The sequence below is a fragment of the Acinetobacter sp. T_3_1 genome (assembly GCF_025377055.1).
Lineage (GTDB): Bacteria > Pseudomonadota > Gammaproteobacteria > Pseudomonadales > Moraxellaceae > Acinetobacter > Acinetobacter kookii.
Genome location: NZ_JACHVD010000003.1, coordinates 57,672 through 173,014, shown reverse-complemented (window position 1 = coordinate 173,014; position 115,343 = coordinate 57,672). Strand labels below are relative to the sequence as shown.

99 protein-coding genes, 6 tRNA genes, 1 other RNA gene and 2 pseudogenes (1 of these 108 only partly in view) are annotated in these 115,343 nt (G+C 43.1%); 48 read left to right on the top strand and 60 right to left on the bottom strand.

The features are described from left to right. From H4I94_RS05695 to lldP, 5 genes are all read right to left on the bottom strand, one after another. On the bottom strand, positions 1 to 975 hold the 5' portion of the coding sequence (locus tag H4I94_RS05695; RefSeq protein WP_261182221.1) for an NADPH-dependent 2,4-dienoyl-CoA reductase. It extends 1,059 nt beyond the left edge of the window; the window shows 975 of its 2,034 coding nt (coding positions 1–975); the start codon lies at positions 973 to 975; its stop codon lies beyond the left edge, outside the window. A 181-nt stretch (positions 976 to 1,156) separates the two neighbouring features. After that, the gene (gene dld / locus H4I94_RS05690; RefSeq protein ID WP_261182217.1) at positions 1,157 to 2,866 is read right to left on the bottom strand and encodes a D-lactate dehydrogenase; all 1,710 of its coding nucleotides are present in this window, start codon (positions 2,864 to 2,866) and stop codon (positions 1,157 to 1,159) included. Between the two features lie 292 nt (positions 2,867 to 3,158). Further along, positions 3,159 to 4,310 carry an FMN-dependent L-lactate dehydrogenase LldD gene (gene lldD / locus H4I94_RS05685; RefSeq protein ID WP_092819909.1) on the bottom strand — a complete coding sequence of 384 codons (1,152 nt, stop codon included), beginning with the start codon at positions 4,308 to 4,310 and terminating at the stop codon, positions 3,159 to 3,161. A 2-nt stretch (positions 4,311 to 4,312) separates the two neighbouring features. Further along, complete coding sequence (gene lldR, locus H4I94_RS05680; RefSeq protein WP_092819994.1) at positions 4,313 to 5,056, bottom strand: transcriptional regulator LldR; 744 nt, start codon at positions 5,054 to 5,056, stop codon at positions 4,313 to 4,315. 32 nt (positions 5,057 to 5,088) lie between these two features. Further along, complete coding sequence (lldP, locus tag H4I94_RS05675; protein WP_092819910.1) at positions 5,089 to 6,765, bottom strand: L-lactate permease; 1,677 nt, start codon at positions 6,763 to 6,765, stop codon at positions 5,089 to 5,091. Positions 6,766 to 7,511: 746 nt separating this feature from the next. Between lldP and argG the strand changes: the two genes are divergently transcribed. Beyond that, positions 7,512 to 8,855: an argininosuccinate synthase gene (gene argG / locus H4I94_RS05670; protein ID WP_180042724.1), complete on the top strand. Its 1,344-nt coding sequence runs from the start codon at positions 7,512 to 7,514 to the stop codon at positions 8,853 to 8,855. A 54-nt stretch (positions 8,856 to 8,909) separates the two neighbouring features. On the opposite strand, the gene H4I94_RS05665 is transcribed toward argG, so the two are convergent. Then, complete coding sequence (locus H4I94_RS05665; RefSeq protein WP_261182210.1) at positions 8,910 to 10,187, bottom strand: GGDEF domain-containing protein; 1,278 nt, start codon at positions 10,185 to 10,187, stop codon at positions 8,910 to 8,912. A 151-nt stretch (positions 10,188 to 10,338) separates the two neighbouring features. On the opposite strand from H4I94_RS05665, the gene pyrC reads away from it, so the two are divergent. The 9 genes from pyrC (at position 10,339) to H4I94_RS05620 (ending at position 15,896) form a co-directional block, all read left to right on the top strand. After that, positions 10,339 to 11,373 (top strand): dihydroorotase, encoded by a 1,035-nt coding sequence (gene pyrC / locus H4I94_RS05660; RefSeq protein ID WP_092819995.1) that lies wholly within the window; start codon positions 10,339 to 10,341, stop codon positions 11,371 to 11,373. Beyond that, on the top strand, positions 11,358 to 12,017 hold the full coding sequence (gene rnt / locus H4I94_RS05655; protein WP_092819913.1) for a ribonuclease T: 660 nt from the start codon (positions 11,358 to 11,360) through the stop codon (positions 12,015 to 12,017). The genes pyrC and rnt overlap by 16 nt, the downstream gene beginning before the upstream one ends. Positions 12,018 to 12,037: 20 nt before the next feature. Further along, positions 12,038 to 12,113, top strand: a tRNA-Glu gene (locus H4I94_RS05650). 336 nt (positions 12,114 to 12,449) lie between these two features. Continuing rightward, entirely contained in the window at positions 12,450 to 12,611 is a 162-nt protein-coding gene (locus tag H4I94_RS05645; RefSeq protein WP_165493274.1) for a hypothetical protein, read from the top strand. A 417-nt stretch (positions 12,612 to 13,028) separates the two neighbouring features. Then, positions 13,029 to 13,104: transfer RNA gene (locus H4I94_RS05640), tRNA-Asp, on the top strand. 110 nt (positions 13,105 to 13,214) lie between these two features. Next, positions 13,215 to 14,633 carry an amino acid permease gene (locus H4I94_RS05635; RefSeq protein ID WP_261182203.1) on the top strand — a complete coding sequence of 473 codons (1,419 nt, stop codon included), beginning with the start codon at positions 13,215 to 13,217 and terminating at the stop codon, positions 14,631 to 14,633. Positions 14,634 to 14,713: 80 nt separating this feature from the next. Further along, positions 14,714 to 15,607, top strand: coding sequence for a lysophospholipase (locus H4I94_RS05630; protein WP_261182200.1), 894 nt, complete (start codon positions 14,714 to 14,716; stop codon positions 15,605 to 15,607). 127 nt (positions 15,608 to 15,734) lie between these two features. Continuing rightward, positions 15,735 to 15,810 (top strand) — tRNA-Glu (locus tag H4I94_RS05625). Positions 15,811 to 15,820: 10 nt separating this feature from the next. Continuing rightward, positions 15,821 to 15,896: transfer RNA gene (locus tag H4I94_RS05620), tRNA-Glu, on the top strand. Between the two features lie 214 nt (positions 15,897 to 16,110). On the opposite strand, the gene H4I94_RS05615 is transcribed toward H4I94_RS05620, so the two are convergent. The 6 genes from H4I94_RS05615 to H4I94_RS05590 form a co-directional block, all read right to left on the bottom strand. After that, on the bottom strand, positions 16,111 to 17,355 hold the full coding sequence (locus tag H4I94_RS05615) for an NADH:flavin oxidoreductase/NADH oxidase family protein (protein ID WP_261182199.1): 1,245 nt from the start codon (positions 17,353 to 17,355) through the stop codon (positions 16,111 to 16,113). Between the two features lie 100 nt (positions 17,356 to 17,455). Continuing rightward, positions 17,456 to 19,045, bottom strand: coding sequence for an ABC transporter ATP-binding protein (locus tag H4I94_RS05610; protein ID WP_261182196.1), 1,590 nt, complete (start codon positions 19,043 to 19,045; stop codon positions 17,456 to 17,458). Continuing rightward, on the bottom strand, positions 19,020 to 20,033 hold the full coding sequence (locus tag H4I94_RS05605; RefSeq protein ID WP_261182194.1) for an ABC transporter permease: 1,014 nt from the start codon (positions 20,031 to 20,033) through the stop codon (positions 19,020 to 19,022). Before H4I94_RS05605 ends, H4I94_RS05610 begins: the two co-directional genes overlap by 26 nt. Beyond that, entirely contained in the window at positions 20,033 to 21,097 is a 1,065-nt protein-coding gene (locus H4I94_RS05600; RefSeq protein ID WP_092819919.1) for a microcin C ABC transporter permease YejB, read from the bottom strand. The genes H4I94_RS05605 and H4I94_RS05600 overlap by 1 nt, the downstream gene beginning before the upstream one ends. Before the next feature lie 39 nt (positions 21,098 to 21,136). Beyond that, positions 21,137 to 22,975: an extracellular solute-binding protein gene (locus tag H4I94_RS05595; RefSeq protein ID WP_261182188.1), complete on the bottom strand. Its 1,839-nt coding sequence runs from the start codon at positions 22,973 to 22,975 to the stop codon at positions 21,137 to 21,139. A gap of 27 nt (positions 22,976 to 23,002) precedes the next feature. Next, complete coding sequence (locus H4I94_RS05590) at positions 23,003 to 26,284, bottom strand: LysM peptidoglycan-binding domain-containing protein (protein ID WP_261182181.1); 3,282 nt, start codon at positions 26,282 to 26,284, stop codon at positions 23,003 to 23,005. Positions 26,285 to 26,507: 223 nt separating this feature from the next. Here H4I94_RS05590 and dnaQ point away from each other — a divergent pair. The 3 genes and pseudogenes from dnaQ (at position 26,508) to nudC (ending at position 30,527) form a co-directional block, all read left to right on the top strand. Then, positions 26,508 to 27,981: pseudogene (gene dnaQ, locus H4I94_RS05585) on the top strand (DNA polymerase III subunit epsilon). 126 nt (positions 27,982 to 28,107) lie between these two features. Further along, positions 28,108 to 29,754: a chemotaxis protein gene (locus tag H4I94_RS05580; RefSeq protein ID WP_261182176.1), complete on the top strand. Its 1,647-nt coding sequence runs from the start codon at positions 28,108 to 28,110 to the stop codon at positions 29,752 to 29,754. Next, positions 29,754 to 30,527 (top strand): NAD(+) diphosphatase, encoded by a 774-nt coding sequence (nudC, locus tag H4I94_RS05575; RefSeq protein WP_261182175.1) that lies wholly within the window; start codon positions 29,754 to 29,756, stop codon positions 30,525 to 30,527. The genes H4I94_RS05580 and nudC overlap by 1 nt, the downstream gene beginning before the upstream one ends. A gap of 1 nt (position 30,528) precedes the next feature. On the opposite strand, the gene H4I94_RS05570 is transcribed toward nudC, so the two are convergent. From H4I94_RS05570 to H4I94_RS05555, 4 genes are read right to left on the bottom strand one after another with little or no spacing between them, the layout of a single operon-like run. Next, positions 30,529 to 31,416: an alpha/beta hydrolase gene (locus H4I94_RS05570; protein WP_261182171.1), complete on the bottom strand. Its 888-nt coding sequence runs from the start codon at positions 31,414 to 31,416 to the stop codon at positions 30,529 to 30,531. Then, positions 31,406 to 32,089, bottom strand: coding sequence for a BON domain-containing protein (locus H4I94_RS05565; RefSeq protein WP_261182167.1), 684 nt, complete (start codon positions 32,087 to 32,089; stop codon positions 31,406 to 31,408). The genes H4I94_RS05570 and H4I94_RS05565 overlap by 11 nt, the downstream gene beginning before the upstream one ends. 60 nt (positions 32,090 to 32,149) lie before the next feature. Continuing rightward, positions 32,150 to 32,578, bottom strand: a complete 429-nt coding sequence (locus H4I94_RS05560; RefSeq protein WP_092819927.1) for a YraN family protein — start codon at positions 32,576 to 32,578, stop codon at positions 32,150 to 32,152. Continuing rightward, entirely contained in the window at positions 32,578 to 33,513 is a 936-nt protein-coding gene (locus H4I94_RS05555) for a penicillin-binding protein activator (protein ID WP_261182165.1), read from the bottom strand. Before H4I94_RS05555 ends, H4I94_RS05560 begins: the two co-directional genes overlap by 1 nt. Before the next feature lie 12 nt (positions 33,514 to 33,525). Between H4I94_RS05555 and rsmI the strand changes: the two genes are divergently transcribed. Then, the gene (rsmI, locus tag H4I94_RS05550) at positions 33,526 to 34,365 is read left to right on the top strand and encodes a 16S rRNA (cytidine(1402)-2'-O)-methyltransferase (protein ID WP_092819929.1); all 840 of its coding nucleotides are present in this window, start codon (positions 33,526 to 33,528) and stop codon (positions 34,363 to 34,365) included. A 92-nt stretch (positions 34,366 to 34,457) separates the two neighbouring features. Here the strand turns inward: rsmI and H4I94_RS05545 are convergent, their stop codons facing one another. The 6 genes from H4I94_RS05545 to H4I94_RS05520 all read right to left on the bottom strand — a co-directional run bounded on the left by H4I94_RS05545 (position 34,458) and on the right by H4I94_RS05520 (position 40,620). Next, positions 34,458 to 34,706 (bottom strand): hypothetical protein, encoded by a 249-nt coding sequence (locus tag H4I94_RS05545; RefSeq protein ID WP_086194938.1) that lies wholly within the window; start codon positions 34,704 to 34,706, stop codon positions 34,458 to 34,460. Between the two features lie 176 nt (positions 34,707 to 34,882). Then, a complete protein-coding gene (locus tag H4I94_RS05540; RefSeq protein WP_261182162.1) occupies positions 34,883 to 36,130 on the bottom strand; it encodes an FAD-dependent monooxygenase in 1,248 nt (415 codons plus the stop codon). After that, entirely contained in the window at positions 36,127 to 37,335 is a 1,209-nt protein-coding gene (gene ubiH, locus H4I94_RS05535) for a 2-octaprenyl-6-methoxyphenyl hydroxylase (RefSeq protein WP_261182160.1), read from the bottom strand. Before ubiH ends, H4I94_RS05540 begins: the two co-directional genes overlap by 4 nt. A gap of 451 nt (positions 37,336 to 37,786) precedes the next feature. Then, positions 37,787 to 38,023: a DUF378 domain-containing protein gene (locus tag H4I94_RS05530; protein WP_261182158.1), complete on the bottom strand. Its 237-nt coding sequence runs from the start codon at positions 38,021 to 38,023 to the stop codon at positions 37,787 to 37,789. Between the two features lie 545 nt (positions 38,024 to 38,568). Then, entirely contained in the window at positions 38,569 to 39,900 is a 1,332-nt protein-coding gene (pepP, locus tag H4I94_RS05525) for a Xaa-Pro aminopeptidase (RefSeq protein ID WP_261182432.1), read from the bottom strand. 87 nt (positions 39,901 to 39,987) lie between these two features. Continuing rightward, positions 39,988 to 40,620, bottom strand: coding sequence for a UPF0149 family protein (locus H4I94_RS05520; RefSeq protein ID WP_092819934.1), 633 nt, complete (start codon positions 40,618 to 40,620; stop codon positions 39,988 to 39,990). Positions 40,621 to 40,684: 64 nt separating this feature from the next. On the opposite strand from H4I94_RS05520, the gene H4I94_RS05515 reads away from it, so the two are divergent. The 3 genes from H4I94_RS05515 (at position 40,685) to ssrS (ending at position 41,807) form a co-directional block, all read left to right on the top strand. Further along, entirely contained in the window at positions 40,685 to 41,236 is a 552-nt protein-coding gene (locus H4I94_RS05515) for a hypothetical protein (RefSeq protein ID WP_261182156.1), read from the top strand. Between the two features lie 2 nt (positions 41,237 to 41,238). Further along, complete coding sequence (locus tag H4I94_RS05510; protein ID WP_092819936.1) at positions 41,239 to 41,523, top strand: cell division protein ZapA; 285 nt, start codon at positions 41,239 to 41,241, stop codon at positions 41,521 to 41,523. A 100-nt stretch (positions 41,524 to 41,623) separates the two neighbouring features. Next, positions 41,624 to 41,807, top strand: a non-coding RNA gene (gene ssrS, locus H4I94_RS05505) — 6S RNA. Between the two features lie 172 nt (positions 41,808 to 41,979). Here the strand turns inward: ssrS and H4I94_RS05500 are convergent. Further along, a complete protein-coding gene (locus H4I94_RS05500; protein WP_261182147.1) occupies positions 41,980 to 45,075 on the bottom strand; it encodes a heavy metal translocating P-type ATPase in 3,096 nt (1,031 codons plus the stop codon). A gap of 82 nt (positions 45,076 to 45,157) precedes the next feature. Here H4I94_RS05500 and H4I94_RS05495 point away from each other — a divergent pair, with 82 nt between their 5' ends. From H4I94_RS05495 to lon, 3 genes are all read left to right on the top strand, one after another. Further along, entirely contained in the window at positions 45,158 to 45,538 is a 381-nt protein-coding gene (locus tag H4I94_RS05495) for a MerR family transcriptional regulator (protein ID WP_261182142.1), read from the top strand. Positions 45,539 to 45,588: 50 nt separating this feature from the next. Then, positions 45,589 to 46,176: a 5-formyltetrahydrofolate cyclo-ligase gene (locus H4I94_RS05490; RefSeq protein ID WP_092819939.1), complete on the top strand. Its 588-nt coding sequence runs from the start codon at positions 45,589 to 45,591 to the stop codon at positions 46,174 to 46,176. Positions 46,177 to 46,322: 146 nt separating this feature from the next. Then, positions 46,323 to 48,749 (top strand): endopeptidase La, encoded by a 2,427-nt coding sequence (lon, locus tag H4I94_RS05485; RefSeq protein ID WP_261182131.1) that lies wholly within the window; start codon positions 46,323 to 46,325, stop codon positions 48,747 to 48,749. Between the two features lie 263 nt (positions 48,750 to 49,012). Here the strand turns inward: lon and H4I94_RS05480 are convergent, their stop codons facing one another. Then, the gene (locus H4I94_RS05480) at positions 49,013 to 49,972 is read right to left on the bottom strand and encodes a M28 family peptidase (protein WP_409976736.1); all 960 of its coding nucleotides are present in this window, start codon (positions 49,970 to 49,972) and stop codon (positions 49,013 to 49,015) included. A gap of 154 nt (positions 49,973 to 50,126) precedes the next feature. Between H4I94_RS05480 and rlmH the strand changes: the two genes are divergently transcribed. The 3 genes from rlmH (at position 50,127) to H4I94_RS05465 (ending at position 52,498) form a co-directional block, all read left to right on the top strand. Next, positions 50,127 to 50,609 carry a 23S rRNA (pseudouridine(1915)-N(3))-methyltransferase RlmH gene (gene rlmH, locus H4I94_RS05475; RefSeq protein ID WP_261182126.1) on the top strand — a complete coding sequence of 161 codons (483 nt, stop codon included), beginning with the start codon at positions 50,127 to 50,129 and terminating at the stop codon, positions 50,607 to 50,609. Positions 50,610 to 50,814: 205 nt separating this feature from the next. Then, the gene (locus H4I94_RS05470; RefSeq protein ID WP_261182124.1) at positions 50,815 to 51,591 is read left to right on the top strand and encodes a dioxygenase; all 777 of its coding nucleotides are present in this window, start codon (positions 50,815 to 50,817) and stop codon (positions 51,589 to 51,591) included. A 139-nt stretch (positions 51,592 to 51,730) separates the two neighbouring features. Further along, positions 51,731 to 52,498 carry an META and DUF4377 domain-containing protein gene (locus H4I94_RS05465; protein WP_261182123.1) on the top strand — a complete coding sequence of 256 codons (768 nt, stop codon included), beginning with the start codon at positions 51,731 to 51,733 and terminating at the stop codon, positions 52,496 to 52,498. Between the two features lie 69 nt (positions 52,499 to 52,567). Here H4I94_RS05465 and gdhA read toward each other — a convergent pair whose 3' ends face one another. Continuing rightward, positions 52,568 to 53,911 carry an NADP-specific glutamate dehydrogenase gene (gene gdhA / locus H4I94_RS05460; protein WP_261182122.1) on the bottom strand — a complete coding sequence of 448 codons (1,344 nt, stop codon included), beginning with the start codon at positions 53,909 to 53,911 and terminating at the stop codon, positions 52,568 to 52,570. A gap of 307 nt (positions 53,912 to 54,218) precedes the next feature. On the opposite strand from gdhA, the gene H4I94_RS05455 reads away from it, so the two are divergent. Together H4I94_RS05455 and nth are read left to right on the top strand one after the other, a co-directional pair. Further along, positions 54,219 to 55,037 (top strand): RnfABCDGE type electron transport complex subunit B, encoded by an 819-nt coding sequence (locus H4I94_RS05455; protein WP_261182429.1) that lies wholly within the window; start codon positions 54,219 to 54,221, stop codon positions 55,035 to 55,037. Positions 55,038 to 55,039: 2 nt separating this feature from the next. Then, on the top strand, positions 55,040 to 55,735 hold the full coding sequence (gene nth, locus H4I94_RS05450) for an endonuclease III (protein ID WP_261182121.1): 696 nt from the start codon (positions 55,040 to 55,042) through the stop codon (positions 55,733 to 55,735). A 28-nt stretch (positions 55,736 to 55,763) separates the two neighbouring features. Here the strand turns inward: nth and H4I94_RS05445 are convergent, their stop codons facing one another. The 4 genes from H4I94_RS05445 to H4I94_RS05430 all read right to left on the bottom strand — a co-directional run bounded on the left by H4I94_RS05445 (position 55,764) and on the right by H4I94_RS05430 (position 58,704). Further along, positions 55,764 to 55,979, bottom strand: a complete 216-nt coding sequence (locus H4I94_RS05445; RefSeq protein WP_261182119.1) for a hypothetical protein — start codon at positions 55,977 to 55,979, stop codon at positions 55,764 to 55,766. Positions 55,980 to 56,062: 83 nt separating this feature from the next. Next, positions 56,063 to 56,722: an adenylate kinase gene (gene adk, locus H4I94_RS05440; protein WP_092819948.1), complete on the bottom strand. Its 660-nt coding sequence runs from the start codon at positions 56,720 to 56,722 to the stop codon at positions 56,063 to 56,065. A gap of 82 nt (positions 56,723 to 56,804) precedes the next feature. Then, a complete protein-coding gene (locus H4I94_RS05435; RefSeq protein ID WP_092819949.1) occupies positions 56,805 to 58,121 on the bottom strand; it encodes a hypothetical protein in 1,317 nt (438 codons plus the stop codon). A 64-nt stretch (positions 58,122 to 58,185) separates the two neighbouring features. Continuing rightward, positions 58,186 to 58,704 carry a hypothetical protein gene (locus H4I94_RS05430; RefSeq protein WP_092819997.1) on the bottom strand — a complete coding sequence of 173 codons (519 nt, stop codon included), beginning with the start codon at positions 58,702 to 58,704 and terminating at the stop codon, positions 58,186 to 58,188. Between the two features lie 237 nt (positions 58,705 to 58,941). Here H4I94_RS05430 and mrdA point away from each other — a divergent pair, with 237 nt between their 5' ends. Both mrdA and rsmD read left to right on the top strand, forming a co-directional pair. After that, on the top strand, positions 58,942 to 60,966 hold the full coding sequence (gene mrdA / locus H4I94_RS05425; protein ID WP_261182116.1) for a penicillin-binding protein 2: 2,025 nt from the start codon (positions 58,942 to 58,944) through the stop codon (positions 60,964 to 60,966). Between the two features lie 3 nt (positions 60,967 to 60,969). After that, positions 60,970 to 61,527 (top strand): 16S rRNA (guanine(966)-N(2))-methyltransferase RsmD, encoded by a 558-nt coding sequence (rsmD, locus tag H4I94_RS05420; protein WP_261182114.1) that lies wholly within the window; start codon positions 60,970 to 60,972, stop codon positions 61,525 to 61,527. A gap of 81 nt (positions 61,528 to 61,608) precedes the next feature. On the opposite strand, the gene H4I94_RS05415 is transcribed toward rsmD, so the two are convergent. After that, positions 61,609 to 61,815, bottom strand: a complete 207-nt coding sequence (locus H4I94_RS05415) for a hypothetical protein (RefSeq protein WP_131273285.1) — start codon at positions 61,813 to 61,815, stop codon at positions 61,609 to 61,611. Between the two features lie 242 nt (positions 61,816 to 62,057). Between H4I94_RS05415 and H4I94_RS05410 the strand changes: the two genes are divergently transcribed. Beyond that, a complete protein-coding gene (locus H4I94_RS05410; RefSeq protein WP_261182112.1) occupies positions 62,058 to 62,792 on the top strand; it encodes a sulfite exporter TauE/SafE family protein in 735 nt (244 codons plus the stop codon). Positions 62,793 to 62,981: 189 nt separating this feature from the next. After that, positions 62,982 to 63,311 (top strand): hypothetical protein, encoded by a 330-nt coding sequence (locus tag H4I94_RS05405; RefSeq protein ID WP_092819953.1) that lies wholly within the window; start codon positions 62,982 to 62,984, stop codon positions 63,309 to 63,311. A 118-nt stretch (positions 63,312 to 63,429) separates the two neighbouring features. On the opposite strand, the gene H4I94_RS05400 is transcribed toward H4I94_RS05405, so the two are convergent. Next, positions 63,430 to 64,017, bottom strand: a complete 588-nt coding sequence (locus tag H4I94_RS05400; RefSeq protein WP_261182109.1) for a 1-acyl-sn-glycerol-3-phosphate acyltransferase — start codon at positions 64,015 to 64,017, stop codon at positions 63,430 to 63,432. Positions 64,018 to 64,315: 298 nt separating this feature from the next. Here H4I94_RS05400 and H4I94_RS05395 point away from each other — a divergent pair, with 298 nt between their 5' ends. Next, a complete protein-coding gene (locus H4I94_RS05395) occupies positions 64,316 to 64,810 on the top strand; it encodes a copper resistance protein NlpE (RefSeq protein ID WP_261182108.1) in 495 nt (164 codons plus the stop codon). A gap of 300 nt (positions 64,811 to 65,110) precedes the next feature. Here H4I94_RS05395 and groL read toward each other — a convergent pair whose 3' ends face one another. From groL to H4I94_RS05375, 4 genes are all read right to left on the bottom strand, one after another. Beyond that, on the bottom strand, positions 65,111 to 66,745 hold the full coding sequence (gene groL / locus H4I94_RS05390) for a chaperonin GroEL (protein ID WP_261182106.1): 1,635 nt from the start codon (positions 66,743 to 66,745) through the stop codon (positions 65,111 to 65,113). 70 nt (positions 66,746 to 66,815) lie between these two features. Further along, the gene (gene groES / locus H4I94_RS05385) at positions 66,816 to 67,106 is read right to left on the bottom strand and encodes a co-chaperone GroES (RefSeq protein ID WP_016167026.1); all 291 of its coding nucleotides are present in this window, start codon (positions 67,104 to 67,106) and stop codon (positions 66,816 to 66,818) included. Between the two features lie 182 nt (positions 67,107 to 67,288). Continuing rightward, positions 67,289 to 68,062, bottom strand: a complete 774-nt coding sequence (locus H4I94_RS05380; protein WP_261182105.1) for a metallophosphoesterase family protein — start codon at positions 68,060 to 68,062, stop codon at positions 67,289 to 67,291. Beyond that, the gene (locus tag H4I94_RS05375; RefSeq protein ID WP_261182104.1) at positions 68,043 to 68,981 is read right to left on the bottom strand and encodes a diacylglycerol/lipid kinase family protein; all 939 of its coding nucleotides are present in this window, start codon (positions 68,979 to 68,981) and stop codon (positions 68,043 to 68,045) included. Before H4I94_RS05375 ends, H4I94_RS05380 begins: the two co-directional genes overlap by 20 nt. A gap of 417 nt (positions 68,982 to 69,398) precedes the next feature. Here H4I94_RS05375 and H4I94_RS05370 point away from each other — a divergent pair, with 417 nt between their 5' ends. Continuing rightward, positions 69,399 to 71,231: a phosphoenolpyruvate carboxykinase (GTP) gene (locus H4I94_RS05370; protein WP_092819959.1), complete on the top strand. Its 1,833-nt coding sequence runs from the start codon at positions 69,399 to 69,401 to the stop codon at positions 71,229 to 71,231. A gap of 103 nt (positions 71,232 to 71,334) precedes the next feature. Then, complete coding sequence (locus tag H4I94_RS05365; RefSeq protein WP_409976737.1) at positions 71,335 to 71,700, top strand: hypothetical protein; 366 nt, start codon at positions 71,335 to 71,337, stop codon at positions 71,698 to 71,700. Positions 71,701 to 71,791: 91 nt separating this feature from the next. On the opposite strand, the gene glpD is transcribed toward H4I94_RS05365, so the two are convergent. Next, positions 71,792 to 73,312 (bottom strand): glycerol-3-phosphate dehydrogenase, encoded by a 1,521-nt coding sequence (gene glpD, locus H4I94_RS05360; RefSeq protein ID WP_261182101.1) that lies wholly within the window; start codon positions 73,310 to 73,312, stop codon positions 71,792 to 71,794. A 304-nt stretch (positions 73,313 to 73,616) separates the two neighbouring features. On the opposite strand from glpD, the gene H4I94_RS05355 reads away from it, so the two are divergent. Next, the gene (locus tag H4I94_RS05355) at positions 73,617 to 74,924 is read left to right on the top strand and encodes an MFS transporter (protein WP_261182095.1); all 1,308 of its coding nucleotides are present in this window, start codon (positions 73,617 to 73,619) and stop codon (positions 74,922 to 74,924) included. A 351-nt stretch (positions 74,925 to 75,275) separates the two neighbouring features. Beyond that, the gene (locus H4I94_RS05350) at positions 75,276 to 75,704 is read left to right on the top strand and encodes a hypothetical protein (protein ID WP_261182094.1); all 429 of its coding nucleotides are present in this window, start codon (positions 75,276 to 75,278) and stop codon (positions 75,702 to 75,704) included. 32 nt (positions 75,705 to 75,736) lie between these two features. Here the strand turns inward: H4I94_RS05350 and H4I94_RS05345 are convergent, their stop codons facing one another. Together H4I94_RS05345 and folD are read right to left on the bottom strand one after the other, a co-directional pair. After that, positions 75,737 to 76,405, bottom strand: a complete 669-nt coding sequence (locus H4I94_RS05345; RefSeq protein ID WP_261182093.1) for a class I SAM-dependent methyltransferase — start codon at positions 76,403 to 76,405, stop codon at positions 75,737 to 75,739. Positions 76,406 to 76,561: 156 nt separating this feature from the next. After that, entirely contained in the window at positions 76,562 to 77,410 is an 849-nt protein-coding gene (folD, locus tag H4I94_RS05340) for a bifunctional methylenetetrahydrofolate dehydrogenase/methenyltetrahydrofolate cyclohydrolase FolD (RefSeq protein WP_261182092.1), read from the bottom strand. A 153-nt stretch (positions 77,411 to 77,563) separates the two neighbouring features. On the opposite strand from folD, the gene H4I94_RS05335 reads away from it, so the two are divergent. Both H4I94_RS05335 and H4I94_RS05330 read left to right on the top strand, forming a co-directional pair. Then, positions 77,564 to 77,637, top strand: a tRNA-Cys gene (locus tag H4I94_RS05335). Positions 77,638 to 77,647: 10 nt separating this feature from the next. Beyond that, a tRNA-Leu gene (locus H4I94_RS05330) sits at positions 77,648 to 77,733 on the top strand. Positions 77,734 to 77,844: 111 nt separating this feature from the next. Here the strand turns inward: H4I94_RS05330 and H4I94_RS05325 are convergent. From H4I94_RS05325 to H4I94_RS05315, 3 genes are all read right to left on the bottom strand, one after another. Further along, positions 77,845 to 78,750 carry a helix-turn-helix transcriptional regulator gene (locus H4I94_RS05325; RefSeq protein WP_131273297.1) on the bottom strand — a complete coding sequence of 302 codons (906 nt, stop codon included), beginning with the start codon at positions 78,748 to 78,750 and terminating at the stop codon, positions 77,845 to 77,847. Between the two features lie 138 nt (positions 78,751 to 78,888). Further along, on the bottom strand, positions 78,889 to 79,086 hold the full coding sequence (locus tag H4I94_RS05320) for a hypothetical protein (protein WP_092819967.1): 198 nt from the start codon (positions 79,084 to 79,086) through the stop codon (positions 78,889 to 78,891). 241 nt (positions 79,087 to 79,327) lie between these two features. Continuing rightward, positions 79,328 to 80,320 carry an NAD(P)H-quinone oxidoreductase gene (locus H4I94_RS05315; protein ID WP_131273299.1) on the bottom strand — a complete coding sequence of 331 codons (993 nt, stop codon included), beginning with the start codon at positions 80,318 to 80,320 and terminating at the stop codon, positions 79,328 to 79,330. A 131-nt stretch (positions 80,321 to 80,451) separates the two neighbouring features. On the opposite strand from H4I94_RS05315, the gene H4I94_RS05310 reads away from it, so the two are divergent. The 3 genes from H4I94_RS05310 (at position 80,452) to H4I94_RS05300 (ending at position 81,661) form a co-directional block, all read left to right on the top strand. Next, positions 80,452 to 80,892 (top strand): N-acetyltransferase, encoded by a 441-nt coding sequence (locus H4I94_RS05310; RefSeq protein ID WP_261182088.1) that lies wholly within the window; start codon positions 80,452 to 80,454, stop codon positions 80,890 to 80,892. Positions 80,893 to 80,916: 24 nt separating this feature from the next. Next, complete coding sequence (locus tag H4I94_RS05305) at positions 80,917 to 81,246, top strand: thioredoxin family protein (RefSeq protein WP_131273301.1); 330 nt, start codon at positions 80,917 to 80,919, stop codon at positions 81,244 to 81,246. A 136-nt stretch (positions 81,247 to 81,382) separates the two neighbouring features. After that, the gene (locus H4I94_RS05300; protein WP_131273302.1) at positions 81,383 to 81,661 is read left to right on the top strand and encodes a hypothetical protein; all 279 of its coding nucleotides are present in this window, start codon (positions 81,383 to 81,385) and stop codon (positions 81,659 to 81,661) included. A 69-nt stretch (positions 81,662 to 81,730) separates the two neighbouring features. On the opposite strand, the gene H4I94_RS05295 is transcribed toward H4I94_RS05300, so the two are convergent. Both H4I94_RS05295 and H4I94_RS05290 read right to left on the bottom strand, forming a co-directional pair. Continuing rightward, positions 81,731 to 81,979, bottom strand: coding sequence for a DUF2798 domain-containing protein (locus tag H4I94_RS05295; protein WP_261182085.1), 249 nt, complete (start codon positions 81,977 to 81,979; stop codon positions 81,731 to 81,733). 33 nt (positions 81,980 to 82,012) lie between these two features. Next, on the bottom strand, positions 82,013 to 82,522 hold the full coding sequence (locus H4I94_RS05290; protein ID WP_261182084.1) for a PadR family transcriptional regulator: 510 nt from the start codon (positions 82,520 to 82,522) through the stop codon (positions 82,013 to 82,015). Positions 82,523 to 82,658: 136 nt separating this feature from the next. Here H4I94_RS05290 and H4I94_RS05285 point away from each other — a divergent pair, with 136 nt between their 5' ends. Together H4I94_RS05285 and H4I94_RS05280 are read left to right on the top strand one after the other, a co-directional pair. Next, the gene (locus H4I94_RS05285) at positions 82,659 to 83,681 is read left to right on the top strand and encodes a hypothetical protein (RefSeq protein ID WP_261182082.1); all 1,023 of its coding nucleotides are present in this window, start codon (positions 82,659 to 82,661) and stop codon (positions 83,679 to 83,681) included. Positions 83,682 to 83,716: 35 nt separating this feature from the next. Then, entirely contained in the window at positions 83,717 to 84,316 is a 600-nt protein-coding gene (locus H4I94_RS05280; RefSeq protein ID WP_261182080.1) for a hypothetical protein, read from the top strand. A gap of 43 nt (positions 84,317 to 84,359) precedes the next feature. Here H4I94_RS05280 and cysN read toward each other — a convergent pair whose 3' ends face one another. Further along, complete coding sequence (cysN, locus tag H4I94_RS05275; protein WP_261182079.1) at positions 84,360 to 85,976, bottom strand: sulfate adenylyltransferase subunit CysN; 1,617 nt, start codon at positions 85,974 to 85,976, stop codon at positions 84,360 to 84,362. A gap of 113 nt (positions 85,977 to 86,089) precedes the next feature. Next, positions 86,090 to 86,998, bottom strand: coding sequence for a sulfate adenylyltransferase subunit CysD (cysD, locus tag H4I94_RS05270; protein ID WP_261182425.1), 909 nt, complete (start codon positions 86,996 to 86,998; stop codon positions 86,090 to 86,092). A gap of 340 nt (positions 86,999 to 87,338) precedes the next feature. On the opposite strand from cysD, the gene H4I94_RS05265 reads away from it, so the two are divergent. The 3 genes from H4I94_RS05265 (at position 87,339) to pgaB (H4I94_RS05255) (ending at position 89,910) form a co-directional block, all read left to right on the top strand. Further along, on the top strand, positions 87,339 to 87,881 hold the full coding sequence (locus tag H4I94_RS05265; protein ID WP_261182075.1) for a hypothetical protein: 543 nt from the start codon (positions 87,339 to 87,341) through the stop codon (positions 87,879 to 87,881). A gap of 261 nt (positions 87,882 to 88,142) precedes the next feature. Further along, on the top strand, positions 88,143 to 88,586 hold the full coding sequence (locus H4I94_RS05260) for a VOC family protein (RefSeq protein ID WP_261182074.1): 444 nt from the start codon (positions 88,143 to 88,145) through the stop codon (positions 88,584 to 88,586). Between the two features lie 94 nt (positions 88,587 to 88,680). Next, complete coding sequence (gene pgaB / locus H4I94_RS05255) at positions 88,681 to 89,910, top strand: poly-beta-1,6-N-acetyl-D-glucosamine N-deacetylase PgaB (protein WP_092819978.1); 1,230 nt, start codon at positions 88,681 to 88,683, stop codon at positions 89,908 to 89,910. Here pgaB (H4I94_RS05255) and pgaD read toward each other — a convergent pair. From pgaD to sdhC, 14 genes and pseudogenes are all read right to left on the bottom strand, one after another. After that, on the bottom strand, positions 89,876 to 90,382 hold the full coding sequence (gene pgaD / locus H4I94_RS05250) for a poly-beta-1,6-N-acetyl-D-glucosamine biosynthesis protein PgaD (protein WP_092819979.1): 507 nt from the start codon (positions 90,380 to 90,382) through the stop codon (positions 89,876 to 89,878). The genes pgaB (H4I94_RS05255) and pgaD overlap by 35 nt on opposite strands. Next, on the bottom strand, positions 90,375 to 91,643 hold the full coding sequence (gene pgaC / locus H4I94_RS05245) for a poly-beta-1,6-N-acetyl-D-glucosamine synthase (protein ID WP_131273309.1): 1,269 nt from the start codon (positions 91,641 to 91,643) through the stop codon (positions 90,375 to 90,377). The genes pgaD and pgaC overlap by 8 nt, the downstream gene beginning before the upstream one ends. Then, positions 91,643 to 93,481 carry a poly-beta-1,6-N-acetyl-D-glucosamine N-deacetylase PgaB gene (gene pgaB, locus H4I94_RS05240; RefSeq protein ID WP_261182070.1) on the bottom strand — a complete coding sequence of 613 codons (1,839 nt, stop codon included), beginning with the start codon at positions 93,479 to 93,481 and terminating at the stop codon, positions 91,643 to 91,645. Before pgaB (H4I94_RS05240) ends, pgaC begins: the two co-directional genes overlap by 1 nt. Further along, positions 93,481 to 95,952: a poly-beta-1,6 N-acetyl-D-glucosamine export porin PgaA gene (pgaA, locus tag H4I94_RS05235; RefSeq protein ID WP_092819982.1), complete on the bottom strand. Its 2,472-nt coding sequence runs from the start codon at positions 95,950 to 95,952 to the stop codon at positions 93,481 to 93,483. Before pgaA ends, pgaB (H4I94_RS05240) begins: the two co-directional genes overlap by 1 nt. 374 nt (positions 95,953 to 96,326) lie before the next feature. Then, positions 96,327 to 97,217: a succinate--CoA ligase subunit alpha gene (gene sucD, locus H4I94_RS05230; RefSeq protein WP_261182069.1), complete on the bottom strand. Its 891-nt coding sequence runs from the start codon at positions 97,215 to 97,217 to the stop codon at positions 96,327 to 96,329. A 12-nt stretch (positions 97,218 to 97,229) separates the two neighbouring features. After that, positions 97,230 to 98,396 carry an ADP-forming succinate--CoA ligase subunit beta gene (gene sucC / locus H4I94_RS05225; RefSeq protein WP_261182068.1) on the bottom strand — a complete coding sequence of 389 codons (1,167 nt, stop codon included), beginning with the start codon at positions 98,394 to 98,396 and terminating at the stop codon, positions 97,230 to 97,232. 169 nt (positions 98,397 to 98,565) lie between these two features. Then, positions 98,566 to 99,999: a dihydrolipoyl dehydrogenase gene (gene lpdA / locus H4I94_RS05220; RefSeq protein ID WP_092819985.1), complete on the bottom strand. Its 1,434-nt coding sequence runs from the start codon at positions 99,997 to 99,999 to the stop codon at positions 98,566 to 98,568. 60 nt (positions 100,000 to 100,059) lie between these two features. After that, positions 100,060 to 101,277 (bottom strand): 2-oxoglutarate dehydrogenase complex dihydrolipoyllysine-residue succinyltransferase, encoded by a 1,218-nt coding sequence (gene odhB / locus H4I94_RS05215; RefSeq protein ID WP_131273315.1) that lies wholly within the window; start codon positions 101,275 to 101,277, stop codon positions 100,060 to 100,062. Next, positions 101,277 to 104,117, bottom strand: a complete 2,841-nt coding sequence (locus H4I94_RS05210; protein ID WP_261182064.1) for a 2-oxoglutarate dehydrogenase E1 component — start codon at positions 104,115 to 104,117, stop codon at positions 101,277 to 101,279. The genes odhB and H4I94_RS05210 overlap by 1 nt, the downstream gene beginning before the upstream one ends. A 153-nt stretch (positions 104,118 to 104,270) precedes the next feature. Next, positions 104,271 to 104,363: pseudogene (locus tag H4I94_RS05205) on the bottom strand (hypothetical protein); the annotation flags it as partial. Between the two features lie 584 nt (positions 104,364 to 104,947). Next, positions 104,948 to 105,658, bottom strand: a complete 711-nt coding sequence (locus tag H4I94_RS05200) for a succinate dehydrogenase iron-sulfur subunit (protein ID WP_092819987.1) — start codon at positions 105,656 to 105,658, stop codon at positions 104,948 to 104,950. A 14-nt stretch (positions 105,659 to 105,672) separates the two neighbouring features. Then, positions 105,673 to 107,571 carry an FAD-binding protein gene (locus tag H4I94_RS05195; protein WP_092819988.1) on the bottom strand — a complete coding sequence of 633 codons (1,899 nt, stop codon included), beginning with the start codon at positions 107,569 to 107,571 and terminating at the stop codon, positions 105,673 to 105,675. A 12-nt stretch (positions 107,572 to 107,583) separates the two neighbouring features. Then, positions 107,584 to 107,949, bottom strand: coding sequence for a succinate dehydrogenase, hydrophobic membrane anchor protein (gene sdhD, locus H4I94_RS05190; RefSeq protein WP_092819989.1), 366 nt, complete (start codon positions 107,947 to 107,949; stop codon positions 107,584 to 107,586). Then, on the bottom strand, positions 107,949 to 108,347 hold the full coding sequence (gene sdhC, locus H4I94_RS05185) for a succinate dehydrogenase, cytochrome b556 subunit (protein WP_131273317.1): 399 nt from the start codon (positions 108,345 to 108,347) through the stop codon (positions 107,949 to 107,951). The genes sdhD and sdhC overlap by 1 nt, the downstream gene beginning before the upstream one ends. Before the next feature lie 1,018 nt (positions 108,348 to 109,365). On the opposite strand from sdhC, the gene gltA reads away from it, so the two are divergent. From gltA to H4I94_RS16300, 3 genes are all read left to right on the top strand, one after another. Continuing rightward, positions 109,366 to 110,643, top strand: a complete 1,278-nt coding sequence (gene gltA, locus H4I94_RS05180; RefSeq protein ID WP_092819990.1) for a citrate synthase — start codon at positions 109,366 to 109,368, stop codon at positions 110,641 to 110,643. A gap of 809 nt (positions 110,644 to 111,452) precedes the next feature. Further along, positions 111,453 to 112,580, top strand: coding sequence for a KGG domain-containing protein (locus H4I94_RS05175; RefSeq protein WP_409976796.1), 1,128 nt, complete (start codon positions 111,453 to 111,455; stop codon positions 112,578 to 112,580). Continuing rightward, positions 112,561 to 112,917, top strand: coding sequence for a hypothetical protein (locus H4I94_RS16300; RefSeq protein WP_409976795.1), 357 nt, complete (start codon positions 112,561 to 112,563; stop codon positions 112,915 to 112,917). Before H4I94_RS05175 ends, H4I94_RS16300 begins: the two co-directional genes overlap by 20 nt. A gap of 132 nt (positions 112,918 to 113,049) precedes the next feature. Here the strand turns inward: H4I94_RS16300 and H4I94_RS05170 are convergent, their stop codons facing one another. Beyond that, positions 113,050 to 113,541 carry a hypothetical protein gene (locus tag H4I94_RS05170; RefSeq protein WP_261182054.1) on the bottom strand — a complete coding sequence of 164 codons (492 nt, stop codon included), beginning with the start codon at positions 113,539 to 113,541 and terminating at the stop codon, positions 113,050 to 113,052. Positions 113,542 to 114,624: 1,083 nt separating this feature from the next. Between H4I94_RS05170 and H4I94_RS05165 the strand changes: the two genes are divergently transcribed. Then, a complete protein-coding gene (locus H4I94_RS05165) occupies positions 114,625 to 115,143 on the top strand; it encodes a hypothetical protein (protein WP_409976738.1) in 519 nt (172 codons plus the stop codon). The last annotated feature ends 200 nt before the right edge of the window (positions 115,144 to 115,343 follow it).

Sequence of the window (115,343 nt, the reverse complement as noted above, 5' to 3'; positions counted from 1 at the left end):
TTTACTGACCCAGAAGGCATCTGCCAACAATGGTCGTGCCATCTGCACCATATCTGCTTTTCCAGCCGCCAAAATTTCTTCGGCCGTTTCAGGCATGTTAATCCGGTTGGAGGCAATCACAGGAATCGCCACATGCTTTTTCACTTCAGCTGTATAATCGGCAAACGCTGCACGTGGCACTGAAGTGACAATGGTCGGAATACGGGCTTCATGCCAGCCAATCCCGGTATTCAGCAAGGTGACTCCGGCTTTTTCCAAAGCCTGTGCCACCGTAATCACTTCCTGCATGGTGTTGCCATCATGTACTAAATCGAGCATGGACAAACGGAAACAGATAATAAATTTTTCACCGACTTTTTCACGAATAGCTTTGACAATCTCTATGGCAAAACGCATGCGGTTTTCAATGTCGCCACCCCAGCGGTCGGTACGCTGATTGACATGACGGCTTAAAAACTGATTCAGCAAATAGCCTTCAGACCCCATAATTTCCACACCATCATAGCCGGCTTTTTTGGCAATGCTGGCCGTGTGTGCATAATCTTCGATGGTCTCTAAAATCTGCTTTTCACTCATTTGACGCGGTTTAAACGGTGAAATTGGAGATTTAATCGGGCTGGCAGAAACCACAAAAGGCTGATAGCCATAACGGCCCGAATGCAAAATCTGCATCAAGATTTTTGCACCATGCTTATGTACGGCATGCGTCACCAAACGATGCGGTGCCACATCTGCCAAATTATTCATGGTACCGCCCGCCGGAAGCAACCAGCCCTGACGGTTCGGTGAAATTCCCCCGGTAATAATCAGCCCTACGCCACCTTTTGCCCGTTCGCCAAAATATGCGGCCAATTTAGGATAATTATAAAAACGGTCTTCCAGACCGGTATGCATGGAACCCATCACGACACGGTTTTTAATGGTCGTAAAGCCCAAATGCAGCGGTTTTAATATATTTGCATAGCGAGTTGTCATGATGGATCCTTTATATATTGGCTTTGCAACTTGTTGCATATTACTTTACCTATTTTTATTCTTTTGTTTATGACTTGTTTTACACATTGTCTGACGAAACAGTCAATTTTTCATAAAAAAAGCGCAGTCTAAGCACTGCGCCTGAGATAGAACCCGTTATTTTTTATTATAATTCAGTTTTTTAATTTGTTTCTTGATTCCAGTATTTCAATTTTGAAGTATGACCAATTCCTACATTAAAGCTATTGGTCGGGTCCAGTTTTTGATAATGCTTTTTGAGCGCAGGCTTGGCCACATATAAATGCCCGACATTATGTTCTGCGGGATATTCAGCCCCACGTGCATCCAGTAAACTCCACATCTGATGTTCTATTGCCAAAGGATCTACGCCTTTTTTCACAATATAGTCCTGATGGAACACATGACATAAAAAATGACCGTAATACAGTTTATGAATAATCAGCTCATCCATTTCTTTCGGCAAAGTTTCTACCCATTCACGGTCATTACGGCGTAAGGCAATGTCCAGCGCAACAATATCTTCCACTTCTGAACGATGGGTGTCGCGATAACGAATGGCAGCTCCGGCTACGGCAAAACGGTGTAGAAAGGCTTTGCGTCCTTCTTCTTCGGTACACAGGAAATAATTTCCAGTGGTGTTAGCTGAAAAATAGTGCTGTAAAAACTGCTGCACCTGTTCTACATCCTGATTTTCGATGCGCAGCACCAGATGATGCTCATACAAATCTCGGAACTCATTCATGCGTTTCGGTAAATGCGACGGTAAAAATTTGCTCAACATTTGCAGGACTTTATCAGACAGCCCTTTCATGCCGATTTTTTCCAGGTAGCCATCGAGCTTATCTTTCATGGCAAAAGCCGCCGGCACTTTGGCGGTCCCGAATTTTTCAATGAACATGAAAGTGTCTTTGCCATATTCCGCGCCAATATCGTAAGCCACCCGGTGAATATATTCGCCTGCAATTGGCAAACGCGGCAAATCGGTAAGTAGAAAACGGCGGATTGCGGTTAAATCTTGCTGGGTATTGGTGCCGACATAAAACACCTGACTGGGAATTTTTTCAAATGTATCCAAACGTACCGCAAACACGCAGACTTTTCCTGCCGAACCGGATGCTTCATACAAGCGCGATGGATCGGCATTAAAACGCGCCGGCGTGTTCTCATCGACCTGAGTCACGTCATGGGCATAGCGATGATCCGAAGCACAGCAGTGCTGATCATTTTCAATATCCGTCAATTGATATTGCTGATTTTCCAGATTAGATAAAATTTCTTCTGGTGTTGAACCGAGCTGGATGCCCAGATGGTTGACCAGTTCCAGTTGCCCCGATTCATTTACTCGGGCATACAGGGCCAGTTCGGTATAGGCAGGTCCACGGCGAACCAGTGCACCACCGGAGTTATTGCAGACTCCACCCAAGACCGATGCACCGATACAGGAGGAACCAATCACGGAATGCGGCTCGCGATTAAACACTGCCAGTTCTTTTTCCAGTTTGTCCAGTGTTGCACCGGGCAAACAAACTACTTGTTTCGCATCATTAATCACTTGAATGCCAACCAAGCGTCGAGTGTTGATCAGAATCACCGGACGGTCATAATCATCGCCAAAAGGGGTTGAACCACCGGTGAGTCCGGTATTGGCAGCCTGCATAATCACAATACAGTCCGCATCCACCGCAGCCTGCAAGACTTGCCACTGTTCCAGCAATGAACCCGGGACAACTACAGCCAGCACTTGACCGGAACCGTAACGACGACCTTGACGGTATAATCGTGTGTCATTGTCATCTGTTAATACATGTTGCTTGCCGACAATGTGGATGAGTTTTTGAATGGTTTGCTGTGCATCTAAATTGGATGGCATTTGTCATATCCTATTGATGAATTGTCGCGCTTAATCAACACGGTATTCATTACTGCGGAGTCTTTCCAATATTATTTATATTCAGGAATTAACCTTCGGTTCGACCTACTTTTCTTTCGGGAAAAGTAGGCAAAACCATTGTCATCCGCAAAACTCGTCATATTCCGTCAAATCTTTATTTTCATCGCAGAAACATGATGTTAAGTATAAAGTCCTGCCTCAAACAGTTGCGGATGACGTTTACGCGTATCAAATTCAAGCTTTGACTAAATTTAATATTCAAAATTATTATTTAAGCCAACTCTTTCTCCAACTTCACCAAACAATCCGAAGTAATATCGGCGATGGTTTTGGCACCGGTCAGCGTCATTGCCACGCGCATTTCCTTATCAATCAATTCGAGCAGATTGGAAACACCCTCACCACCGGCAGCGCCCAGTGCATAGACAAAGGCACGACCCAACATACAGGTATCGGCACCTAAAGCCAGCATACGCACCACATCCAGACCATTACGGATACCAGAATCGGCTAGAATTTTGATGTCGCCTTTAACTGCATCGGCAATCGGTGGAAGCGCACGCGCGGAAGACAAGACTCCATCCAGCTGACGGCCACCGTGATTCGACACCACAATACCATCTGCACCGAAACGTACTGCATCCTTGGCATCTTCAGGATCTAAAATACCCTTGATCACCATTGGACCATCCCAGAACTCACGAATCCACTCCAGATCCTTCCATGAAATAGAGGGATCAAAATTAGAGCCTAACCAGCCAATATAATCCTCAAGACCCGTTGGTTTGCCCAAGTATTTGGAAATATTGCCCAGATCATGCGGACGGCCCATCAAGCCCACATTCCAGGCCCAATGCGGATGGAAACAGGATTGCATATAACGGCGCATTGCCGCATTTGGCCCGCTCATACCCGAGTGGGCATCACGGTAACGCGCGCCCGGCACAGGCATATCTACTGTAAATACCAAGGTAGAACAACCTGCCGCTTTGGCACGTTCCAGGGCATTTTTCATAAAGCCGCGGTCACGCAGTACATACAACTGGAACCACATTGGACGCTGAATTGCTGGCGCCACTTCTTCAATCGGACAGACTGACACGGTCGATAGCGTAAAAGGAATGCCTTTTTTATCTGCCGCCACTGCCGCCTGAACTTCCCCGCGACGTGCATACATACCGGTTAAACCGACTGGCGACAATGCCACCGGCATCGACAAGGTTTCATCAAACAGTTTGGTTTCCAAACTTAACTGCGACATGTCATTCAGTACACGTTGTCTCAACGCAATTTTTGATAAATCTTCCACATTACGCTTTAGTGTATATTCCGCGTATGCGCCACCATCAATATAGTGAAAAAGAAAAGGGGGCAACCGGCGTTTCGCAGCTTCACGATAATCATTCGCAGAAGAAATAATCATGCTTATATCCTGTTTAATCTACTGGCACGCTGGCGACGAGCTTCTTCTTCATCAATCAAGCGTACCTGTTGTACTACAAACTCAATGTGTCCACAGACTGCACTGCGTGCAGCATCAGGATCACGACGTTCAATTGCATCCATCACCTGAAAGTGCTGATCATGCAATTGATCAAAACGGTGCGATTCGCTATAGACTTTGCGTCGGCCCAAAACCACGTTGTATTTCAACAGGTCAAACAGGCTGCGCATCATCTGTATTAACACTAAATTATGTGAGGCTTCGGCAATGGCTAAATGGAACTCGGCATCCGCTTTAGACGCCTGATCATCATCCCCAATAGATTGATAATGGGCAATCCGATCGTAACAGCGGCGAATATTTTCCAGGTCTGCTGCTGTTGCACGCTGAGCGGCATACCAGGCCGTTCCGCCCTCCAAAACGCTACGGGCTTCCTGTACATCAAACCGGTAAGCCGGGTCCTGATCGATCAGATTGCTTAAAGGTTCTACAATTTGATGATTGGTCCATGCACTCGGCAGCAGCTGCAAAAAGGTGCCAGACCCAGCCTTGCTCAGTAACATGCCCGTACTGGCCAGATGCTGAATGGCTTCACGCAGCGATGAACGCGACACCCCGAGCTGTTCACATAATTTACGTTCTGCAGGCAAACGGTCTCCAACCTGCATATTGCTCTGTTCAATCAACATACGGAGCTGCTGTACGGCTTGGTCGGAAACTTTCATCTGCATTTCTCTACTCTTGCATCAATTCCAGTTTATGGAATCATCCATGGGAACACATAGGCTTGTAAAGTAATGATAATACCAATCATCACTGTAAAGGAGATACTGTGTTTCACGGTAAAGCGGAACAAATCAGATTCTTTACCCACCAGACCTACAGCCGCACAGGCAATGGCAATCGATTGAGGTGAAATCATTTTCCCGGTCACCCCGCCACTGGTATTGGCCGCAACCAGCAGTACTTCTGGCACGCCAATCTGTTGTGCCGTGGTCGCCTGAAGTGCCGAGAAAAGCGCATTGGCAGATGTGTCCGAACCGGTCAGGAACACGCCTAACCAACCCAGAAATGGCGAGAAGAAGGTAAATGCCTGACCGGTATGTGCCAACGCCAAAGCCAGGGTAGCCGACATACCTGAATAGTTCGCAATAAAGGCAAAAGCCAGCACCATACCAATGGAATAAATAGGAACTTTCAATTCATTGATGGTTTCGCCAAAAGTGATGACTGCTGCTTTAGGCTTCATTTTCAGGAAAATGATGGTGATGATGGCGGCAATGAAAATGGCTGTGCCTGTAGCAGAAATCCAGTCAAATTTATAAATCGCATCGTAGTCCTTAATTTCAGGGACCACCGGCGGCATCTTCTGGATCAGCTGATGCAAATACGGCACCTTGATCGAAATCACCAGATCATGCAGCGCGCCATCTTTGGCAAATAAATCCTTAAAGGGCTTGATACTCCAGATGGTGACCATTGCGGTTAAAATGGCAAATGGCGACCATGCCTTGGCAATTTGGGCAATGCTATATTTCTGCTGTTTTTGAGCTGCGAGCTGTTGAGCAGCGGATTCATCCACATTTGCGTCCTGGTCTGCAAAACGGAAAATGTGTTTTGGCTGCCAGAATTTAAGCAAAATTGTTAAAGAAACCAGTGAAGCAATTGCAGCGGTAATGTCTGGCAGTTCAGGACCTACAAAGTTAGAGGTGAGATATTGTGCAAGCGCGAACGATCCACCACCCACAATCACCGCTGGCCAGGTTTCTTTCACACCGCGCCAGCCATCCATAATCGCCATAATCCAGAATAGAACAATCGGCACCATAAACGGCAACTGACGTCCTACCATCTGGCTGATTTCCATGGTATCCACCCCGGAAACCTGCCCGGCCACAATAATGGGAATCCCCATTGCGCCGAAGGCAACCGGTGCAGTATTGACAATCAGGCATAAGCCCGCTGCATATAAGGGTTTAAAGCCTAATCCCACCAGCAATGCAGCGGTAATGGCAACCGGAGCACCAAAACCTGCTGCACCTTCAAGGAAAGTACCAAAGGCAAAACCTACAAAGAGCATCTGTAAGCGCTGATCTTCGGTAATCGACAGAATGGAGGAACGAATAATATCGAACTGCCCTGTTTTAACCGAAATTTTATACAGAAATACGGCGCCGATAATGATCCAGGCAATTGGCCACAAACCATAGAAAAAACCGTAAATCATCGATGCAAAAGCCATCACGGCCGGCATCTGATAGGAAAATAAGGAAACCAGCAGCGCAAGGATCACGGTAATTGTTCCCGCTACGCTACCTTTCATGCGGAATACCGCAAGTGCTAAAAAGAAGAAAATGATGGGAATCAGGGCAATCAAACTGGAGAGCCAGATATTGCCCATAGGATCGTAAATCTGTTGCCATTGTTGAAGCATTGTCCTCTCCTTGAAATGCTTTTCCAGAATACAAAATGGTCTGATCAACTACCAATGAATACTTAAATTGGTATGACCAATAACCATTTAATTAAAAAAATATATCTATAAACTTTAAATATGCTACTTTTTAACCAATTAAAGATCAACATCCAATTTATTTATTTAAAATTGGTCATACCAATATAATGTATAAAATATTCAAAATCAGCACAGACCACACTGGTTAAAATTCAATCCGATATTTTTAATTATTTAATTTTTATTATTTTTTTGGAAAATTAAAAAATCCGGGACAACCATCTAATACTTTAGTCGATAATAGGGGGTATTTGAACGATGCTTGCTCAAAGCAAAGCACTATTTACAGCAAGCGTAGATCCTGATCATTAGTCTCCTAGATAATTAGAGACAGATAACAGGTGCGACAGAAAACCATGCTGACAGGAAATAAAATGCGCGGACATGTTGCAGGCGATCAAACTTTGAATGTGCCGCTCAAAATTGTATGGGCCTCGCTTTTAAACCCTGTATAACGCCGGTTTTAAGCCACAGCTCTGCTCTGCTTCACGATTCAATCCAGATCTTTGCTTATAAACATATATTGAATCTATCAGTTTCAAATTTTCAACGAGATTTTCTTTTGTAAAACCATTAGAAATAAAATAGTGCTACAATTAAAGAAATGTGTATTTTCTTGGGCCACCAAATTTCTCGGTGCCTATTTCATATCGTTAGGATTAACAATGTCTGATAATGCAACTATCTTGCAGAATGTCCCAGTAGGCAAAAAAGTTGGTATTGCCTTCTCTGGTGGTCTAGATACTTCAGCTGCTCTATTGTGGATGAAACAAAAAGGCGCAGAACCTTATGCTTATACAGCAAACCTGGGTCAGCCTGATGAAGACGACTATGATGCGATTCCGAAAAAAGCGGAAGCGTATGGCGCAGTAAAAGCTCGCTTAGTTGATTGCCGCTTACAACTTGCATTAGAAGGTATTGCTGCTATTCAATGTGGCGCTTTCCATATCAGCACTGGTGGTGTTCCTTATTTCAATACTACGCCATTGGGTCGCGCAGTAACCGGCACCATGCTTGTTACCGCAATGAAAGAAGATGACGTCAACATCTGGGGTGACGGTTCAACTTATAAAGGTAACGACATTGAACGTTTCTACCGTTATGGCTTGTTGACCAATCCAGCGCTTAAAATTTACAAACCTTGGTTAGACCAGACTTTTATTGATGAGCTTGGTGGTCGTGCGGAAATGTCACAATTCCTGATCGACAACGGCTTTGACTATAAAATGTCAAAAGAAAAAGCCTACTCAACCGACTCAAACATGCTGGGTGCAACGCACGAAGCGAAAGATCTTGAATACCTGAATGCCGGTATTAAAATCGTTGACCCAATCATGGGCGTTGCGTTCTGGAAAGATGACGTTGAAATCAAGCCTGAAGAAGTATCCATTACTTTCGAAGAAGGTTTCCCGGTTGCAATCAACGGTCAACGCATTGAAGATCCGGTTGAGTTCATTCTTGAAGCGAACCGTATCGGTGGTCGTCACGGTCTAGGTATGTCGGATCAGATCGAAAACCGTATCATCGAAGCGAAATCTCGCGGTATTTACGAAGCGCCGGGTATGGCTCTGCTTCATATCGCTTATGAGCGTCTGGTGACGGGTATTCATAACGAAGACACCATTGAACAATACCGCATCAACGGTCTGCGTTTAGGTCGTTTGTTGTACCAAGGCCGCTGGTTCGATTCTCAAGCACTGATGCTGCGTGAAACTGCACAGCGTTGGGTTGCTAAAGCAGTAACGGGTACGGTGACTTTAGAACTGCGTCGCGGTAACGATTACACCATCATGAACACTGAATCTCCTAACCTCACTTATGAAGCTGAGCGTTTAACCATGGAGAAAGGTGATTCTATGTTTAGCCCTGCTGACCGTATTGGTCAATTGACCATGCGTAACCTTGACATCACGGATACGCGTGCAAAACTGGGTATCTATACAGGTGCAGGCTTACTTTCTGTAGGTACTGGTTCAGCTGTTCCTCAATTAAAAGACAAAAACAAATAAGTTTGTTTTAGGTCAAAAAACCGCTCGAAAGAGCGGTTTTTTTATCTGACCCGTTTATGATTTGATTAATTCAGTGTCAGAAATATTGGAGCGAATAGATTGATAATAAATCTGGTTACGGCCTAAATGCTTGGCACGATATAAAGCCTGATCAGCAATTTCCAACAACTCCTCTTTACTTAGCTCGGTCTCGCCATGATAAACAGTAATGCCCAAGCTGATGGTAATAAAATTGGAGATTAAAGATTTTTCGTGTGGAATTTCTAAACGCTCGATGGCCTTAAATATATTTGAGGCTACGGCATAAGCACCATGAGCATCCGTTTCAGGCAACAATACGACAAACTCTTCCCCGCCATAGCGCGCTACGAAATCCATATGCCGAATGGCATTTTTAATTGATTTGGCGATAGAGGAAATCACATCATCGCCTTTTTGGTGCCCATAAAAATCGTTATAGTTTTTAAAAAAATCAATATCAATAAACAGGATCGCCAAATCACTTTGTTCTTGACGGGTCTGCTCGTAAAATACGTCCATCATTTCATCGAAAGTACGACGATTCGAGATTTTGGTCAGGTCATCATGCTGACTTAAATGCAATAATTCTGAATTATGAATCCGATGCATTTTTTCACTAATTCGGGCACGCATAGTAAACAAATAAATCATTCGTTCTCGCGCAAAAATCATATGACTAATCACATAACCAAATACGCAACTGCCAAAAAGAATACGCCCCAACACCACGGCATCAAAATCAACATGAAGTAGAAAGAAAAGAATGACTGTTACTGAGGCTGCTAAAAACCCGGTCATCAGCATCTGAAATGGCTTTACTCCAGTAATAAGGGAACCCATGATATAAATCATGCACAGGATAGCCATACCTTGTTGTCGCAAGGCGACGGTTTCTACGGTCAAGGTTAACCAGGATATGGAGACCATGGCCCAAAACATAAGCACCATGGAAGCCGGAGCAAAATAGGGACGCAGTTTAGGAAAATGCGAAAAAGAAAATAAGACCAGCAAGCATAGAGCACCATTGGCCAAACCTAAGCTACAGTTCAGAAAATCATGCTTGAGATACTGTTTGTCAATTACCCAGTAATCGCTGGGTAAAATCACCAGAATAAAAATAAAATAAGATAAAACGCCACCCCACAGGTATTTTTGTACATGCTTACGGGCACGTTCCAAGTTTTTCGACCAAAATTCCTGTTCCATTTTTTTTGGAAAAACCTGTCCTACGCGTTGACTTTGCCGCGTAATCAGTTCTTCTATCTTTTCTTTATCATATTGTAATTTCGCTAGATTATACTTGGATTCCATTGCCCAGCATTTCTTATTTCTTCTAGTTACTAAAAATAACATATTTTTCTTATTTAGAATTATATATATATAACCATTTGTCTGTAATTCTCGTTACCATTTTCACACTTTATGGATTATCATTTGTTTTATTTCTTCGATTGAAATGGCCTTGAATACAATCACCCTTCTCCAGCCAGACGATTGGCATGCTCACTTACGTGACGGTTTATCTTTAAAACGCACAGTTCCAGATCTTGCCAAGCAGTTTGCTCGTGCCATCTGCATGCCCAATACTGTCCCTCCAATTAAAACAGTTGAGGAGGCACTGGCTTATCGTGAACGCATTATGGCGCATGTCCCTGAAGGTGTCGCTTTTGATCCCCGGATGGTGCTTTATTTTACCGACCAGACCCAACCGAGCGAAGTCAAAAAAATTAAAGAATCCGAGCATGTGAATGCCATCAAGCTGTATCCAGCCGGTGCAACCACAAATTCAGACAATGGCGTCAGTGATATCCGTAAAGTCTATGCGGTGATTGAACAGCTTGAAGAACACCAGGTACCGTTGTTGCTTCATGGTGAAGTCACCCATAACCATGTGGATATTTTTGACCGTGAAAAACGCTTTTTAGATGAAGTGCTTTCACCGCTTCTAAAACAATTCCCTAAACTTAAATTGGTTTTAGAACACATCACCACAAGCGACGCGGCACATTTTGTACTTGAACAAGACCGCAATGTCGCTGCGACCATTACCCCACAGCATTTACTGTTCAACCGTAACGATATGCTGGTGGGTGGTATTAAACCGCATTTCTATTGTTTGCCAATTTTAAAGCGTCAAAGCCATCAGCAAACCCTGCTTGAAGTGGCGACCAGTTCTAATCCCAAGTTTTTCCTGGGAACAGACAGCGCGCCGCATTCAAAAAATGCCAAAGAAAATGCCTGTGGCTGTGCCGGTTGCTACAGTGCACCTACCGCAATTGAATTATATGCTCAGGCTTTTGATCAGGTTGGCCGACTGGACCGCCTGGAAGGTTTTGCCAGCCATTTCGGTGCTGATTTCTATGGCCTACCGCGCAACACCAATACCATTACTTTGGTCAAAGAAGAACAAGTTATTCCGGAAAGTTTAGACTATTTGGATGGCGAACAGATTATCCCATTGTATGCGGGTAAGACCATCCAATGGAGAAAAGTGTGACAGATGAAACCCCACCAGTAATTGGTCAGCGTTTCCGTGGATTTTTACCTGTTGTTGTCGATGTCGAGACAGCAGGTTTTAACTCACAGACCGATGCCTTGCTGGAAATTGCAGCGATCCCCATCATTTATAATGAAGAAGGTCAATTTGTACCTGGTGAAGCGTACCATGCACATATTAATCCTTTTGAAGGGGCGAACTTAGACCGTCGTTCCCTGGAATTTATTGGTATTGATCCATCCAACCCAATGCGTATTGCCATGGCGGAAGATGAAAAAAGTGCATTAAAACGCATTTTCAAGTCGGTCAATGAAGTTCGCCGTCAGCAAAACTGTACCCATGCAGTTTTGGTCGGCCATAACGCACATTTCGATTTGGGCTTTGTACAAGCGGCCATTGCCCGTACGGGGACTAAAAATCAAAATCCTTTTCACAGTTTTTCAGTGTTTGACACCGTGACTTTAAGTGCCGTGATGTTTGGTCAAACCGTACTGGCAAAATCCTGCATTCAGGCGGGAATCGAGTTCGATGGCAAGGAAGCACACTCTGCCTTGTATGACACTCAAAAGACTGCAGAACTGTTTTGCTATATTTTGAACAAACTCGCTCCCCATCTACTTGACACCTTGGTGGCGGATCAATAAGATACCGCCATCTTCTAAACGTCCCTATCGTCTAGAGGCCTAGGACATCGCCCTTTCACGGCGGTAACCGGGGTTCGAATCCCCGTAGGGACGCCATCTATTTTTCTCTTCTTTATTTTTTATACTTTTATATTCTATTTAACCATCTAAACTTTTAGTTTTTAGATTGGTACTAACTTCCCTTTATTTTCACTACCGAAAACATTTTAAAATTAAAACCTTGATTCGTATATTCACATCCATAGCCCCTTAAAAAGCCGTCATAACTTGCGGATAATCACTAAACATGATTTCTAAAATTAATCATCAGCCCATCCTGAATATTCGTTTTCAAGCTTGATTTTTAAAGTTTAGGCTTAAATGCTGTGACACCTTTTTTTATCGCCATTTGCATGCTAAGTTTCCCTCATTGCAATTAATGAACCTGCTCGCATGTTGAAAAAATTTTTCCTTGTTTTAATCATTCTCCTGCCCTCTGCTTTATATTTATATATCGTCAGCAGAGATGAAGCTCCAGCCAAGGATTCATCCATTACACCGGCAGAAGCTCCAGCGCAAGAACAGCCTGAGAAATATCAAACACCCGACCACTAATATGTGGTCTTTTTAATTTAAAACCGCTTCAACCCATTTTCATCATCGAAGAATCTGGTTGCTTTAACATTCACCTAACCCATAATTAAAATAATGCTTTCAGCCTATTTTTTATCTTATCCAATCTTCCCCAACCTTCGCAGTATTCACCTGCCGAGGAGCCTAAGCCGTCGCTAAAAAGAGTAATGGCTGCACTTTATCTCATTAAGCTATCCCTAGAGGGTGGATTGATACAAGTTGTATCGTGCTGAAAATGAATGCGCTTTTAACGCGACAGATCAATTCCCGATTAAAAAACTGCACTTTTTATTTCAGATTTGTCATTTTTTATGCAATTAATTCAATATTTTAAAAATAACACAATTACAGGTTTGACAGCTTTATTAAAAATCCATAATATACGCATCACCTCCTAACGACCCTATCGTCTAGAGGCCTAGGACATCGCCCTGTCACGGCGGTAACCGGGGTTCGAATCCCCGTAGGGTCGCCATATATCGTGCTATACGATCATTCAAGCTTCAACACCTATCATTATTACATTGCAGATTCGTAGTTTTTCACTACAATAGTTCGCTTCATTTTTCTTTTTCTTTTTCTCTTATGCAGTCATCTCATACTCCGAATGATGCTATGCATCAGGGCAATTCTGCGCCTTTAAAACGCGCTATGAGTACTCGACACCTGGTCATGATTTCGCTAGGCGGCGCAATCGGCACGGGGTTATTTTTAGGTTCGGGTGAAGTCATTGCACAAACGGGGCCTGTAGGTGCCATCATCTCCTATGTATTAGGCGGTTTAATCGCTTATGCAGTCATGCTTTGTCTGGGCGAACTTGCGGTGCACATGCCCGAATCAGGTTCTTTTGGTACCTATGCACGCAGATATATTGGTCCTGGTACCGGTTATATGATTACCTGGTTGTACTGGCTGACCTGGACTGCCACCTTGGGAACCGAATTTACCGCCGCAGCCTTGCTGATGCAGGAATGGTTTCCGCAAATTTCAGTCTGGATCTGGACCATCGTTTTTGCAGCCATTGTTTTTGGACTCAATATGAGTTCAACCAAACTGTTTGCCGAATCTGAATTCTGGCTTTCTCTGGTCAAAGTCGTGACCGTGATTAGCTTTATTATTCTCGGCTTGTTGGCAATTTTTGGTGTGCTTTCGTTTCAGGGGAACACTTCTACGCCTTTATTTAGCAACCTTACGGCTCAGGGCTGGTTTCCTCAAGGCTTATTTCCAATTTTCGCCACCATGCTGATTGTCAACTTCGCTTTCTCTGGCACCGAACTGATTGGCGTTGCCGCAGGTGAAACCCAGGACCCGGCTAAGAACGTACCCAAAGCCATCAATGCTGCAATCTGGCGACTGCTGATTTTCTTTGTCGGCACAATTGTGGTGATTAGCGCACTGTTGCCGCATCAGATGGCAGGCTTGGGTGCTGAAGGCGTCAGTAGCAGTCCGTTTGTCACAGTATTTACTTATATCGGTATTCCACACGCGGAAGATATCATCCGCTTTGTGATTATCACCGCGCTGTTATCGGCAGCCAACTCGGGTTTATATGCCGCTTCCCGCATGATGTGGTCTTTATCTGACAAAAAACAGTTACCTGCCGTGTTCTCTAAAGTGAACCACCGTGGCATTCCTTTTGTGGCGATTATTGTCACCATGTTTGGTGCGATTCCGGGATTACTGTCAGAGCAGTTTGCACCGGAAACCATCTTCAAGAACCTGCTGGGTGTGGCTGCATTTACCATGGTGGTGGTCTGGATGAGCATTTGCTTAAGCCAGTTCAATTTCCGTCGCCAGTGGTATAAGGCCGGCCATAGCGTGGAAGAGCTGGGCTTTGCCGCACCGCTGTTCCCAATTGTACCGATTCTAGGTTTTGTGTTCTGTTTTATTACCTGTATCAGTATGGCAGCAGATCCGGAAATGCTGGCCGGCTTTATTGGCTGTCTGCTTTTTATTGCGGGTTGTTATCTCAGTTATTATGTTTTCTATCGAAAGCAAAACTAACACAGAAAAGGAGTGGTCAAGTACCGCTCTTTTTTTTAAGCTTCATAAAGATATCCCCTTCTATAAAGCTCTGACCATGTATGAAAATCATTTTTATTCACGGCATGAATCAACAAAATTATGATCAACCCTCATTAAAACAGCGTTGGCTATCCGCTTTTCAGACCGGTTTGCGTAATTCTCAGCAAAATATCGATCTTAATGCCCTGGAAATACGCTTCCCCTTTTATGGAGATTTGCTCAGTAAACATCATTTATATAACAGCCTCGATCTGGAGACTTTTTTACCCAAGTCTATTCCGCATTTGCATCTTCCCTTTCATTTAAGGCATAACACTACCCTTGTCCCGGAACATCATCCCTGTGCGAGTAGATTACCGAGTGTAAACGCCGAATGTACCAAGTCATTCACTCAGCGATTAGCCCTCATGAGCGCACTCACCAGAGATCATGCCTTTAAGGAACTGGCATTATTCCTGAATCATTATCCCAAGCTGCATGAAACTTTTATCCATAAATTCCTGATTGAAACCTATTTATATTTATCTAACCCGGATTTCATGCATGAAGTCCATCACCGGATCATGTCTTATCTTCATCCCGAGCTAGATCATATTATGGTGGCGCATTCCCTCGGTTCGGTCATTACCTACAACCTGCTGCATCAATATCCGCATTTTAGAATACAGCGCTTTATTACCTTAGGCTCTCCCCTGGCTTTTAGAGTCATTCAGGAAAAACTCGTCACCCCTATTTCCAGACCACCGCAACTGCAGGGCGACTGGTTTAATTTTTATTCACCTGATGATTTTTTGACTGCTTTCCCTTTATCCGAAGCCCCTTTCAATTTTCAGCCACCCATCATTAACCAGGCCATTACCACATCTTTTTATAATCCTCACAGCATTAGCGGTTACTTACAGCATCCAGCGGTGATCAACAGCATCATTGAGGGTTTAACCGCAGAAAAATAGTGCTTTTCAAAACACATTTCACGCATTTGTTTTATTTTTATTCAGTTGAATCCGTTTTTAAAAATTATCCTAGAAAAAGGTTTGACAGGGTGTCCTATCCACCCTATTATACGCCCACCTCTGAAACGTCCCTATCGTCTAGAGGCCTAGGACATCGCCCTTTCACGGCGGTAACCGGGGTTCGAATCCCCGTAGGGACGCCAATTCTTAGATGACCCTATCGTCTAGAGGCCTAGGACATCGCCCTTTCACGGCGGTAACCGGGGTTCGAATCCCCGTAGGGTCGCCATATTCGAGATAGCAATATCTCAGCAAAAAGCCTGATCATGATGAATCAGGCTTTTTTGTTTTTAAACGGATTGAATTCCTGCATCGCCTGATCTTTACTGCACAGCCAAAAAAATCATAAAAATAGAGCAGACCTGCCTTTCAGCATGCACGGAAAAAAGACGATGGTCTGCCGCACAGTTTAAATCTTCCTGGCCTAAGGCAGGCTCATCCCGTTAAGCACTACGGCGCGAATTAATCTGCCCTTTAATGATTGCGGTAATATTGTTTTTGGCATATTTCAAAAATACTTTCAGCGGTGACAGTTTTGGATTCGGACGCTTGCCCCGCGCAATATCTTTAAACTGTGCGGCATACCAGATGATTTCCATAATTGCCATTTTGTCGACCATGGGAACGCCGGTTTTAATTTTATGTACCGCATAACGTACATCCTGCCCCGCAATCAGGCGATCGGTTAAATCCGTTTCTACCGCCAATGGACGGGCAATGCCAATAAAATCGCAGGCACCACTGTCGAGTGCCGCATTCATCCCCTCTACGGTACGGAAGCCACCGGTCACCATTAAATGACACTTCACTTCTTTACGAATTTTCTCGGCAAAATCGAGGAAATAGGCTTCGCGGGCAATGGTACTGGCTTTGCGTTTTTCTGCCTTGGCACCTGCCATGGCCGGAGCTTCATAGGTTCCACCTGAAACTTCAATCAAGTCGATTCCTGCGGCATCTATGGCTTTAAACACCGCAACCACTTCTTCTTCGCTAATGCCGCCACGCTGGAAATCAGCCGAGTTCAGTTTCACCGAAATGATAAATTGATCCGAAGTTGCAGCACGGACAGCCTTATAAATTTCCAGCAGGAAGCGCATCCGGTTTTCAATCGGACCGCCCCATTGGTCCTGACGTTTGTTGGTCAATGGTGATAAGAACTGACTGATCAGATAACCATGCGCACCATGCAGCTGTATGCCTTCAAAGCCGGCTTTTTCGCAGATTTGTGCAGAAGTAGCAAAACGCTGGATAATGTCAAAAATTTCGTCTTCACGTAATTCACGCGGCGTACCAAAGGTGGTTGCCAGCATCGGAGAAAAAGGCACAGCCGAAGGCGCAACAGTTTCCCTGTTTAAACCTTTGGGACACTGACGGCCGGGATGGGACAATTGCACCAGCTGCACCATGCCATATTTCTTGCCGAGCGCTGCCCATTGCTGTAGCTTGGCCAAATCGCGTTCTGACTCAATCACTACCACGCCCGGTTCATTTTTGGCGCGAACATCCACCATGACATTGCCGGTAATCGCACAGCCCAAGCCACCCTTGGCCCAGGCTTCATACAGATTAAAATGCAACTGGCTCGGCTGACCTGCGTCATTTGCCAAGGCTTCACTCATCGCGGCTTTGATAATTCTGTTTTTAAAGGTGGTATGTCGAATACTTGTTGCTTCAGCAAGATGGCTCATCTCTTAATCCCGATGTATTTGTATTTATTTAGCCTTAATACCCTAAACTTATTTCGTTATCCGTCAATGACTCTTCTGACAATATGACTTGTCAGTAATTTTAAACATACTGGCTGGCTTCGATTAATTGACGGGTATATTCCGTTTGCGGATTTAAAAACAGCTGTTCAGTACCTTGAAATTCCATCACCTGTGCACGGCGCAACACCAGCACTTTCTGACACAGGGCTTTGACCACTTGCAGGTCATGGCTGATAAACAGATAGCTGATCTGATGCTCTTGCTGCAAGCGTCTGAGCAATTTCACAATCGCGCGCTGCGTGGTACGGTCCAGCGCCGAAGTCGGCTCATCCAGTATCAGCAGTTTAGGACTCAATACCAAGGCACGTGCCAGGGCGACACGCTGACGTTGCCCACCAGACAGCTCATGCGGATAACGGCTTCGAAACGACACCGGCAATTCGACTTTTTCCAGGGCTTCATCAATCCGCTGCGATATTTCTGTCGCTGAGAATTTTTTTAGGCCCAAACCTTCACCAATAGTCTGTTCCACATTCAGGCGCGGATTCAGGCTGCTAAACGGGTCTTGAAACACGATCTGAAATTCAGCGCGTAAAGGCCGTAACTGCTTTTCATTGCACCGGTTTAAATCGGTGCCCAGCAGCACAATTTCACCGTCACTTTTAATCAAACGGCTAATGGCCAAAGCCAGCGAACTTTTGCCTGAACCGCTTTCGCCGACAATGCCAATCGATTCACCTTGCATTAACTGCAAATCCAAGGGTTCTACCGCGACAAAGTAGTCTTTGACCCGGTTGAGTAATCCCTGCTTGATCGGGAACTTCACCGCAACCTGCTTTAGGGTCAATAAATTTTCAGCTTCTGGAATGTGCAGCGCCTCACCAAAATCATGATTAAGCAAATCACGGGTATAGGCCTGTTTCGGATGTTGAAAGATTTCCGCCACGCTACCCTGTTCTTCCACTACGCCTTTGTTCATCACAATGACCTGATCGGCATAGCGACGCACCAGATTAAGATCATGACTGATCAGGATCATCGCCATCTTGCGGCTTTGCTGCAAGGATTTAAGCAGTTTTAGAATCTGTGCCTGTAAGGTGACATCCAGCGCCGTGGTCGGCTCATCTGCTATCAGAATGTCCGGATCTAAGGCGAGTGCCATGGCGATCATCACGCGCTGCCGCTGCCCGCCGGAAAGCTCATGCGGATAACGGCGCAATTTATCTTCAGGGTCGGTAATACCAACATCTTGCAGCAATTCAATAATGCGTGCCCGGGTCTTCTGTTTGGACCAGCCTTGCAGCAACAAGGTTTCCCCAATTATTTTTTCCACCCTGTGCAAGGGATTTAAAGCCGTCATCGGTTCCTGAAAAATCATGGCTATTTTCTGGCCGCGAATTTGGCGCAGCTGTTCGGTTTTCAGTGCCAGTAGATTTTGCTGTCCCAATATGGCCTGACCTTGAATCTTTAAGGTACTGGGCAACAGCCCCAGCAAGGCCAGACTGCTAATCGACTTGCCCGAACCACTTTCACCGACTAGGGCAACAGTTTCACCGGCATGCAACTGAAAATTCAGGTCAGCTACCAGCACCTGCTCTGCTTGCCGGATATTTAAATGCTGGACAGTTAACAAGGCTTGCGGATTATTGGCGTCTTGGATCGAATGCATCGCGTGTCGCCTCCCCAATATAAATCAGTAAAGATAGGACAATGGCCAGGGTGAAGAAGCCGGACAGTGCCAACCATGGTGAATTCAGGTTGGATTTGCCTTGTAATAACAATTCACCCAAAGATGCCGCATCGGGCGGTAAACCGTAGCCTAAAAAGTCCAAGGCGGTGAGTGCGGTGATGTTGGCGGTCAACATAAAAGGAAGCTGCGACAGGCTGGAACTCATGGCATTCGGCAAGATGTGGCGCAGCATAATGGTCCGGTCTGTAACTCCCAGGCTGCGTGCGGCACGCACATAGTCCAGATTGCGCGCCTTTAAAAATTCGGCACGCACCAGACCGACCAAAGTGGTCCAGCCGAATAACAGCATAATCAGAAACAGCCAATAGACGTTTGGGGTAAACATGCTGACCAGAATCATCACCATGAATAACATCGGCAAACCTCCCCACACTTCCAGAATACGCTGACCCAATAAATCGACCCATCCCCCGTAATAGCCCTGAATCGCGCCAACCGCGATGCCCAGCAACGCTGAAGCAAAGGTTAAGGCAAAGCCAAACAGCAGCGATACACGTAAACCATAGAGAATACGGGCCAATACATCACGCCCTTGATCATCTGTGCCCAACCAGTTTTGTGCAGTCGGTGCAGAAGGTACGGGTACTGCCAGTTCCAGATTAGGCGTCTGGTAGGAATATTGAATCAGCGGCCAGATCGCCCAGCCTTTTTCATCAATCAATTGCTGCACCACCGGATCTTTATAATCGGCTTCGGTTTCAAATACCCCGCCAAAAGTCGTTTCCGGATAAGACTTCAACACCGGCACATAAAGTGAATGATCGTATTTCACTAAAAGGGGTTTATCATTCGCGATCAGTTCAGAAGCCAGCGACAATGCAAAAATAATGGCAAAGATGATGAGACAAGCAAAGCCGAGTTTATTTTCCTGAAATCGTTTCAAGCGCGCCTGCATTAATGGGGACATTATTCAGCACCTCGCGATTCAAAATTAATCCGCGGATCAATCACCTGATACAGCACATCGCTAATCAGTCGCAGCACCAAACCGAGCAAAGTAAACAGGAACAATGTGCCAAAAATCACCGGATAATCGCGCTGTTGAATGGCCTCAAAACCGAGCAGGCCCAAACCGTCCAGATTGAAAATGATTTCAATAAACAGGTTACCAACAAAGAAAATGCCAATCAGCGCTTCCGGTAAACCGGCAATCACGATCAACATCGCATTACGAAACACATGACCATAGAGCACCCGTGACTCGGTGAGGCCTTTGGATCGTGCCGCCAGCACATACTGCTTGTTTAATTCTTCCATAAAGGAATATTTGGTGAGATAGGTCAGCCCGGCAAAACCGCCAATCACCATCGCCAGTAAAGGCAAGGTCATATGCCAGAAATAGTCCTGGATTTTGCCCAGCCAGCTTAGGCTGTGGAAATTTTCCGACACCAGACCTTGCAGCGGGAACCACTGAAAATAGGAACCCCCGGCAAAAAATACAATCAGTAAAACCGCAAATACAAAGGCAGGCACGGCATAACCGATCGCCAGTAACAGCGAGGTGGATTTATCGAATAACATGCCATGCTGGCGGGCTTTTTTAATGCCCAAGGGAATAGACACCAGATAAATCAGCAAAGTGCTCCACAGGCCCAAAGATAAAGACACCGGCATTTTTTCCCACAGCAATTGCGTGACCGGCTTGTCTTTAAAAAAACTGGTACCGAAATCGAAGCTGGCATAACTTTTCAGCATGTTCCAGAAGCGGATGTGTGCAGGCTGATCGAAGCCATATTGAGCTTTAATCTTCTGCACCATTTCATCACTTAAACCTTTCGCACCCTGATAATTGCTTTTGGCACTGGCCGTTTCGCCACCCGTTGCACCTAGCCCCTGAAAAGCTTCTGCCTGTTGAATGGCTTGCTCGACCGGGCCGCCCGGTGCGATCTGGATCACCACAAAGTTAATCAATAAAATGAAAAACAGCGTTGGAATAATCAGCAGCAGTCTTTTTAATATATATATGCCCATCGAAACAGCGTTCCTTGTGCCTGCGTTATGACTTCTTGTTTATTTTTGACGTAAATACTGGGTGACTTTTTGCGCTTGCCCGGCATCACTCCACCAGTAGTCAATGCCCGATGACAGCTTCGGTTTTACTTTCGGTTGATGGTACATGTTCCAGTAGGCGAACCAGTTTTCACCTTTACCATAGGTTGGAATCTGATAATAACCGGCACGCAGCAAACGATCCAGCACCCGGGTTCTGAGTACCAGCTGCTCACGACTCGGTGCATGAATAAGCTGCTGGACCATCGCATCAATCACAGGATTTTTAATGCCGGCATAGTTGTAGTTCCCCGGCTGATCTGCCGATGCACTGCCCCATAACTGTGCCTGCTCATTGCCCGGATTGAGCGACTGCGGCATCACGTTGGTGGTCATGTCAAAATCTTTGGTGCGCATGCGCTCGATATACTGCGGTACATCGACATGACGGATCGCCACTTCGACGCCCAGACGTTTCATGTTACGGATAAACGGCATCAAGGTGCGCTGTAAACCATCCTGATGGATTAAAAATTCGATCCGGATCGACTTGCCTTGGGTATCCAGCAAACGGCCATTTTTAAAGGTATAGCCGGCTTTGATGAGTAGCTGGCGTGCAGTCAGTAGATTATTGCGGTTAAATCCGCTGGCATCAGACACCGGATATTTCCAATCTTTCAAAACACCCTGCCGCTGAATCGGACTCAGTCGGGCTAGATAGGGTTTTAAAATTGCCAGCTCCGCAGGGCTGGGTGTGCCTTTAGCCTCCAGTTCACTGTTGGCAAAATAGCTCTGTAAGCGTCGATACTGTCCGTAAAATAGCGCCTTGTTTTGCCATTCAAAATCATAGGCATAAGTAATGGCTTGGCGAAACTTGATGTCTTGAAAAGGTGTGCGGCGGCTATTAAACACAAAACTTTGTGTCGGAATCGGGTTCTGATGCTTGAATCTATATTTCACTACCATGCCTGCCTGGACGGCGGGAAAACGATATTCCGTGACCCATTTACGCGCGGTAAATTCTTCATGCAGGGTATATTGCCCCGACTTAAAGCCTTCAAAGGCAATGTCCAGATTGCGGTAATAGACATATTTCAGGCGGTCAAAATTATATCGGCCTTTATTGACCGGCAGGTCTTTGCCCCAGTAATTTGGATTGCGTTTATAGCTGATGCTGCGACCGGCATCAATCCGGTCAATCAGATAAGGTCCTGACCCCAAAATCGGCTGCATGGTGACCCGGGTGAAATCCTTCTTTTGCCAGTCTTTTTTGGAATAGATTGGCATCTGCGCCAGAATCAGTGGCATCTCTGCATTATTGGCCGACTTAAAGCTCATCTTGACCGTATATTTGGACAATGCTTCAGTTTTATCCAGATCGGCCAGATACATTTGCAGTCCAGGATTGGCCTTGGTTTGATAAGTATCAAAAGTAAATTTGACGTCTTCGGCAGTCACTGCACTGCCATCGCTAAAACGTGCTTTGGGATTGAGGTGGAAAATGACATATTGGGTCTGCTTGGGATCATAAGTCACTTTCTCGGCCAGCAAGGGATACATCACCCCCGGCTCATCCAGCGAATTCGACATCAGCGAATCAAACAGATACTCCACCCCATCGGTTGAGCTGCCTTTGCCATTCATACTGTTTAAATTGTCAAACGTGCCATTGCTGGCAGTACTTAAATAGCCGCCTTTAGGCGCTTGGGCATTGGCATAGGGCATGACCAACAAGCCAGCATATTTCGGCTGGCTATGTACCGCAATATAGGGCGTGGTCTGCACCGCAGCCCATAGCCCCTGGGTCAAAAGACTGAGCCCCCATGCAAAACCCCAATATTTCGCCCTGGCAAATGACATCTAAATGACTCCCTGTCTTTGCATTTATTATAAGTTTGGAACTTTAATCACATCACCAATTCGCAATTGTTTATTGGGTTGCATCTCATTCATTTCCGCAAGTTTCGAGCTTTCCAGACCATAACGGTTGGCGAGGCCAATCAGGGTATCGCCACGTTTGACTTTATATTCAACCACAGTTTTAGGAATAACAATCTGCTGGCCGACACGTAAACCGGAACGAGGGCTAAGACCATTCATCGCTGCCAATTCAGCAACCGATACCCCTGTCCGACTGGCAATGGCGTTTAAAGACTCACCCGATTTCACGGTATACCCATCGGTGTTGTTAGATGACTTCACTGCTTTTGCAATAGGCTCATCCACTTTAGCGTCCAGCTTTGGTAGATCCCCCTCAATTTTTAAACGCTGTCCAATACGGACCGTTGAATTGCGGGTCAAGCCATTCAATGCTGCCAAATAATCCAGCTGTAAATGATATTTTTTCGCAATATTACTTAAAGTCTCGCCCGGTTTAACCACATGGCTATCACTCTTTTCAAAGCTGACTTTTTCAATTTTTGCTTCAACTTTCGCTTCTACTTTGTTTGATGCTGCGACCGGCTCCTCACCCGTCAGTTTCAAACGCTGACCCACACGTAAGCCAGCATTGCGGTTAATGCCGTTGATATTGGCAATGTAATCCATGCCTAAATTGTATTTGGCAGAAATGGCAGACAGGCTATCCCCGGATTGCACGGTATAACTCTCTGGAACAGTTGAACTTGCAGGAATCTTCAGGGTTTGACCTACCCGAACGCCACTGTTGCTGGATAATTTATTCAGCTGCGCCAGTTCGGTTAAGGAAATTTTCGATTTGCCTGCAATGCTCGACAGGGTATCGCCACGTTGCACCTGATAACTTTCCGTTTTATAGGCTGGCTCAATGTCTACCGGATCTATTTTAACCGGACTCGCTTTTTCTTCTGGCTTGCTGTCTACTTCATGCAGTGGCACATTAATTTTTTGCCCCACCCTTAAACTACTGCCCGCAGTCAGACCGGTGGTTAAATCGGCCAGCTCCTGATTGGACAAGGCATAACGGTCAGCAATCAGTTTAAGATATTCGCCACGTTTCACCACATAAGATTTGGTTTTCACTTTAGCAGCAGATTTTGAATTATTGCTTTTGCTTTCAACAAGATCGGAATTATTTTGTGCCGTGTCTTTTAACGATAATTTTTGCCCCACACGCAAACCGCTGCTGACCGATAAGTTGTTGAAATCTGCCAGCTGTTTCACCGACAAGCCAAACTGGCTGGCCACTCCGGTCAGGCTGTCATTGGCCTGCACTACATAAGTTTCAGGCTGTGCTTTAGACTTGCCCGATGATGTTTCGGTATTTTTCTCGCTTTGTGGTTTGGCATCATATAAATAGATACTGGTTCCCACGTACAGCGGAGAGTTTGGATCTATCTGGTTCCATTTCGCCACATCACGCCAGTTCAGGCCATTTTTCATGGCAATGACGGCTAAAGTATCGCCCTGTTGAACGGTATAGGTACTGCGTTTTCCTTTCGGTGGGATCACCACCACTTCTGAATCGGTCTTGACGTAGTTTTTGCCCTGGTTACGTTTGGCTTCATCTGAATCAGGCTTGGTGCTTTCCGCCACCCCTTTGGGATAAGCAAAACCTTTGGTTAACTCCTTGCCTTGCTGTTCAGCGACCGACAGGCTGGTTTGAATGGCCGTTAACTTGATTTTGCCGTCAAAGGGATCGACAATTTCGGTGCCTTGCGGTGCAATGGCTTTAATTTCTGCAACGACTTTTTCCTGTTCAGCTTTACTGGCTACCGGTTGCAGTACCTGTTCTAGCGTTTTATTTTCACCTTCCGCTTTTACTGCCGCCATAATCTGCTCGCGCTCAGCAGCAGACAATGGAGGCTCTACCGTCACAGGCTTGACATTCGCCACCTGACTCACCGCAACAGGAATACGTGGTGCACTTGGAATATCGCTATTTGCAGCAAAAGATGCCAAGGCATCAGAGCCTTGAGGCGTAGCCACACGTTTGGTACCTGAAGGCTTGGTGACTGTCACAGGATTTGCCGCAGTCACTGGCTGAGAACTTTTAGAAGTACTTGTAGAAGTACTGGCGGTTAATACTGGTGGCGCTGTTTTTGCCGGATTAATCACTTGCGTATTGAGCTCAGGCGGATTGCTTCTTTCCGGAGTAAAAGGTTTTGCCGTACTTGCCCATAACGCCCCAGAACTTGGCGATAACTTTTTAAGCCGGGCATCAATAGCAGGACTTAAATCCGCAGGAATAATGATCTTCATCGGGCTTTGCTCATCAACCCAGTCCCCACGATGCCCTGGATTTAGCTGGTATAGCTCGGCGCGGCTTAAACCGGTAATGGAGGCAACTTCATTTAAGTTTACCGGCCCTACCGGAACTTCTCTAAAGTGTGGTCGGTTGGCAATCGGAGGTAAAGACACCCCATAGGCCCCAGGATTTTTAATGATTTGTGCCACTGCCAGGAAGCGTGGCACATAGTTCATGGTTTCCTGAGGCAGTTTCAGTGACCAGTAATCTGTAGGCAAACCGGCTGCCTTATTGCGGTTAATCGCCTGCTGGATCCGCCCCGGACCCGCATTGTAAGCCGCCAAGGCCAGTTCCCATGAACCAAACTGGTTATATAAGCCCCCCAGGAACTCATAGGCTGCACGGGTCGATTCCACCACATCACGACGACCATCATACAGACTGGTCTGTCTTAAACCATAAATCCGTCCGGTACTTGGAATAAACTGCCACATCCCGGCTGCGGCTGCACTACTGGTCGCAGCAGGGTCATAGGAACTTTCAATAATCGGCAATAGAGCCAGTTCCGTCGGCAAACCGCGGCGTTCCGCCTCTTTCACGGTATGATACAGATAGCGTGAAGCACGGGCACTTAAACGGTCCAGATAAGGCTGTCGGGAAATGAACCAGCCGCGCTGTGCTTCAATACGGGCATCCCAATGGCTATGATCCATCTTGAAACCGACGGTCATACGCTTCCAGACATCACCATGTTTTAAAATCAGCAGGCGATCGCCTTCTACTGCGCTCATGTCTGTAGCAGACAATAAATCTTCCAATGAATCCAAGCTGTCGGCATCCAGATATCCGGATGAACCCACCATTTTCGATTTTGAGCCATGTGTCGCACTCTGGCTTGAAGAACAGCCTGACAGTCCTAATGCAGCTAAAGCTGAACCCAGTACTGTTATTTTTAAAAAATTGGGTAAGGTTGGCTGCCACAAAATCGCGGTTGGTTTATACATAAAAAAATCCAAACAACTCGTATAAAATTTATTTTTTAGATCTGCCATTGTAGTGAAGCATGGGGTAGACACAAGGGATTAATTTAGCGCGATTTCACTATAAATGTTACAAGAATTTAAAAAATAACCGTGTAATACATTTTTAAAGTGAAATTGCGTTATACAATATGCCAGTTACCTGGTTTATTTTGACTCTCTTTTATAGCGTTCGGATTTGGTTTATATGGCTCAAACAATCACTCTTTATGTCGATGGCGCGTGTCGCGGCAATCCTGGTTTAGGCGGTTGGGGTGCATATATCATTACCGAATCGGAAAAGCATAAACTGTGTGGCGGAGAAGCGGAAACCACCAATAACCGCATGGAACTCACCGCGGCAATTGAAGGTATTCAGTTTTGTCCGCGCGATGCCAAACTGATCATCTGGACCGATTCCAAGTATGTCAAGCAAGGCATCACCGAATGGATTCATGGCTGGAAAAAGAAAAACTGGAAAGATGTCAAAAATCCGGACCTGTGGAAATTACTGGATGCGACCTGTCAGGGGCGTGACATTGAATGGAACTGGATTAAGGGCCATGCCGGACATCCAGGCAATGAGATGGCTGATCAACTGGCCAACCAGGGTGCCGATCAAACCTTAACAGCCATGAAAAATCTCTTGTCATCTGCCGAAACTGTTTTAGAACAAGCCGACATGCTGGATAAAAAAAAAAGCTGAGCAGGACTGGCTATTAGATGACCCCTTTGGTTTTGACCTGATGGAAGCCGAGCTGCAAGATGACAGCGAAGTTTTAGACAATGAGTCTTTAGTAAATGAGCCTTCAGAAAGTGAAGTCTTAGAAAGCACATTGTTAGAAAACACAGAACAAGAAACCGATCAGGCAAATAGTATGCAGGAACAAAGTGAAGATCTGGACACGATTGTACCTAACATTACGACTGCTTCGGATAAACCCCTGCACCCGCATATCATGATTACGCCACGAAGCAAAGAAGTTCATGGTCCTCGCCAGCTAATTCTGGATACCGAAACCACCGGTTTCTATTTTCAGGACACGGACCGGATTATTGAGGTGGGCGCGATTGAAATGGTCAACCGCAAACTGACTGGCAGTTCGATTCATATTTATATCAACCCGCAAAAACCGGTGGGTGAATCTGAAAATATTCACGGTATTTCAGATGAGTTTCTGAAAGACAAACCGCTTTATGCAGAAATTGCCGATGTGCTGTTTGACTACCTAAAAGGTGCAGAAATTATTGCGCATAATGCCACCTTCGATATGAACTTCCTCGATATGGAGTTCAAACGTGCAGGCTTTGTGACCTTATCGGAAGTCTGTGAAGTGACCGATACCTTGGCCATGGCCAAGAACAAGCACCCGGGACAAAAGAACTCTCTCGATGCTTTGGTGCGCCGTTATGAAATTCCGCAGCGTGACCGTACTTTCCACGGTGCCTTACTCGATGCCGAAATTCTGGCTGATGTCTACCTAGCCATGACCGGCGGTCAGGTGTCTTTCGATATGGATACCCTGACCGAAGCCGAGCAACAACAGAGTCAAGCAGCCCGCTCCACTGTACAAATAGAGCTGCCTGTGATTTTACCTTCAGCCGAAGAATTAGCAGAACATGAGAATTGGGTCAAACAATTTGAAGAAAAACATGGAACAGCTTGTCTTTTTGCAAAATAAAATCTACATTTCTAGTGGTTTTTTGTATTTAAACGTTTAACAGTTACGTTATAGTTAAACGTAAAGAAGTTTGGCCTTGAACGGGCTACTCATAAACAGATAAAACACTAGGAAAGGTGCAGATCCATGTCTTCTTACCAAACCTCTATTCATTTTGACCCGACTGCATTGCTGATAATAAAAAATGAGGTTGATAACTCCATTAAATTAGTTGAATCAGCGGTGAGTTCTTTGGCAGAAGACCACACTTTACCCTTTGGTATTGACGATGCACTAAATCAGTTTGAACAATGTGCCCAGGTGCTTGCGCTCATTGATATGCAAAGTCTGGCTAAAATTGCCCAGTACTCAGCAGAGTTAATGCGCAAGATTATGCAGAATCCTGCGCAAATTAATACTCAGGAAGTGGTGGCCCTAAGTGAAGGCACCACCATGTTGAAACGTTACATCGAATTTATTTGCTTACGCGAAGTTAAAATTCCACAATTCCTGCTCGAAACCCTGAATCGTCTGGAAATTGTGCTGGGTAAACCGATTAGCCATGAAGGTCAGTATATCGAGCCATTACTGGACTGTATTACTCCTGATTTTAAGCTGCCTCAAGCACCAAGTCTGGAAAAGTCACAATATGTACATCGCCTGTACAAACTGTCTTTAAACAAGCTGCTGAAACAGGAAGAAACTGAATTTGACCTGCAGGCGATCAAACTGGTCGGTGCCTATTTGGCAGGTCTGGCAGAAAATACGCCAAGCAAACAATACTGGAATCTGGTGCATGTGGCATTTAATCAGGTGAACCATTTATTGATCAATGATGCACGTTTACGCACCCTGATCGGTATTGAACGCAATATGGCACAATATTTTAGTGCTCCAGATCGCTTCAAGCCAAGTCTGTCTGATCTAGCCAACATCTTAAGCTTGTGTATTAGTCAGGAAGATGAGACGGCTCAACATATCCGTAGCCAGCTAAACATTGGTGAAGATCATTTGACCGATACCCAATTGCAGGTATTTAGCCGCCATCTCTATGGACCTGATTTTGATACCATGCATACCATTAGTGAACTTGTGACCGCAGAAATGGCACAAATTCGTAATGACATCGAGTTCAACTATCAAAACATGACAGCTGAGAAAACGAAGGAATTACAGGACAAATTAATCAGTCTTGCCAACATTTTCAAAGTATTGAATCTGAGTGAAGCTTTCAACGATTTATCTCGCCAAGCCAACTTGCTGGACAAGGCTGAAGTGCTGAAAGATGAAAATTTTGCTCAGCAATTGATGAGTTGCATTTTATCGGCAATGAATTCGATTGGTGTTCTGGAACGTCATCACACTTCAAGCCGTTTACAGCTTCGTGTCCATAACATGAACATCTCTTTGGACCGTTTAGATGAAGCGCATGAAGCTTTACTCAATGAAACCAAAGCCGTGACTGAGCTTTCCAGCCAAATCCTGATGCAGTACATGCAAGATCAAAATCTGGCTGCGCTTGAGAATATTCCAACCCAATTGCGTGAAATTGGTGGTGCCCTGCTGTTCTTAAATGCCCCATCCGGTCAGACTTCATTGAACACTGCTGCAACGTTTATCCAACAGCAAATTGAAAATTCTGCAACGATCACTGCTGAACAAATCAACCACATCCTCGACACCTTAGCCAGTGCCGACATGCTGATTGACAATTTAAAATCAAAACAGCCTGTCCTGCAGTCGATGTTTGATGTAGCATTGCAAAGTAGCGAAAAACTGAAAACTGTTGCCTAATGTCCGAATTGTCACTTGCCTATATCTTCCATCAGCATCAACTTTTAGTCGATGAAAACTTTCAGCTCCCTCGGGTAGAACGTTTAGCAAGTGACCTTCACTTCAACATGGGCAATCAAGTGATTGCCCGTGACCTTCTCGAAAATGAGCCTATTCCTGTCGGCTTGCAACTGGTGCCCATCCGTCAATTATTAACGCTCTGGGATACCCAACAATTCGAAGCCGCCAGTCGTGCCATCCAGCTGTTAGAATGGCGCCGCAACCACAAGTTCTGTAGTCATTGCGGACATCCAACTGAAGCCCATGCGACTGAATATGCCATGGTTTGTCCAGCATGTGGTTATCATCAGTATCCACGGGTACAGCCCTGTGTCATTACCGTGATTACCCGTGGTCAAGATGAAATTCTGCTGGCTAAAAATGCCAAAAACAAAACGAATATGTACGGTCTGATTGCCGGTTTTGTTGAGGTAGGAGAAACCCTGGAAGAAGCAGTACGCCGTGAAACTTTTGAAGAAGTGGGCTTAAAACTCAAAAATATCCAGTATCTTGCCAGCCAGCCCTGGCCTTTTCCGAGTAACCTGATGCTCGCCTTCCGTGCTGAATATGCTTCTGGCGACATTCAGTTACAAGAAGAAGAGATTAGCGATGCGCGATTCTTTAAATTTGACCAACTGCCTGAAATTCCATTTAAAGGCAGTATTGCCTATGCCATGATTAAACATATTACAGAAGGTCATCCTGTGGCAGATGACACCCATGAATGGCTTTAAATCAAGGTTTTAGTGCTTCATCGAGAACCGCCAAAATCTGTTTCTTGGTCTGGAAATAGCGGCTGAACAAACTGGAAACCGAACCCATAATAGTCACATGTCCAGTACCCGGGATGGTAATCATCTGGCTATGGTTGCCCTTTTCCTGCAGAATCCGATGTAAATCTTCTGAATTATTATGGCCGACCACCTGATCATTGGAGGCTAAAAACAGGTAATGTCGCACCGTATTGGTTTCCACAAAATAATAAGGCATCACCTGCTGATAAGGCACGCTTTGGTCAAAAGCATCTGCACAGATCGGATCATCTTTATAATCAAAATGATAGGGCCCAGACAAACCAATAATGGCACGAATTTGGCTGCGGCATTGCAAAGGATAAGGTGTCGGATGATAAAGTGCCGACATGATATTAAATGCACCGGCAGAATGCCCCATCAGCACTATTTTTTCAGTCTGGATATTGTATCTGGATTGATGCTGGGTCAAATAGTTTAATGCCAAACTCAGGTCATCAATATAACTGGGAAATACATGCTCGGGCGCAAGATGATAATTAATCACCGCAACATCATAGCCTTCTCTGGCAAAGGCTTCACCCACGAAACGGTAATCTTTTTTATCTCCATGCAGCCATGCCCCACCATGCACAAACACGATTAAAGGCCGATGCTCTAGAGGAGATGCAGCAGAGAAAATATCTAAACGCTGACGGGCTTTTAAACCATAGGCAATGTTTTCAGTGACCGTATAGCCTTTACGCGGGGTTAAACGGTTCAGGGCATAGCTACCAAAATCGTAAAGGCGAAAATCCTTGTACAATATTTTCACTTTTTCGACTTTTTGCTGAATTTCTTTACCAACTGTTTGTACAACCTTATTGAGCATAGGTTGGCTCTGCTTGATCCGGATCAATAGCCACCGGTGTCTGTTCAACCGGCAGTGCATTCACGACAGGACTACTAAAACTTGAAGTCATGGCACGCGATTGCTCAATATTATCAATTAAAGTAATAATTTTAGTCACGTTGCCGACTTGTTGCAGCACCTGATTCAGATCATTAATTTCAGCCGTGTTTAAACGCCCCATCACATATAAAACACCATCTTCGGTGTGAATGCGCACTTTACTGTCAGACACCACCACAGCTTTCATAATCAGGCCACGCGTATTTGCCGTCACAGTGGTATCTTGCATAATGGTGCCATAACCAATCTGGTTACCGACAGCAATGTAATTATGCACGGTTTTCACATCACTCATGGCACGGACATTATCTTCCGCCAGCTGTTTCAAGTGCGCATCTGGCACTTGACCGGTTAATAATACATTGCCATGAAAACTTTCAATATTGACACGGGATTGTTTAAAACGACTGTCTAATTTATATAAATTGATTTTAGCGGTACGTTCGATTGAGGAATCAATAAACACCTGTCCAAGAGAACGGGCGCCACTTTCTGTACCCACCGGGGCTGATCCTGTGCCACTAGAGATAAAACTTGCACAACCAGATAAACTTGCTACACACAGTAACGTCATTGCAATACGGTTAAACACTCAGCAAGACTCCTCATTATTCAGTTCTATTTTATGTCAGCATTTACGCTATGATTTTGTTCAAAGATTAATAAACTCTTCATCAAAAGTAAAAGCATTTTCAATCCATTGTTGATCATAAGTGAATTTGGAAAAATCTTGCTGTATGGTTTTTGCAAATTGTTGAAGAAAATCAAAACAAATCACATCAAAACGACAATAAAAGGTTTGCAATTCCGGATGGGCATGCAAAAAGCACAGTGCCGATTTCATCATTTTGCGCTGTTTGGATAAAGAAATGCTTTCGAAGGATTGGGCATACTGGGTCACTGAACGCGCCTTGACTTCGACAAAAACCAGTTCCTGGGCCTGCTGTACAATCAGGTCAATTTCCCCGTAACGGCAATGATAATTTGCCACAACCAGCTGAAAGCCTTGGGCCTGTAATAATGTTAAAGCCTGCTGTTCAGCCCATTGTCCCAGATTTAAATGCGCCGGAAGATTTGACATTACAATCCCTTGATTCCCTTTTTGGTATGTTCATAACAGTGTGGAATGCGCTGGATTTGATTGTTATTGACTTGAATCAGTCCGGTCCGCCCCTGGAACTGCATACTTTTTAAATTGGGTTCGGCTAAATACTGGCTCGCAATATGCCAGGCATCCCCACCAAAAGCGATCAGGCGCTGATAGGCCATGGAAGCGGCGTTTGCTTGAGCGGCCTGGATGACATCTGGCCATTCAGATTCATATAAGGCCGGCGCATCACAAAACTTTACCCCTACAGGCAATACCTGATCTTGTTCAATGGCATTCGGTAAAATATAGATGTTTTTATGCGGCAGCTTGGGCAGTTTATTCAGCCAGGCATTGTTTCCGAGTAGCAACAAACCAGTATGTTTATTTAACTTTTTGGGTATTTCTTCAATTAAATTCAGAGGATAATTGGTTTCAGTGAGTAAAGAAATCAGAAACAGTTCATTGTCAGTTTCCGAGTCTTTTTGCTGCAACACATACAGCTCTTTGATTTGGTCATTCTGCAATACCTGATTCAGCGCCACTGCATCATCCTGCTTGGACAGGCTAAATTGTCCTACCTTTGCAGATTGTGAGGATACTTCATTCAGGGCCAAAACCCGAACCTTCGGCTGTATCTTGATTAAAGCTTCCACATCCTGACGTGGCAAAGGCCCAACTATCATTTGGGTTTTTTTATTGACATTTTGTTTAAGCAACTGCGCAATCGGTTTTTTGTCCGAGTTTACAAATTTAATGGGTGTTTCCAGCTCTGATGCCTGATAAGCACTCATAAAACCCTGTTTGACACTTAATCCGGCTCGCGCCATAGGCCCCGATTCAGGTAAAATGACCAACACTTCAGCTTGAGCGTGATTGAAAATGCAATACAGGATGAAGCCAATTATTTTTTTATTATTATTCAACATTGGAGAAACCTTATGAGTGCTCAGTTATTTGTTGTAGCAACCCCAATTGGGCACTTAGATGACATTACTTATCGTGCTATTGATATTCTAAAGTCTGTAAGTATCATTGCGGCAGAAGATACGCGTACTTCCGCTCAATTATTAAAGCACTTTAATATAGCAACTCCACTGACTGCCTGTCACGAACATAATGAAAGTAATAAAATTGACATCTTGATCCAGCGCTTGCTGAATGGCGAAAATATGGCCCTGATCAGTGATGCGGGTACGCCACTGATTAGCGATCCGGGGTTTAAACTGGTTCGTGCGGCACAAGAACATCATATTCGCGTTATTCCGGTTCCAGGTGCCTGTGCCGCCATTGCGGCGCTCAGTTCTGTCGGCTTGCCGAGTGACCGCTTTAGTTTTGAAGGTTTCTTGCCCTCACGCCAAAGCCAACGTCTCAGCCAGCTGGAAAAATTGAAAGATGAAACCCAAACCCTGATTTTTTATGAAGCACCGCATCGTATTTTAGAGTCGGTGAAAGATATGGCACAGGTGTTTGGTGCCGATCGTCCTGTGGGTTTTGCCCGTGAAATTACCAAGACCTTTGAAACCATCAAAAAGATGACCCTGGCAGAACTGGTTCAGTTTATTGAAGCTGACCACAACCAGCAAAAGGGTGAAATTGTGCTGGTGATTGGCGGTGCAACTGAAGAAAAGGATCTGGAGCAGGAAAAACTGGACCAGCTCTTGACCCGTTTATTACAGGATTTATCCGTCAAGGCCGCTTCACAATTGGCCGCAGATTTAACGGGAATAAAAAAGAAAGTGGCATATCAACGCGCTTTGGAACTCAGCAATAAGGTCTAAGTGGCTGTACGGTTAAAAGCAGGTTTAAAAGCAAAAAGCATCACGAAAAGTGATGCTTTTTTATTTTGTAGCCAAGCTGGCAAAAGAATCTATTAATCTTTTGCTGACTCGTCTGCAGGTACTTCAGTGATGCGACCGCCACGAGCAAGGAAAGCAGCCACTTCATCTTCCAAAGCTTGACGCTGTTTCAGTTTAGCAGTCACTGTCAGTGTTTCGGCTTCAGCTACATCACCATCAGTTGCAACTGAATCACTGTCAGATGCACCTTTTTCAGCAGCTTTTGCTTCATCTTCATCGACTGCAGTGTCTTCTACATCATCGTAGTCATTCATATCTGTCATCTTCCTTTCTCCCCAAAAATGACGTCTATCCATCCAATTTAAATTGATTGTGAACTAGGAAGAAATTTAGCAATCTCTTTAGCTTTCGCATAGGGTCAATTTAAAAAAAATCGTATCTTTTTTAATCAAAAAAGTAACCTTATATAAATATTTGTACAAAAAACAGTTTTTCCTGCTTAAACCGCATATCGTGTATCTTTTAAGATCTGCAATCCGTTGGCTTGAGACATAAAAGCTTCTTTTAATGCGGCATGTTGTTCCACTTGTTTCAAGCCGAAATTTCGTGCCCACACCACGGGGAAAAGCGGGGTTCTTTCCATCCATCCAATCGCAGACATGCTGTGCATCATGGCATCGTTTTGGCCTTTGCGGCGGTGTTCGTAGCGCTGCAAGGTCTGTTCATGTGCCCATACGCCACGTTTCAGATCATGCAACAGTGCATCGCATAAAATGGCTGCGTCCAGACAGCCAATATTGACCCCTTGACCGGCCAGTGGATGAATCACATGTGCAGCATCTCCAATCAAGGCTAAACCGGCTTTGACATACTGCTGTGCGGCACGTGCTTTCAGCGGGAACTGTGCCCGTGGTGTTGCCTCTAACACCTCACCCAGCATGTGATGACTTTCACGCGTGAGCAACGCAGTAAAATCGGCATCATTCAAGGCTGCATATTCTTCCGCATAATCGTCTGGCAATGTCCAGACAATAGATTGCCAATAGCCTTCCTGTTCCGGCTTTAAACTGGCCATCGGTAAAAAGGCCAATGGGCCAGTTTCCAGAAAAATCTGACGGGCCACATGCTGATGCGGCTGGGCCGTTCGAATGGCACAGCTCAAACCGGCCTGTTTATAATCCAGAATATCCAGGTCAATAAAGGCCTGTTCACGGACAAAGGAATTTGCACCATCCGCGCCGATCAGCAGTCTGGTTTTTAATTGGGTACCATCTGCCAGGTGAATCTGCCAGATTCCCCCCACACCCTGCTCTATAGCTGTGACCTTGACCTGAGTACGATAATCCTGAAGCTGCTCCAGCATTTTTTCCTGAATGGCCAGGTTCAATAAACTTGGCTCGACCATCGACCCCAAAGCTTGCTCAACCGATGGCGTCTGCGCTGTTGCATGCCCAAAGTTAATTTCACCATAGCCATTTTTATTCCACACTTGCATGCCTGTATAGGGCTGCTGGCGTGCCAGCTTTTCCCAGACACCCACCGTTTTCAATAAATGAATGGTCGCCTGGCTGAGCGCCAGCACACGCGGGTTGGCAACACTTTTGGTTTTCCCGGCATCCAGGATTGGAGCAGCATCCAGTACCGTGGCCTGCACGCCACCTTGTGCCAGTAATAATGCTGTCAGACCACCGACCAGACCACCACCAATAATGACGACATCGAAAACATCAGCTTGAACTGGACTCATGCTTTTAACCCCATTGCATAATTGGCCACCAAAGGCTTAATGCCTGGGATGGTATCAAAAGCGACCAAGCCTGTATTCCGAATGAATTTTAGAACGGGATTGTTATTGCTAAAACCACGGACCACTGAATCACAGAATTTAATTACGCGTTGCTGATCGGTCAGACGGGATTTTTCGTAGTCTTGCAGCATTGCTGCATCGCCCAAATCGGCTTGCTGTGCAACTTGTTCGGTTAAATAACGGAGCAAGACATAGGCATCACGCATGCACAGGTTAAAGCCCTGGCCGGCTACCGGGTGGATGGTATGGGCTGCATTGCCCATCAGCACCACACGGCCCACCGCCTGTTTTTCTGCAAGCACTTGCGACAATGGGTAGCTAAAACGCCGACCAGTTTTCTGGAATTTACCGGCACGGTCACCATAGGTGTGTTGCAGGGCATCCAAAAAGTGCTGATCGTTTTCATCGCCCAGCCATTCGCCTTCTGTGCCTTTTTGCACTGGCCATACCACCGAACGGCGATATTCACCCGGCAATGGCAACAGCGCCAAAGGTCCAAGCGGGCTAAATCGCTCAAAACCGACATGCTTATGCGGTTTTGAGGTTTGTACGGTTGTGACAATCGCCACCTGGTCATAGTCATGTACCGATGCCCCAATGCCCAGGGCTTTACGGCAGAATGAATCACGGCCATCGGCAGCGATCAGCAGTTTTGCTTGTAAGGATAAGGTTTCATCGCCAAGTTGTGCTTCGATATAAGCCCAATCGGCATCTTGGGTCAGTGAGGTCACTTGTACGCCATCAATCAGTTCAATTAAAGGCTGTTTACGTACTTCCGTAAGTAGTACACGACCAAGCCAGGCATTTTCGATGACCTGGCCAAAGCTTTCGACTTTTTCCTGTTCTGCTTTTAAACGCGCCTTACCAAAGCTGCCTTGTTCGGTAATATGCACTTCCAGAATTGGTGTGGCATGTTCCTGCAAGGAATTCCATAAACCCAGTTCCTGATAAATTTGTACGCTACGGCGTGACAAGGCACTGTTACGCGCATCAAAACTGGAATGATAGGGTACAAGATTGGCATCATCATAATTGGGGTACTTAATGGCTTCGAGCAGCTTCACTGCAATGTTTGCCTTAGCCAACATCAAGGCTAAACTTAGCCCGACCATACCACCACCGACGATGATCACTTCTTGCTGCATGTTTTGATCCTTTTATGTCGTATCTATCAGGTCTAGATACTTATAATCTTGATTGATTTTATATTACCTCAAAGAAATGCATTTTTATAATGAATTAGCACTGCCCCTTATAGATGATATCCAATGCTGAATGGATTTCAGTCAAACTCGGCTTATTCCCTCGCTGTCTTGGCTCCATAAAAAATGTTTAATGCTTAGGCGCTAAACATCGTGGTGATATTCCTCAAATAGCCACCATGAAAAAACATGTTGAAGCGATGGGCTTCAAATCTGTATGGAGATGAAATTTTCCTCGGGAAAACCGTCATGTTTCAATCTCGAAACGTAAAAAAACGGAACTTAAGCTCCGTTTTTCCAGACTCAATGAAATTCTCATAACACGATGCTACAGATTACAGAAAAATCGTCTTCATGAGGTTTCAAGTCGGTCTTTGTATTCGGTCGTGATCTGCTAACGCACCACTCTTGTCTGAGGCTCATGATGCACTGTTCTGCCTAATTTCGTGCCTGTATAAATCAGGTAGAGTGCCGACAAGCCCACCAAGATATAGATAATCCTGGTTAGAACGCTCATTTCACCAAAAATAGCAGCAACTAAATTGAAATCAAATGCACCAATTAAGCCCCAGTTCAGGCCACCAATAATCGCCAAAGCGTAAGCAATCCAGTCGATCGTATTTAATCTCATCATTTTTCTCCCACTGTTCTTTAGTTTATTTAAGGATCAAAGAAATTATGGGAAAGAACGCAGATTTAATATGTTGCTTTGATGCTAATAACCGATTTCTTGTGTTGAAGTCGTGTCAGTTTTTAAACTTTAAATTTTAACTGGGTTGGTTTTATTTAAGTTATTCGCGATAAACGTAAGTAAAAAAGCCGATCATCTGACCTAATGCTGATCAGTTAAGGAGTGGAGTTTAGAAATAAACTCCTTAATTTTAGTAATTCATGGCGGATTCTTATCGTTTTAAATCAAATATTTGCAGCCAATTTCTTACTTTGGTTTCGCCCAAAGTAACCAAAGGCATTTGTCATCCGCAAAACTCGTCAGCCACTATCAACTAGCACATTTATCGCAGAAACAATCATTTTTTATTGTAGTCCTGCCTCAAACAGTTGCGGATGACGTTCCCACATATCAAATACAGGCATGAATTTACAAAGAAAATGCCAGTCAGTTTCTTAACTGACTGGCATTAGATCATCTGACCGGCTTTTCATCCTAAAAATTGCTTAGGCGACTTTGGTTTTTGCCATCAGGGCTTCAATATCTTCCACTGTTTTCACCACATCTTTGGTGAGCACCAGTGGCCCATTTTCGGTAGCAACCACATCATCTTCAATGCGGATACCAATGCCACGCCATTTGGCATCGACAGTTTCATCATCAGGTGCAATGTACAAACCCGGTTCAACCGTCACCACCATACCCTCTTCATAGGCACGCCATTCGCCATCCTGTTTATAGGAACCGACATCGTGCACATCCATGCCCAGCCAGTGTCCGGTACCATGCATGTAGAACTGACGGAAACTTTCTTTTTCAATAATTTCCTCAAGATCACCGTGCATAATGCCAAGGTCCAATAAACCCTGAACCAGAATGCGTACCGCCACATTGTGCGGTTCCTTATAAGAATTGCCAATGCGTACGGCATCAATCGCAGCCAGTTGTGCTTTTAATACCAGCTCATATAAGGCTTTCTGTTCAGGACTGAACTTGCCATTGACCGGAAAAGTACGGGTGATGTCTGAGGCATATAACTGATATTCGCAGGCTGCATCAATCAGCACCAGATCACCATCATTCAGCGCTTTGTCATTTTCCACATAATGCAAAATGCAGGCGTTGGCTCCCCCACCGACAATACTGTTATAGGAAGGTACGCAGCCATTTTTACCAAAAATATAATTCAGCTCGGCTTCCAGTGCATATTCCATCATGCCCGGTTTCACCGTTTGCATGGCACGGGTATGCGCTTCTGCCGAAATATTCGATGCAAGCTGCATGAGCTTGATTTCTTTTTCAGATTTATGCAAACGCATTTCATCCACAATGCGGTCGAGTTGAATCACTTGGGCAGGTGCAGAAGTACCTTTGCGTGATTCACCACTGGCTTTGGCAATCCATTTTGCTACACGAGCATCAAAATCGGCCTGATGACCAATACGATAGAACAGCTTTTGTTTATTGTGCAGTTTCTCGATAATTTCTTCATCAAGCAGGTCAATGGCATAGGCTTCATCCGCCTCGTAATCATCCACTGCACCGTCTACACCGGCACGGTAACCGTTCCAGATTTCCATCTCGCGGTTACGTTCACGGCAGAACAGACTATAGGTATAACCTTCATCAATCGACTCAAAAGTCTCAATCACCGCCACGGCTTCAGGCTCTGCAAAGCCCGTCAGATAGAAAAAGCTGCTGTCTGCACGGAATTTATAATCCGCATCGCGGTTACGCAGGGCAACCGGACTGGTGGCAATAATTGCAATACTGTGCGGACCCATTTCTTCTGCCAGGCGGTCACGACGTTCCTGAAAATCTGCTTGAGTCAGTTTCATCATTAAGTGTACTTTTGTCTTTTATGGGTAGGTGATCACTTTTAAAGGGTCAGTTAAATGGTCTGTTCTTGAACACCATCGCCCGAATTAACTCGGACGATGCGGGGTAAACATTTCAACTACACTGCTGGCTTCTGTAGGCGCAGTATTTTTTTGCAATTGCGGCTGGATGTTTTGCAGCAATGGGGTTTCTGCCACTTCCACTTTCTTGCGTCCCAATGACAGGCTGACAGGAATCAAGCGCACAAATTCGTAAAGCTCCTGATAGCTTTCTTCGCCTTCTTCGTCATCATCCGATTCATCAAACTCGACTGCTGCGACATCCTGCAGATGTTCAATCAGTTCCATTTCATCCTGACGGATATGACCGGAAGCCAAACCAAATCCCAATACTACACCTGCACACCAGTCTGCCAGGGCTTGTACACGATCCGCAAGAACATGTTCATCATCTGGAAGCAAAGGCAAATAATCGAGTTCATCTTCAGATAAAGCATGGGCAATATCTTCCGCTTCATCGGTTAATACCTCTAAAACCTGCTGCTCTAGCGCCGGAATTTCAAGGGTCGCTAAAATCTGTTGCCATTCATCACCGGTGGGTGCCTGAGTAACACAAACAATACCCGTTAGCAGCCCATGTAACTCACTTGGACTTGAAATCTCTTCAATTTTTGAAAAATTGTGGTGCCATTCCGACCAACCTGAAATATCGTCTTGCATTCGCTTATCCAATCTCTATACTTCTTATATATTACCTTTGTTTGCGATACTGTGCGACTACGATATGTTAGAAGAATTACAGCGTCTACAGGCGCATATTGGCGTTTTAAAAACGCGACTTGCGCATTTTAAAAGTGAAAATGATGCCCTCAATGCTGCAAAAGCAGATTCCAACGAGCACCATCATGCCCAAATTGTGCAAAAAAATGGCATCATCACCCAGAAACAAGAAGAAATAGATAATCTGAGCGAGCAATTAAGCGAAACCCAATCACAATTCAAGCAATTGAATAGCGATGCAGCCTCCTTGGCAGACCGTTATAGCCGCCTGGAAAAAAGCTGTACCGATCTTAAGAACCGTTTTCAGGAAATTCTGGCTGAGCGTAATGAATTACGTGTCATTAAAGAAAAGATGCAAAATGGTCAGCGTCTTGCTCAACAGGAAATTCAAGGCTTGCAGCAGGAACGTGAAAGATTGTTACAAAAAAATGAACATGCAAAAGCCAAAGTTGAAGCCATTATTCAGCGCCTTTCTATTTTAGGTACTGCTCAAGATCAGCATGCGCAAGAAATTCAACAGCTTGCTCACCCAGCCGATGCAAATGAGGATATTTAATCATGAGTGAACAAATTGCTGTGGAATTGCGTGTACTCGGCCATAATTTTCGTTTAGCCACCACTGAAAAAGAAAAAGCTGATTTAGAGCGTGCAGCTGAACTGTTAAATGAAAAATATGATGATTTTCGCCGTAAAGCGCCACGTGTCGAGCCAAGTAAACTGATTATTATGGTGGCGCTTGAACTGATGCAGGAAGTTCTTTCAATGAACAAATCCTTGCAAGAGTATGCCCATTGCGAGCGCTTGCTGACGACCATTTTAGAAGACGTCGAGGATTTGGTTTAATTTCTTGTTAAATTGAATAAACTATCAGCATTTGGGATTTAACTTTACAGTTGTTGCACATTGAGGATTTGCCAACACCTCATTATTGGTTATACTTATTCTATCTCTGAGATGTTCGCCAGTGAGTCTATATCCCTGCCGATACTTAAATCTACGGATTGTGTTCTGCATATTTAGAGTGTATGCCCATCTTCGAATGGGAAACCCAGCAAGTATGCGTCGCGTCCACCTTGAACTTCTTCGGGTTCAGGGTAACGACATGCAGCGGCATCTTCGGAGTGTTTTTTCTTATTAGTCTCAGTGACCTTGATTACAATATTTATTCCTTTATTTTTCTTTTTAAAACATTTTTAAATTTTACTCCCCCTCATATTGATTGATTATTGATTGATATTTTATGCAAAAAAATACCCAAGATTTTCATCTTGGGTATCTCATTTAAGTTCTGGCATTCAGTTATTTAGACTTTTGCAGCCGCAAAGCATTAATCACAACAGACAACGAACTCAGCGACATGGCAACTGCAGCAAGCATCGGGGTTAATAACAGCCCAGTCAATGGATAAAAAACACCCGCCGCAACCGGCACACCTAGGCCGTTATACACAAAAGAGAATGCCAGGTTCTGCTTCATGTTCTTCACGCCCAGTTTTGCCATATGGATCGCATCGGCTACACCGCGAATATCACCTTTGACCAAAGTCACCTGAGCCGTCTGTTTGGCAATATCGGTACCATTGCCCATCGCCACACCAACATTGGCCTGGGCAAGAGCCGGTGCATCATTAATGCCATCACCTGCCATTGCCACAACTTTGCCTTGCGCCTGATATTTCTTAACTAAATCTAATTTTTCAGTCGGGGTACAATTGCCATAGACCTGCTGAATGCCCAGCTCAGCCGCGACCAGCTTGGCATTCTGTTCGTGGTCACCAGACGCCATTACCACTTCAATGCCATCGGCAATCAGCTGATCAATCACCTGATGGGCATTGTGTTTAATCGCATCATGAATGGAGATATAGGCCAACACCTGCTGCTCATTGGCCAGAAAACTGATCACATTACCGCTCTCGCGTTGCGCATCCAGCTGTGCCTGAGCATGTGCAGAAAGCTGCAAACCCAACTGATCAATCAGCTTTTGACTGCCCACATACAGGGTTTGACCCTCAATTTGCCCTTTCACCCCAAAACCGGTGACATCTTCAAAATCAATGACTTTCAGCAGTTGCTCATGCGGAACCAGCCTGGTTAAAGTCTGTGCAATCGGATGGGTTGAATACTGTTCAATCGAGGCAATCCATTGTTCCACCTGCGTTTGCTGAGCTGTATCTGAAAGCAGTTTAATCTCTTTCAGGCTCGGTTTACCTTCAGTCAAAGTTCCGGTTTTATCGACAATTAAAGTGGTGACTTTGCTTAAAGCCTCAATCGCTTCTGCATCTTTAAACAGCACGCCCTTTTGCGCTGCCCGCCCTGTGGTGGCCATCACCGACATCGGCGTTGCCAGCCCCAAAGCACATGGACAGGCAATAATCAGTACTGCCACTGCACACATCAGCGCCAGATCAAACTGGGCTTTGCCAAAGAGCATCCACGCCATAAAGGTCAACACACTAATCGCCAGAACAATCACCACAAAATATTTGGCAAATACATCGGCAAGTTTTTGTAACGGCGCTTTGGAACGCTGTGCTTCCGCCACGGTCTGAATCATTTTCGCCAAGGTGGTATTGGCACCCACTGCCGTGGTTTGAATACGGATACTGCCCTGCTGGTTCACCGTACCGCCAATCACCCGGTCATCAACTTCTTTTTTCACCGGAACAGGTTCACCGGTCATCATGGCTTCATCAACATAGGTTTTGCCTTCCACCACAATGCCGTCGAGTGGAATCTGGTCCCCTGAAGAAATCTGCAGGATATCGCCCTGTTTCACCATGCCAATATCCACTTCGACCACCTGATCATGCTGCACTAGTTTGGCGGTATGCGGTTGCAGTTTCAGCAAGGATTTAAGTGCGTCTGCAGTTTTGGCACGGGCTTTCAGTTCCATGATTTGCCCGAGCAAACTCAAGGACACAATCATACAGGCCGCTTCATAATACACGGCAACACCGTGACCGGTTTTGGCCTGCATCGGGATCAGGGATGGAAAAACCGTCGCCACAAGACTGTAAATAAATGCCGCCAGCACTCCGACACCAATCAGGCTCCACATGTTCAGGTTGCGGGTTTTATAGGAAATCCAGCAGCGTTCAATAAAAGGTTTCCCTGCCCAAAGGATGACGGGAATAGACAGCACCAGTTCAATCCACGGCTGAATATGCTGCGGAATAAAGGCATGAATATGCGAACCCATGGCCAGTGCAAAGACAATTAAAGTCAGTGGCAACGTCATCCAGAAGCGACGGCTGAAATCGACCAGCTCAGGATTGGGGGCATCATTTAAGCTTGGCTGCATCGGCTCCAATGCCATGCCACAGATGGGACAGGTTCCCGGCCCTTTCTGCACAATTTCAGGGTCCATCGGACAGGTATAGTCCATATCTTCCGCGCCTTCTGGCACAGGTCGCTGGTCTGCCGGAAGCAGATAAAACTCGGGGTCGCCTTTAAATTTTTCCAGGCAGGACGGGTTGCAGAAATAGTAAGTTTTCGCCTGATACTCTGTTTTTAAATCGGTTGAAGTATCTACCGACATGCCACACACGGGATCGATCTCTGAATTTTGTACTGATGCAGGATGAGTTCCGCCACAGCAGCTGGACTTCTTTTCTGCAACGGCCACTTTTGCTGTTGAACCGCAGCAGGAAGATGCTGTTGGCTGAGTCTGCACATATTGCTCAGGCTGCTGGTTAAATGCAGTCAAACAGCGTTCTGAACAGAAATAATACTCTTTTGATTCAAACTGGCTGTGCCATTTAGAGTCGGTTTTCACCTGCATGCCACAGATGGGATCGACCGTTGTTTCACTTACCTGCTCTACGGTTTGCGCTTTGGTTCCCGCACAACAGCCTGAGGATTGCGCTACTGGCGGTTGATTTTGCGAACCACAGCAAGACTTTTTTTCATCTGCTTTTGGTTTAGATGCACAACCGCAGCCCGAAGCTTTAGGTTTATTTTTTTCTAAATACTGTTCCGGATTGGCCTGAAATTTATCTAGACAGCCCTGACCGCAAAAATAATAACTTTTATCTAGGTATGTAGTGTGCGGTTTGGATAAATCTGTCACAGTCATGCCACAGACAGGATCAATATATTGCTCTGCTTCAACCTTTTGATTGCCACAACACGAACTGGATGATGCAGCAGCTTTTGCCCGACTGGCACAGCCACAGCCGGAAGCTGGCTTGTTTTGCTGCTGAAGGTATTGCTCAGGAGAATTGATAAATTTCTGTTTGCAGCCATGGCAACAGAACAAATATTTTTTCCCCTCAAATTCAAAAGCATGTTCTGAATGCTCAGACACATTCATTCCACATACTGGATCAACTGTTACTAATTCAAGAGCTGAATTCTGTTTTGCACAGCAGGAAGATTTTTGTTGCTCATTCATCCGACTCACCTGTTTTATTCTTTCATTGTGTTAGCATAAAGTCTGTACCCAGGTACAGAGTCAAGTCATTTGAGGATATTTTATGCTCACCATCGGAAAACTGGCCAAACACTGTCATGTCAACGTCGAAACCATCCGCTATTATCAGCGCATCGGTTTAATGCGCGTACCTGAATCCACGCAGAGCTACCGCTATTACAATGACAAAGACATTGAAACCTTAAGCTTTATTCAAAAAGGCAAAGATGCAGGTTTGCAGCTCAGTGAAATACAGGAATTACTGCAACTTCAACTCGAAGACCGTGAACAGGTAAGGCATGTCATAGAGCAACGCCTGGAAAAAATTGATCAAAGGATTCAGGAATTGCAGTCACTCAAAACCCGTTTAAGCAGTTGGGTGGATGAATGTAAAACCACCAGTGAAAGCGGTTGCCCGATTTTGAAAGAGCTGAAAAACAGTTAAACTGCTTTATAAGATGAATATTTATCTATTTTTTTGGGAACAAATAAAAGATGTCCGTGGATTTAAAAGTTTTACGCAAGCAACTTCGACATCAGCGCAGAGCCGTTTCCAGCTTTCAACAAAAACAGGCACAACAAAAAGTACTTCAGCAACTGATCCGGCTCAAACATTTTCAGCATGCAAAAAAAATTGGTGTGTATCTGCAAGCTTTTGGAGAGATTCATACCAGACAAATTATTGAATACTGCTTTAAAAAGCATAAGCAGGTTTATCTGCCGATGATTTGTAGCATGAACCAGCAATTGCACTGGGTCAAAATTACGCAGCAACAATACCGAAACAATCAGTTTTCATATCATCCCTTGGGCATGAAAGAGCCGATGGCTGGGCGTGGGGCGCATGTTTCGACGCTGGATTTTCTAATCATGCCTTTACTGGCTTGTGACCTCTATGGCACCCGCATAGGCATGGGTGGCGGTTTTTACGACAAAACCCTGGCCAGTGCCCCCCATAAGCCCTATCGGCTTGGTCTTGCCCATGACTTTCAATTGATTCAATTCCGCCTGCATCGCGAAACCTGGGATCAACCTCTGGATGCCTTACTTACCCCTGCAAAATATCTACATTTTAAGCGTTGAATTGGTATTTTTGACTGATAGGAATATTTTAAAATCACATATTTACTCATTTTTTATACATTTTCATTTGCCCTGCCCTTGTAATTTTTAAAATACACTTCACTATAAAAATATGGCAACACCATTGTTACTCATTAGGAGTGCCCATGTCTGAAATTATTATGAATCAAGAAACCTTAGATGCACAGGTTCCAAGCGTATTACCACTTTTAGCGCTACGAGATGTGGTGGTTTATCCACACATGCAAATTGCGTTATTCGTAGGTCGTGAAAAATCGATCAAAGCAGTTGACGTGGCCCGTAACAGTGACAATCTCGTATTTGTAGTTGCACAACAAGATTCTCTTACAGAAGAAATTGATCACGACAACTTATATCAATACGGTACTGTCGCGAAGATTGTGCAAGTTGTGAATCATGAAAATGATGAAAACTGTATAAAGGTACTCATTGAAGGCTTACACCGTTCCAAGCTAGTCAAAATCATCGACCATGATGAATACTTATCAGCCGAACATGCCATTAGCCCAATGACCGTGAATGTTGCGGCGGCCTCTCAAGCGACACGTGTGCAAGAACTGCGAACTTTATTTGCCCAGTATGCAGAAGCCAAATTACGTAATGCACGTGAATTGATTACTGCTGCAAATAAAATCGATGACTTGTTGCAACTGTTGTTCTTTGTGGCCACCCGTGTGCCCTTGAACATCGATATCAAGCAAAAGTTCCTGGAACACGATGACTTTGAAGCACATCTGACTGAGCTCATGACTTATTTGCTGCAACAGTCTGAAGAACAGCAGATCGAACAAACCTTGCATGACTCGGTAAAACGCCAGATGGAGAAAAACCAGCGCGAATACTTCCTGAATGAAAAAATGAAGGTCATTCAGCGCGAGCTTTCCGACATGAACGGCGGTGCTGAAGATGACGTGGCTGAAATTGAACGTCGTCTTGAAGAAGCGGATTTACCGGAACACGTGCGTAAAAAAGCCGAATCTGAATTCCGTAAGCTCAAAGCCATGCAACCGGCTTCCAGTGAAGCTGCGGTGGTGCGCAACTATATCGAGGCGATTTTAGATACGCCTTGGAATAAGGCCAGCAAAGTCAGCATTAACCTGAACAAGGCGCAAGAGATTCTGGATGCCGACCACTATGGTCTGGACGAGGTGAAACAGCGTATTGTTGAATACCTTGCTGTTCAATCACGCGTGAAAAAACTTAAAGGCCCGATTCTTTGCCTGGTTGGTCCTCCTGGGGTGGGTAAAACGTCCCTGGGTGAATCGATTGCCAAAGCCACAGGCCGTGAATTTGTACGTATGGCTTTAGGTGGCGTGCGTGACGAAGCGGAAATCCGCGGTCACCGCCGTACTTACATTGGTGCAATGCCGGGTAAAATTGTCCAGTCCTTGACCAAAGTCGGCGTGAAGAATCCGCTGTTCTTGCTCGACGAAATTGACAAGATGGCACAGGACTACCGTGGCGACCCTGCTTCTGCCTTGCTTGAAGTCCTTGATCCATCACAAAACAGCAAGTTCAACGATCATTACCTCGATCTTGATCTGGACCTGTCTGAAGTGATGTTCATCTGTACTGCAAACAGCATGAATATTCCTGAGGCTCTTTTAGACCGTATGGAAGTGATCCGTCTGCCGGGTTATACCGAAGAGGAAAAAGTCAATATTGCCGAGCGTTATCTGGTTCCTAAAGCCATTAAAGACAACGGTTTGCGTGCAAAAGAATTGACCATTCATGAAGAAGCGATCCGTGACATCGTGCGTCGTTATACTCGCGAAGCCGGTGTGCGTAGTCTTGAACGTGAAGTGTCAAAAATTGCCCGTAAAGTGGTGAAAGAAGCGGTCAGCAAAAAAGCCAAAAACCTGCATATCGATGTCACTGCTGAAAACCTGTCTGATTACCTGGGTGTACATAAGTTCGACTTCGGTATGGCAGAAGAAGAAGCGCAAGTGGGTCGTGTCAATGGCTTAGCTTGGACTTCCGTGGGTGGTGAATTGCTTTCGATTGAAGTGGCAGCCGTAAAAGGTAAAGGTAAATTCATTACCACCGGTTCACTCGGTGATGTCATGAAAGAATCCATTACCGCTGCAATGACTGTCGTACGCACCCGTGCCGATGCCTTGGGTATCGAGGCTTCAAGATTTGAAGAAACCGATATTCATGTGCATTTGCCTGAAGGTGCAACACCGAAAGATGGTCCATCTGCAGGTTTGGCATTAACCACTGCACTGGTTTCAGCCTTCACGGGCATTCCGGTTCGTGCTGATATCGCCATGACCGGTGAAACCAATCTGAGCGGTCGTGCAATGCGTATTGGTGGCTTGAAAGAAAAACTTTTAGCTGCACATCGCGGTGGCATTAAACTGGTATTCATCCCTCAAGAGAACGCTCGTGACCTGGTGGAAATTCCAGAAAATGTTAAAGCCGGCCTGGAAATCAAGACCGTGAAAAGCATTGATGAGATCTTGCCATTTGCCTTGGTTGAAGCGCCGAAACCGCTGGTGAAAGCCCCAATTGTTAAACCAATTGCAGAAGGCAAAGCAGCCCGTCATTAATTGTAATTCGCTACAAAAAAAGAGAGCTTCGGCTCTCTTTTTTTGTGTAAAAATTTGACGATATTTATAAAGCCTCAACTTGAAAAATTAGCAGCTCATCCCCAATTAGTATTATAGAGACACAGATACGCTGTAAGTTTCTAATTTATTTCTAGTTAGAAAGTTGTTAATAAGTTATGTGAATGGTCATCTACATCTCCAGGTGGATGACCTTTTGATCGCAGTCCCAGTATTCTATTCAGGGACTGCGTTTTTTATTGCTCCTATTCATCAGGCTGAAGCATCAAGCTATAAGCCAGCCCATCTATGACATTTGCCATTTTGGCAATATTTAGAGTTTTCAAGGTATCCGTGGCTCGATGATAGTGCTTGTTACGGAAATGACCTGTATCGGTAATCATCATCGCTGGAATATCCAGCTTCCAGTAATTCAGATGATCTGAAAATTCCATCCCCGTGATAAAGGACGGTGCCACCAGTCGTTGACATTCCAGGCGGTCCAGTATTCGCATCGATTCACAATATTTCGCACTCAAATCATAAGACTGTAAATTACTGACAGCTGCTATAAAATTACCATGACTGGGATAAACCCACTTCAAACCGGCCGGATATTGCTGGATCAGATTTTCATCATAGTAACCGATCATCTCTAAAATATACACGCCACGGATGTGGTCTTTTTGAGCCTGAATGGATTTTGCATGCACAAAACTGCCCATCTGTTCAGTCTTGAAAAATGGCGGCTCCTGCAAGGTATAAAATACAAATTCGACATTATGTGCCAGCTGGGATTTCTGCTGTACCAATATACGCGCGGTTTCAATCACCCCGGCTACGCCAGAAGCATTATCATCTGCTCCCTGCTGCTCCCCAAACACGTCATAATGCGCACCGACAATAATTTTGTCGGAGTGACCTGCGGTTAAAGTACACACCACATTGCGGTAGCCCAAACCATTGACCGCATAATTCTGATACTGACAAGGTATGCCAAACAAACGCATTTGTTCTTTAATCCATGCAGAAACACGCTGTAATTCTTCTCTATTCTTATAATGGCGATGTCCCTGCGGACCGATGATTTGCTCCAGATAAACCTTTAAATTATCGGTACTGGCAGGTGTTATGCTGGGTGATGCCCAAATTGAAGTATTCAACAAAAACGTGCAAAGAAAGGTGCTCAACCATAAGCCTAAATTTTTATCCCTTTTTAATCTCATTTATTATCGTCCTCTCTTCTTATGCATATTCAATCCATTGCTGAAGATTAAAGCAGCATCTGGCACGCCTTTTCAATTGCAATTTGTTGCTCAAAAACAAGTAAAATCAGTTTTAGCGTTTATAATAAAGATGAGTCTTAAATCATCGAATCTTATGAAAATCCGTATTATTACCATCGGTCAAAAAATGCCAGCCTGGGTGCTCACCGGTTTTGAAGATTACTTCAAACGTATTCAGCCTTTCGTGCAGACTCAGCTTATCGAATTACCTATGGCAAAACGCGGAAAAAACGATTCTGAAGCCGATATTCTGAAATATCGCCAGATTGAAGGTGAAAGCATTCTGAATGCACTGAAACATAATGAAACCCTGATTGCCCTTGAAGTCGGGGGTAAAGAATTCAGTACTGAAAAACTGGCTGAAACCATGAAACAATGGATGCTGGAAGGGAATGATGTGGTTTTGGCGATTGGCGGTCCGGATGGGCACTCCGAAGCGGTACGTAAGGCTGCTGCATGGCACTGGTCTTTATCCAAGCTTACCCTGCCTCACCCTATGGTTCGCGTCATGCTGATCGAGCAGCTCTACCGCGCAATGAGCATCAACCATAATCATCCTTATCATCGGGCAGGTTAAACGGCTTCATGCAACACCAGGTGATTTAAGCTGGGCAAAACCGTATCAGGCGAACATATTGCCAAGCTTGGGTCATCCACCTGACCGGACCCTGCATTATTGTTCCAAAAAAGGAACAATATGTTGATATAAATTGTATTTATTTCATTTCTCTTTATTTGGCATCATAGCCTCAATCGATGTTATTTAAATTAGGCGCATCAACATGAATCTACAGACTTTACCCGGTTTATTTATTTCGCATGGATCACCCATGCTGGCGCTGAATCCGGAACAGGTTGGTCCTGCCCTGGAGCGATTGAGCTTAAACCTGCCTCGGCCTGACGCCATTATTGTGATGTCTGCCCACTGGGAAAGTAATGCGCTTGAAGTCAGTAGCAGTGTCCGCCCTGAAACCTGGCATGACTTCCGCGGTTTCCCGCCAGAGCTGTATGAAATACGCTATCCTGCACCGGGTCAGCCTGAACTTGCGGAAGAAATCCTGCATCTTTTAGCCAGTGCCGGCTTTGCTGCCCATGCCAACAGCACTCGTCCACGTGATCATGGCGTGTGGATGCCATTGTTGCATATGTATCCTAATGCTGATATTCCAGTGCTAGAAATTTCTTTACCCATGAACATGTCTGCCGAAGAGATTTATAAAATCGGTCAAACCCTGGCACCATTACGTGAAAAACAAATATTAATGATCGGTTCGGGAAGTATTACCCATAACTTGCGTGAATTGGCATGGCATGGTGAAGCCGCGACTGTGCCGGAATGGGCTTCTACATTCCGTAACTATGTAGTCAATAAGCTGAACCATAGTGATTATGCTGCGGTACTGGACTGGCAAACCATTCCTTATGTAGAGCGTAATCATCCGACCTTGGAACACTTTGCTCCCCTGTTCTTTGCCATGGGTACAGGACACCGTTTCAGTATTGTGCATAGCAGTTTCAGTATGGGTTCACTCGGTATGGATATTTACCGTTTTGATTAATTTATAACTTTTTATTAACAGTCAATAAAAATTTAGTTATGGATACATTTTGATACTTAACTCATCAGAATGTATCCATTTTTTTTGAACAACACTACGATATCCTCATAAAAATTCTGCAAAACCAAGTATTTTTATCATGAAACTTAATTTTTTAGCGATTGCCCTTTTTCCGCTTACGCTTGCAGCGTGCCAGTCTGGCAATATTCAAAAAGCTGGAGACGTTGCCGTGTCCATCTTATCCCAACAAAAGGCAGACCAGACTTTAGCTGCTTATCAATGGAGCACCAGTACCGGTACCGCACCTAAACCATTGGTGCTGAATTTTGATGATCAAGGCCGCTTGAGCATTGCCACCAGCTGTAATGGTATGGGCAGCAGCTGGAAAGTGGAAAATAACCAGATCGTGACAGGCCCCCTCATAGGAACCCAGATGGCATGCGCGGAAGCCTCCATGCAGCAGGAACGCATCGCCAAGGATCTGTTTAATGAACGCAAGGCACCATTTATTTTAGACTTAAAAGATTCGCAACAGCCGACATTAACGGTGATTTCAGCGACAGGACAAAAATACGTTTTCACCGGCAAAATGACTCCGGAAAGCAAATATCAAACTCAGGCGGAAACCATTTTTCTGGAAATATCACCTGAAACCAAAGCATGTACTGGTGTTGCCCCACAAACTTGTTTACAGGTTCGGGAGGTTAAATACAGTGAAAGTGGGATAAAAATCCAGGTCGATAAAGACTGGACTTTATTCTATGACCAGATTGAAGGCTTTACCCATAATCCTAAGGAACGACAGATCATTCGTGTCAAACGTTATGAAATCAAGCATCCCGCTGCAGATCAGTCAAAATATGCGTATATCCATGACATGACTGTCGAGCGCTCAACTGTTCAATAAACACTTTGGTTCCGACATAAAAAACCGGGGCAATGGCCCCGGTTTTTTAAAGCTTAAACCAAGTCAGACTTAGAATACGCCTTGAGCAAGCATAGCATCAGCCACTTTTACGAAGCCTGCAATGTTCGCACCATCAACATAGTTTACAGTACCATCTTCTTTAGTACCGTATTTCACGCAGTTACGGTGAATTTCTTTCATAATCGCGTGTAAACGTTCATCAACTTCTTCAAACGTCCAGCCTAAACGCAATGCATTTTGAGACATTTCAAGACCAGAAGTCGCTACACCACCTGCATTCGATGCTTTACCTGGCGCATAAAGGATTTTCGCTTCAACGAATTTTTCCACTGCTTCAAGCGTAGATGGCATATTTGCACCTTCAGCAACACAAATCACGCCATTTGCAAGAAGTTGAGCTGCATCATCTGCATCTAATTCGTTTTGAGTTGCACATGGAAGCGCGATGTCACACTTGATACCCCAAGGACGTTGACCTTCCATATATTCAAAACCGTGTTTAGACGCAAACTCAGAAATACGGCCGCGTTGAACGTTTTTAAGTTCCATCACTTCAGCAAGAAGTTCTTCAGTGAAACCGTCTTTAACGAATACAGTACCCGCAGAGTCAGAAAGTGAAACCACTTTTGCACCCAGGAACATGGCTTTTTCAGCAGCGTATTGAGCTACGTTACCAGAACCAGAAATAGTCACGACTTTATCTTTAAAACTATCGTCACGAGTTTTCAGCATTTCTTCCGCGAAATAAACCGTACCGTAACCCGTTGCTTCAGGACGCGCCAATGAACCACCGAAAGTCAGGCCTTTACCCGTGAATACGCATGAAGTGTCATTGCTGAGTTTTTTCATCATACCGGCCATGTAGCCAACTTCGCGGCCGCCTACACCGATATCGCCCGCAGGAATGTCAGTATTTGAACCCAGATGACGGTACAACTCGATGATTAATGCCTGGCAGAAACGCATGATTTCGCCTTCAGACTTACCTTTAGGGTCAAAGTCTGAACCACCTTTACCACCGCCCATAGGCAATGTAGTCAAGGCATTTTTGAAAGTTTGTTCGAAACCTAGGAATTTCAAAATTGAAAGGTTCACTGAAGGGTGGAAACGCATCCCCCCTTTAAATGGACCGATAGCTGAGTTGTACTGTACACGGAAAGCACGGTTTACTTGAGTTTGGCCTTGGTCATCTACCCATGAAACACGGAACTGAATCGCACGTTCAGGTTCTACAAGACGTTCAAGTAATCCATGATCAGCATATTCTGGATTCTTTTCAATGAATGGCCAAAGGCTAGTCATTACCTCTTCTACAGCTTGTAGAAACTCTGGTTGATGTTGATCACGTGATTTAACGTAGTTTAGGAAGTCGTTAAGGCTGTTGTATTTCAACGCTTAATCCTCAGCAGAAAATGGATCAAAATTGGTCAAAATTTCAATCAATGATATATTTTGGCGCAAAACATTAAATATCACTTGCACCTATTCAGCAATAGTTTTTTGAAAAAAACTTCAATTTTCTATATAGAACATATATTTAATTTAATTATTCAGTCTTTTTATTTATAAATTAAATAACTTTCAGATATATATCAATGTAATATTTTGCCCGATATTAATGCATTTTTAGTCCCATTTTTGCGCACAGGAATTCTATGTAAAAACATGCTAGTATTGCTCTCCAGCACATTGTTTCACGCTGCTTGCCCAGCACTCCCGGTTATACATGAACACTCAAATTAGCTTGATTCAAAAAATTGACGCCCTGTTGCCGCAAACACAATGCGGACTCTGCGGCCACCGAGATGGATGCCTCCCTTATGCAAAAGCCATAAATGAAGGTGAAGAGGCCAATAAATGTGTACCTGGCGGACAACCCGTAGCTGATGCTTTGGCTGAATTGCTGGGTCGCCCAAAAATCAAAGCGGAAGAAAGTGTCTGGCCGATTCAAAGTGATGGCCGTCCGCAACGCATGAAAGCCATTATTCGTGAAGATGAATGTATTGGTTGCACCAAATGCATCAGCGCCTGCCCGGTCGATGCGATTATTGGTTCAGGCAAGCTCATGCATAGCATTTTGACTGACCTGTGTACCGGTTGCGAACTCTGTATTCCGCCCTGCCCGGTCGACTGTATTGATCTGGTAGAAGACAACCATGTCGTGCCTTCAGAAGAGGCTCGCATTACTGAACAAACCGACCTGCGCAATCGTTATTACGCGCATATTCAGCGTGAAGAAAAACGGCGTATCAATCGTAAGGGTCCTGTGGTTCGTGCCAATATTGATACCGCCTTATTTGCCCAATTTTCAGCACAAAGTGATTTGGTTCCAGAGATTCAGGTGGCGGAAAAAACAGCCAAAGCTGTCGTGAGCCATGATGCCGCAACCACCATTCAGCTGGCAAAAATTCGTACTCAAATCAAAAAATTAGAAAAACAGCTCAGTGTTCGTGAAGACCTTCAAAAACGTGCCCTGCTGGATGATTTGCAACAGCAGCTGATGGCTTTGGGAGCCTGATGATGGCCATTAAAAACATGACTCGAAAGCAGATTCAGGTTTTTTTTGAACGCTTACGTGAGCAAAGACCTAGCCCTAAAACCGAACTGAATTACAGCAGCCCTTTTGAACTTTTAGTGGCCGTGACACTTTCGGCTCAAGCCACCGATGTCAGCGTGAATAAAGCTACGGACAAACTGTTTCCGGTGGCCAATACCCCTGAAGCCATTTATGCTTTGGGCGTTGAAGGGTTAAAAGAATATATCAAGACCATCGGTTTATATAATGCCAAAGCCGAGAATGTCATTAAAGCCTGCAAGATGCTGATTGAAAAACACAACAGTGTGGTGCCCAGCAATCGGGCTGATCTGGAAGCATTACCGGGTGTGGGACGTAAAACTGCCAATGTGGTGCTCAATACCGCCTTTGGCCATCCCACCATGGCAGTCGATACGCATATCTTTCGGGTAGGCAATCGTACCGGTCTGGCTATTGGCAAAAATGTGCTTGAAGTTGAGCATCGGCTGGTCAAAGTCATTCCCAAGGAATTTATTGTCGATGCCCATCATTGGCTGATTTTGCATGGTCGTTATACCTGTATTGCACGTAAGCCGAAATGCCATGAATGTGTGGTAGCGGATGTCTGCAACTGGCCAGATCGTTTCGAATTCGGTGCGGCACGTCGCATTGCGGTCAAAAACCTTGAAGCTGAACTTTAAGTTCAGCCGAGTTGAATTAATCAGCCGCTTATTTATTTTTTTCTTGTTCAGCTTTTTCCTGGTCTCGTTTTTGCTGATCGCGCTGAGCCTGTAACTTCGGGTGCAATTGACGCTGAGATGCTTGAGCTGCATTTTCTGCCCGTTCCTGTTGGCGTACTTTTTTAAGCATCTTGAAACTGACATAGAACAAAGCAAACAATACTGCCAGAAATACGACCATTAACCCTAATACAGCAAATTTCACAGCAGCGTCCTTTTTGAGAGCATAATAAAAAGAGCCCTAATATGACTTAGGGCTCTTCGATTGTCAAAAGCATCGAAATACGATTATTTCGATTGGTCCAGAATGGCGAAAAGATCAGTTTGAACTTCTTCAATTGGACGCAGACCGTTTAACTTGTCATAAGTCGGTGCATTTTCACCCGATGCTGCGCGGCCTTGGTAGAAACCTACCAGCTGTTCAGTTTCAGTATGATAAGAACCTAAACGTTTACGGATGGTTTCTTCCTGATCATCAGGACGCTGAACCAGATCTTCACCCGTTTCATCATCCTTACCTTCCACTTTAGGCGGATTGTAAACTACATGATAAACACGGCCAGAAGCTGGGTGCTGACGGCGACCAGAAAGACGTTTTACGATTTCTTCGTCTGGAACATCAATTTCAATCACGTGATCAATGTTGATGCCTTCATTTTCCAAAGCTTCTGCTTGAGGAATGGTGCGAGGGAAACCATCAAAAATGCAACCGTTTACACAATCAGGTTGAGCAATACGTTCTTTTACAAGACCGATGATAAGCTCGTCTGATACCAGACCACCGCTTTCCATCACGCTTTTAGCTTTAAGACCTAATTCAGTACCTTCACGAATTGCAGCACGGAGCATATCACCGGTTGAAATTTGTGGGACATTGTAGCGCTTACAGATCAACTGAGCTTGTGTACCTTTACCTGCTCCAGGTGGTCCGAGTAATATAATGCGCATAAAAAAACATCCTCATTTAACAAATATATGTGATGCGTTTGCATGACAAATCTCTCTATTCGTCATGTAGTCCAGCATCTAATTATAAGAAAGCCACAAACAAATGTATTGTACCCGCTATAAATCCGGTTACGCCACCCAAGACAATCAGAATCCATTCATCTTCCTGAAAGGCAGGACGTAACAGATTCTGAAACTCTCTTGGCGTCAACTCGCGAATACGGTCTCTAAACATTTGATAGATTTTCTGTGCACGGCTCGCATTAAAGGCCGGGTCGCATACAGGCACCATCGTAATTTCAATCGAGCGATCGATCAAGTCCGTCTTGAGTTTTGCATACTCTTTTGGTCCTAAAGACAGCTGCAAAGAGGTCCGAACAATCGGAGTTTCCATAATTTCGTTGATATGGCGTTTAACGATACGGCGAGTTTTATCTTTCTTCCCGCCATACATCATCTCAGTCATAATGGATTTTAACGTAATCAGGTCTTCTGTGACCACTCGCGCAAAAACATCGGAAACTTCATCCTGACGTTTCATGAAGGCACCCTGGATATTATAGGTGCCAATACGCGGAATCACCGGTTTGATCCAAGGAAACTGGCGGCTTTCGGTGCGCGCAAAAAACTGCGGATAGCGAATATAATGCGGTTCCAGCGGATTAAACACCATCCAGATGGCAATCCAGTTGGTCAAAAAACCCCACACCGCTGCCCAGAAAGGAACCGTCCAGTGCCAAGGCACCACAAACCAGACAATCATCTGGAATATACCGAAGAACATTCCAATTAATGCACTGATATGCCAGATAAAGTTGATTTCCTTACGCCCCACCTTAAGAAACATGTTTACCATTAAACGGCGATCACCTTCCATTTGGCGAACCACCATTTCACGCATATCCACAAGTGACTCGACGTTCATGGTCAGCTCGGTCACCAGTTCCCTTAAAATACCCGGCAGCTGTTTATGCGCTTGCGAATAGATACGGCGTTTAATCGAATACGGCAAGTTTTCCCAAAGTACGGCATTACGGTCAATCATCATTTCATCAATCAGATGTTCAAGTTCAAACCCGACCTGCTCACCGATGATCCGTGCCATATCTTCAGGGTCCATGGCATCCAGAAATTCACGCAAAGAACCCAGTTTCGACAATGTATTGTCTGTGATAATCCCTGAAATGCGACCGGCTTTACGTGGCACAATCCCCTGCCAGCCCACAGGCAGCGGACCTACATGGAATCCCCAAAACGTCAGGGGATAAAATACCATTTTCAGCGCCATCCACACATGCGCCCAAGTTACAAAAGCTGTCACAGGAATGATGCTAAGTACTGCCCAGAAATCAGGGCGATTCAAGAAGGTTTGCCACAATTCGTTGACGTACTCAAACATGCACGATATCCATATTTAATTTTTTAATCACAAAATACTTAATTGTAAAAACTGACTATTTTCACTATATACCGACACTTAGAGTATAGGAAAATTGTAGCATGGGTTCTGTTTCTGCAATCACTTCGCCATATTGGTCCGTCATCTTTTCACCAGCGCCGATACCAATACTAAAACTGCTAATTCGTTCTTTACTAAGCAATACATAGGCCAAATCTACACCGGCTCCCAGTCTTGCTTCGTATTCATTATTGATGTGTTTGCTTTCAATATGTCCTGCATAGACACCCACGTAGTAACCGTTTTTATCTTTTCCGGTGAGATAGTAAGGATAACGAAACCCGACCTGAGCACCGGCATTATAGTCATCATTATAAAACACACCCGCTTTTGCATAAGCGATGCCATAAGGATTCACCCATTCTGCATTCAAATGAAGAAGCTTTTGGGTAAATCCAACCCCGACATTCCATGTTTTAGCACTGTCTGATGTCAATTTCGCTTCAGGTGAATATGGATTGTCTTGTGCATGAGCAATATTTGCCAGCGCAAAAAAAGCCAGCAAAGGATACACTTTTGTGATTATTTTCATCGTTGTCCCTAAATTTTATTTTTTAATACAGTCCTTTTTTTTGAATTTTGACTTTAGCAGAATTATCAGAACTCTTATATACTTCACTTTACAATTTTAATGTCTGTAAAGTCAAAGTTTAAGCTAAACCCGTCCACCAGTTCACCGGAACAAATATCAAAAAATGCTGACTTGCGTTAGAATGTGCCACCAGATTTTTTCACTCCCCTGTATGTAAGTCGATCGCGTATGAAGCAGCACTTTCCTTTAAAAAATGTTCAACAAGAAAAGCGCATTTATCGCAATCGGGTTTTTATCTCCATCGGGATCGTGGCTTTCTTTCTGCTCCTGCTTGTTGCCCGTTATGCCTATCTGCAAATCGTGCATTATAATGAATTTTCAACGGCTTCAGACCAGAACCGTATCCGCCTGCAGCCTTTGGCACCTGCGCGCGGCTATATCTATGACCGTAACGGTATTTTGCTGGCAGACAATTATCCGGTCTTTTCTGCAACCATGTCTCGGGCCGATGTGCAGGACATTGACGACACCGTAAAGCGCCTCACTCCCATTTTAAGCCTGACGCAAGAAGATATTGACCGTTTTAGCAGCCGCATCAAGACCTCTAAAAAAACCGAACGCGTATCGCTCAAATTAAATTTAAACGAAACCGATATTGCCAAATTTAGCGAAGTCAAATTTCAGTTTCCCGGGGTCAATATTGAAACCCAAATGACCCGCTATTATCCGCATGGCGACCTGTTTGCCCATGTAATCGGTTATGTGGGGCGTATTAACGACAAAGAATTAAAATCGATTGATAAAGACTTATATGCCGGCACCAACCTGATTGGTAAAATCGGGGTGGAGAAATCTTATGAAGATCTGTTGCATGGCTTGCCAGGCAATGAATCTGTCGAAGCCGATGCTCACGGTAACGTATTACGCAATTTAGGTCGTAAAGAGCCGGTACGCGGGAATGACTTGTACCTTTCCATTGACTATGGCTTGCAGGTCACAGCAACCGAGCAGCTGGCGGGTCGTCGTGGTGCCATTGTGGCGCTAAATCCGAAAACAGGAGAAATTCTGGCCCTGGTTTCCAGTCCAAGTTTTAACCCGAATTTATTTGTGACCGGGATTAGCAATACCGACTATAGCGCGCTACGGGACGACCTTGACCAGCCGCTGTATAACCGTGCTGTGCAAGGGGCCTATCCTCCAGGTTCAACCATTAAACCGATGTTTGGTTTAGGTGGGCTGCATTACAATATCGTGGATTGGAACACCGCCATTTCAGACCCCGGGTATTTTTCTTTACCCGGCGATTCGCATAAATTCCGTGATTGGCGCAAATCAGGTCATGGCACGGTCAATCTGCATAAAGCTCAAGTGGTTTCTTGTGATACCTATTATTATATTTTGGCCTACCGCATGGGCATTGAAAAAATGAATGCTTGGATGCGCCAATTTGGCTTTAGTGAAAAAACTGGCGTCGATTTACCGAGTGAAAGTACCGGTTTGTATCCAAACCCGGACTGGAAAATGCGGACCCGTAAGAGCAAATGGCTAAAAGGTGAAACCATTTCAGTCAGTATCGGACAAGGTGCCTTTACTGCAACGCCGCTGCAACTGGCTATGGCTACTGCAATTACTGCAAACCAAGGTGCGCATATTACACCTCACGTACTGCGTGAAAGCCATGGTGCCAAACCTTTTAAAATGCGTAATGCACCAGATGGTAAAATTAAGTTTAACGGCAAACCCGAAGACTGGATTAAAATGCGCGATGCCATGATTGATGTTATCGAGACCGGTACAGGTCGTGGTATTCGTACCCCACTGTATCATATTGCAGGGAAAACCGGGACTGCACAGGTCAAAAGTATTGCCCAAGGTAAAAAATACAACGAAGCATTATTAACCGAGCGTCAACTTGACCATGGTTTATTTATTGGTTTTGCCCCTGCTGAAAATCCTGAGATTGCGGTTGCGATTGTTTGGGAAAATGGTAAACACGGTGGTTCGGCCGCGCAGCTGGCTCGTCCTCTGTTTGACTATTGGTTATACACCCGTAAAAAGAATCCGATCCGTCCTGCGGGCCATCAAATTAGTGGCGGCCTCATGACCGCAGGCATCAAACCGGGTGAATTGCCAAGTGGCACGGCACCAGTGGACACAGCGACCAATGTTCAGAGCAATACAACCGCAGCAGCGACACAGCACGCTACTCAAGCCGCATCAGGCGCACAACCCGCAGAAGTTGAAGGTGACTGATCTATGAAAAATCAACTCCGTATTATTGGCGGTGAATGGAAACGCCGTCAGCTTCCTTTTGCCAGTGTTGAAGGCTTACGCCCTACACCCGACCGTGTCCGTGAAACTTTGTTTAACTGGCTGATGTGGGATATTCAAAATGCACAGGTTCTCGATATCTGTGCCGGCTCAGGAGCCTTAAGTTTTGAAGCTTTATCCCGCGGTGCAGCACAGGTGGTCATGATTGAACCGAACCGTGCACAAGCTGCTTTTTTAACCGATAATTTGCAGTTGCTGAAAGTGACCAGCCAACATGCCAAACTGAAAGTCGCCACGGCACAGCAAACCTTACCTACCCTGAAACAGTCCTTTGATCTGGTTTTTTTAGATCCGCCTTACAGTCTGGATTTATGGGAAGAACTGGCCCAGCTTGCTGACCCGCTGATTAAAGACCGCGCCTTTATCTATGTGGAGGCCGATCGCGAGTTAAGCCAGCTTAAACTCCCCGCTTCATGGCAACAGATTAAACAAAGCAAGGCGGGAACTGTCCGTGCAGGACTGTATCAAAAAAATGCATCCTGATTAACAATAAAAAAAGGATTCCGGAATGGAATCCTTTTTTGTCAAATGTAGTCAGTCAATTTAAGATCGGTGATAGATTAATCAACGACCATAACGCCAGTCTCGGTCATCTCTATCATGATCCCAGTCCCGACGGTCTTTGTTGTCCCAGTCCCGGTCACCATGATGGTGTCGGTCATAGTGTCCGTTACGGTCTCGATGACCATCATAATCGTCATCATAAGGATCTAGGACACAGCCAGTTAATGACACTGCCAATACAGAAAGCAAGAGCACTTTTTTCATCATTTTCGTCACCTCTTTACGGCGTATTCTCAGTATTAGCGGGTTTGATGAAGAGCGATAGGATTGCGTGTTAGATTCTTGTAGTCATTTATGTATTTTTTATTCACAGGAACAATTTCTGTAATGAAAGCTGAAGCGGCGTTATACGAAGTTCTCCTTAGATTTGCAGAAATACTGCTAAATAGAGGCTTGGTTTTTTTGCTTATGTTTTTAATACTACTGACTTTTCGTCTGTACCTATTTCTATGACCTGGTTGTTATTTATTGTTGGGGCCATGGTTGCAGGTTTTGTGCAGGGACTGACCGGCTTTGCCTTTGCCTTAATCGCCATGTCATTCTGGGTGTGGGCACTGCCTCCGCAAATTGCTGCGCCCCTGGTGGTCTTTGCTTCGGTATGGAGCCATATCATTTCATTGTCCAATGAACAGAAGCATCCACATCTGAACAAAGCCTTGGTATTGCCTTATTTGATTGCCGGGCTGATTGGCGTACCTTTAGGCACCTATTTGCTGCATATAATTCAGCCCGAAACCTTTAAAGTGGTTTTAGGCATTTTTTTGCTGTTGTGGTGCCCAGTGATGTTTTTCAGTCCGGCATTTCCACGGCTGCAACAGTCGGGAAAACTGGCAGATAGCCTGATAGGATTTCTCGGCGGAATTTTGGGTGGTTTAGGCGGTTTTTGCGGTTCATTGCCATCTGCCTGGGTCATGCTGAAAAATCTATCCAAACAGCAACAGCGTTACGTTTTACGACACTTTAATTTTGGCATTCAGCTGTTTACGCTACTGGCCTATTTACTGCAAGGCACGCTTGTCATCCAGCTCTGGCCTTATATGGCAATTTTGCTGATCAGCGTCAGTTTTCCCGCCATTCTAGGGGCAAAATTATTTTATAAAATTTCGGAAACCCAATTTAAGCATACAGTTTTAAGCCTTTTATTTGCTTCCGGTGGCTTCCTGATTTTCAATACCCTGCTGTAAGGTTGATTTCTGGTTTACACAAATCACTTACATATGTTGAGATATTGCAGGCCTATTGATCCATAACAACTGATCAAAAGCCTCATAAATCTCATTTAAACAAAAAATGCCCAATCAGTCGGACAGATCAAATTTATCGGCAGGAAAACTTTATACAATAACTTAATCCCACCATCAATTTTCCTAGAAATGAGAACCTTGATTTTATTAGCAGGAATAATTCTACTCTCTGGCTGCTCTCTCGGCACTTCTCGCGAGCTTAAACATGCAGAAAAAATGCTTGCAGATTTTCAGTGCAATAAAATTGAAAGTGCACAAATGGCGCATAGTTCTATTACCTCTTATCATGAACAGACACTTGCCTCTAGCCGCCAGAAAGCCCAATCTTATATCCAGAGCTATAAAGATGGAGAGGATTTATTTAATCTGCCCTTAACGGAAGTGATTGAGGAACAATATTATATTTATCAGGAAGCTTGCCAGCATTTAGGCGGAATTAGTCCGGCACAAAATCAATAATTTTTTTTAAGCAAAAGTCAAACCCCATACTTGCTGAGCCAGCATATGCAGCGAGCCAAGATTTTCTATCTGCATCTCTTGGCTTCGCTTAAAAATGACAATGAACTCGGTTTTTCAGTTAGGTTTCAGGGTAATAACGTGTATCCACGCTAAACTGTTCTGGAAATTTGGCATGAATTTGTGCATAAAAAGCCATAATTTCAGCCATATCTTTTTCATAGTCGCCCGTAGGATAAACAATTTTACCCACCCCGGTTTTCTTCTTGGCATAATCCATATAAGCCAATGCAATGGGCACCCCTGCATTGATTGCCACATGGTAGAAACCGGTTTTCCATTGTTCCTGTTTGGCACGCGTTGCTTCCGGTGTGACCAGCATCACCAGTTTTGGATGGGTTTTAAATAAATCCGACATCACTTGAACCATGCTTGGACGTGGTTCCCCTTCTTTTTTGGCTGTGCGGTCAATCCCGATTCCGCCCATTGCACGTACAAATGGACCAAAAGGAAATTTCATATAACTGTCTTTAATGGTAATACGAACGTTGACACCTAAGGCCTTGAGTGCCAGACGTGCATATAAGGCATCCCAGTTGCTGGTGTGCGGTGCAGCAATCATGACACATTGATCCAAGTCAAGTGGCCAATGATTATCGATTTCCCAGCCCATCATTTTTAAACTTTGTTCAGCTAATTTTTCAAACACTTGCCGCACCGACACCTATATAAAGTGCGCAGATTTTAACAAGGTGACTGAAATATAAAAGTGCAATATGACCAATAAATAATCAATTAATATATAAATGTATAACTTTAGAGTTCAAATAAAATAGGTAAAGTTGCCGTTTTATTTTTGCCGAAATTTTAGCTTGGCAAGTTTAAATCCAAGTTGTCTATTCAAATCCATACAAAATAGATATAACAAAGCCATAACAAGATGAACATTTAATTGATCTGCATTTTTACGTATTTTTTAAAGCTATATGGGCCAAAAGGACAATATCGTGAAAAAAATAATATTCATCCTGTCATTAACGACTCTGGCTTTAGCTGGGTGCAGTAAACCCAAAACCGATACTCATGACAGCAATACAGCACCTGATCAGCCCATGACTCAAACCACCCCATCAGCCGCTACCACAGCTCAACCCACCTCAGCTATAAGCGATACGGCAGAAACATCCCTGGATTGGCCTGGTGTATATAAAGGGGTTTTACCCTGCGCCGACTGCGAAGGTATTGAAACCGAACTGGAATTAAAGGCAGATAAAACCTATGAATTGACCCAGGAATACTTGGGTAAAGGAAAAGACAATGAATTCAAGGTAAAAGGAAGGTTTAGCTTTGATGCAAATCAACCCTCCATGATTAGCCTGGACCAAGCGAGAGAAAATCGTAAATTTTTTGTCGGTGAAAACTTTGTTGAAGCACGTGATATAAAATCTGGGAAAGTCATTGATTCCAAAATGAATTATAAATTACAAAAAGATCTTAAATAATTTCTATTTGAACCTTTGTCTTTAAGCACTTAAAAAGTCTGAAAATTGAAAACGACAAATATGCAAATGAAGATACAGAATCAGAAACTTATACGCGATGAAATGACATTCATGACTCAATCCGCGTCTATAACTACAGATAGATATATCAGAATACCTGGCTTTTGTTGATGGTTTAAGAAATTTCAGCTTGGCTGTATATGATCGGGATGAATTCGAATTTTCATTCATCAATTAAAGAGAAAATGAAAAAATCCCCGCTTTTGCGGGGATTTTTTAAGATCAAATGATCAGTATGAATTACATCATACCGCCCATTCCACCCATGCCGCCCATATCAGGCATAGCAGGTTTATCTTCAGGGATATCTGTGATCATGCATTCAGTGGTTAGCATTAAAGCAGCTACAGATGCAGCATGTTCAAGTGCAGAACGGGTTACTTTTGCAGGGTCAAGAATACCCATTTCAAGCATATCGCCATATTCACCAGTTGCAGCGTTATAACCGAAGTTGCCTTCGCCATTTTTCACAGCATTGATGACTACAGATGGTTCATCGCCCGCATTCGCTACGATTTGACGAAGTGGCGCTTCAATCGCACGACGTAAAATGTTGATACCTACATTCTGGTCATCATTTCCACCTGTCACACCTTCAAGTGCTTTAGCAGCACGTACCAGTGCAACACCACCACCAGCAACAACACCTTCTTCAACCGCAGCGCGAGTTGCATGAAGCGCATCGTCTACACGGTCTTTTTTCTCTTTCATTTCAACTTCAGTTGCTGCACCAATTTTGATGACTGCAACACCGCCAGCCAATTTAGCAACGCGTTCTTGAAGTTTTTCTTTGTCATATTCAGAAGTCGATTCTTCAATTTGCGCGCGGATTTGTTGAACACGTTCAGCAATCTGGTTCGCATCGCCAGCACCATCCACAATCACGGTGTTTTCTTTAGAAACCGTGATTTTATGTGCAGTACCTAAGTCTTGAAGTGTCGCTTGCTCTAAAGACATGCCCACTTCTTCAGAGATCACAGTCGCACCAGTCAAGATTGCGATATCTTGCAGCATTGCTTTACGACGGTCACCGAAACCAGGTGCTTTCACCGCACATACTTTAATGATGCCACGCATGTTGTTCACAACTAGAGTTGCCAACGCTTCACCTTCAACATCTTCAGCAATAATAAGAAGAGGTTTACCAGTTTTTGCAACCGCTTCAAGTACAGTAATCAATTCACGGATATTGCTGATTTTTTTATCCACCAGAAGGATAAACGGATTTTCAAGTTCAGCTGTTAACGTATCTTGCTTGTTGGCAAAGTACGGGCTGATATAACCGCGGTCAAACTGCATACCTTCAACTACGTCTAAAGCGTCTTCGAAGCCTGAACCTTCTTCAACCGTAATTACGCCTTCTTTGCCCACGCGTTCCATGGCTTGTGCAATCAGCTTACCCACTGTTTCATCAGAGTTGGCAGAGATTGAACCTACTTGTTCAATGGCTTTAGTATCAGAAGCAGGTTTTGCAGTAGCTCTAATGTTTTCAACTACAGCTTTTACTGCAAGGTCGATACCGCGTTTCAAGTCCATCGGGTTCATACCCGCAGTCACCGACTTGATCCCTTCGTTCAGGATTGCTTGAGCCAATACAGTTGCAGTTGTAGTACCGTCACCTGCGATGTCATTGGTTTTTGAAGATACTTCACGAACCAGTTGCGCACCCATGTTCTCAAATTTGTCTGCCAGTGAAATTTCTTTCGCTACAGTTACACCATCTTTAGTGATGTGGGGTGCACCGAAAGAACGGTCGATCACAACGTTACGACCTTTAGGACCTAAAGTCACTTTTACCGCATCTGCAAGTACGTTTACACCTGCAATCATTTTAGCGCGGGCTGAATCACCAAATTTTACGTCTTTAGCTGACATGGTTTACTCCAAATATTTTAATTTTCAATAAGCTGAATAAATAATCAGGTCTGAATTTTCCGGCTCAGGATTAACCTTCAAGCACAGCTAAAATGTCAGACTCTTTCATAATAAGAAGTTCTTCGCCTTGTACTTTTACCGTTGTACCTGCATAAGTACCAAACAATACTTTGTCGCCAACTTTTACATCTAAAGCACGTACACCGTTGTCAGTAATCTGGCCATTGCCTACTGCAATAATTTCACCTTGAGCCGGTTTTTCAGCAGCAGAACCTGGAAGCAAAATACCGCCAGCAGTTTTAGTTTCTTCTTCAACACGACGAATAACTACGCGATCATGTAATGGACGAATGTTGCTCATTGGAAACTCCATCAGACTAAGTCTTTTATTAGTGAAGTAATGATGACTTTGTTATTCCATCGGTCATCATCAAATAATTTCGATGACACTTTTGTGGGGATGGAAAAAAACGCTTCAAGGGGCAAGCAAAAAAAAATTGCTGTTTTTTGTATTTTTTTTATTCAAATCCGATATTTCTTCTTTTAATCGGCATTTTCTTCTTTTAATACAAATTCTTTTTGTTGATTGTTAAAATAATAATGCTCCACATCGCCATTGGAATAAATCAGATTCAAACTGTTGGGCAAGCCACGATGCAAACGGTAGGAAATTGCAGTTCCCGCATGAATGTCCAGCACCGGATGGTCTGCCCCCAAATGGTAAATCTGGTTCAGGTCATATACGGCCGACTGATGCAGATGACCATGCAACAGGCCATTTAAACCACTTTGACTCCACGATTCTAAAGCCATACGCCCCAGCATTGGACAGTCCTTGATGCCATGCGGATTATCCGGAGGCGTATAAAATGGCTGGTGCGCAACAATCAGTTTGATTTTATGTTTGGGAGCCATCATCAGCCTTTGATCAATTTGCTGAATTTGCTCCAGGGAAATATGCCCGCGGGTGTGATAGCGCCGCCGAATACTATTCACGCCAATCAGGTAAAAACGCTTGGTTTCCAGTACCGTTTCCATATGGCCAAAGAAAATTTTATAGCGGGTAAAAGGACTGAATATCCGGTTCCAGACATGGTACAAGGGAATATCATGATTACCCGGCACCACCAGGTAAGGCAGATTTAAACTTTCCACAAACTGTTTGCAGTCATAAAACTGCTTGTAACGGGCGCGCTGGGTTAAATCCCCGCTGACCACCACAGCCTCCAAAGGATGTTGCTGACAAAACAGGCGAATTGCCGCCATACAGGCCGGTTTTTCCGTACCAAAATGCAAATCAGATAGATGTAGAATCATAAGGAACCATTATTTTCAATGCATGCTTGCGTACGGAAATCTGAAGCGGGGGCTGCATTTCCACAATCTCACCATCCAGTGCCAGGGTCAGTTTCTTGGCTTTGGAATGTATTTGCACCTTGTCGGCGGAAAAGCTATATACCTCCGGCGTATGATCAAGCTTGCCGCGGATCAATTGCCATAAGATTTTAAATAAGGTGGGTTTATCGCTTTTCGCCACTATCACCCCCACGACCTTTCCCAATTCAGCACATTTGGCAATGCGTAAATTCATCTCTGCAAGTTGCAGCTGATTATTACCAAAAAAAATCAGCGGCGTTTTGACGGGATATTTTTTACCGTCAATTTCCACTTCAAGTTTCAGCTCTTTGCGATCACGAATCAGCACATCCAGCGCTGAAGTATAGGCATGTAGAGCAAACCGCCCAAAACGCCGGTTATAGAGTTCACGCCTTTGTATGAATAAAGGATAAAGCCCCAAACTGGCGTTGTTCAAATAGATATGATCATTGATTTGCGCCACATGGACTTCACGGATCTTCCCGGTCGCTATAACATCGGCCGCTTTGAGCAAATCCAGCGGAATATGCAGTAAACGGGCAACATAATTAAAGGTTCCCAGAGGAAAAACTCCCATGGGAATCTCGGTACCGATCAGTTTGGTTGCCACCGTATTGAGTGTACCGTCTCCACCCGCAGCCACCACAACACCAATTTCTTCGGCCTGTTGATGACGTTCGATTATTTTGTCCATAAAACTGTTAAAATCTGCTTCTGCACTGATTTCAAAAGCCTGGATTTCATAGCCATAGGCTGTTAAATTTGTCATAAGCTGTTCATAGATTTCATCTTTATTGGCTGCATGAAATCCCGATTTTTCATTATAGATAAGCGATAAAGGCTTGGCAGAAACTGACATTTTCCATACTTCTTTGAAGTAATTGCTCTAATTTTGTCCAAATTATCGACAATTGAAAGCATCTTTATGTAAAATTCGAATTACCACCATTTATTAAATCAATAACAATTGCCACCCAAATAACCTAATTAAGTAATTGTTTTTAAAAAACATAATTTAAATAAATTATACCCATAAAGTTAATAAATGGATTAATTAATAAACACACCACATCATAACCTGTTGTTTTTTATTAAATAAAAATAAAAACATATAATATTCCAATCTATTTCAGCTACTTCTTTAGTCTTATTTTTTTCACGATTTTATGCTTTAATACAGCCACTTTTTTTTTATATTTTCTTCCGGGCGATGTATCCCATTGTCCGGATTGTACTTTGTACATTTGAATCGTACATATTTGAGATAGGCCTCACCATGACCCAAGTGAACGCACCAGAATTCGTTCGTCACCCTAAGCTTATTGCATGGGTGGAAGAGATTGCTAAATTAACAAAACCGGCAAAAATTGAATGGTGTGACGGTAGCGCAGAAGAATATCAACGTCTTATTGACTTGATGATCGCTAACGGCACTATGCAAGCGCTGAACCAAGAAAAACATCCTGGTTCTTACTTGGCAAATTCTGATCCTTCTGACGTTGCTCGTGTTGAAGGTCGCACATTTATCTGTTCAGAAAAAAAAGAAGACGCAGGTGCGACAAACAACTGGGAAGCGCCTGCCGAAATGCGCGCTCGCCTGAACGGTTTGTTTGACGGTTCAATGAAAGGCCGTACTATGTACGTGGTTCCTTTCTCTATGGGTCCTTTAGGTTCTCATATTGCCCACATTGGTATTGAAATCACTGACTCTCCTTACGTTGCAGTCAGCATGGCCAAAATGGCTCGTATGGGTAAAGCGGTTTATGAAGTACTGGGTACTGACGGTGAATTCGTTCCTTGCGTACACACAGTTGGCGCGCCGCTTGAAGAAGGTCAAAAAGACGTTGCTTGGCCATGCAACCCAGAAAAATACATCGTGCATTACCCAGAAACCCGTGAAATCTGGTCATTCGGTTCTGGCTACGGCGGTAACGCATTGCTTGGTAAAAAATGCCTGGCTTTACGTATCGCTTCTTCGATGGGCCGTCAACAAGGCTGGTTAGCTGAACACATGCTGATCCTTGGTGTGACTAATCCACAAGGCGAAAAACACTACATCGCTGCTGCATTCCCTTCTGCTTGTGGTAAAACCAACTTCGCAATGTTGATTCCACCAGCAGGTTACGAAGGCTGGAAAATTGAAACTGTAGGTGACGATATTGCCTGGATCAAACCGGGTGAAGACGGTCGCTTATATGCCATCAACCCTGAAGCTGGTTTCTTCGGTGTAGCGCCTGGTACCAATACCAAGACTAACCCGAACTGTATGGCGACATTAGCGAAAGATGTTATCTATACCAACGTTGCTGTAACTGACAACGGTGAAGTATGGTGGGAAGGTCTGACTAAAGAAGCTCCTGCTAACCTGACCAACTGGAAAGGTCAACCACACACTGGCGCAGAGAAAGCAGCACATCCAAATGCTCGTTTCACCGTTGCTGCGGGTCAATGTCCTTCTATTGATGCTGACTGGGAAAATCCGGCAGGTGTTCCAATTTCTGCGTTCATCTTCGGTGGTCGCCGTGCAGATACAGTGCCTTTAGTTTCTGAAGCGTTCGACTGGGTTGATGGCGTATATAAAGCTGCAACCATGGGTTCTGAAACAACTGCTGCTGCTGTAGGCCAACAAGGGGTGGTACGTCGCGATCCATTCGCAATGCTTCCATTCGCAGGTTACAACATGGCTGACTACTTCGCTCACTGGTTAGAAATGGGTGAAAAAGTTGGCGAGAAAGCTGCAGCTGCCGGCAACAAGCTGCCTGGTATCTACAACGTGAACTGGTTCCGTCGTGATGCTGAAGGCAACTTCGTATGGCCTGGCTTCGGTCAAAACATGCGTGTTCTTGAGTGGATTATTGACCGTTGTGAAGGTCGTGCAACAGCAGTTGACACACCAATCGGTCGCGTTCCAACTTACGAACAGCTGAACTGGACTGGTTCTGACTTCACTAAAGAACAATTCGAGCTTGTCACCTCTCAAGACAAAGATCAATGGATCAAAGAACTTGAAAGCCACACTGAATTGTTCAACAAACTTGGTGAGCGCTTACCAGCTGCACTTAAAGCACGTCAAAACGAGCTTTTAGAAGCTGTAAAAAAATCTGCTTAATCAGTAGATAATGAAAAAAGACCGCACGTGCGGTCTTTTTTTCAACTGTTTGTTTAATAACAAGACTTTATAACTTAACAACAACCATAAAAGGGGAAAATTCATGTTAAAAATGCTTACTCTTAGCGCTTGCCTGCTTGGCCTGTCTACTTTGGTGATGGCCAAACCTGAAACTGCAGAACAACCGGCCTTACACGTTTGTGCAATCAAAGGTACGCCAGACTCTAGCCAGTTTCAGATCAAAAAGCGCATTAAAGTGGCTAAAGGTACTTATGGCAGCGTAGAAGAGCTGTATTCACGTTTTGCAGAACGTGCCCATCAAGTCGGTGGCAATGTAGTCATTAACTACAATGCCAGCCAGAGATTCGGTTTCTGGCCTTGGCGTATTGTACGCCCGGTAGTTTGGGGAACTGCAGTAAAATGGAATACGCCAGTAAATTGTAAAGAACTCGGCGGCGTTGAAATTTAAGTACAACCCAGAGCTGGGACTTCAGTCAAGATAAGAACACCAATTTGCTACACCCAAAAGACCGCTCAGGCGGTCTTTTTTATTGACCGGTTTAAGCAGCCGTATCGCTTGATCTTTTCAGCAACAACTTTAAAAGATATTGATCTAATTGCTGTATTTCATCAGCGCTAAATTGAAAGCCGAGTTTGGTTCTGCGCCATAAAATATCTTCACTGGTTCTTGCCCATTCCTGATCGACCAGATAGTCGACCTCTCCAGCAAACAGTCCATGACCAAAATCTTCACCCAGTTCATTTGTCGTTGAAATATCCTTTAAAAAATTCCACACCCGTGAACCATAAGCATGTGCCCAGCGCGAAGCCAATGACAAAGAAACCTGATCAATGCCTTGCATAAGCTGCTGCATTAACAGCTCCACCGAAACCAAGTTTTCCGCACCCGGCAAACATGCCGCCTCGGTCCAGGATTTATTCATGTCCGGGAATGTCGGTGCCAAATGCGCCATTGCCGATTCTGCCAGTTTTCGATAGGTAGTGAGCTTGCCCCCAAAGACCGAAAGCAAGGGGGCATCATTTTCCTGCGTAGGCGATATCGCCAAAGTGTAATCTCGGGTAATCGCCGATGGATTATCTGACTCGTCATCACACAAAGAGCGCACACCGGAATAGGTATATAAAATATCCTCAACCGTCAGCTGATGTTTAAAATGATCATTATAAACATCCAGCAAATAGTCCACTTCCTGCGAGGTGATTTTGACCTGATCCAGGTTGCCCTGATATTCATGATCTGTGGTACCAATTAAGGTGTATTGCTCCAGATAAGGAATGGCAAATACAATACGGTGATCATCATTTTGCAGAATGAACGCTTTATCACCTTCATAAATTCTAGGCACGATAATATGACTGCCTTGGACAAGACGTAAACCATGTGGCGATTGCTGTTGTAAATTGTGTTCAATAAACTGGAGCACCCAAGGCCCAGTGGCGTTAACCAGGGCTTTTGCCTGCACCTGATAGCTGCCCTGCGCATGTTCCAGATGGATATTCCACACGCCATTTTCACGGTAAGCAGCGCTACAACGGGTTTGTGTGGCAATTTTGGCGCCCAGCTCATGGGCCTGCATGGCATTTAAAACCACCAGGCGTGCATCATCCACAGCACAATCCGAATATTCAAAACCCTGCGTCATTTCATCTTTCAGAGGACTGCTGGCTGGATCAAAATGAATATGCCGGGAAGCGGCTAATTTTTTCCGCTTGCCCAAATGATCATAAATAAATAAACCGGTCCGTATCAGCCATGCAGGACGTAAATGCGGTTGATGCGGCATGACAAAACGCAAGGGGCGAATAATATGCGGTGCTTTGGCTAGCAGAATTTCCCGTTCCACCAAAGCTTCATGTACCAGGCGGAATTCTTTATATTCAAGATAACGCAAACCGCCATGAATCAGTTTACTGCTCGCAGAGGAAGTATGGCTGGCGAGATCATCCTTTTCACATAAAAAAACGGATAAACCCCGTCCTGCAGCATCAACCGCAATACCTACGCCATTGATGCCACCACCAATCACCGCTACATCATAGACCGGATGACTCACTTGCATGTCCACCTCCTCTAGTCCTGTTCGAACAGTAAACTTAAATTTCCTGTTGTTCCAAGCAACTTAACACTATTTAAAGTGAAAGGACACCGAATAATTGTCGTTCACTTCCACGAAGACAAAATGGACAGCGTGTTTATTTTTATCAACTCCCCCCAAAACTTGATCCCACTGCTTATTTATATACTTTCTTTTTACACTGTAAATTTTGCACATTTCTCATACAAAACTGAAAGAATCATAGGCTTATTCCACTTTAATAATGGGTTTAACATCAGAAAAACAATAGCAAAATGGACTTGTGCAGATGATTGAACAAAACGTTTCTCAAGTAAATCTAGACACCAAAACACGGGTCAAATCCATTCTTGGCGGTTCGGCAGGCAACCTGGTGGAATGGTATGACTGGTATGTCTATGCTGCTTTTACCTTATATTTTGCCCATGCCTTCTTCCCCAAAGGCAGCCAGACAGCACAATTACTTCAGGCAGCCGCCATTTTTGCAGTCGGCTTTTTAATGCGACCGATTGGTGCCTGGATTATGGGTATTTACTCGGATAAAAAAGGACGCAAATCCGGGCTTACCCTTTCTGTAACCTTGATGTGTATTGGCTCTCTGATGATTGCCGTTTCCCCAACCCATGATCAAATTGGCATATTCGCGCCTATTATTTTAGTAGTTGCCCGGCTCATTCAGGGCTTAAGTGTCGGTGGTGAATATGGCGCCAGCGCCACCTATTTAAGTGAAATGGCTGAAAGAAACCGGCGCGGCTTTTTCTCCAGCTTTCAGTATGTGACCCTGATTGCAGGTCAGCTGACTGCACTCTGCGTATTGCTGATTTTGCAGTTCGTCCTTACCGAAGAACAGCTGCATGACTGGGGCTGGCGTATTCCCTTCTTCATTGGAGCTTGCCTCGCCATTGTGGTGTTCTATATCCGTCGTGGATTGCTTGAAACGCAATCTTTTAAAAATGCCCAAAAAGATAAAACTCAGCCTGAATCAGGCATGTTTGCTTTATTTAGACATTATCCAAAACAAGCCTTTACGGTTTTATTTTTAACTGCTGGAGGTACGGTTGCTTTTTATAGCTATACCACCTACTTGCAAAAATACTTGGTAAATACTTCCGGATTTAGTAAACCTGCAGCCACGCAAATTACGACTCTGGCGCTGTTCATTTTCATGTGTATACAACCTTTAGCTGGTGCTTTGTCAGATAAAATTGGACGTAAACCGCTCATGATTGCTTTTGGGGTCTTAGGCGTTTTATTTACCTATTTTATATTTGATCGTCTAGGTCAGACGCATGACTACTGGGCAGCATTTTGGCTCTGCCTGGCGGGCCTGATTATTGTAACTGGCTATACCTCCATTAATGCAGTGGTCAAAGCCGAATTATTCCCGGCCCATATCCGTGCCTTAGGCGTTGCACTGCCCTATGCCCTCGCCAATACCCTGTTTGGAGGTACAGCCGAATTTTTTGCCTTAAGTTTTAAGGAAGCCGGACATGAGTCCTGGTTCTTTATTTATGTCACGATTTTAATCTTTATCTCGTTGCTGGTTTATATCTTTATGAAAGATACCAAACACCATTCCGAAATTAAGGAACATTAGTCCAAAACCAATCAAAAAAGCCTTTCTTTATTGAAAGGCTTTTTTGATTTATCTGTACGCTTAAATAAAATAAGTAGTGCATGCGCAATAAAAGCCCAAAAGTATATTCTTTCAATTTAAGTCGACTAAAATGATCCTTGCCACAATCTTTATATTCATATGGCTACTCCCCAGTATGCAGTGTCAGACAAGTGATAATTAATTCGATTTAACCCGGTTGAATCATCCACTTCTAAGCCGGGAATGGTCACATTTGGAAAGCTTTTTTATGAGATATAAGCACGGTAAGATCGTTAAAAAATCGGGCTTATGGCATACTGAATAGAATAATAACGCCGGGAACTTTTGAAGATGAACAAGAGCTATAAATTGTTGGGTTTGGGTTTGATTGCGCTTGGACTGGCTGCCTGTCAAAGCACTCCGCGCCAATACAACGGTAATGTCGGCTATCAGATTGAAAGCAAGTCTACGGATAGTGCAACCTTGGCTTATACTCTGGCTATTCGTCAAAACCAGAAAGTTGATAAACAGAAATTACAACGTGCCTGCCAAAAAGTATTAGGTCTAAATAAACAATATAAATTAACGATCCTGAGCATTAGTGAAATTGCCAATCCGGAAATACAAACACCATACTATGGCCGTCAATTGGGTCAAAGTCGCACCATCATCAGTCTCAGCAACACCCCAGATCTATACAACAGTGAAAATATGGCGACTCGCCAGTCGTTGGAAGCGCGTCCAAGTACCTTAAGTGTGGTGCGTTATACCTGCTCTTAAAATTTATAGGCTAGATAGAAATAAGACGCTGTTTATAGCGTCTTATAAAAACTGACATTACGAAATTCCTTTGCTTCATCCAGATCCGGCCAGGTGGTCGCACTGCGCTCATCTAGCTTTTGATAGTTTGGATGACTAAAGTTTTTCACCCGGCTATCTGCTACCCATACCTCGGGTGCAAATTTCAGGAATTCATCCAGAAAAAAGCGGTTGCATTGGTCATACAGCACATCTGCGGCCAAGAGGACATCCACCTGTTCTGCTTTATATAAATCATCCAGATATTCAAGCTCGACATCATTCAGTTCTGCATTGGCGCGACAGGCATCCAGACTAACCTGGTCGATATCACAGCAGATTACCCGCTTCGCGCCTGCCATTTTCGCCGCAATCGCCACCACGCCCGACCCTGCACCAAAATCCAGAACCACCTTGTCTTTGACATGATGCGGTTCAGTAAGCAGCCACTGCGCCATAGCAAGTCCAGAAGCCCAGCAGAAAATCCAATATGGCGTATCATTCCAGATCCGGCGAATCACTTCATCATCAAGCTTATCTGTTGGAAATACAGGTGGAATCAACCATAAAGAAATGGGGGTTTCAGGCAATTGCTGGGCAAGCAGTTCACAGTTCGGAATCACTTCATGCAAAGCTTGAATTAAATGTTGTGGCGCTTTGGGAAATTGGAAAGTACAGCTCATTTGAGTTCTTTTAATTCGTATTTATATCTTGGAAGAATCTCCCCTAACCCTGAGCCATATATGGCGCAAGAACAAAGAGGGGAACTTTTATCTAAACAGTATTATTTAGAATTTGAAATTCCCTCCTTTGAAAAAGGAGGGTTAGGGAGGATTTTATTAACCCAAAGCCTTCTCAGCAGCTTCAACCGTTTGACGAATCAAAGTGGTGATGGTCATTGGACCGACACCACCCGGAACTGGTGTATAAGCAGAAGCCACTTCTTCAATACCAACCAGTTGGATGTCACCGACACCACCGCCATCACGTGGGTGGAAACCGGCATCTACAACCACTGCGCCTGGTTTGATCCAGTCTTTTTGAATCAATTCAGCTTTACCTACCGCGCCAACAATGATGTCAGCCTGTTTTACAAAGCTTGCAAGGTCTTGGGTACGTGAATGGCAAATCGTGACTGTTGCATTTGCTTCAAGCAGCATTGCAGCCATCGGTTTACCCAAAATTGCAGAACGGCCAACAACAACGGCATGTTTACCTGCAATTTCAATGTTGTTTTCTTTCAGAATGGTCATGATGCCTGCAGGCGTTGCAGAACCATAAGCTGCCTCACCCATTGCCATACGGCCATAGCCCAGGCAAGTTACACCGTCAACGTCTTTCGCCAGTGAAATGGCATCAAAACATGCACGCTCATCAATTTGCGCAGGTACCGGATGCTGTAAAAGAATACCGTGAACATCTGGGTTAGCGTTTAATTTTTCAATTTCCGCAAGCAACTGTTCAGTTGTGGTTTCCTTTGGAAGCTCAACTTTGAGTGAATCCATACCAACACGGCGGCAGGCATTACCTTTCATACGAACGTAAGTTGCAGATGCACCATCATCACCCACCAAAATAGTCGCAAGGATTGGAGTACGACCTGATTTTGCTTTTAACGCTTCTACGCGAGTTAACAAATCAGCCTCAATTTGCTTTGCCAATGCACGACCATCTAATACTAATGCCACGGCACTTCTCCCAAATGTTGATATGAATCAATTTCGCACATTCTACATGAATATTTTAAATATTTTCCGTTATATGCTGCTTTTATGCTCATCTGCATAAATCTACTATTGTTTTTTTTTCAGGGCTTGATAATATACGCAGCAACAAGAGATGGCGGGGTGGCAGAGTGGTCATGCAGCGGACTGCAACTCCGTGTACGCCGGTTCGATTCCGACCTCCGCCTCCAATCTTGTTAAGCCCGAGTGGTGAAATCGGTAGACACAGGGGATTTAAAATCCCCCGCCCACAAAGCGTGCCAGTTCGAGTCTGGCCTCGGGCACCATTCTTAGCCTACTAAGATGGTGTAAATAAAGAACCCAGCGACCAGCTGGTTTTTTGATGCCTGAAATTTCTTCCAGACCCCTCTCTTATTTCACGCTCTTTCATTTCTTTGTTAATGATGATTCTGTAAATAACCCTGCAGGCTAGCTTCCAGCTCTTGCTGCAAATGTGCTGGCTTTATTATTTTCACATAAGGAATCCAGTAACGTACCAGCGGGTTCAATTCTTTCTGATGCCGAATTTGACAACTCATCAACAGCCCTTCTGTTTCCGATTCATCTAGAATCGCTTGTTCTGGAAAAATCCGGCGTTGCTTAAAATAAATCGAAGCCTCTGGGTGCACAGATAAAACTACTTCCTGTTTTTCGTACTGAAACCAGATGCCTTCATCATCTTCCAATTGCTGCAAGACAGTCTGATCATGTTCAAACGCTGAAAGCCGATGGCTACAGATAATTTTCTCAATACGCCCCAGACGGTAAACGCGCAGTTCCTGCTTGCGTACAGCCGCCAAATACCAGTTGCCCATGTGATGAATTAATCGATAGGGTTTTACAACCCGTATTTGGCCTCTGTAAAGCAAAGCGATTTGTTGTCTTTTTTGAATACTTGCAGTGAGCACCTTGAAATGTTCAGCATACTGGGTATTGTCTTCAAAATTGTAGCCTTTGGCAGAAAAAACCGGATTGGACCGATTGTCGAACAGTTCCCTTAAAAAGGAGATATCTAAAGAGGGATAAAGATTCTGAATGCCAGACAGCTGGGCAAAATTTTGGATATCCTGTAATTTAAAGCGCCCAAAATAGGAAGAATCCAGGTAAAATTTTTTGGTTTTAGTGTCTTGAATAAGTGGAAGATAAGAATTTAAACGATCAAAATCACGCTCTATGGTTCGGCTACTGACCCGAAACTCAAGCGCCAATTCATGCACGCTCAGTTGATGCCCTACATTAAGCTTTGTCAGTATACGGGCCAAACGTTCTGCAAGACGCTCATGTGTTGAAGGATGACCCTTCATAAAACCCCTCTTTGTGCTTTGCAGCACAACGCTTAAAATGCGTAAAATTATTCAATTATGAAAAAATTATAGCGTCAATTAAAAACGTGTTTCTGAGTATTTTCTCCGACTTAAGGCTAATATGGCGGCTTTAAAAGGTTATTGAATCGAACGTATCCGACGGCTTTTTTTGCCTTTACCATTCAGGCGTTCAACATAACGCTCCAGATGTAGCATGGCTTTATAGAACTGATGCAGATTAGAAGGCAATACCTGATTGCAAATAATGGCTTTATGCAATCTTTTCAAGGCACGTAAGCCATGTTCAGATGTATAAGGAGCTGAGACTATTTTCATAATATTCTTCCTTTTATTACATGACGTTTCAATTAAAACCAATCAATTTAGTCGGATTATCTTAAAACTTAATTTACCTCCTGGTTCTGACAGGTTGTGTCGAATAATCGACATTTTTTACCATTTTTTAAACTTTATGACCTTTTTTCTATTCATTAATTTAAATTAGTTATCATTTTTTATTACATGCAAAATAAAAGCCAACATCTGTTGGCTTTTATTTTATTTAAAGCTGGAATCGTTAGATGATTTCCACCACAACTTTACCGACATGCTCACCGGTATCCATCACCGCATGTGCATCCTGAATCTGGTCAAACTTGAAAGTTTTGTAGATCATTGGCAAGCATTCGCCTTTTGCCCACAGCGGAGCAACCTGCTCCTTTAAGCCTTGAGCAATTTCAGCCTTTTCAGCAGTATTACGTGCACGCATGGTTGAACCGGTAATGGTCAGGCGCTTCATCATGATTTGACCGAGTTTGACCTCTTTGGCTTTTGCCCCACCCAAGAAAGCGATATAGACCAGACGACCGTCACGACGCAGCAGATTCAGGTTTTTTTCCAGATATGGCGCACCGACCATATCCAGAATCACATCGACACCGCCATTGTCTGTAGCTTCATTAATGACTTGTTCAAAATCTTGAGTCTTGTAGTTGATGGCATGGGTTAAATCTGAAATGGCCGCAACTTTTTCATCGCTACCCACGGTGGCAAAAGTTTTGATTCCAAGCGATTTACACAGCATTAAAGCAGTGGTTCCAATTCCGCTGGTTCCACCATGCACCAGTACCGTTTCCCCTGCTTTGGCTTTACCCATCTGGAATACGTTGGCCCATACAGTAAAGAAAGTTTCAGGAATCGCCGCTGCCTGAGTAAAGCTCACGCCTTCAGGAATTGCCAAGGTTTGGCTTTCAGGCACCACACAATATTCCGCATAGCCGCCGCCATTGGTCAGGCCGCAAACCTTATCGCCAACCTTAAACTGGCTAACACCACTACCCACTGCCACCACTTCACCGGCCACTTCCAGACCCGGCACAGGCGTTACCCCTTTAGGCATTGGATATAAACCCTGGCGCTGCAAAATGTCAGGACGGTTAATACCAAAGGCATGTACTTTTACCAAGACCTCATCTGCTTTAGCTTCAGGTACTGCAACAGTTTCGTAAGCGAGTTTATCCACGCCGCCCGGTTCTGTGATAATGACTTGTTGCATCGTCGCTTGTGACATAGTTTATTCCTGATCTATTCATTGCTTTTTAAATTTACCGCCCTATTTGAACATAGAAATAGCCGGGAATGAATAACCGTGGACTTATGTATAATCCTCCCACTATTCAGCAAAATAATATGAGATAGCACATGGCAACCATTCAAAAAGCTGAACTACAGGATATGGATGCTATCTTAGGCATCTGGCTCAATGCTTCCTTGCAGGCGCATGATTTTATTCCTGCTGCTTACTGGGAAAAGCAGCTGATTCCGATGCGTGATCTTTATCTACCTTTGGCCGAAAATTTTGTCATTAAAGAAAATCAAACAGTGCTGGGTTTTGCGTCTTTATTAAGATCTGAGGCGGTGTTGGCTGCACTTTTTATTGCACCTCATCAGCAAGGTTCTGGATATGGCAAATGTTTAATTGATTTTTTAAAACAGCAATGTGATGAATTGCATTTAAATGTTTATGCTGAAAATACCGCAGCGGTCAATTTTTATCGGCAGCAGGGTTTTAAAATCATCAGCCAAGCCCTAGATAAAAACACCGGTCATGCAGAATTGAGTATGACTTGGTCCAAGCCTTAATTTGGAAAAGATAAGGACAAATTGATGTCAGCCGTCATTGCATACAATGAAGATAATTATAGTGACTTTGAATGGTTTGAAGGCCTGGCAGTCATCCGTTTCTATGCCGACTGGTGCAAACCCTGTGTACAGAACTTCCCTGTCTTTGAACAGCTGGCCGCTGATTATGCTGAAGTCAAACCCGAGATCAAATTCGGCAAGATCAATGTCGATCAATCCCCGATTCTGACCTTGCGCTATAACGTTTACGGTTTACCCTCGACACTGATTTTTAAAAATGGACAAATCATTCAACGGATTGCAGGGGTGAAAAGTTTGAATGAAATGAAAAGTATTGTTGATTTAATGGACTAATATAAAATTATCTTTGCTGATCGATAAAAATACTCAATTGAATATTGTAGCGTCATTTCAGTAAATCTTACTTTATTTCTATTATTATTCAATATATTGTAAGACCCACACCGACAATAAAAAATACTCAATTATTATGGATTTAAAAGTCATTTTCCTATTTTGCCTGTTCCCTTGTTTGGGCATTATTTTCCTGACATGGTTGTTGCGTTTTCCTTGGGCCTGGCTATTTAAAACTGTGATTGCTTTTGAAGTTGTAGTTGCAATTTTGGTATTTGTCATTGAGCTTGATGCAAGAAAAACACCTGGGAATAGCGGCTGGATCATGATCTTTGCAGCCGTCTTTCAGATCTATTTTGCCGTACTGCTTATGTTGACCCGCTTAGTGATCTGGCTGATAAAAAAACGGGGCTAAATCTTATCTATTCACCCCATCTCTCATAGTCATGGTTTGGATAATTTTTTAATCAAACCGAATCGTTTCTTATTTTGGCATTTCTACAAATTGCATCAAAAATTTACGCACCAGTGGCAGCATCACCAGAATCAGTGGAAATGCCATCAGCCATGATAAGCTCCAGGCATGTAGCCATAATGAGATAAACTGGTCACTCCAGCCTTTATTCAGCAGCATGTTAAAGCAGGAAATTGCCCCGCTCATAATGCCTGACAGAATAAGGGGCATCAGCCAGGCCAGATGTTTAGGGTGAAATTTTGGGAGATTATTTTTCATCATTTAACCTAATTTTTTAAATCGTGAATCGAATTACATACGTGCTATTTCTACTGCTGCCTGATCAATCTTTCCGGAGATTTCACGGATTTGCTCTGGGTTCAGTTCAGTATGTTGAATCTTCAGGCGCAAGGATGTTTTTAAATTTTCCATCGCACGTTTAATATCGACATAGTGTTCGTTGTTCTGGATTTGTTTGCGTGTGTTAAAGCGATCGAGAACTTTATTAATTTCGTCTTGATGCGTAGCTAAATGTTTTAGGCCTTTGGCTGTAATGTGATATTGCTTGCGCTCATCCACACTCAGCTTTACTTCTGTGTAATGGTGTTCTTCAAGATAGTTGATGGTCGGACAGATGGTGCCTGTGCTCGGCTTGTAGTTCCCCCCGACCAAAGATGCCACGTCTTTAATAATGTCGTAGCTAAACTTTGGGGATTGAGCAATGAAATGCAGCACCAAGAGCTTCATTTGTCCTGCTTCAAACAGGCGTTTTCGGATTTTAACAGGACTTTCGCTAATTGCGAGAAGGTCAGAATTTGGCATAATAAAGATACCACTTAAGACTAATTAAGATATATCTTAGCATATTTAAGTTAATGTCATGACGATAAGAATTGTTCTTTAAAAAATAAATAGTTAAAATCGATTATCTTATACACTTTGTTAAATTTAACTCATTATGCAACAAGATATTTTGGTAACTTATCATCAATTAAATGCTGATGCATATCCTTTATCTAGCACCTCAGAAGTTAAGCCAGAAGTAATTGTTAGCATTTTCCATTTATTTGAAATGATAAATGACAATGAGCTTTATAAGTTAAAATACCCATACTTAAAGCAATCACATTATGGTCGTCTATCCAATATCAATATTAACCGTTCAGATAGCCGAATAGATCTAATATTCAGTGTCTGTGATGTTGATGCTGAACCATCATGCATTGAAAACATTACAACTGAAGAAATAAGAATTGAAGAACGTCAAGAAGATGAAGGTCTATTGGTTAGAGCCAATGTATCTATAAAAGTTAATCCTAATGATGGAAGTCATGCTATTTTCGGTATTGAAAGAAATCCTAATATTACTCCCCGTGCCTTCGCCTCTACATTAAATTTTTTAATGACTAAAGCAAGACAACTTGAAGATTTAGAAACTGCATTTCATGCAAATCATCCAGATTTAGTAATGGAAAGAGATGGTAAATATAGAAAAAAAGGTGAACCCAAAATATTACCTTTTAAAGTACTATTTAACTACGACACTCAATTTTCAGAAGAAATTATTAATGCCTTTGATAATAATAGGGTTTCGGATATCTCTTTCTTACAAAATTTACCTGTAGCTCAACAGTTTGATCAACAGGGTTATTTTCAACAGACTGCTGTTGATGTTCATTTAAAATTAACAACTAAGCCAATTATCAAGCCAACATCAAATACTTTGGTAAAGAAAGCTAGAGATATCAAAGCTGTATTTGCATCTATGACTCAAAGTAAAAACCTGGATCAACTAAGATTTAGAATTCAATTTGAAGATCTAGCCGGTGCAACTAGAACAGCGCATTATGATGCAAGCGACAGAGAAATCTCACTTTCAAAAAGACACAAATTTCCAAGTTCATTACGACAAGCTGTGTCGGATGTTGCATTATTAAATACTGATTTATGCGACAATATCTTTAGAAAAATTGAATTTTAGTTATTGAATCATTTTCTTAATGGAGGACAAAAAAGATGCTTTACCTAATTTTTAGTCCTTTTAAATATCTTTCTATTACATGGGGAAAAGGAATCACATCTAAAAAATTTTTTGATCAGTGGTTTCCTTGTCTTATTAGTCTTTTAATTACTTTTTTATTAACATTAGCTACTATATATAGTAATGAAAAAGCTAATATTTTTAATAATGATATTACTTATTATTTAACAGGTTTTTTCCAAACTATTCCTGGATTTTATATTGCTGGATTAGCAGCGATAGCTACTTTTAAAAGCACGAATATGGATGTCTATATGACCGATCCATCACCGCTCTTAGAAGGGAAAAAAGTTAAACGTAGAGTCTTTTTAGCGTTACTCTTTTCATATTTAACAATATTGTCTTTAATTGTCTTTTTTTTAACACTACTAGGTCGCTTCACAGTGTCCATTGGTTTTTTTGAAAAAATAGACACATATTCTGACTTAATTATTTATTCAGTTTATTGTTGGATATACTTTTGTTTTATCTGTCAAATAGTTCTAACAACATGTATTGGTTTATATTATTTAGGTGAAAAAGCTCACACGAATGATCCCAAAGTAATGGATGACAGAGAAATTATTGATGATTAAAAAAACCCGCCTTTCAGCGGGTTTCTTTAAAATCAGTCCAGTCTTAAAGACGAACCAATTCCACAATCTTCTCAGCCAGTTCTTCAACTGACTCTTGCGTGAAGCTTACATCTGTACCTTCTGCAACAGTGGTAATCACAGCAACACCCGTTTCACGAAGAAGTGCAACTTGTGCAGCATCAAGATCAGCTTTCGCAATCGCGACAATACCTTGTTGAAGCAACAGGTTTTCAAGTGCTTGCGCATTTTCCAATACTTTGGCAGATACCGTAATTGACGCAGGTTTTTGACCCAAACGTGCCGCACGGTCTTCTGCTGTGACAGGATTGCTATGTGCAGTCCACTCAACCGACTCTTCCACCATACCCGCACCAATCGTAACGTTGTTCAAACGATCAATGAAGATAAACGAACCGGTATAACGGCTGTCCTGATAACGGTCAAATACCACTGGCGCATCAAATTCAACAGTCACATTGGCAATGGCATTCAGCTCAAGGTGATCCACTTGCATTTGCTCAAGCGTATTCACATTGGTACGGAAGTTAATGCCAGTCACTTTGGCAGGCACTGTTTGTGTACCAATCTTGATGTTATACAGCTTGCCAATCACTAGCGGCTGATCTGCCATCCAGACCACAGTCGCTTTCACCGAACGTGAAATGGCAGGAACAGCCTGATCCGCACGAACCAGCATATTACCGCGTGATACGTCAATTTCGTCGTTTAGCGTTAGTGTGACCGCTTGACCTGCAAATGCATGTTCAAGGTTGCCATCAAAAGTTACGATTTCTTTCACCGTTGAGGACTTACCAGATGGTAAAGCAACAACTTTATCGCCCACATTGATTTCACCCAGCGCAATCGTACCTGCGAAACCACGGAAGTCGAGGTTAGGACGGTTGACATACTGTACAGGGAAACGGAAATCACGTTGCGCGGTATCGCGGTTAATTTCAACAGACTCAAGCGTACCCATCAAGGTTTCACCAGTGTACCACGGCGTATTGGCAGACTTGTTCACCACGTTATCGCCATTCAATGCAGAAATAGGCGTAAAGATGATGTTGCTTGGCTTGCGGTCGCCTAACTGGTTTACGAAGTTGGCATAATCGGCCTGAATTTCATTGAAGCGCGCTTCAGAGAATTCCACCAGGTCCATTTTGTTGATCGCAACAATAATGTTCTTAATACCGAGCAAGCTTGCAATATAGGTATGACGGCGGGTTTGGGTTTGTACACCGTAACGCGCATCAATCAGGATGATTGCAAGGTCACAGGTAGATGCACCTGTCGCCATGTTACGGGTGTATTGCTCATGCCCTGGAGTATCGGCAATGATGAACTTGCGCTTTTCAGTAGAGAAATAACGATACGCCACATCAATGGTAATCCCCTGCTCACGTTCCGCTTGCAGACCATCGACAAGTAACGCCAAGTCAGGTGCATCACCTGTTGTACCGACTTTTTTAGAGTCACGAGTTACGGCTTGCAATTGATCTTCATAAATCAATTTTGAATCGTAAAGCAAACGACCGATTAAAGTCGATTTACCGTCATCCACATTACCGCAAGTCAGGAAACGTAGCAGGTCTTTATTTTCGTGCTGTTTTAAATACGCCAGAATATCCTGGCTAATCAATTCTGATTGATGAGACATTGCTCAAAGCTCCACAAATTCGTTGAAATCGTTTTCTTTAATCCACCTAAGTCCTCCTTTAGTAAAGGAGGACTTGCTCCTCTCTTTGAAAAAGAGAGGTTGGGGGAGATTTCTTAGAAATAACCTTCCTGCTTTTTCTTCTCCATCGAGCCTGCTTCATCATGGTCAATCATACGACCCTGACGTTCAGAACTGGTGGCTAAAAGCATTTCCTGGATAATTTCCGGCAAGGTTTTGGCAGTTGATTCAACTGCACCCGTTAACGGGTAACAACCTAAAGTACGGAAACGTACCGATTTCATTTGTGGAACTTCGCCTTCATGTAAAGGCATACGTTCATCATCAACCATAATCAGTGTGCCACTACGTTCAACTACAGGACGTTCTGCAGCCAAATAAAGTGGTACTAATGGAATGCTTTCCAAATAGATATATTGCCAGATATCAAGCTCAGTCCAGTTTGATAACGGGAATACACGAATACTTTCGCCTTTGTTCACTTTACCGTTGTAAAGGTTCCAAAGCTCAGGACGCTGGTTTTTAGGGTCCCAACGGTGCTTCGTATCACGGAACGAATAAACACGTTCTTTGGCACGTGATTTTTCTTCATCACGGCGCGCGCCACCAAAAGCGGCATCAAAACCGTATTTATCCAAAGCCTGTTTTAAGCCCTGGGTTTTCATGATGTCGGTATATTTAGAACTGCCGTGATCAAACGGGTTGATTCCAGCGTCTTTACCTTCTTTGTTTTGATGCACGATCAAATCGAAACCATGGGTTTTCGCCATATTGTCGCGGAATTTGATCATATCTTTGAACTTCCAGCCCGTGTCTACATGCAGTAGCGGGAATGGAAGTTTTGCAGGATAGAATGCTTTTAAAGCAAGATGCAGCATTACTGCAGAATCTTTACCAATAGAATACAACATGACCGGATTTTCAAATTCGGCAGCCACTTCACGGATAATGTGAATACTCTCAGCTTCAAGCTGTTTAAGATGAGTAAGTCTTTCCTCAGTTATGGACATTGACAACACCAGCTCAGATCAACGTGTACTTATTACACTTTTAAAAATATATATTCATTATAGAGATTTAGTTATCACATCTATTGCTTGTTTTATTATATTGATATGCATATTTGTCATATAAAGCTTAACTAATAAAGAGTATAAGTTTTTATTAATGATTCACTTAAATGATGTTCTATTATTTTATCCAGATGCGCCCTTTACCACAAGCCAACATTAAAATGTACAAAATCTAATCTGATTGTTAATTCATCTAACACATCTATGTCATTCTTGCTGAAAATTGCATAGAGTACTTAGACTTTCTCCCATCTCCTGTATTTTTTGAATTATGCATACGCTAGACCGTACTCTTGAATCCGTTAAATCCAGCCTGGAACAGGCACAACTTGCAGGTCATATCTATCAGCACAATGCGCATTTGCTGATCTTGCAGGAACCGTTGAATGATGATGGTTCAATTCTGAATAATTTTGTGCAACATGAACTTACCGCTGACCAGATTGGGCTGCAATATGGACTAAGACTTTCGGATAATCATTTTGATTTTTTGATTGGAGTCACCCATAGCAACCAGGATCGCAGCTATGAAATTGGTGCAGGCAATCTGAAGGCCGATCAGAAAGCCTTTAACCTGTTGTATGCCTTTTATAACTATCCCAAGGCATTTTATCTGGTCAGCCTGCCCATGACAGCCAGTAGCGCTCAACTTGAACATGCCATTGAAACGCAACTTTTCAACCAGCCACAGTTAGCTTTTCTGAACACAGCCATCAAAACCAATCCGATGGGACAACAGGTCAACTGGATGAAAGCTTTTATTCTGCAACAGGCCCTAGACATGAAAGTCCGTATTCAAACCTGCTTGCTTTAAGCATAGTTATTCAAGCTGCATACATCATCCATTTAAGATAAAAGATTAAAGCAGGCTGATTGAAAAGATCATTCATTTTCGTATTACAAACAGTTGAATCTATATAAATTTTTATCATAAAAAACATGCAGTCTTAATGACTGCATTTTTATTAAAATCGAATAAACTTTATACAATTACCCTGCATAAAATCACTTGAGTAATGCTGCCAGAACACTACATTATCTGTATCTGTTTATATGACCTATATAGAGCATAATAATGACTCACTCTATTTACCCCTGCCTATGGTTTGAAGAAAATGCCCAAGCAGCCTTTGAATGGTATGGTTCTATTTTTCCGCATAGTCATATGATCGAAACAAACCCATATGCGGCAAAAGCAAGTTTTTCAGGTGTGCCATTTTTAGGCATGAATGGAGGTCCTACTTTTCACCCGAATCCGTCTATTTCCTTTATGGTCATTTGTGAAAGCCAAAATGAAATTGATCACTTGTGGAATCGGTTGATCGAGGGTGGTTCTATCTTGATGGAATTAGGTCAGTATGCCTGGAGTGATTATTACGGCTGGCTGCAAGACCAGTATGGTTTTAGCTGGCAAATTCATCCTGAAAATTTGAGTGAAATCTTTAAGCAGAATCCTCATGCCCAAGCCGCAGCATTTAAAATGAAAAAGCTGGTGATTCAGGATTTGATTCATGCCTGATCACTCGGCATCACGATCAGGTAACAATAAAACAAACATCAATACATTGATAATTTTTTGAAAAATTCAATAACCAATAAAAGCGAGTATAACAATGAATAATTTTAAAAATTTATACCAGAACAGGCTTAGCCGTTGCCTTTATTGGAGCTTAGGCTGTCTGCCATTGTCTACACAGGCTGCAGATCTCGTGCAAATCAAACAACATCCTATTGATGCAATTGTGCAGCAAAATATGACACAAAAATCAGTTGCGCCGCCATTTAAAAAAACCGGAAAAATCGATCAGATGCGTATCATGCATATCGATATCGACTATGTTTATGATAAAGATAAAGCGCAGCAGAAAAAAAATCTTCAGACTCTATTACAGCGTATTAACAAGATTCAACCCAATACCATTTTCTTGCAAGCCTTTGCCGATCCTGATGCCAATGGTTCAGCCGATCAGGTCTATTTTAAAAACCGCCACATCCCAAGCAGGGACAATCTTTTTCCTGTTCTTGTTAGCCAGATTCGCAGCAAGACTCAGGTCAAGCATATTTATGCCTGGCTCCCCTTAATGGCGTGGGAATTTCCAAAAAGTTATAAACTGACTTATGTCTCACATTACGACGGCGGAAAACAGGGTTATATTCGGGTTTCTCCCTTTGATCCTAAAAACCTTCAATATGTTTCCGAGATTTTTGTAGATTTTATCAAATCAAATGCGGTAGATGGTGTGCTCTACCATGATGATGTTACGCTGAATGATTATGAGGACAGCTCGGCTCCGGCACAAAATATGTATCGGGCTTGGGGATTTGGTGCAGATCAATTATTAAAACAGCCTCGGCAATCCAAACAATTAGAGTTTGCAAAATTTAAAACAGCCTATCTGGATCAATTTGCTGCAGGTATTACCAAAATCATTAAACAGCAACAACCTCATCTACTGACTGCACGCAATATGTATGCACCTGTGGTCTTAGAGCCTCATAGTGAAAACTGGTTTAGCCAATCCATGCCCAGTACTTATCAATATTATGACTACAATGCCATTATGGCGATGCCCTATATGGAAGAAGCGGATGACCATCAACAATTCTATTTGGATCTCGTAAAACGGTCAAAAAAATATGACCCAGATTTGAGTCATACGATTTTTGAACTTCAGGCGTTGAATTGGCGAAATAATCAAAAACTTTCCACCGAAGAAATTGTGGATACCATCAAGTTTTTAGAAAAACACGGGGTAAAACATATTGGTTATTACCCCGATGATTTTGTAGAGGAACATCCTCAACCATCTAAGCTGAAATCCGCTTTTTTAACTGGTGATTAGTCTCAAAAAATTCCAGAAACCCTTTATTATTATAATAAAGGGTTAAATTCCTAGCCTGCTGCATATTGATAATATCTGCCGTATTCACCTTAAAACTACTGGCAAGTTGCGGTACTGCGACCGCTACTGGGGTTTTTCTACGATCCTTACCTGAAAAGCGAGCCCAGTTATAAGTTGCCCATAGCAACAGCAGACCAATAAAGCTTAAAATCATCACAACAATATTGATTAAACTTAATGGGCTATTGGGTTGGGCTTGTATAACCAGTTGCTGATAAATGGTTTGACCTTCAAACCACCATAAAAACAGAGTCAACACTGGCATAAATAACCACATAAACATAAACCAACCCACAATTTGTAAGCTGTAACCCGCGCTTTTATTACGTACATATTCAGGTTGATCAATATACGCTGGCAGTTCTAATTTTGACTCATCTTCAATTAAATAATATTTATATACTTTAGTCATTTTCTGGCGCTCCTCTAAATCCACGATCTGGACTTACCCAGCGTGCACGTTTTTGAGTCTTGAAAATCGTTTTAGGTAATGCAACCACTGTCGTCAGCATAGTGAGAACCCAGAAGAACAATGGATACCAAATGACCCAAAAATAGTTTCTGAAGATTCGGGCTTTATCATAGGGCTTATCGATACATAAACTAACAAAGAATTGAATAAGGCAAGTTAAACCCAGAATAATCCCGTACCATTGTGGAAAGAGAGATTGAATTGCCCACTCTCCGGGTAAAGAAAAAAACAGACCATATAGATATAGGATAATAATACCGAACATCACATATGCCCAAACCACACTGACAATAGACTCTAGTGCAATAGGCCACATACGGCGTCGATTCCACTTAAATAAGCTCGGTAAATAAGCAAATAAAACCTCTACTCCTCCTTGTGCCCAACGCAAACGCTGTTTCCATAAACCTTTAAAAGTTTCAGGCATATAGATATAGCACAGTGCTCTTGGGACATATTGCAGGTCCCAATGATCGAACTGTAAACGCCATGATACATCGATATCCTCCGTGATCATGTCATCACGCCAATATCCAATCCGGTCTAGCGCCGTTTTACGAAAACCGACTATTGCGCCTGAAACAGTAAAGATTCGTCCATAGGTGCGTTGTGCACGTTTAATTAATCCAATAATAGAAGAGAATTCACCCACCTGAATTTTGCCCAGAATACTGGAGCGGTTCAAAATACGTGGATTCCCCGTGACTGCCCCAACCCTTGGATATCTTGTTAAATGATGCATCATCCATAGCACTGCATGCGGATGGATTAAGGCATCACCATCTATACACACCAGATATTCATTTTGACTCACCATTGCACCGGCACGTAAAGCATAGGCCTTGCCCTGATTTTCAGCCAAATGGACAACTCTGAGTTTCGGATATTTTTGCAAAAGCTCATCAAGAATTTCAGCAGTTTTATCCTGACTTCCATCATTTACTGCAATGACTTCAAAATCCGGATACTGCGTTTGCATGGCAAATTTTATGGTATCCCGAACCTGGGCTGCTTCATTAAAACAAGGAATAATAATACTGCATCCATGTTCGCTAGCATGAGGTAATGGCGGTTGCTTGCGTTCATGTTTTAAATAGAACCAGATTCCCCCAGCAATCCAAAGCCAAGCCATAAATAATGGGTAGAAAAAAGCAAAGCCAAAATACACATCACTAATTTGAAATAAACTTGAGTCTGTCATTATTTCCTCCCCTTCGCAGTATTATTTTCATATGGATTACGATAAGTGAGTGGACTGGTATTAATACTTAAATCTTGGTAAAGATGTTCTTGAACTTGTTGACCAGCGTTCAATTGATAATTATTAATTCCAATTTTTTGTACGGATAATTTTTTTAATTCCTGATAATATTGTGAATACTCTTTCCAGTCGCTTCGTTTTGCATTCTGATTTACTGTAAAACTCACGATTAAATACTGTTTTTGTATACTGTTTAATTTTTCAAGTTGTTTTTCTATCGCTCTAAATATTCCAGAATCTTTCACCGGATCAAATTCAATATAAAGAAAATCCTTATTATTTAAACTGTATTCCATCAAAGGCATTAATCCATCTACGTGTTTATCCTTTAAGGTAATTTTCAAAACAGTTTGATAATTATTACTGATATTGGTGTAATATTTTGCCTGTTTTTTAGCTTGTTCTTTTATGTCAAAAACCTTTTTTATTTTTTGAGCGCATTCCTCATCCCAAGTCTGTTTCTGTATCGCACAGTCGAGTTCATCTCCAATATCAATCATTACACCTTCAACTGAAGAATTATATTTAACCAATTCTGCAGTGAGATCTGCAAAATTGAGTCCCTGTTTTGTTTGTAAACTAATCGGTAATTCAGCATATACCCGATTACCTACACGGGTGCGCGCTTGCCAAACTGTACGATTTAATAAATCTTTACGCATGCCCAGTTGACGATTTGGGAAATAGGCAACATCTATTTTTCCATCACCATTCTCATCCGCTACGGTTTTTAATAAAATGGTATTGGTTTGTAATGCACTAACCTGATCTAGAAATTGCCCAAGTTTTTGATCAAAAATTTCATTATTGGGACTGACCATTTCAGCCAAATCAAAACGGATATAACTTCTACGTTGCTTATGGATATCACTGGCAAAAGTCAAAAAATCCAGCATTTCTGCATGTAGCATTTCAGGGGTCGGGTTATTCATGACCAGGGCGCGTTGATAGGTTTGCCCCGAATCAGCAAGGGTGGACATACTGCCCAAACTAAATGACATAGGCAGACCCGCTTTTTCTGCAAGTTCTTCACTTTCCTTGGTCACGGCACCATAAGGCCAGAATATAGCCCTTGTATCTATTCCTAATTCAGTGTCTAAAATTTTCTTAGACTGTTTTAAATCATCTATAACCCGTTTTTGATAGGCTTGATCTGATTCATAACGTTGATATTTTGGCAAAAATTGGCGAGTAATTGCCGCGGGTTGCATACTTTGTTGAGGATTGGCAAGTATGCCTTTGTGCAGATTATCCGAATGTGATACAAACTCTACCAGACCTGAACGTTGCATTTCCCGCATTTGATCCCAAGTCATTAAGCTATTTTGACCATAGGCCTCATAAGCATCTTTGGTATTCCCATTAATCCAGCTCGTAGGAATAGCAAAAGCAGCGGAATATTTATACTGTTTCAATAACGGGAAAACTCGGGTATAACTACTGATTGCCCCATCATCAAAGGTTAATAACACTGATTTTTTAGGTAATTTCTTTTTCTTTTGCCGAGCATCCCATACATCTTGCAAACTAATCGTTTGCCACCCTTCCTGTTTTAACCATGCAAAATAGCGTCCTAAATTTTTAGTACTAATTGCATAAAGATCCCGATCTCCGTCACGGGAAACGTCATCCCGAACATCATGAAAAGTGATGGTCACAAATAAATTATCAGGTATTTCAGTGGTATTTTTCGTTATATTTTGAGCAAAAACCGTCACTGGAACGGCGAATGCCGTTACCATGACAGCAGAAAGTAAGGTTTTTATCACGTGTTTCATTAAAAAATTCCTTTAAAGCCCACTGTTGCATACGTTTTTTCTTCATCTTCACCATCATAAGGATGAGTTCCCCAGCCTATGCCATAGTTCAGACGCCATGTCCGAGAAAGCTGCCAATCATGTTCATAAAAAACGTTATAAATTGGCTTGCTGGAATAGTTATCTTGTCCAAAAGTCCCAATAGTAGCTTCAAAATGTTGAGTGAAATTCCTGTCATATCTACGCCACGTAATCCACTCATGCTGTAAATTCAGTTCTGCACTATAACTTTCTTCAGGATTGAAATAGTCCACAATGACATCTTTGTTCTGGCTGTAATAACCAGCTAGAGTCAAACTGGTGGTATGATGCGGAGCTTGAAAAATCTGTTGTTTAAGGTATGCCGAAACCTCTTGGCGTGTATTGTCATCATCAATATCGGTTAACTGATAGACAAGACCTGCCTTACGGGATTCATGCTGTTGCCAATTCAAATCAAAGGTATAAGATTTTCCTTCATTGCCATTTCTGATGGCCTGTAAAGGAATATCCGCCTGACTATTAAATCCTAATGCGTACTGCCAATGATCATTCAGCCATTGTGACCAATTGAGCTTAACCCCAAAACGGTCTTGATCTTGTTCATTGTCGATACTCTGAGACAACATGATATTTACCGCTTTACGACGCGATGCCCATTCCAGCCCTAGACCTACACGTTGATATTCAATGGTGCCGGTATCATATTCACCAGAACGAAAACTGTGATCAACATAGGTACGATAATTATCAAAAAGCCATGGGCTGTGAATGCGTGTGAAATGATCCTGCTCACGGTTCCCTCTCAAACGATCGAGTAAAGCCGAATTATCTGAGTCACTTTCTGAAAAATTACTCAGGTGTTGAATAGAGGCATGATTACGGTCATTCAGTTCTTTTTTATTTTTTACTACAGTCGTATCTTCAGGCATGGTTTGTATGAGTTCAGCACTTTGGATACGCCATTCCTGGATATTTTCCAAAGCTCGCAGGTTTTCTAAATGACGGATTCGGATGCCTTCATCTACCGGTATGACGCCATCCCATTGAGATACAATCCATTCAGCACGTTGCGGGTTTTCACGCAAAAGTTGAATAAATGCACGATTATTTTGGAAAAGTACGTTATTGGGTGCTTTTGCAATCAATTGTTCATAATATTGTTCGGCTTTGGCATATTCTTGACGATAGGCATAATTCAGCCCGACTAAAGCTAAATATTCACTTCGGTCATCATGGGTAACTTTATCCACGCCTTTAGCATTACTGTATTGAAAAGTAGGTAATGCTTTGTCCATTATTTTTAATAATTGATCAGCTTCCTTGTATTTCTCCTGTTCAATTAACGAATAATATAAGCCTGCATATAACTCAAAATGCGCATAGTTCTTTTCTTGCAGCAAATTTTTATAAATTTTTTCAGCGATTTGAGGCTGTTGATTCTTAAAGTAGGCATCTGCAATAGCTTGACGCACATACGGAGGCATTTGCTCTATAGGTACGCCAGTTTTGGGAATTTGCTCGAAGACTTTTTGTGAGCGATTTCGTTCGTTTAAGGCATAAATGTATTCATAGTAAAACCGTCGCTTCCAATTCGGATCATTCGGCAGTTGTGATTCGTATTGCTCCATATCCGCGAGCACTTCATCAAGTGGCTGGTACGGCTGTTTTCGTCCTCTATAAATGGAAAGCTTATAATATTCGACAGCATTTTGAATTCGTTGGGAAAATTCATTAATTTTGGCATTGGCTCTCAGATCGGCATTTTCTTTTAGTGATTGACTATTTTGTATGAAATTTTCAGCATTGGCATAATCTGCATTGGTCAGCAATGCCAATGCATACTGTTCTTCGGTACTCGCGTCCTTGCTTTTTTCAATAGCCAGATTAGCCGTATTCAATGCCTCAACCGGCATATCTAGCAACCGGTAAGTATAAGAAAGCTGGGCTAAATAATCTGCTTCGACCTGATTAATATCGACTTGAGAAAGTGTTTTTTTCGCCTGAGCCTTTTTACCCGCTTCTGCCTGTAATATGCCTGTCCAGACAATCCATTGTGGATTGGAATCGGTTTTTGCAAAGGTTTTGGCCCAGTTTTCTGCTAACTCAAATTTCTTTAAGTCGCGTAATACCTTGATGACATATATTTTTCCATAGTCTGGAAATTGTTGACTTTGTATACCCTTCAGGTAGCGAATATCCGACTCTGCAAACTTTTTATTTTCATAAGCCATTATTACAAAATCAGCAATCAGTTTCTGATTATTGGGATAGCGGCCCAATAATTGTCTGAGTTTTTGTAAACCAGTGTCCACCTGACCCTGTTTAATTAAAGGTATAACTTTTTCACGTTGTTGATCCACAACGTCCTTATAGATCAATTCTGCGTATGACAATGTAGAAAACAGTAAAGTCCCACAGGAAAGCGCGAGTACAGTGAAATTAAAGTTCATAATTAAAATATTCTTTATTCATTGTTATTAATGCTGACATTGTAATCCACAATATGTGAATAAAAGAGCAAATTAATAAAATATTGTGTTTCGTTTTGTGTTTTTTATTATTATATGTGATATAAATCACATTATTTTAAATATAAATTATATTGTTTTTTAATCTGATTATTTTAATTTAACGATAATATTTTCTTTATTCAAGCAACCTACAATTTTCATACAACAAGCTATTTTAACGGGTTGTAAAAATATCCTTCCTTACAATCTACTATTTTAATTTAAAATTCCTCAACGTTAGGTTGTTATCCATATCAAATATCATGCAATAAAAAACCCTCAAAAGAGGGTTTTTTTATTGCACTTGTTATGTGTCACACCAAACTTTTATTCTTCAACACTTCAAACATGGTTGAGCCAAGTTCTGCAGGACTACGGGTATAAGCCATACCGGCTTTTTCAAAGGCTGCAAATTTTTCTTCTGCTGTGCCTTTACCCCCCGAAATAATTGCTCCGGCATGCCCCATACGCTTGCCTTTAGGTGCTGTTACCCCTGCAATATAACCCACAACCGGCTTAGTCACATGAGACTGAATATATTCAGCGGCTTCTTCTTCTGCTGTTCCGCCAATCTCACCAATCATGATGATAGCTTCGGTTTGCGGATCTTCCTGGAACAGTTTCAGGCAATCAATCTGGTTCATGCCTGGAATTGGATCACCGCCAATGCCAATACAGGTGGATTGACCCAAGCCTAATTTAGTAGTCTGTGCCACTGCTTCGTAGGTCAGTGTTCCGGAACGGGAAATAATGCCGATTTTACCTGTCTGATGAATATGTCCCGGCATAATCCCGATTTTGCACTCACCCGGCGTGATAATACCTGGACAGTTTGGCCCGATCAGACGTGTGCCATTACCGTTGGTTTCTAAATAGCGTTTGGCTTTTAACATATCCAGTGTTGGCACACCTTCCGTAATTACCACAATCAGCTCAATTCCAGAATCTACTGCTTCTACAATTGAATCCAATACAAATGGTGCAGGGACATAAATCACAGAGGCATCTGCATCTGTTTCTTTGACTGCTTCTTTCATGGTATTAAAAACAGGAAGATGTAAATGGGATTGACCGCCCTTTCCAGGAGTTACCCCACCAACGACTTTTGTACCATAGGCTAAGGCTTGTTCTGAATGAAATGTACCATTTTTACCTGTAAAACCTTGTACCAATACTTTCGTGTCTTTATTGATTAATACGCTCATGTTTGATACTCCTTAAGCTTTTACAGCAGCGACAATTTTTTCTGCAGCATCGGCCAAACCTGATGCAGAAATTAACGTGAGTCCAGATTCATCCAATAACTTGGCACCCAGTTCTGCATTATTTCCTTCCAAACGCACAACGACCGGCACGGCTACGTGAACTTCCTGAACCGCTGCAATAATGGCTTCAGCAATCATGTCACAACGTACAATCCCACCAAAAATATTAATTAAAACCCCTTGTACTGAACTGTCTGCCAAAATAATTTTAAAGGCTTCAATGACACGTTCTTTGGTTGCACCCCCTCCCACATCCAGAAAGTTTGCCGGCTGACCGCCATACAGTTTGATGATGTCCATGGTTGCCATTGCAAGACCGGCACCATTAACCATACAGCCAATGTTACCTTCTAGGGCTACATAATTCAGGTCATGCTCTGAAGCTTTCAATTCGCGTTCATTTTCCTGAGATTTATCGCGCATCGCTACAATTTCGGGCAAACGATACAAAGCATTAGAGTCGATCCCGACTTTGGCATCAACACATAAGATGTCACCATTTTCACGGACTGAAAGCGGGTTAATTTCAAATAAGGCAAAATCATTTTCAATGAATGCCTGATAAGCTGCGGTCATGATTTTGACAAACTGATTGATCTGTCCATCTTTTAAATTCAGTGCAAAAGCCACTTCACGCGCCTGGAATGGCAATAAACCCACCAGCGGGTCAACTTCAACTTTAATAATTTTTTCAGGAGTTTCTTCAGCCACCTTTTCAATTTCGACCCCACCCTCAGTGGATGCCATAAAGGTTACATGACGGCTGGAACGGTCCACCACTGCACCCAGGTATAACTCGCGTTCAACTGGGTAAACATCTTCAGAGACTAAAATGCTGTTGACTGGCTGTCCATTGGCATCGGTTTGATACGTAACCAAGCGAGTACCCATAATCTGGTTAGCATAGTCTGCAGCTTCTTGCGCAGACTTCACCACTTTTACCCCACCGGCTTTACCACGTCCACCGGCATGAACCTGGGCTTTAAGTACTGCAAATTTTCCTCCAAGCTGTTCAAAAGCTTTTACGGTTTCTTCTGCATTTGTTGCCAGGATACCCTCTTGCACCGGCATACCATATTTTTTTAATAACGTTTTTGCTTGATACTCATGTAAATTCATTGAACAACCTTTTACTACTTTTTACTTTGTTATACCCAACCAATACCCCGACATCCGTCAAAGCAGTATCAGCATTTTTTAAAATCTATCTTATCTTTATTTTTAGATGATTGTTCTAATAAAAACAACCATCAAATGTAAAAAGAGCGGCTTAAGCCGCTCTTTTTTATTACTTACGCTTACGTTGAATCGCGTGAATCGCTCGACCATCTACAGCCAAAGCAGCTTCATGAACCACTTCAGAGAATGTAGGATGACCAAATGTCATCAACTGTAAATCTTCAACTGAAGATACAAACTCAAGTGCGATCATACCTTGGTGTACGATATCGGACGCAGCAGGTCCAATCACGTGCATGCCCAATAAACGGTCAGTTTTTGCATCAGCAACAAACTTCACGAAACCAGCATTTTCGCCAGCTGCCATTGCACGACCATTTGCAGCAAAGCCGAATTGACCTGTCTTAACGTCATGGCCTTTTTCTTTTGCTTGCTCTTCTGTTAAACCAACCCACGCCGCTTCTGGGTGTGTGTAAATTACAGAAATGATGGTGTCGTAGTTCACTTGTGCAGCATGACCGTGAATACGTTCAACGGCCATTACGCCTTCTTCCATTGCTTTATGAGCAAGCATTGGACCACGTACCAAGTCACCAATTGCATATACGCCTTCAACAGAAGTCGCGCACCAATCATTTACTTCAACCAGACCACGTTCAGTTAACTTAATGCCTGAATCTTCAGCCAATAGGCCTTCAGCATAAGCACGACGACCTACACAAACAATCAACTTGTCGAAAGTTTGAGTTTTGTCTTCGCCACCTTGAGTGTACTTAACAGTAACTTCACGGCCATTTACTTCAGTACCAGCAACTTTAGCGCCAACACGGATGTCTAGACCTTGTTTAGTCAATACTTTTTGGTAGTCTTTCGCCAATGCTTTATCAGCCATTGGCAAGAATGCATCCATTGCTTCAAATACAACAACTTCTGCACCCAGACGACGCCATACTGAACCCAGCTCAAGACCGATGACACCCGCACCAATTACGCCTAGGCGTTTAGGTACTTCAGGGAATTCAAGTGCGCCAGTTGAATCAACAATGATGTCTTGATCTACAGGAGCTACTGGAATGTTTACCGGTACTGAACCTGTCGCAAGAATGACATATTTAGGTTCAAGAATTTGAGTTTCACCTTCGTGAGATACAAATTCAACTTTTTTACCAGCAAGTAATTTACCTGTACCTTTTAACCATTCGATACCGTTACCTTTTAGAAGGCCATCGATACCCATTGTTAATTGGTTTACAATTTTGTCTTTACGAGCAAGCATTTTTGCTAGGTCGAATTTCACTTCACCAGTTGCAATACCGTGATCTTCTAGGTGATGCACTGTATCTTCATAACGGTGTGAAGAATCAAGCAAAGCTTTAGACGGGATACAACCTACGTTTAAGCAAGTACCGCCTAAAGACGGTTTGCCTTTATGAATACGTTTTTCGATACAGGCAACTTTGAAACCAAGTTGAGCTGCACGAATTGCCGCTTCATAACCACCTGGTCCACCGCCGATAACAACAAGATCAAACTGTTGAGACATGTTTATCTCCAAAAATGGGCCTAGAGTTTCGCTCTAAGCCCATGGATTTATTCTATAGAATTAAAGGTCAAGGATAAGACGAGCAGGTTCTTCTAACAATTCTTTGATTGCTACAAGGAAACCTACAGCTTCTTTACCATCAATTAAACGGTGGTCATAAGACAGCGCCAAGTACATCATTGGCAAGATTTCTACTTGACCATTCACTGCCATAGGACGGTCCTGGATTTTGTGCATACCCAAGATTGCAGTTTGTGGTGTATTCAAAATTGGCGTAGAAAGCAATGAACCGAAAGTACCACCATTGGTAATAGTGAACGTACCTCCAGTCATGTCTTCAATGCCTAACTTACCGTCACGTGCCTTAGCAGCATAAGCGCGAATACCGTTTTCTACTTCAGCATAGTTCATGCGGTCAGTATCACGTAATACAGGAACCACTAGACCACGGTCGCTTGATACAGCCACACCGATGTCATAGTAACCGTGATAAACAATGTCATCACCATCGATAGAAGCGTTTACAGCAGGGTAGCGTTTCAGTGCTTCAGTCGCTGCTTTAACGAAGAATGACATGAAGCCCAGACGCGCACCATGACGCTTTTCGAATGCGTCTTTATATTGAGCACGCATTTCCATGATTGGTTTCATGTTCACTTCGTTGAACGTAGTCAACATTGCTGTTGATTGAGTCGCAGCAAGTAAACGCTCAGCAACACGTTTACGAAGACGGGTCATAGGAACACGTTTTTCGATACGCTCGCCAACAGCAACGCTTAAAGGCGCAGCAGCAGGAGCCGCTGGTTTAGCTTGATGGTTTGCAACATCTTCTTTAGTAATACGGCCACCGCGACCAGTACCTGCTACATCGCTAGCTGCAATACCAGTTTCAGTCAATGCTTTACGCACTGCTGGAGCTTGGTCTTGAACAGGCTGGCTACGTTCTACCACAGGTGCAGCACCCGCTTCAGTTTGAGCTGCAGCTTGTTCAACTTTCTCTTCAGATTGAACGGCTTGAGTTTGCGCAGCGCCAGAAACAGCACCTTCTTCAAACTGTGCAATCACTTCATTTGACAGCACTGTGTCGCCTTCATTTTTAATGATTGACGCAATTGTACCGTCCGCAGGAGCAACAACTTCCAAAACAACTTTATCAGTTTCGATATCACAGATCACTTCATCACGTGATACCGCTTCACCTGGTTGTTTATGCCAAGTTGCGATCGTACCGTCAGCAACTGACTCTGGGAATACCGGTGCTTTAATTTCGGTTGCCATTATTTAGAATCTCCTGATTGTTCAGCTGCAATCGCGAGTGCGTCATTTACCAGCTGAGCTTGTTGTTTTGCGTGCAAATATGGTGAACCACATGCCGGTGCAGCAGAAGCTTCACGGCCTGCGAAGCTAATACGTACTTGTTTACCTGATTTCATCACGTCGTCATATAGACGCGGTGCGATGAACAACCAAGCACCTTGGTTTTTCGGTTCTTCTTGAGCCCAAACCACTTCTTTGATATTTGGATAAGAAGCAAGTACTTCAGCAATGCGTTGTTCTGGATATGGGTACAATTGTTCAATACGAACGATTGCAGTGTTGTTTAATTCCTGTTCACGACGTTTTTCAAGCAAGTCGTAATAAACTTTACCACCACAAAGTACCAGACGAGTCACATCAGACTTGTTGATGTTGTCGATTTCGTCAATCACAGTCTGGAATGAACCATTTGCAAGCTCTTCAAGCGTAGAAGTTGCAAGTTTGTGACGAAGCAATGACTTCGGCGACATGATGATCATTGGCTTGCGGATTGGACGAAGTGCTTGACGACGCATCGCATGGAAAATTTGCGCTGGGGTAGTCGGTGTCATCACCTGCATGTTGTCTTCAGCACAAAGCTGCAAGAAACGTTCTAAACGTGCAGATGAGTGTTCTGGACCCTGACCTTCAAAACCGTGTGGAAGAAGCATGGTTAAACCACACACGCGTTCCCATTTGGTTTCGCCAGATGCGATGAACTGGTCAATCACAACTTGCGCACAGTTCGCGAAGTCACCGAACTGCGCTTCCCAGATAATTAAGCTCTTTGGAAGCGTCGTTGCATAACCGTATTCAAATGCAAGTACCGCCATTTCTGACAATAAAGAGTCATAAATTGCTGTACGTGGCTGGTTTTCTTTCAGGTTACATAATGGAATGTAAGTTGAACCGTCCACCTGGTTGTGCAATTTTGCATGACGGTGTGAGAAGGTACCACGCCCCACGTCTTCACCGGTTAAGCGAACCAGGAAGCCTTCATCTAGAATAGTTGCATACGCTAAAGTTTCTGCAGCCCCCCAGTTCAGCGGCATTTCGCCAGTTTGCATTTTCAGACGGTCGTCAATCACTTTTGCAACCTGACGCTGCATAACGAAGCCTTCTGGAAGCTCACGCATTTTGGTACCGAGTTCTTTCAAGCGTTCGATTGGGAATGATGTATCCCATACGTCTGTGTATTCGTGACCCAGGTATGGCGTCCAGTCAACAAACATTTTGGTATTTGGTTCAAGCACCAATGCATTGGCAACATGCTTGCCTGCTTCAAGGTCTGAACGGTATTGCTCAACCATTTGGTCAGCAGAAGCACGGTCAAGAACACCTTGTTGTACAAGCTGATCAGCATAAAGCGTACGCGTAGTCGCTTTTTTGTTAATCACTTGATACATCATCGGTTGAGTTGCAGCTGGCTCGTCCGCTTCGTTATGACCACGACGACGGTAGCAGAACATGTCAATCACAACATCCTTACGGAAAGTATGACGGAAATCATGCGCTAACTGAGACACAAACAATACAGCTTCAGGATCATCACCATTCACATGGAAGATTGGTGCCTGAATCATTTTCGCGATATCAGTACAGTATTCTGTAGAACGTGCATCACGTGGATCAGAAGTTGTGAAACCCACCTGGTTGTTAACAACGATGTGAACTGTACCACCTACGGTATAACCACGTGTTTGTGACATCTGGAAGGTTTCTTGGTTAACACCTTGACCTGCAAATGCTGCATCACCGTGAACAATGATTGGCAATACATCATCACCGCCAATGTCTTTACGACGCACTTGACGCGCACGTACGGAACCTTCAACCACAGGACCTACGATTTCAAGGTGCGACGGGTTAAATGCCAATGCCAAGTGAACTTCGCCGCCTGGAGTCATCACGTTAGATGAGAAACCTTGGTGGTACTTAACGTCACCAGAACCTTTTTTATGCAGTGATTTACCTTCAAACTCGCCGAACAGGTCAGCCGGGTTTTTACCCATGATGTTCACAAGAAGGTTTAAACGGCCACGGTGCGGCATACCGATAACCACTTCTTTACAGCCTACAGAGCCTGCACGTTGAATCAGTTCATTCACCATAGGAATGAAAGATTCACCACCTTCCACACCAAAGCGTTTTGCACCAACGTATTTATTACCGAGGTATTTTTCCAGACCTTCAGCTGCTGTTAAGCGTTCTAAGACGTGTTTTTTCTGTTCAGCAGTGAAACCGAATTGGCCTTTTGCACTTTCAAGACGTTGTTGAATCCAGCGTTTTTCTTTGGTATCAACAATGTGCATGTATTCAGCACCAATAGAAGCACAATAAGTCGCTTCCATCGCTTGAACCATTTCAGCTAAAGTTGCTTCAGTCTTACCGATTGCAAGGTTGCCCGTGTTAAACACTGTGTCTAAATCAGATTGAGTCAAACCATGCGCAGCAAGATCAAGATCAGGCACGATTTCACGCTTAGCCAAACCTAATGGATCTAATTTTGCTTTTTGATGACCACGGTTACGATAAGCTGCAATGAGTTGCAATACGCCAATTTGACGACGCTCATGCTCAGAACTTACAGCACTTTGAATCACAGGTTGAACGCGACTTGAGTTGCGACCTAATAAAAGGAATTGCTCACGTACATTGCTATGTGGTTGATCACCTTTAGGGAATTTACCGAAGTATTCTTGCCAGTCAGCACCTACTGAATCTGGAGCCGTCAAATACTGCTCATAAAGTTCTTCAATATACGCTGCACTGTCAGCGCTAAGTTCAGTGTCAAGACGCAGTGCGTCAGCAACTTCTTGCATTTGTGGACCCATTTCCTATTGCAAAAACATTTTCAGGATGCTTTTTAAGCGAACCCATGATTAATAATGTCAAATTGGTAACATGACATTAGTCCCCATAAGGCATAAGCCATGAGGCGTGATCACTACATTAGGAATAACCCAATGTGAATAATGAATCATAACGCCCTCATTGGCATCATCACTCATTGATATATACTCGACCAAAACCGAGCAATTTTTTGCAAATCGACTTAGAAAAAATAACTACGTGACTTAATTTTTCTAAAGCGATTCATATTTATTTATAAACCTTATACATAATTTCAAATGTTGAAAAAATGTACGCAAATACAGGGCTTTTTTTAAATATAGCTTTGTGTGAAATCGTAACATGTTCTCCAGTTGCAATTGATTTTTTTGACACATACCTCTCATAACTTAGCGAAATACACATCTAACATTTTCATCTAACATATGGTGCTTTATCTCATAATTAGATTCAATCTAGACCAAAGTCCTAGCCCACCTCACCATATATAACAAAAGAGAGCACAATATTTAAACTGGCTCTCTTTATCTGCGTTATATAATAACATTTTAATCTCAAATTTGCAGATTCAAGCCTAAAATTAGTGCTTTAATCACCCATTCAAACCATCCCACCAGACCCAGATCGTTTTTAAGCAAAATTCTGCTTTTGTTTTAATCAATTATATATTTTTTAACACCGCTGCACACCCCCACTCCCATCTATTCATATAAGCATTTAGTATTCCATACTTATTTACAACTATTAAAAGTATAAAAAAAGCACACCTATGGGTGTGCTTTTTTTTGACTGGAGCAGATTAGCCTGCCTGGTCTAACAACATGCTACGGATGTGACCGATAGCTTTAGTTGGGTTAAGACCTTTAGGACAAACTGATACACAGTTCATGATGCCTTTACAACGGAATAGCGAGAACGGGTCGTCAAGACGAGCCAAACGCTCTTGAGTTGCAGTATCACGAGAGTCAATGATAAAGCGGTAAGCATTCAACAATGCTGAAGGACCCAAGAACTTGTCAGGGTTCCACCAGAATGACGGACATGAAGTTGAACAGCATGCGCAAAGAATACATTCGTATAAACCGTCAAGGTGTTCACGTTCTTCAGGAGACTGTAAACGCTCTTTCGGTGGCGCAGGCTGGTTGTTGATCAAGAACGGGTGAATTTTGTTGTACTGATCGTAGAACTGGTTCATGTCTACAACCAAGTCTTTAACCACTGGTAGACCTGGAAGTGGACGAACAGTAATCACTTCTGGTAAATCATTCAGGTTCCACAAACATGCCAAACCGTTTTTACCATTGATGTTTACACCATCAGAACCACAAATACCTTCACGGCATGAACGACGGAACGTTAAAGATTCGTCTTGTACTTTCAACGCAAGAAGAGCATCAAGCAACATACGGTGCTTGTCTGTCAATTCAAGTTTAAAAGTTTGCATGTACGGTGCTTTATCCTTGTCAGGATCGTAGCGGTAGATATTAAATGTACGAGTACCTCTACTCATCTTACTTCTCCCTATTAGAATGTACGCGGTTTAGGTGGAATTGCGGCAACCGATAAAGGCTTATAACGCACTGGCTTGTACTCAAGATGGTTGTCAGCAGAGAACCATAATGTGTGCTTCATCCACTCATCATCACGACGACCGTATGGATAATCCGCATGTTCTGGCGGCAATTCAAAATCGACCACCGTATGCGCACCACGACATTCTTTACGAGCAGCAGCAGAAATCAGTGTTGCTTTCGCCACTTCATACAAGTTTTCAACTTCCAAAGCTTCAATACGTGCAGTGTTGAATACTTTAGATTTGTCTTTCAAGTGAATGTTACGAACACGTGGCTCAATCGCAAGAATTTGCTTCACACCTTCTTCAAGAAGTGCAGATGTACGGAATACACCAGCGTGGTCTTGAACGATATCACGGATTGCATCAGCAACTTCTTGAGCATTTTCACCTGAAGTTGACTCATCCAGTTTACGAATACGCTCAACAGTTTGTTCAAGCACAGTCGTAGGAAGCGGTTGGTACTCATCACCATGATGTTTAGTTACATAGTCAATGATATGTTGACCAGCAGCTTTACCAAATACAACCAAGTCAAGCAATGAGTTTGTACCTAGACGGTTCGCACCATGTACAGATACACATGAACATTCACCAATTGCATAGAAACCTTTCACTGGTTTAGTGAAGTCACGGCCTTCCGCATTTGTAGAATAAACATCAGTATCTTTGTTGTAGTGTGCTTCAAGCGGAGTTGTTTCGCGAGATTCAGGAACCACAACCTGACCATGAATATTCGTTGGAATACCACCCATTTGATAATGGATTGTTGGTACTACTGGAATTGGCTCTTTAGTGATATCCACGTTCGCGAATTTCTTACCAATCTCGAATACAGATGGAAGACGTTTCATGATTGTGTCAGCACCCAGGTGCGTCATATCAAGAAGAATGTAGTCACCTTTAGGACCACAACCACGACCTTCTTTGATTTCCTGGTCCATAGAACGTGATACGAAGTCACGTGGCGCCAAGTCTTTCAAAGTTGGAGCATAACGTTCCATGAACGGTTCGCCGTCTTTGTTACGAAGGATTGCACCTTCACCACGACAACCTTCAGTTAACAATACGCCTGCGCCCGCAACACCCGTTGGGTGGAATTGCCAGAATTCCATATCCTGTAATGGAATACCTGCACGAGCCGCCATACCAAGACCGTCACCAGTGTTGATATATGCGTTAGTAGATGCACGGTAAACACGACCTGCACCACCTGTAGCGAACAATGTTGCTTTCGCCTGGAATACTGCAATTTTACCAGTTTCTTGGTCAATAGCAGTTACACCAAGTACGTCACCCTCTTCGTTACGGATCAGGTCAAGAGCGATCCATTCAACGAAGAATTGCGTACCCATTTTCACGTTGCTTTGATAAAGCGTGTGAAGAAGTGCGTGACCTGTACGGTCAGCTGCAGCACATGCGCGAGGAACCGCTTTTTCACCGTAGTTTGCAGAGTGACCACCAAATGGACGTTGGTAAATTGTACCGTCTGCGTTACGGTCGAATGGCATACCCAAGTGTTCTAATTCATAAACCACTTGTGGCGCTTCACGCGTCATAAATTCGATCGCGTCTTGGTCACCTAACCAGTCAGAACCTTTTACGGTGTCATAAAAGTGGTAGTGCCAGTTATCTTCCTGCATGTTACCAAGAGATGCACCAATACCACCCTGTGCAGCCACAGTATGAGAACGTGTTGGGAATACTTTAGTCAGTACCGCAACTTTCAAACCCGCCTGAGCAAGCTGGTAAGATGCGCGCATACCTGAACCACCACCACCAACGATAACAGCATCGAAAGTTTCGTGTGGAATATTTGTGTAATCTTCTTTAGGGGTTATAGCGCCCATGATATTTTCCTATCAATTCGCCCAAAAAATCTGGATCGCCCAGATTGCATATGCAAATACAGCAATAATGACTGCTGAAGTCAGCACCAAACGCAAGCCTGAAGCTGAAGGACCCATTTGACGAGTAGTCACATAATCCGTGAATACCTGCCACATGCCGATCCAAGCGTGTGCGACAAGAGATAAGACTGCCAATAAAGACATAATCTTCATTGGTAATGTCATCATAAAGCCAAACCATTGTTCATAGTTAAATCCACCATTAAGAAGGATCCAACCCAATACCACAACAGTATAAACAGCTAATACAACAGCACTTACACGTTGGATAAACCAATCGCGAGAACCTGAACCCGTTAAACCTGTAGCACTTTTCATTAGAGAACAATCCATACAAATGATGCGACAATTGAAATCGCAGCCAAGATCAATGAAATAGTAGCTGCTACACGACCACTTTGCAGTTCTTCAGCAAAACCAAGGTCAGCAAGTAAATGCTTAATACCCATAATAAAATGGAAAAGTAAGCCGGCTACAAATACCCATACGATAAAGCGTACAATGAAGCCGCTAAAGATTGCCTGAACTTCAGCAAAACCTTCAGCAGAAGACAATGATTTGTCTAGAAGCCACAAAAGTACCGGTACAAGTAAAAATACGATGACACCAGAAAGACGGTGTAGAATTGATGCAATAGCCACAGGGGATTTTAAGTTTACTTCTAAAACTTGACCCATGGACAAATTGACAGGTCTGTTGCTTTTCACAGCGGGCATCCTGTAAGTAAAAACTCCATCCGGAGTTTGTTGGAATTAATTCGAAGGAAAGCTAGCATTTTTAGGCAATTACTCTATCCAGTAATACCTAATTTTAAAACGACACTGAATTATAAAACGTGAACTATCAAAACACAAACAATCACATTTAGCTTTTCCATAAAAAAATATTAAATAAGAATCATTAACATAAAATCCCCAAATCAAGCAGACAAAATACATCTAAGAAAACAGAGCTATATGCTTGGTTTTTATTAAATAAAAGCCAATTTTATTTATCGTTTTTAGCTTTGAGAATTAAATTTATTTATTTAGACTAAAGATGAACAAAAGAATTACTATATTTTACAACAAACTTAACCACATTTATATTATTTATGATAGTTTTCATTTTTAATATAAATATACAGCATTTATAAAAATTATATTAGCTTAAGATCATGAAATGAAATAATCACTTAGTCTGTGAATAACTCCCTTCTACAGCAAAATCATGCTGATTTTTTCAGCAAAATTATGGTTTATTTTTCCCAATTTGAACAAATAACCAGCATTTCCACCCACTTTTAACAGTTATTTTTTAGCCAAACAAACTTTATTTTATCTTTCATTTATCGCTTTTAATTATGAATAAAAAAACAACAAAATCTGTATAAAAAAGAGGTAAGTTACGAAAATTATGATAATTTAGAATATTAAGATGAATTAAAATCTACGACTGATCAGAGCTTTTAAGAATTAAAAAACGCCTACAATTCCAACAATGTGCATATTTTTTTCTGCAACTTGTCTTTATATGACTTATCATACTGCGTCGATACTGATATTTTCCTCATGGCTGCCGGATTATTTTTTGACCAATTCCTTGTGAGAACGTCTCTTTTCATCCATAAGTATAATTGACAAAATTTCAGTACTCTCTAATCTTATAGCAAATTTTTGATCCGTCTGATTCGCGCATTAAAAGATTAGTACTACGAGTCAGATAAAACATTCACCAGGACAGGAGATCTATTGAATGTCTGCAGCAACTGGCAAAAAAGCCGTTTTACAGCTTGATGGCAAAGAAATTGAATTACCAATTTACAGCGGCACATTGGGCCCAGATGTAATCGACGTTAAAGATGTGTTGGCCGCAGGTCACTTTACTTTTGATCCTGGTTTTATGGCAACAGCTGCATGTGAATCTAAAATCACATTCATCGATGGTAATAAAGGTGTGCTTTTACACCGCGGTTACCCAATCGACCAGCTTGCAACTAAAGCAGACTATCTAGAAACTTGCTACTTATTGTTAAACGGCGAACTTCCAACTGCTGAACAAAAAGTAGAATTTGATGCTAAAGTTCGTAACCACACTATGGTTCACGACCAAGTTAGCCGTTTCTTCAATGGTTTCCGTCGTGACGCTCACCCGATGGCAATCATGGTTGGTGTAGTTGGTGCGCTTTCTGCGTTCTATCACAACAACCTGGACATCGAAGATGTTAACCACCGTGAAATTACTGCAATCCGTCTGATTGCTAAAGTTCCTACGCTAGCGGCTTGGAGCTACAAATACACAGTTGGTCAACCATTCGTTTACCCACGTAACGACTTGAGCTACGCTGAAAACTTCTTGTACATGATGTTTGCTACTCCTGCAGACCGTGACTACAAAGTTAACCCAATTCTTGCGAAAGCAATGGACCGTATCTTCACGCTTCATGCTGACCACGAACAAAACGCTTCTACGTCTACAGTACGTCTAGCAGGTTCTACTGGTGCTAACCCTTATGCATGTATCGCTGCTGGTATCTCTGCACTTTGGGGTCCTGCTCACGGTGGTGCGAACGAAGCCGTTCTTAAGATGCTTGATGAAATCGGCACTGTAGAAAACGTGGCTGGCTTCATGGAAAAAGTGAAGACTAAAGAAGTTAAACTCATGGGCTTCGGTCACCGTGTGTACAAAAACTTCGACCCACGCGCGAAAGTAATGAAAGAAACTTGTGACGAAGTTCTTGGTGCACTTGGCATCAACGATCCACAGCTTGCACTTGCTATGGAACTTGAACGCATTGCATTGTCTGATGAATACTTCATCAAACGTAACTTATACCCTAACGTAGACTTCTATTCAGGTATCATCCTTAAAGCGATTGGTATTCCGACTGAAATGTTTACTGTAATCTTCGCTCTTGCACGTACAGTGGGCTGGATCAGCCACTGGTTAGAAATGCACAGCGGTCCTTACAAAATCGGTCGTCCACGTCAGCTTTACACTGGTGAAGTTCAACGTGACATCCAAGGTCGTTAATTCATTTAGAATTGATTACTAAAAAAACCACCCTTATGGGTGGTTTTTTTATGTCTTTCACTCCCACCTCTTTATTTTTACAATCAAAATTTTAATTATTTTTTGAAGAAAAAATGTCATTTACGCTTTATATGCAACCTTATTTTACTTTTGATACTTTTTCATAAAATAGCCACGTACTATTTTAAATAAACAACAATATAATTTTTTCATTTTTTAAAAAATAGAAATCCAACTTAACAATTAAAATGATCCACCAGATTTAAATATTAATGATTCACATACATACCCTCACTCACTTCATTTGAATTCAGCATTTATTTATGCTTTTAGAATTAAACTCAGCATCTATACTTATCTTCCACCCCCAATTTTTTCTTTATTTATACCTTTAAAATTTGTAAAAGTCTCATCAATAGACTTCTTACATTACCCTCTTTACTCTACTATGAGATGAAAAAAAGAGGTTAGGAATAATTATGAAAGAGGTTTATTCTAATTTTATACATTTTAAATACAAATTAAATTCATATACTAACAGCACATTAAAATATTTTATAGTTAATTTTTTATAATAAGCTCATATATAACATTAATTAATATTAGAATATTATATTGTTATTCACCCTATTTATAAAAAACAAATAAAGCCATTTAATTACAGTCCATTACCAGTATATTTTTTATTTATTATTTACATTAAAAAGAATAGAAACACATCATTTATTTATTAATAAATTATTTCTTTTAATTTATTAGAGTTGTTTATTACAACAGTCTTACCCAAAAATAAAGATAGGACGAAAAAAATGGCTAATCGAAGTAATGAGAATGAAACAGAACATTCAAATCGCGGATTTGCAAGTATGGATCCCGAGAGACAACGTGAAATAGCAAGTAAAGGTGGTCATGCCGCACATGAAAGTGGGCATGCTCATGAATTCACCTCAGAGGAAGCCCGTGCAGCCGGTCAAGCTGCTCATAGAAGCGGACATGCTCATGAATTTACCTCGGAAGAAGCGCGTGAGGCAGGTGCGCGCAGCCATATGAATACACGCGGTCGCAGCCGTTATGATGACGACGATGACCGTGGTGGTCGCTCTGGTCGTAGCCGTTACGATGATGATGACCGTGGTGGCCGTGGTCGTAGCCGTTATGATGATGACGATGACCGGGGCGGTCGCTCAGGTCGTAGCCGTTATAACGATGATGATGACCGTGGTGGCCGTGGTCGTAGCCGTTATGACGATGATGATGACCGTGGTGGCCGTGGTCGTAGCCGTTATGACGATGATGATGATCGCGGCGGTCGCTCAGGTCGTAGCCGTTATGATGATGACCGTGGTGGTCGAGGTCGTAGTCGCTATGACGATGATGATGACCGTGGTGGTCGAGGTCGTAGCCGTTATGACGATGATGATGATCGCGGCGGTCGCTCAGGTCGTAGCCGTTATGATGATGACGATGACCGCGGCGGTCGCTCAGGTCGTAGCCGTTATGATGATGACGATGACCGCGGCGGTCGCTCAGGTCGTAGCCGTTATGATGATGACGATGACCGCGGCGGTCGCTCAGGTCGTAGCCGTTATGTCGATGATGATGACCGTGGGGGCCGTGGTCGTAGCCGTTATGAGGATGACGATGATCGCGGCGGTCGCTCAGGGCGTAGCCGTTATGACGATGATGATGACCGTGGTGGCCGAGGCCGAGGTCGTAGTCGTTATGATGACGATGATGATCGCGGCGGTCGCTCAGGCCGAAGCCGCTATGACGATGATGATCGCGGCGGTCGCTCAGGCCGAAGCCGCTATGACGATGATGATGATCGCGGCGGTCGCTCAGGCCGAGGTCGTAGCCGTTATGATGACGATGATGATCGCGGCGGTCGCTCAGGCCGAAGCCGCTATGACGATGAGGATGATCGCGGCGGTCGCTGAGGCCGAAGCCGCTATGACGATGAGGATGATCGCGGCGGTCGCTCAGGCCGAGGTCGTAGCCGTTATGAAGACGATGATGATCGCGGCGGTCGCTCAGGCCGAAGCCGTTATGACGATGATGATGATCGTGGCGGTCGCTCAGGCCGTGGTCGTAGCCGTTATGATGACGATGATGATCGCGGTGGCCGTTCAGGCAGTGGTCGTAGTAGAAATACTACGCAAAGACGCGATGAATATGGCCGATTTACATCTGGCTAATCGCGACCTGCTTCATTTAAGAAAACTTAACAACTCAAATAAATATAATTCTAATTCAATCACACACTATCAAGCGTAGATTAATCTACGCTTTTTTATGCAAAGAATTAAAAGACAAGAAAAATGGTATCGCTTTTGAACCATGCAAAACAAAAAACCAATCCTTTTAAAATTAAAAAGATTGGTTTAAAGCTATTGAGATGATGGAGTTCTAAGGACGTAAACGGTTCCAGGCATCACGTGAGGCATGTTTAGCCTCTTCCCAGGTTAGACGGGACTGCGCTTTTGATCCTTCCCACTTGGCACGAAGATCCAGCTCTACGTCTTCAAACCGCTTGTTTGAATCATACGCAGATACATCTTCATAACCTACCCGATAGGCGTGATGATAATCCCGATCATAGTCCAAATCAGGATAAGTATTTTGGCTGGACTTATAGTAAGGTTGATTAACACTGTTTTCACGCCAATACGCATCTTCAACAGTGGGATCAATCGCCTCGCCTACTGCATGGCCGGCCACACCGCCAACAATTGCACCCACTGTCCCTCCGACAATAGCTCCGATTGGACCACCTGCACTACCGATTGCGGCACCTGCGGCAGCAGCACCCGCGGCACCTACACCTGTTCCTACTGGATGTGATTCATCTGTATCTGGATCATTATCTACATCCTTTCTTACATCATTTGGATCGGCCATTTTTTTCTCCTTATAACAATAGGGTATTGAGGAAAATAAGCTGGTTATAGCCATTTTCACCTAGAGTGTTTCTATTTAAAAAAACATCCAAGTTCGGTTCTTTAATCACGATCATCATTGGTATTAGGGTATTGATCTAGACGTTTGAGCTTATCTTATGCACTGGACTCACCCATGTATTACCTTGCTCATTCTTTAAATTTCCCATATTTTCATCTTTATTTCTTTCATATATGGAATAAAGAATGACTGCAATGATGACCACGACAATAACAGCGATTATGATTTTCACATCTTTTGAGTTCATATTATTCTTCACTTTTGATTAATGTGGATGAATAGAAATAATGAGACTATAAATCTGGAAAAACTTTTCACAAAGAACACTTCCTGAGTATTAATCAATACTCCGATCAGAAAATCCAAGTCTTATTTCTGTGGTCTTTGCGGATTTTTAACTTACTGATTCTGTTGTTTATGCTGAATCTTTTGAGTATTTTCTTGTGTAGCCATTTTATTTATCTCCTATGGTCTGAATTACTGCACACCTACAGCCTTATTCACTCTACTCTTTATATTTTATTGACCAAGCTTATATCTGTTTCAATTCTCTTCAATGTAAATCCTTTTATTTTATGTAGTTGATCTATATTAGAAGAGTGTTACGTGCTTAACATTTATTCTTTAAAGTTTGACAAAAACAAATACAGCAAAATATAAAAGGCATAATTACCAGGCGATGAAATTCTATCTGATGCTTTATAGATTTTTCTAAAATATAAGGCATATCTTACCTACAGGAAATTCATGTTTAGCTTCTGACTTTCAAGATTAAGAAAGAACTCTTTTTAAAAAATTAATTATATACATCCAAGAAGTATTTTAAATTCCAACTTAATGAAAACCATGCAAAGAAAAATTAAACATGTGTTCTGGTTATATTGAGGAGATAAATTTGAGCTTTTTTTCTTAAGCATCGTTACAATATTGAATTAACAGATTCAAAAATTTTTTCCCCTTCACATTTACTCAAGCTTTATTTTGTGAATAGAATTCTAAGTATAAACGGCAAAGCAAAATGTTATGTTCCAGAAATTTAGACTCTTGTTGTGGTTCAAACTTTCTTTAATGTTTGATATTTATAACTTTCGTTTTCGTAATTTGACCACGGGTGAGATCAATCTTGCACGTCAAGTTTTCGGTAATTTAATCAATTACGATGACGTTAAAATATTTAATATCAAATATCTTCCCTGGCAACCTGTAAACATGTATATGGCACCGAATGGCAATATCTTTATGAACAACGAAAATTTTTGTGAAGACTTTTCCCAACGATCCAAAGCAATGCAAGGTCTGTTCATACATGAGATGACTCACGTTTATCAATATCAGTCCAATATCAATGTTCTCTTGCAAGGTGCTCTATTACAGTCCGGATATTTTTTGAGTTTTAAAAAATATAATCCTTATCAATATAACTTTATTGCAAGCAAACCATTTCATACCTATAACATTGAACAACAGGGCGAAATTGCAAGAGACATATTTTTTAAGAATATTCCTAACATTATTTTAAGTAATCAGCACATAGTGCATTGATTTTTTGCTCATTTTTTATATTTACATATTTGATTACTCATTTTATCTTTCTTTGCACCTCTCATCGCACCCATCATCTTGTTTGATTTTCTAAGGATGTAATTTTATCGTCCAGCCAGCTGATTGCTTTAAGAACGAGCGAGATCATGATCTCTAAAAATATCGGGTTATAGCGCTATTTGATCCAACTAAAAGCTATT

What these genes read in the sequence shown, in the direction of transcription:
- H4I94_RS05265 (WP_261182075.1), top strand. Translation starts at nt 87,339, where the DNA reads ATGCATACGCTAGACCGTACTCTTGAATCCGTTAAATCCAGCCTGGAA.
- sdhC (WP_131273317.1), bottom strand. Translation starts at nt 108,347, where the DNA reads ATGCCCGCTGTGAAAAGCAACAGACCTGTCAATTTGTCCATGGGTCAA.
- H4I94_RS05630 (WP_261182200.1), top strand. Translation starts at nt 14,714, where the DNA reads ATGAAAATCATTTTTATTCACGGCATGAATCAACAAAATTATGATCAA.
- H4I94_RS05365 (WP_409976737.1), top strand. Translation starts at nt 71,335, where the DNA reads ATGTTAAAAATGCTTACTCTTAGCGCTTGCCTGCTTGGCCTGTCTACT.
- H4I94_RS05600 (WP_092819919.1), bottom strand. Translation starts at nt 21,097, where the DNA reads ATGGGCATATATATATTAAAAAGACTGCTGCTGATTATTCCAACGCTG.
- nth (WP_261182121.1), top strand. Translation starts at nt 55,040, where the DNA reads ATGGCCATTAAAAACATGACTCGAAAGCAGATTCAGGTTTTTTTTGAA.
- pgaB (WP_261182070.1), bottom strand. Translation starts at nt 93,481, where the DNA reads ATGAAACACGTGATAAAAACCTTACTTTCTGCTGTCATGGTAACGGCA.
- lpdA (WP_092819985.1), bottom strand. Translation starts at nt 99,999, where the DNA reads ATGTCTCAACAGTTTGATCTTGTTGTTATCGGCGGTGGACCAGGTGGT.
- groES (WP_016167026.1), bottom strand. Translation starts at nt 67,106, where the DNA reads ATGAGCAACATTCGTCCATTACATGATCGCGTAGTTATTCGTCGTGTT.
- H4I94_RS05345 (WP_261182093.1), bottom strand. Translation starts at nt 76,405, where the DNA reads ATGAGCTGTACTTTCCAATTTCCCAAAGCGCCACAACATTTAATTCAA.
- rsmD (WP_261182114.1), top strand. Translation starts at nt 60,970, where the DNA reads ATGAAAAATCAACTCCGTATTATTGGCGGTGAATGGAAACGCCGTCAG.
- H4I94_RS05465 (WP_261182123.1), top strand. Translation starts at nt 51,731, where the DNA reads ATGAAACTTAATTTTTTAGCGATTGCCCTTTTTCCGCTTACGCTTGCA.
- H4I94_RS05605 (WP_261182194.1), bottom strand. Translation starts at nt 20,033, where the DNA reads ATGTCCCCATTAATGCAGGCGCGCTTGAAACGATTTCAGGAAAATAAA.
- H4I94_RS05560 (WP_092819927.1), bottom strand. Translation starts at nt 32,578, where the DNA reads ATGTCAAATCTTCCGGCGCATTTAAATCTGGGACAATGGGCTGAACAG.
- H4I94_RS05530 (WP_261182158.1), bottom strand. Translation starts at nt 38,023, where the DNA reads ATGAGATTAAATACGATCGACTGGATTGCTTACGCTTTGGCGATTATT.
- H4I94_RS05635 (WP_261182203.1), top strand. Translation starts at nt 13,215, where the DNA reads ATGCAGTCATCTCATACTCCGAATGATGCTATGCATCAGGGCAATTCT.
- H4I94_RS05350 (WP_261182094.1), top strand. Translation starts at nt 75,276, where the DNA reads ATGAACAAGAGCTATAAATTGTTGGGTTTGGGTTTGATTGCGCTTGGA.
- H4I94_RS05590 (WP_261182181.1), bottom strand. Translation starts at nt 26,284, where the DNA reads ATGTATAAACCAACCGCGATTTTGTGGCAGCCAACCTTACCCAATTTT.
- H4I94_RS05210 (WP_261182064.1), bottom strand. Translation starts at nt 104,117, where the DNA reads ATGCAAGAAGTTGCTGACGCACTGCGTCTTGACACTGAACTTAGCGCT.
- H4I94_RS05435 (WP_092819949.1), bottom strand. Translation starts at nt 58,121, where the DNA reads ATGTTTGAGTACGTCAACGAATTGTGGCAAACCTTCTTGAATCGCCCT.
- H4I94_RS05410 (WP_261182112.1), top strand. Translation starts at nt 62,058, where the DNA reads ATGACCTGGTTGTTATTTATTGTTGGGGCCATGGTTGCAGGTTTTGTG.
- lon (WP_261182131.1), top strand. Translation starts at nt 46,323, where the DNA reads ATGTCTGAAATTATTATGAATCAAGAAACCTTAGATGCACAGGTTCCA.
- H4I94_RS05305 (WP_131273301.1), top strand. Translation starts at nt 80,917, where the DNA reads ATGTCAGCCGTCATTGCATACAATGAAGATAATTATAGTGACTTTGAA.
- sucC (WP_261182068.1), bottom strand. Translation starts at nt 98,396, where the DNA reads ATGAATTTACATGAGTATCAAGCAAAAACGTTATTAAAAAAATATGGT.
- rsmI (WP_092819929.1), top strand. Translation starts at nt 33,526, where the DNA reads ATGAGTGCTCAGTTATTTGTTGTAGCAACCCCAATTGGGCACTTAGAT.
- adk (WP_092819948.1), bottom strand. Translation starts at nt 56,722, where the DNA reads ATGCGCATTATATTACTCGGACCACCTGGAGCAGGTAAAGGTACACAA.
- H4I94_RS05355 (WP_261182095.1), top strand. Translation starts at nt 73,617, where the DNA reads ATGATTGAACAAAACGTTTCTCAAGTAAATCTAGACACCAAAACACGG.
- H4I94_RS05260 (WP_261182074.1), top strand. Translation starts at nt 88,143, where the DNA reads ATGACTCACTCTATTTACCCCTGCCTATGGTTTGAAGAAAATGCCCAA.
- pgaA (WP_092819982.1), bottom strand. Translation starts at nt 95,952, where the DNA reads ATGAACTTTAATTTCACTGTACTCGCGCTTTCCTGTGGGACTTTACTG.
- H4I94_RS05405 (WP_092819953.1), top strand. Translation starts at nt 62,982, where the DNA reads ATGAGAACCTTGATTTTATTAGCAGGAATAATTCTACTCTCTGGCTGC.
- H4I94_RS05595 (WP_261182188.1), bottom strand. Translation starts at nt 22,975, where the DNA reads ATGTCATTTGCCAGGGCGAAATATTGGGGTTTTGCATGGGGGCTCAGT.
- H4I94_RS05310 (WP_261182088.1), top strand. Translation starts at nt 80,452, where the DNA reads ATGGCAACCATTCAAAAAGCTGAACTACAGGATATGGATGCTATCTTA.
- glpD (WP_261182101.1), bottom strand. Translation starts at nt 73,312, where the DNA reads ATGCAAGTGAGTCATCCGGTCTATGATGTAGCGGTGATTGGTGGTGGC.
- H4I94_RS05320 (WP_092819967.1), bottom strand. Translation starts at nt 79,086, where the DNA reads ATGAAAATAGTCTCAGCTCCTTATACATCTGAACATGGCTTACGTGCC.
- H4I94_RS05315 (WP_131273299.1), bottom strand. Translation starts at nt 80,320, where the DNA reads ATGTCACAAGCGACGATGCAACAAGTCATTATCACAGAACCGGGCGGC.
- groL (WP_261182106.1), bottom strand. Translation starts at nt 66,745, where the DNA reads ATGTCAGCTAAAGACGTAAAATTTGGTGATTCAGCCCGCGCTAAAATG.
- H4I94_RS05615 (WP_261182199.1), bottom strand. Translation starts at nt 17,355, where the DNA reads ATGAGCCATCTTGCTGAAGCAACAAGTATTCGACATACCACCTTTAAA.
- H4I94_RS05165 (WP_409976738.1), top strand. Translation starts at nt 114,625, where the DNA reads ATGTTCCAGAAATTTAGACTCTTGTTGTGGTTCAAACTTTCTTTAATG.
- H4I94_RS05375 (WP_261182104.1), bottom strand. Translation starts at nt 68,981, where the DNA reads ATGTCAGTTTCTGCCAAGCCTTTATCGCTTATCTATAATGAAAAATCG.
- H4I94_RS16300 (WP_409976795.1), top strand. Translation starts at nt 112,561, where the DNA reads ATGATCGCGGCGGTCGCTGAGGCCGAAGCCGCTATGACGATGAGGATG.
- odhB (WP_131273315.1), bottom strand. Translation starts at nt 101,277, where the DNA reads ATGGCAACCGAAATTAAAGCACCGGTATTCCCAGAGTCAGTTGCTGAC.
- H4I94_RS05295 (WP_261182085.1), bottom strand. Translation starts at nt 81,979, where the DNA reads ATGAAAAATAATCTCCCAAAATTTCACCCTAAACATCTGGCCTGGCTG.
- H4I94_RS05610 (WP_261182196.1), bottom strand. Translation starts at nt 19,045, where the DNA reads ATGCATTCGATCCAAGACGCCAATAATCCGCAAGCCTTGTTAACTGTC.
- H4I94_RS05370 (WP_092819959.1), top strand. Translation starts at nt 69,399, where the DNA reads ATGACCCAAGTGAACGCACCAGAATTCGTTCGTCACCCTAAGCTTATT.
- pgaB (WP_092819978.1), top strand. Translation starts at nt 88,681, where the DNA reads ATGAATAATTTTAAAAATTTATACCAGAACAGGCTTAGCCGTTGCCTT.
- H4I94_RS05490 (WP_092819939.1), top strand. Translation starts at nt 45,589, where the DNA reads ATGTCCGTGGATTTAAAAGTTTTACGCAAGCAACTTCGACATCAGCGC.
- H4I94_RS05555 (WP_261182165.1), bottom strand. Translation starts at nt 33,513, where the DNA reads ATGTTGAATAATAATAAAAAAATAATTGGCTTCATCCTGTATTGCATT.
- H4I94_RS05500 (WP_261182147.1), bottom strand. Translation starts at nt 45,075, where the DNA reads ATGAATGAGCAACAAAAATCTTCCTGCTGTGCAAAACAGAATTCAGCT.
- rnt (WP_092819913.1), top strand. Translation starts at nt 11,358, where the DNA reads ATGGAGAAAAGTGTGACAGATGAAACCCCACCAGTAATTGGTCAGCGT.
- sucD (WP_261182069.1), bottom strand. Translation starts at nt 97,217, where the DNA reads ATGAGCGTATTAATCAATAAAGACACGAAAGTATTGGTACAAGGTTTT.
- H4I94_RS05415 (WP_131273285.1), bottom strand. Translation starts at nt 61,815, where the DNA reads ATGATGAAAAAAGTGCTCTTGCTTTCTGTATTGGCAGTGTCATTAACT.
- H4I94_RS05325 (WP_131273297.1), bottom strand. Translation starts at nt 78,750, where the DNA reads ATGAAGGGTCATCCTTCAACACATGAGCGTCTTGCAGAACGTTTGGCC.
- H4I94_RS05200 (WP_092819987.1), bottom strand. Translation starts at nt 105,658, where the DNA reads ATGAGTAGAGGTACTCGTACATTTAATATCTACCGCTACGATCCTGAC.
- ubiH (WP_261182160.1), bottom strand. Translation starts at nt 37,335, where the DNA reads ATGCAGCAAGAAGTGATCATCGTCGGTGGTGGTATGGTCGGGCTAAGT.
- H4I94_RS05280 (WP_261182080.1), top strand. Translation starts at nt 83,717, where the DNA reads ATGCTTTACCTAATTTTTAGTCCTTTTAAATATCTTTCTATTACATGG.
- pepP (WP_261182432.1), bottom strand. Translation starts at nt 39,900, where the DNA reads ATGAAACTGACTCAAGCAGATTTTCAGGAACGTCGTGACCGCCTGGCA.
- H4I94_RS05170 (WP_261182054.1), bottom strand. Translation starts at nt 113,541, where the DNA reads ATGGCCGATCCAAATGATGTAAGAAAGGATGTAGATAATGATCCAGAT.
- H4I94_RS05515 (WP_261182156.1), top strand. Translation starts at nt 40,685, where the DNA reads ATGTTAGAAGAATTACAGCGTCTACAGGCGCATATTGGCGTTTTAAAA.
- H4I94_RS05480 (WP_409976736.1), bottom strand. Translation starts at nt 49,972, where the DNA reads ATGAGATTAAAAAGGGATAAAAATTTAGGCTTATGGTTGAGCACCTTT.
- H4I94_RS05520 (WP_092819934.1), bottom strand. Translation starts at nt 40,620, where the DNA reads ATGCAAGACGATATTTCAGGTTGGTCGGAATGGCACCACAATTTTTCA.
- H4I94_RS05285 (WP_261182082.1), top strand. Translation starts at nt 82,659, where the DNA reads ATGCAACAAGATATTTTGGTAACTTATCATCAATTAAATGCTGATGCA.
- H4I94_RS05645 (WP_165493274.1), top strand. Translation starts at nt 12,450, where the DNA reads ATGTTGAAAAAATTTTTCCTTGTTTTAATCATTCTCCTGCCCTCTGCT.
- H4I94_RS05665 (WP_261182210.1), bottom strand. Translation starts at nt 10,187, where the DNA reads ATGGAATCCAAGTATAATCTAGCGAAATTACAATATGATAAAGAAAAG.
- H4I94_RS05290 (WP_261182084.1), bottom strand. Translation starts at nt 82,522, where the DNA reads ATGCCAAATTCTGACCTTCTCGCAATTAGCGAAAGTCCTGTTAAAATC.
- H4I94_RS05470 (WP_261182124.1), top strand. Translation starts at nt 50,815, where the DNA reads ATGAATCTACAGACTTTACCCGGTTTATTTATTTCGCATGGATCACCC.
- lldP (WP_092819910.1), bottom strand. Translation starts at nt 6,765, where the DNA reads ATGCTTCAACAATGGCAACAGATTTACGATCCTATGGGCAATATCTGG.
- H4I94_RS05540 (WP_261182162.1), bottom strand. Translation starts at nt 36,130, where the DNA reads ATGAGTCCAGTTCAAGCTGATGTTTTCGATGTCGTCATTATTGGTGGT.
- H4I94_RS05545 (WP_086194938.1), bottom strand. Translation starts at nt 34,706, where the DNA reads ATGACAGATATGAATGACTACGATGATGTAGAAGACACTGCAGTCGAT.
- gltA (WP_092819990.1), top strand. Translation starts at nt 109,366, where the DNA reads ATGTCTGCAGCAACTGGCAAAAAAGCCGTTTTACAGCTTGATGGCAAA.
- mrdA (WP_261182116.1), top strand. Translation starts at nt 58,942, where the DNA reads ATGAAGCAGCACTTTCCTTTAAAAAATGTTCAACAAGAAAAGCGCATT.
- pgaD (WP_092819979.1), bottom strand. Translation starts at nt 90,382, where the DNA reads ATGACTAAAGTATATAAATATTATTTAATTGAAGATGAGTCAAAATTA.
- sdhD (WP_092819989.1), bottom strand. Translation starts at nt 107,949, where the DNA reads ATGAAAAGTGCTACAGGTTTAACGGGTTCAGGTTCTCGCGATTGGTTT.
- H4I94_RS05380 (WP_261182105.1), bottom strand. Translation starts at nt 68,062, where the DNA reads ATGATTCTACATCTATCTGATTTGCATTTTGGTACGGAAAAACCGGCC.
- lldD (WP_092819909.1), bottom strand. Translation starts at nt 4,310, where the DNA reads ATGATTATTTCTTCTGCGAATGATTATCGTGAAGCTGCGAAACGCCGG.
- H4I94_RS05510 (WP_092819936.1), top strand. Translation starts at nt 41,239, where the DNA reads ATGAGTGAACAAATTGCTGTGGAATTGCGTGTACTCGGCCATAATTTT.
- H4I94_RS05495 (WP_261182142.1), top strand. Translation starts at nt 45,158, where the DNA reads ATGCTCACCATCGGAAAACTGGCCAAACACTGTCATGTCAACGTCGAA.
- rlmH (WP_261182126.1), top strand. Translation starts at nt 50,127, where the DNA reads ATGAAAATCCGTATTATTACCATCGGTCAAAAAATGCCAGCCTGGGTG.
- H4I94_RS05195 (WP_092819988.1), bottom strand. Translation starts at nt 107,571, where the DNA reads ATGGGCGCTATAACCCCTAAAGAAGATTACACAAATATTCCACACGAA.
- pgaC (WP_131273309.1), bottom strand. Translation starts at nt 91,643, where the DNA reads ATGACAGACTCAAGTTTATTTCAAATTAGTGATGTGTATTTTGGCTTT.
- nudC (WP_261182175.1), top strand. Translation starts at nt 29,754, where the DNA reads ATGTCCGAATTGTCACTTGCCTATATCTTCCATCAGCATCAACTTTTA.
- H4I94_RS05570 (WP_261182171.1), bottom strand. Translation starts at nt 31,416, where the DNA reads ATGCTCAATAAGGTTGTACAAACAGTTGGTAAAGAAATTCAGCAAAAA.
- cysN (WP_261182079.1), bottom strand. Translation starts at nt 85,976, where the DNA reads ATGTCTCATCAATCAGAATTGATTAGCCAGGATATTCTGGCGTATTTA.
- H4I94_RS05300 (WP_131273302.1), top strand. Translation starts at nt 81,383, where the DNA reads ATGGATTTAAAAGTCATTTTCCTATTTTGCCTGTTCCCTTGTTTGGGC.
- argG (WP_180042724.1), top strand. Translation starts at nt 7,512, where the DNA reads ATGTCTGATAATGCAACTATCTTGCAGAATGTCCCAGTAGGCAAAAAA.
- dld (WP_261182217.1), bottom strand. Translation starts at nt 2,866, where the DNA reads ATGCCATCCAATTTAGATGCACAGCAAACCATTCAAAAACTCATCCAC.
- H4I94_RS05580 (WP_261182176.1), top strand. Translation starts at nt 28,108, where the DNA reads ATGTCTTCTTACCAAACCTCTATTCATTTTGACCCGACTGCATTGCTG.
- lldR (WP_092819994.1), bottom strand. Translation starts at nt 5,056, where the DNA reads ATGAAAGTTTCCGACCAAGCCGTACAGCAGCTCCGTATGTTGATTGAA.
- H4I94_RS05175 (WP_409976796.1), top strand. Translation starts at nt 111,453, where the DNA reads ATGGCTAATCGAAGTAATGAGAATGAAACAGAACATTCAAATCGCGGA.